At 70.9% G+C, this 111,442-nt stretch carries 111 protein-coding genes, 3 tRNA genes and 1 pseudogene (1 of these 115 running past the window's edge); 65 read left to right on the top strand and 50 right to left on the bottom strand.

Going from position 1 to position 111,442, the window contains the following annotated elements; translation table 11 throughout:
• On the top strand, window positions 1–258 hold a 258-nt coding region (locus ACWEVP_RS05965; RefSeq protein WP_452061507.1), incomplete at its 5' end, for a hypothetical protein.
• A 486-nt stretch (window positions 259–744) separates the two neighbouring features.
• On the opposite strand, the gene ACWEVP_RS05960 is transcribed toward ACWEVP_RS05965, so the two are convergent.
• The gene (locus ACWEVP_RS05960) at window positions 745–1,617 is read right to left on the bottom strand and encodes a helix-turn-helix transcriptional regulator (protein WP_452061506.1); all 873 of its coding nucleotides are present in this window, start codon (window positions 1,615–1,617) and stop codon (window positions 745–747) included.
• Between the two features lie 24 nt (window positions 1,618–1,641).
• Complete coding sequence (locus ACWEVP_RS05955) at window positions 1,642–2,421, bottom strand: SDR family oxidoreductase (RefSeq protein ID WP_452061505.1); 780 nt, start codon at window positions 2,419–2,421, stop codon at window positions 1,642–1,644.
• Window positions 2,422–2,857: 436 nt separating this feature from the next.
• Between ACWEVP_RS05955 and ACWEVP_RS05950 the strand changes: the two genes are divergently transcribed.
• Window positions 2,858–3,025, top strand: a complete 168-nt coding sequence (locus tag ACWEVP_RS05950; protein ID WP_452061504.1) for a DLW-39 family protein — start codon at window positions 2,858–2,860, stop codon at window positions 3,023–3,025.
• Between the two features lie 27 nt (window positions 3,026–3,052).
• Window positions 3,053–3,125 (top strand) — tRNA-Ala (locus ACWEVP_RS05945).
• A 58-nt stretch (window positions 3,126–3,183) separates the two neighbouring features.
• Here the strand turns inward: ACWEVP_RS05945 and ACWEVP_RS05940 are convergent.
• Together ACWEVP_RS05940 and ACWEVP_RS05935 are read right to left on the bottom strand one after the other, a co-directional pair.
• On the bottom strand, window positions 3,184–3,549 hold the full coding sequence (locus ACWEVP_RS05940) for an EthD domain-containing protein (protein ID WP_452061503.1): 366 nt from the start codon (window positions 3,547–3,549) through the stop codon (window positions 3,184–3,186).
• Window positions 3,546–4,952, bottom strand: coding sequence for an MFS transporter (locus ACWEVP_RS05935; RefSeq protein ID WP_452061502.1), 1,407 nt, complete (start codon window positions 4,950–4,952; stop codon window positions 3,546–3,548). The genes ACWEVP_RS05940 and ACWEVP_RS05935 overlap by 4 nt, the downstream gene beginning before the upstream one ends.
• A gap of 102 nt (window positions 4,953–5,054) precedes the next feature.
• Here ACWEVP_RS05935 and ACWEVP_RS05930 point away from each other — a divergent pair, with 102 nt between their 5' ends.
• Together ACWEVP_RS05930 and lipB are read left to right on the top strand one after the other, a co-directional pair.
• Window positions 5,055–5,936 carry a helix-turn-helix transcriptional regulator gene (locus ACWEVP_RS05930; RefSeq protein ID WP_452061501.1) on the top strand — a complete coding sequence of 294 codons (882 nt, stop codon included), beginning with the start codon at window positions 5,055–5,057 and terminating at the stop codon, window positions 5,934–5,936.
• A 54-nt stretch (window positions 5,937–5,990) separates the two neighbouring features.
• Window positions 5,991–6,626 carry a lipoyl(octanoyl) transferase LipB gene (gene lipB, locus ACWEVP_RS05925; protein ID WP_452061500.1) on the top strand — a complete coding sequence of 212 codons (636 nt, stop codon included), beginning with the start codon at window positions 5,991–5,993 and terminating at the stop codon, window positions 6,624–6,626.
• Here the strand turns inward: lipB and ACWEVP_RS05920 are convergent.
• The 3 genes from ACWEVP_RS05920 to ACWEVP_RS05910 all read right to left on the bottom strand — a co-directional run bounded on the left by ACWEVP_RS05920 (window position 6,610) and on the right by ACWEVP_RS05910 (window position 9,356).
• Window positions 6,610–7,998 (bottom strand): alpha/beta fold hydrolase, encoded by a 1,389-nt coding sequence (locus ACWEVP_RS05920; protein WP_452061499.1) that lies wholly within the window; start codon window positions 7,996–7,998, stop codon window positions 6,610–6,612. The two genes, lipB and ACWEVP_RS05920, sit on opposite strands and share 17 nt — an antisense overlap.
• A gap of 79 nt (window positions 7,999–8,077) precedes the next feature.
• Window positions 8,078–8,716 carry a pyridoxine/pyridoxamine 5'-phosphate oxidase gene (locus tag ACWEVP_RS05915; protein ID WP_452061498.1) on the bottom strand — a complete coding sequence of 213 codons (639 nt, stop codon included), beginning with the start codon at window positions 8,714–8,716 and terminating at the stop codon, window positions 8,078–8,080.
• A gap of 1 nt (window position 8,717) precedes the next feature.
• Entirely contained in the window at window positions 8,718–9,356 is a 639-nt protein-coding gene (locus tag ACWEVP_RS05910) for a hypothetical protein (protein ID WP_452061497.1), read from the bottom strand.
• Between the two features lie 82 nt (window positions 9,357–9,438).
• On the opposite strand from ACWEVP_RS05910, the gene ACWEVP_RS05905 reads away from it, so the two are divergent.
• On the top strand, window positions 9,439–9,972 hold the full coding sequence (locus tag ACWEVP_RS05905) for a DUF2020 domain-containing protein (protein WP_452061496.1): 534 nt from the start codon (window positions 9,439–9,441) through the stop codon (window positions 9,970–9,972).
• 147 nt (window positions 9,973–10,119) lie between these two features.
• On the top strand, window positions 10,120–10,572 hold the full coding sequence (locus tag ACWEVP_RS05900; RefSeq protein WP_372667581.1) for a DUF6918 family protein: 453 nt from the start codon (window positions 10,120–10,122) through the stop codon (window positions 10,570–10,572).
• A 61-nt stretch (window positions 10,573–10,633) separates the two neighbouring features.
• On the opposite strand, the gene ACWEVP_RS05895 is transcribed toward ACWEVP_RS05900, so the two are convergent.
• Window positions 10,634–11,170: a hypothetical protein gene (locus ACWEVP_RS05895; RefSeq protein WP_452061495.1), complete on the bottom strand. Its 537-nt coding sequence runs from the start codon at window positions 11,168–11,170 to the stop codon at window positions 10,634–10,636.
• Window positions 11,171–11,267: 97 nt separating this feature from the next.
• On the opposite strand from ACWEVP_RS05895, the gene ACWEVP_RS05890 reads away from it, so the two are divergent.
• Window positions 11,268–11,777, top strand: a complete 510-nt coding sequence (locus tag ACWEVP_RS05890) for a peptidylprolyl isomerase (protein ID WP_372667583.1) — start codon at window positions 11,268–11,270, stop codon at window positions 11,775–11,777.
• A gap of 38 nt (window positions 11,778–11,815) precedes the next feature.
• Window positions 11,816–12,775 carry a rhomboid family intramembrane serine protease gene (locus ACWEVP_RS05885; protein WP_452061494.1) on the top strand — a complete coding sequence of 320 codons (960 nt, stop codon included), beginning with the start codon at window positions 11,816–11,818 and terminating at the stop codon, window positions 12,773–12,775.
• On the opposite strand, the gene ACWEVP_RS05880 is transcribed toward ACWEVP_RS05885, so the two are convergent.
• Both ACWEVP_RS05880 and crgA read right to left on the bottom strand, forming a co-directional pair.
• Window positions 12,772–13,185, bottom strand: coding sequence for a PH domain-containing protein (locus ACWEVP_RS05880; protein ID WP_452061493.1), 414 nt, complete (start codon window positions 13,183–13,185; stop codon window positions 12,772–12,774). The two genes, ACWEVP_RS05885 and ACWEVP_RS05880, sit on opposite strands and share 4 nt — an antisense overlap.
• A gap of 70 nt (window positions 13,186–13,255) precedes the next feature.
• Window positions 13,256–13,522, bottom strand: coding sequence for a cell division protein CrgA (gene crgA / locus ACWEVP_RS05875; protein WP_155548322.1), 267 nt, complete (start codon window positions 13,520–13,522; stop codon window positions 13,256–13,258).
• Window positions 13,523–13,802: 280 nt separating this feature from the next.
• On the opposite strand from crgA, the gene ACWEVP_RS05870 reads away from it, so the two are divergent.
• From ACWEVP_RS05870 to ACWEVP_RS05860, 3 genes are read left to right on the top strand one after another with little or no spacing between them, the layout of a single operon-like run.
• Window positions 13,803–14,771: a class E sortase gene (locus tag ACWEVP_RS05870; protein WP_452061492.1), complete on the top strand. Its 969-nt coding sequence runs from the start codon at window positions 13,803–13,805 to the stop codon at window positions 14,769–14,771.
• Window positions 14,771–14,926 carry a hypothetical protein gene (locus ACWEVP_RS05865; protein ID WP_086865498.1) on the top strand — a complete coding sequence of 52 codons (156 nt, stop codon included), beginning with the start codon at window positions 14,771–14,773 and terminating at the stop codon, window positions 14,924–14,926. The genes ACWEVP_RS05870 and ACWEVP_RS05865 overlap by 1 nt, the downstream gene beginning before the upstream one ends.
• Window positions 14,899–15,912, top strand: a complete 1,014-nt coding sequence (locus ACWEVP_RS05860) for an LLM class flavin-dependent oxidoreductase (protein ID WP_452061491.1) — start codon at window positions 14,899–14,901, stop codon at window positions 15,910–15,912. The genes ACWEVP_RS05865 and ACWEVP_RS05860 overlap by 28 nt, the downstream gene beginning before the upstream one ends.
• Here ACWEVP_RS05860 and ACWEVP_RS05855 read toward each other — a convergent pair.
• From ACWEVP_RS05855 to ACWEVP_RS05845, 3 genes are all read right to left on the bottom strand, one after another.
• Window positions 15,881–16,273 (bottom strand): SCO5389 family protein, encoded by a 393-nt coding sequence (locus tag ACWEVP_RS05855; RefSeq protein ID WP_206784188.1) that lies wholly within the window; start codon window positions 16,271–16,273, stop codon window positions 15,881–15,883. The genes ACWEVP_RS05860 and ACWEVP_RS05855 overlap by 32 nt on opposite strands.
• Before the next feature lie 93 nt (window positions 16,274–16,366).
• Window positions 16,367–17,101, bottom strand: coding sequence for an ABC transporter permease (locus ACWEVP_RS05850; protein ID WP_452061490.1), 735 nt, complete (start codon window positions 17,099–17,101; stop codon window positions 16,367–16,369).
• Window positions 17,098–17,811, bottom strand: coding sequence for an ABC transporter ATP-binding protein (locus tag ACWEVP_RS05845; protein WP_452061489.1), 714 nt, complete (start codon window positions 17,809–17,811; stop codon window positions 17,098–17,100). The genes ACWEVP_RS05850 and ACWEVP_RS05845 overlap by 4 nt, the downstream gene beginning before the upstream one ends.
• A 170-nt stretch (window positions 17,812–17,981) precedes the next feature.
• On the opposite strand from ACWEVP_RS05845, the gene ACWEVP_RS05840 reads away from it, so the two are divergent.
• Window positions 17,982–19,802, top strand: coding sequence for a histidine kinase (locus tag ACWEVP_RS05840; RefSeq protein WP_452061488.1), 1,821 nt, complete (start codon window positions 17,982–17,984; stop codon window positions 19,800–19,802).
• On the top strand, window positions 19,742–20,398 hold the full coding sequence (locus tag ACWEVP_RS05835) for a response regulator (RefSeq protein ID WP_452061487.1): 657 nt from the start codon (window positions 19,742–19,744) through the stop codon (window positions 20,396–20,398). The genes ACWEVP_RS05840 and ACWEVP_RS05835 overlap by 61 nt, the downstream gene beginning before the upstream one ends.
• Here the strand turns inward: ACWEVP_RS05835 and ACWEVP_RS05830 are convergent.
• Window positions 20,395–21,714 carry an FAD-dependent oxidoreductase gene (locus tag ACWEVP_RS05830; RefSeq protein WP_452061486.1) on the bottom strand — a complete coding sequence of 440 codons (1,320 nt, stop codon included), beginning with the start codon at window positions 21,712–21,714 and terminating at the stop codon, window positions 20,395–20,397. The genes ACWEVP_RS05835 and ACWEVP_RS05830 overlap by 4 nt on opposite strands.
• Before the next feature lie 112 nt (window positions 21,715–21,826).
• Between ACWEVP_RS05830 and ACWEVP_RS05825 the strand changes: the two genes are divergently transcribed.
• The 4 genes from ACWEVP_RS05825 to ACWEVP_RS05810 all read left to right on the top strand — a co-directional run bounded on the left by ACWEVP_RS05825 (window position 21,827) and on the right by ACWEVP_RS05810 (window position 24,306).
• On the top strand, window positions 21,827–22,471 hold the full coding sequence (locus tag ACWEVP_RS05825) for an aminodeoxychorismate/anthranilate synthase component II (protein ID WP_452061485.1): 645 nt from the start codon (window positions 21,827–21,829) through the stop codon (window positions 22,469–22,471).
• Window positions 22,468–23,259 (top strand): ABC transporter ATP-binding protein, encoded by a 792-nt coding sequence (locus ACWEVP_RS05820; protein ID WP_452061484.1) that lies wholly within the window; start codon window positions 22,468–22,470, stop codon window positions 23,257–23,259. The genes ACWEVP_RS05825 and ACWEVP_RS05820 overlap by 4 nt, the downstream gene beginning before the upstream one ends.
• On the top strand, window positions 23,247–23,888 hold the full coding sequence (locus tag ACWEVP_RS05815) for a hypothetical protein (protein ID WP_452061483.1): 642 nt from the start codon (window positions 23,247–23,249) through the stop codon (window positions 23,886–23,888). Before ACWEVP_RS05820 ends, ACWEVP_RS05815 begins: the two co-directional genes overlap by 13 nt.
• A gap of 100 nt (window positions 23,889–23,988) precedes the next feature.
• On the top strand, window positions 23,989–24,306 hold the full coding sequence (locus ACWEVP_RS05810; RefSeq protein WP_436383902.1) for an effector-associated constant component EACC1: 318 nt from the start codon (window positions 23,989–23,991) through the stop codon (window positions 24,304–24,306).
• Between the two features lie 55 nt (window positions 24,307–24,361).
• On the opposite strand, the gene pknB is transcribed toward ACWEVP_RS05810, so the two are convergent.
• The 7 genes from pknB to ACWEVP_RS05775 form a co-directional block, all read right to left on the bottom strand.
• The gene (gene pknB, locus ACWEVP_RS05805) at window positions 24,362–26,317 is read right to left on the bottom strand and encodes a Stk1 family PASTA domain-containing Ser/Thr kinase (RefSeq protein ID WP_452061482.1); all 1,956 of its coding nucleotides are present in this window, start codon (window positions 26,315–26,317) and stop codon (window positions 24,362–24,364) included.
• Window positions 26,314–27,654 (bottom strand): serine/threonine-protein kinase, encoded by a 1,341-nt coding sequence (locus ACWEVP_RS05800; protein ID WP_452061481.1) that lies wholly within the window; start codon window positions 27,652–27,654, stop codon window positions 26,314–26,316. The genes pknB and ACWEVP_RS05800 overlap by 4 nt, the downstream gene beginning before the upstream one ends.
• Window positions 27,655–27,657: 3 nt before the next feature.
• Window positions 27,658–29,127: a peptidoglycan D,D-transpeptidase FtsI family protein gene (locus tag ACWEVP_RS05795; protein ID WP_452061480.1), complete on the bottom strand. Its 1,470-nt coding sequence runs from the start codon at window positions 29,125–29,127 to the stop codon at window positions 27,658–27,660.
• Complete coding sequence (locus ACWEVP_RS05790) at window positions 29,124–30,611, bottom strand: FtsW/RodA/SpoVE family cell cycle protein (protein ID WP_452061479.1); 1,488 nt, start codon at window positions 30,609–30,611, stop codon at window positions 29,124–29,126. Before ACWEVP_RS05790 ends, ACWEVP_RS05795 begins: the two co-directional genes overlap by 4 nt.
• Window positions 30,611–32,008 carry a protein phosphatase 2C domain-containing protein gene (locus ACWEVP_RS05785; RefSeq protein WP_452061478.1) on the bottom strand — a complete coding sequence of 466 codons (1,398 nt, stop codon included), beginning with the start codon at window positions 32,006–32,008 and terminating at the stop codon, window positions 30,611–30,613. The genes ACWEVP_RS05790 and ACWEVP_RS05785 overlap by 1 nt, the downstream gene beginning before the upstream one ends.
• Entirely contained in the window at window positions 32,005–32,466 is a 462-nt protein-coding gene (locus tag ACWEVP_RS05780) for an FHA domain-containing protein FhaB/FipA (protein ID WP_003079002.1), read from the bottom strand. The genes ACWEVP_RS05785 and ACWEVP_RS05780 overlap by 4 nt, the downstream gene beginning before the upstream one ends.
• Window positions 32,467–32,566: 100 nt before the next feature.
• Entirely contained in the window at window positions 32,567–33,802 is a 1,236-nt protein-coding gene (locus ACWEVP_RS05775; protein ID WP_452061477.1) for a DUF3662 and FHA domain-containing protein, read from the bottom strand.
• 131 nt (window positions 33,803–33,933) lie between these two features.
• Here ACWEVP_RS05775 and ACWEVP_RS05770 point away from each other — a divergent pair.
• Window positions 33,934–34,016, top strand: a tRNA-Leu gene (locus ACWEVP_RS05770).
• Window positions 34,017–34,222: 206 nt separating this feature from the next.
• Here the strand turns inward: ACWEVP_RS05770 and ACWEVP_RS05765 are convergent.
• The 3 genes from ACWEVP_RS05765 to ACWEVP_RS05755 all read right to left on the bottom strand — a co-directional run bounded on the left by ACWEVP_RS05765 (window position 34,223) and on the right by ACWEVP_RS05755 (window position 36,313).
• Window positions 34,223–34,963, bottom strand: coding sequence for a S1 family peptidase (locus ACWEVP_RS05765; protein WP_452061476.1), 741 nt, complete (start codon window positions 34,961–34,963; stop codon window positions 34,223–34,225).
• A gap of 115 nt (window positions 34,964–35,078) precedes the next feature.
• Window positions 35,079–35,831: a S1 family peptidase gene (locus ACWEVP_RS05760; RefSeq protein ID WP_452061475.1), complete on the bottom strand. Its 753-nt coding sequence runs from the start codon at window positions 35,829–35,831 to the stop codon at window positions 35,079–35,081.
• A gap of 107 nt (window positions 35,832–35,938) precedes the next feature.
• Window positions 35,939–36,313, bottom strand: coding sequence for an FKBP-type peptidyl-prolyl cis-trans isomerase (locus ACWEVP_RS05755; protein ID WP_452061474.1), 375 nt, complete (start codon window positions 36,311–36,313; stop codon window positions 35,939–35,941).
• 140 nt (window positions 36,314–36,453) lie between these two features.
• On the opposite strand from ACWEVP_RS05755, the gene ACWEVP_RS05750 reads away from it, so the two are divergent.
• From ACWEVP_RS05750 to ACWEVP_RS05735, 4 genes are all read left to right on the top strand, one after another.
• On the top strand, window positions 36,454–39,669 hold the full coding sequence (locus ACWEVP_RS05750) for a penicillin acylase family protein (RefSeq protein WP_452061473.1): 3,216 nt from the start codon (window positions 36,454–36,456) through the stop codon (window positions 39,667–39,669).
• A 71-nt stretch (window positions 39,670–39,740) separates the two neighbouring features.
• Entirely contained in the window at window positions 39,741–40,781 is a 1,041-nt protein-coding gene (locus ACWEVP_RS05745; protein WP_452061472.1) for a trans-sulfuration enzyme family protein, read from the top strand.
• Window positions 40,782–40,842: 61 nt separating this feature from the next.
• Window positions 40,843–41,607 (top strand): hypothetical protein, encoded by a 765-nt coding sequence (locus ACWEVP_RS05740; protein WP_452061471.1) that lies wholly within the window; start codon window positions 40,843–40,845, stop codon window positions 41,605–41,607.
• Between the two features lie 15 nt (window positions 41,608–41,622).
• Window positions 41,623–42,171 (top strand): class F sortase, encoded by a 549-nt coding sequence (locus ACWEVP_RS05735; RefSeq protein WP_452061938.1) that lies wholly within the window; start codon window positions 41,623–41,625, stop codon window positions 42,169–42,171.
• Here the strand turns inward: ACWEVP_RS05735 and ACWEVP_RS05730 are convergent.
• On the bottom strand, window positions 42,157–43,197 hold the full coding sequence (locus ACWEVP_RS05730; RefSeq protein ID WP_452061470.1) for a patatin-like phospholipase family protein: 1,041 nt from the start codon (window positions 43,195–43,197) through the stop codon (window positions 42,157–42,159). The genes ACWEVP_RS05735 and ACWEVP_RS05730 overlap by 15 nt on opposite strands.
• Window positions 43,198–43,207: 10 nt before the next feature.
• Window positions 43,208–43,954, bottom strand: a complete 747-nt coding sequence (locus tag ACWEVP_RS05725; protein WP_452061469.1) for a FadR/GntR family transcriptional regulator — start codon at window positions 43,952–43,954, stop codon at window positions 43,208–43,210.
• A 66-nt stretch (window positions 43,955–44,020) separates the two neighbouring features.
• On the opposite strand from ACWEVP_RS05725, the gene ACWEVP_RS05720 reads away from it, so the two are divergent.
• From ACWEVP_RS05720 to ACWEVP_RS05675, 10 genes are all read left to right on the top strand, one after another.
• Window positions 44,021–45,511 (top strand): ABC transporter substrate-binding protein, encoded by a 1,491-nt coding sequence (locus ACWEVP_RS05720; RefSeq protein WP_452061468.1) that lies wholly within the window; start codon window positions 44,021–44,023, stop codon window positions 45,509–45,511.
• Entirely contained in the window at window positions 45,508–46,452 is a 945-nt protein-coding gene (locus tag ACWEVP_RS05715; RefSeq protein ID WP_452061467.1) for an ABC transporter permease, read from the top strand. The genes ACWEVP_RS05720 and ACWEVP_RS05715 overlap by 4 nt, the downstream gene beginning before the upstream one ends.
• The gene (locus ACWEVP_RS05710) at window positions 46,452–47,258 is read left to right on the top strand and encodes an ABC transporter permease (protein WP_452061466.1); all 807 of its coding nucleotides are present in this window, start codon (window positions 46,452–46,454) and stop codon (window positions 47,256–47,258) included. Before ACWEVP_RS05715 ends, ACWEVP_RS05710 begins: the two co-directional genes overlap by 1 nt.
• The gene (locus tag ACWEVP_RS05705) at window positions 47,255–47,986 is read left to right on the top strand and encodes an ATP-binding cassette domain-containing protein (protein WP_452061465.1); all 732 of its coding nucleotides are present in this window, start codon (window positions 47,255–47,257) and stop codon (window positions 47,984–47,986) included. Before ACWEVP_RS05710 ends, ACWEVP_RS05705 begins: the two co-directional genes overlap by 4 nt.
• Entirely contained in the window at window positions 47,983–48,756 is a 774-nt protein-coding gene (locus ACWEVP_RS05700; protein ID WP_452061464.1) for an ABC transporter ATP-binding protein, read from the top strand. Before ACWEVP_RS05705 ends, ACWEVP_RS05700 begins: the two co-directional genes overlap by 4 nt.
• Window positions 48,749–50,161, top strand: coding sequence for an aldehyde dehydrogenase family protein (locus ACWEVP_RS05695; RefSeq protein ID WP_452061463.1), 1,413 nt, complete (start codon window positions 48,749–48,751; stop codon window positions 50,159–50,161). Before ACWEVP_RS05700 ends, ACWEVP_RS05695 begins: the two co-directional genes overlap by 8 nt.
• Window positions 50,158–50,913, top strand: coding sequence for an SDR family NAD(P)-dependent oxidoreductase (locus ACWEVP_RS05690; protein WP_452061462.1), 756 nt, complete (start codon window positions 50,158–50,160; stop codon window positions 50,911–50,913). The genes ACWEVP_RS05695 and ACWEVP_RS05690 overlap by 4 nt, the downstream gene beginning before the upstream one ends.
• A 9-nt stretch (window positions 50,914–50,922) precedes the next feature.
• Window positions 50,923–52,308 (top strand): amidase, encoded by a 1,386-nt coding sequence (locus ACWEVP_RS05685; RefSeq protein WP_452061461.1) that lies wholly within the window; start codon window positions 50,923–50,925, stop codon window positions 52,306–52,308.
• A gap of 62 nt (window positions 52,309–52,370) precedes the next feature.
• Window positions 52,371–52,886: an RNA polymerase sigma factor gene (locus ACWEVP_RS05680; protein WP_452061460.1), complete on the top strand. Its 516-nt coding sequence runs from the start codon at window positions 52,371–52,373 to the stop codon at window positions 52,884–52,886.
• Entirely contained in the window at window positions 52,879–53,724 is an 846-nt protein-coding gene (locus tag ACWEVP_RS05675; RefSeq protein WP_452061459.1) for a CU044_5270 family protein, read from the top strand. The genes ACWEVP_RS05680 and ACWEVP_RS05675 overlap by 8 nt, the downstream gene beginning before the upstream one ends.
• 15 nt (window positions 53,725–53,739) lie before the next feature.
• Here the strand turns inward: ACWEVP_RS05675 and ACWEVP_RS05670 are convergent, their stop codons facing one another.
• Together ACWEVP_RS05670 and ACWEVP_RS05665 are read right to left on the bottom strand one after the other, a co-directional pair.
• The gene (locus tag ACWEVP_RS05670; protein ID WP_452061458.1) at window positions 53,740–54,591 is read right to left on the bottom strand and encodes an HpcH/HpaI aldolase/citrate lyase family protein; all 852 of its coding nucleotides are present in this window, start codon (window positions 54,589–54,591) and stop codon (window positions 53,740–53,742) included.
• Complete coding sequence (locus tag ACWEVP_RS05665; RefSeq protein ID WP_452061457.1) at window positions 54,588–55,658, bottom strand: HpcH/HpaI aldolase/citrate lyase family protein; 1,071 nt, start codon at window positions 55,656–55,658, stop codon at window positions 54,588–54,590. Before ACWEVP_RS05665 ends, ACWEVP_RS05670 begins: the two co-directional genes overlap by 4 nt.
• Before the next feature lie 422 nt (window positions 55,659–56,080).
• On the opposite strand from ACWEVP_RS05665, the gene ACWEVP_RS05660 reads away from it, so the two are divergent.
• The 3 genes from ACWEVP_RS05660 to ACWEVP_RS05650 are packed head-to-tail and all read left to right on the top strand — an operon-like array spanning window position 56,081 to window position 58,339.
• Window positions 56,081–56,731 carry a hypothetical protein gene (locus ACWEVP_RS05660; protein ID WP_452061456.1) on the top strand — a complete coding sequence of 217 codons (651 nt, stop codon included), beginning with the start codon at window positions 56,081–56,083 and terminating at the stop codon, window positions 56,729–56,731.
• 10 nt (window positions 56,732–56,741) lie between these two features.
• Entirely contained in the window at window positions 56,742–57,392 is a 651-nt protein-coding gene (locus tag ACWEVP_RS05655) for an SDR family oxidoreductase (protein WP_452061455.1), read from the top strand.
• Window positions 57,389–58,339 (top strand): ribose-phosphate diphosphokinase, encoded by a 951-nt coding sequence (locus tag ACWEVP_RS05650; RefSeq protein ID WP_452061454.1) that lies wholly within the window; start codon window positions 57,389–57,391, stop codon window positions 58,337–58,339. Before ACWEVP_RS05655 ends, ACWEVP_RS05650 begins: the two co-directional genes overlap by 4 nt.
• On the opposite strand, the gene ACWEVP_RS05645 is transcribed toward ACWEVP_RS05650, so the two are convergent.
• The gene (locus ACWEVP_RS05645; protein ID WP_452061453.1) at window positions 58,336–59,631 is read right to left on the bottom strand and encodes a D-arabinono-1,4-lactone oxidase; all 1,296 of its coding nucleotides are present in this window, start codon (window positions 59,629–59,631) and stop codon (window positions 58,336–58,338) included. The genes ACWEVP_RS05650 and ACWEVP_RS05645 overlap by 4 nt on opposite strands.
• Window positions 59,632–59,716: 85 nt before the next feature.
• Between ACWEVP_RS05645 and ACWEVP_RS05640 the strand changes: the two genes are divergently transcribed.
• Entirely contained in the window at window positions 59,717–60,901 is a 1,185-nt protein-coding gene (locus tag ACWEVP_RS05640) for an amino acid deaminase/aldolase (protein ID WP_452061452.1), read from the top strand.
• Window positions 60,902–61,312: 411 nt separating this feature from the next.
• Here the strand turns inward: ACWEVP_RS05640 and ACWEVP_RS05635 are convergent, their stop codons facing one another.
• A complete protein-coding gene (locus ACWEVP_RS05635; protein ID WP_452061451.1) occupies window positions 61,313–61,960 on the bottom strand; it encodes a TetR family transcriptional regulator in 648 nt (215 codons plus the stop codon).
• Between the two features lie 129 nt (window positions 61,961–62,089).
• Between ACWEVP_RS05635 and ACWEVP_RS05630 the strand changes: the two genes are divergently transcribed.
• A complete protein-coding gene (locus ACWEVP_RS05630) occupies window positions 62,090–63,409 on the top strand; it encodes a GH1 family beta-glucosidase (RefSeq protein ID WP_452061937.1) in 1,320 nt (439 codons plus the stop codon).
• Window positions 63,399–64,661 (top strand): MFS transporter, encoded by a 1,263-nt coding sequence (locus ACWEVP_RS05625; protein WP_452061450.1) that lies wholly within the window; start codon window positions 63,399–63,401, stop codon window positions 64,659–64,661. The genes ACWEVP_RS05630 and ACWEVP_RS05625 overlap by 11 nt, the downstream gene beginning before the upstream one ends.
• 387 nt (window positions 64,662–65,048) lie before the next feature.
• On the opposite strand, the gene ACWEVP_RS05620 is transcribed toward ACWEVP_RS05625, so the two are convergent.
• Both ACWEVP_RS05620 and ACWEVP_RS05615 read right to left on the bottom strand, forming a co-directional pair.
• Window positions 65,049–65,471 (bottom strand): hypothetical protein, encoded by a 423-nt coding sequence (locus ACWEVP_RS05620; protein WP_452061449.1) that lies wholly within the window; start codon window positions 65,469–65,471, stop codon window positions 65,049–65,051.
• A gap of 13 nt (window positions 65,472–65,484) precedes the next feature.
• Entirely contained in the window at window positions 65,485–65,829 is a 345-nt protein-coding gene (locus ACWEVP_RS05615; protein ID WP_364467245.1) for a hypothetical protein, read from the bottom strand.
• Between the two features lie 307 nt (window positions 65,830–66,136).
• Between ACWEVP_RS05615 and ACWEVP_RS05610 the strand changes: the two genes are divergently transcribed.
• Window positions 66,137–67,522 carry a tetratricopeptide repeat protein gene (locus tag ACWEVP_RS05610; protein ID WP_372667631.1) on the top strand — a complete coding sequence of 462 codons (1,386 nt, stop codon included), beginning with the start codon at window positions 66,137–66,139 and terminating at the stop codon, window positions 67,520–67,522.
• A gap of 22 nt (window positions 67,523–67,544) precedes the next feature.
• Entirely contained in the window at window positions 67,545–68,432 is an 888-nt protein-coding gene (locus ACWEVP_RS05605; RefSeq protein ID WP_452061448.1) for a phosphotransferase family protein, read from the top strand.
• 212 nt (window positions 68,433–68,644) lie between these two features.
• On the opposite strand, the gene ACWEVP_RS05600 is transcribed toward ACWEVP_RS05605, so the two are convergent.
• The 4 genes from ACWEVP_RS05600 to ACWEVP_RS05585 form a co-directional block, all read right to left on the bottom strand.
• Window positions 68,645–69,673, bottom strand: coding sequence for a copper resistance D family protein (locus ACWEVP_RS05600; RefSeq protein WP_452061447.1), 1,029 nt, complete (start codon window positions 69,671–69,673; stop codon window positions 68,645–68,647).
• Complete coding sequence (locus tag ACWEVP_RS05595) at window positions 69,673–70,221, bottom strand: copper resistance CopC family protein (RefSeq protein ID WP_452061446.1); 549 nt, start codon at window positions 70,219–70,221, stop codon at window positions 69,673–69,675. The genes ACWEVP_RS05600 and ACWEVP_RS05595 overlap by 1 nt, the downstream gene beginning before the upstream one ends.
• Window positions 70,222–70,980, bottom strand: a complete 759-nt coding sequence (locus ACWEVP_RS05590) for a YcnI family copper-binding membrane protein (protein ID WP_452061445.1) — start codon at window positions 70,978–70,980, stop codon at window positions 70,222–70,224. It lies immediately after the preceding gene.
• A 75-nt stretch (window positions 70,981–71,055) separates the two neighbouring features.
• Window positions 71,056–71,601 carry a hypothetical protein gene (locus ACWEVP_RS05585; RefSeq protein ID WP_452061444.1) on the bottom strand — a complete coding sequence of 182 codons (546 nt, stop codon included), beginning with the start codon at window positions 71,599–71,601 and terminating at the stop codon, window positions 71,056–71,058.
• Window positions 71,602–71,855: 254 nt separating this feature from the next.
• On the opposite strand from ACWEVP_RS05585, the gene ACWEVP_RS05580 reads away from it, so the two are divergent.
• The 4 genes from ACWEVP_RS05580 to ACWEVP_RS05565 are packed head-to-tail and all read left to right on the top strand — an operon-like array spanning window position 71,856 to window position 75,397.
• Window positions 71,856–72,503: an ABC transporter permease gene (locus ACWEVP_RS05580; RefSeq protein ID WP_452061443.1), complete on the top strand. Its 648-nt coding sequence runs from the start codon at window positions 71,856–71,858 to the stop codon at window positions 72,501–72,503.
• A complete protein-coding gene (locus ACWEVP_RS05575; RefSeq protein WP_452061442.1) occupies window positions 72,496–73,665 on the top strand; it encodes an ATP-binding cassette domain-containing protein in 1,170 nt (389 codons plus the stop codon). Before ACWEVP_RS05580 ends, ACWEVP_RS05575 begins: the two co-directional genes overlap by 8 nt.
• Window positions 73,662–74,441, top strand: a complete 780-nt coding sequence (locus tag ACWEVP_RS05570) for an ABC transporter permease (RefSeq protein ID WP_452061441.1) — start codon at window positions 73,662–73,664, stop codon at window positions 74,439–74,441. Before ACWEVP_RS05575 ends, ACWEVP_RS05570 begins: the two co-directional genes overlap by 4 nt.
• Window positions 74,438–75,397: a glycine betaine ABC transporter substrate-binding protein gene (locus tag ACWEVP_RS05565; protein ID WP_452061440.1), complete on the top strand. Its 960-nt coding sequence runs from the start codon at window positions 74,438–74,440 to the stop codon at window positions 75,395–75,397. The genes ACWEVP_RS05570 and ACWEVP_RS05565 overlap by 4 nt, the downstream gene beginning before the upstream one ends.
• A gap of 72 nt (window positions 75,398–75,469) precedes the next feature.
• On the opposite strand, the gene ACWEVP_RS05560 is transcribed toward ACWEVP_RS05565, so the two are convergent.
• The gene (locus tag ACWEVP_RS05560) at window positions 75,470–75,931 is read right to left on the bottom strand and encodes a DUF6474 family protein (protein WP_452061439.1); all 462 of its coding nucleotides are present in this window, start codon (window positions 75,929–75,931) and stop codon (window positions 75,470–75,472) included.
• 90 nt (window positions 75,932–76,021) lie between these two features.
• Between ACWEVP_RS05560 and ACWEVP_RS05555 the strand changes: the two genes are divergently transcribed.
• From ACWEVP_RS05555 to ACWEVP_RS05545, 3 genes are all read left to right on the top strand, one after another.
• Window positions 76,022–77,662: a TM0106 family RecB-like putative nuclease gene (locus tag ACWEVP_RS05555; protein ID WP_452061438.1), complete on the top strand. Its 1,641-nt coding sequence runs from the start codon at window positions 76,022–76,024 to the stop codon at window positions 77,660–77,662.
• An 82-nt stretch (window positions 77,663–77,744) separates the two neighbouring features.
• Window positions 77,745–78,374, top strand: a complete 630-nt coding sequence (locus ACWEVP_RS05550) for a helix-turn-helix transcriptional regulator (protein WP_452061437.1) — start codon at window positions 77,745–77,747, stop codon at window positions 78,372–78,374.
• A 132-nt stretch (window positions 78,375–78,506) separates the two neighbouring features.
• On the top strand, window positions 78,507–79,160 hold the full coding sequence (locus ACWEVP_RS05545) for a class I SAM-dependent methyltransferase (protein WP_452061436.1): 654 nt from the start codon (window positions 78,507–78,509) through the stop codon (window positions 79,158–79,160).
• A gap of 39 nt (window positions 79,161–79,199) precedes the next feature.
• Here ACWEVP_RS05545 and ACWEVP_RS05540 read toward each other — a convergent pair whose 3' ends face one another.
• The gene (locus ACWEVP_RS05540; RefSeq protein ID WP_452061435.1) at window positions 79,200–79,958 is read right to left on the bottom strand and encodes an SDR family NAD(P)-dependent oxidoreductase; all 759 of its coding nucleotides are present in this window, start codon (window positions 79,956–79,958) and stop codon (window positions 79,200–79,202) included.
• A gap of 121 nt (window positions 79,959–80,079) precedes the next feature.
• On the opposite strand from ACWEVP_RS05540, the pseudogene ACWEVP_RS05535 reads away from it, so the two are divergent.
• The 3 genes and pseudogenes from ACWEVP_RS05535 to ACWEVP_RS05525 form a co-directional block, all read left to right on the top strand.
• A pseudogene (locus ACWEVP_RS05535) lies at window positions 80,080–81,405 on the top strand (UDP-glucose dehydrogenase family protein); the annotation flags it as partial.
• 124 nt (window positions 81,406–81,529) lie between these two features.
• Window positions 81,530–81,922, top strand: coding sequence for a VOC family protein (locus tag ACWEVP_RS05530; protein ID WP_452061434.1), 393 nt, complete (start codon window positions 81,530–81,532; stop codon window positions 81,920–81,922).
• Window positions 81,923–81,950: 28 nt separating this feature from the next.
• A complete protein-coding gene (locus ACWEVP_RS05525; protein ID WP_452061433.1) occupies window positions 81,951–83,717 on the top strand; it encodes a gamma-glutamyltransferase family protein in 1,767 nt (588 codons plus the stop codon).
• Here the strand turns inward: ACWEVP_RS05525 and ACWEVP_RS05520 are convergent.
• The 4 genes from ACWEVP_RS05520 to ACWEVP_RS05505 form a co-directional block, all read right to left on the bottom strand.
• A complete protein-coding gene (locus ACWEVP_RS05520; RefSeq protein ID WP_452061432.1) occupies window positions 83,714–84,583 on the bottom strand; it encodes a VOC family protein in 870 nt (289 codons plus the stop codon). The genes ACWEVP_RS05525 and ACWEVP_RS05520 overlap by 4 nt on opposite strands.
• A complete protein-coding gene (locus ACWEVP_RS05515) occupies window positions 84,576–85,100 on the bottom strand; it encodes an RNA polymerase sigma factor (protein WP_072475243.1) in 525 nt (174 codons plus the stop codon). The genes ACWEVP_RS05520 and ACWEVP_RS05515 overlap by 8 nt, the downstream gene beginning before the upstream one ends.
• 4 nt (window positions 85,101–85,104) lie before the next feature.
• Window positions 85,105–85,431: a hypothetical protein gene (locus ACWEVP_RS05510; protein ID WP_452061431.1), complete on the bottom strand. Its 327-nt coding sequence runs from the start codon at window positions 85,429–85,431 to the stop codon at window positions 85,105–85,107.
• Between the two features lie 123 nt (window positions 85,432–85,554).
• Window positions 85,555–86,979, bottom strand: coding sequence for an MFS transporter (locus ACWEVP_RS05505; protein ID WP_452061430.1), 1,425 nt, complete (start codon window positions 86,977–86,979; stop codon window positions 85,555–85,557).
• A 101-nt stretch (window positions 86,980–87,080) separates the two neighbouring features.
• On the opposite strand from ACWEVP_RS05505, the gene ACWEVP_RS05500 reads away from it, so the two are divergent.
• The 5 genes from ACWEVP_RS05500 (at window position 87,081) to ACWEVP_RS05480 (ending at window position 91,902) form a co-directional block, all read left to right on the top strand.
• On the top strand, window positions 87,081–87,914 hold the full coding sequence (locus ACWEVP_RS05500; protein ID WP_452061429.1) for a helix-turn-helix transcriptional regulator: 834 nt from the start codon (window positions 87,081–87,083) through the stop codon (window positions 87,912–87,914).
• 94 nt (window positions 87,915–88,008) lie between these two features.
• A complete protein-coding gene (locus tag ACWEVP_RS05495; protein ID WP_452061428.1) occupies window positions 88,009–89,088 on the top strand; it encodes a sensor histidine kinase in 1,080 nt (359 codons plus the stop codon).
• Window positions 89,085–89,753, top strand: a complete 669-nt coding sequence (locus ACWEVP_RS05490) for a response regulator (RefSeq protein ID WP_452061427.1) — start codon at window positions 89,085–89,087, stop codon at window positions 89,751–89,753. The genes ACWEVP_RS05495 and ACWEVP_RS05490 overlap by 4 nt, the downstream gene beginning before the upstream one ends.
• 197 nt (window positions 89,754–89,950) lie before the next feature.
• Entirely contained in the window at window positions 89,951–90,946 is a 996-nt protein-coding gene (gmd, locus tag ACWEVP_RS05485; protein WP_452061426.1) for a GDP-mannose 4,6-dehydratase, read from the top strand.
• Window positions 90,943–91,902, top strand: coding sequence for an FkbM family methyltransferase (locus tag ACWEVP_RS05480; RefSeq protein WP_452061425.1), 960 nt, complete (start codon window positions 90,943–90,945; stop codon window positions 91,900–91,902). Before gmd ends, ACWEVP_RS05480 begins: the two co-directional genes overlap by 4 nt.
• A gap of 4 nt (window positions 91,903–91,906) precedes the next feature.
• On the opposite strand, the gene ACWEVP_RS05475 is transcribed toward ACWEVP_RS05480, so the two are convergent.
• From ACWEVP_RS05475 to ACWEVP_RS05450, 6 genes are all read right to left on the bottom strand, one after another.
• Complete coding sequence (locus tag ACWEVP_RS05475) at window positions 91,907–94,195, bottom strand: glycosyltransferase (RefSeq protein WP_452061424.1); 2,289 nt, start codon at window positions 94,193–94,195, stop codon at window positions 91,907–91,909.
• A gap of 5 nt (window positions 94,196–94,200) precedes the next feature.
• Window positions 94,201–95,361, bottom strand: coding sequence for a hypothetical protein (locus ACWEVP_RS05470; protein ID WP_452061423.1), 1,161 nt, complete (start codon window positions 95,359–95,361; stop codon window positions 94,201–94,203).
• A gap of 14 nt (window positions 95,362–95,375) precedes the next feature.
• A complete protein-coding gene (locus ACWEVP_RS05465; RefSeq protein ID WP_452061422.1) occupies window positions 95,376–96,668 on the bottom strand; it encodes an alginate O-acetyltransferase AlgX-related protein in 1,293 nt (430 codons plus the stop codon).
• Window positions 96,665–99,394, bottom strand: coding sequence for a glycosyltransferase (locus ACWEVP_RS05460; RefSeq protein ID WP_452061421.1), 2,730 nt, complete (start codon window positions 99,392–99,394; stop codon window positions 96,665–96,667). Before ACWEVP_RS05460 ends, ACWEVP_RS05465 begins: the two co-directional genes overlap by 4 nt.
• The gene (locus ACWEVP_RS05455; protein ID WP_452061420.1) at window positions 99,387–100,601 is read right to left on the bottom strand and encodes a hypothetical protein; all 1,215 of its coding nucleotides are present in this window, start codon (window positions 100,599–100,601) and stop codon (window positions 99,387–99,389) included. The genes ACWEVP_RS05460 and ACWEVP_RS05455 overlap by 8 nt, the downstream gene beginning before the upstream one ends.
• 131 nt (window positions 100,602–100,732) lie before the next feature.
• Window positions 100,733–101,866 carry a hypothetical protein gene (locus ACWEVP_RS05450; protein ID WP_452061419.1) on the bottom strand — a complete coding sequence of 378 codons (1,134 nt, stop codon included), beginning with the start codon at window positions 101,864–101,866 and terminating at the stop codon, window positions 100,733–100,735.
• A 163-nt stretch (window positions 101,867–102,029) separates the two neighbouring features.
• On the opposite strand from ACWEVP_RS05450, the gene ACWEVP_RS05445 reads away from it, so the two are divergent.
• The 3 genes from ACWEVP_RS05445 (at window position 102,030) to ACWEVP_RS05435 (ending at window position 106,037) form a co-directional block, all read left to right on the top strand.
• Entirely contained in the window at window positions 102,030–103,784 is a 1,755-nt protein-coding gene (locus ACWEVP_RS05445) for a hypothetical protein (protein ID WP_452061418.1), read from the top strand.
• A 115-nt stretch (window positions 103,785–103,899) separates the two neighbouring features.
• Window positions 103,900–104,505: a hypothetical protein gene (locus tag ACWEVP_RS05440; protein ID WP_452061417.1), complete on the top strand. Its 606-nt coding sequence runs from the start codon at window positions 103,900–103,902 to the stop codon at window positions 104,503–104,505.
• Window positions 104,506–104,570: 65 nt separating this feature from the next.
• Window positions 104,571–106,037, top strand: coding sequence for a serine/threonine-protein kinase (locus ACWEVP_RS05435; protein ID WP_452061416.1), 1,467 nt, complete (start codon window positions 104,571–104,573; stop codon window positions 106,035–106,037).
• Here the strand turns inward: ACWEVP_RS05435 and ACWEVP_RS05430 are convergent.
• Entirely contained in the window at window positions 106,022–106,696 is a 675-nt protein-coding gene (locus ACWEVP_RS05430; RefSeq protein WP_452061415.1) for an alpha/beta fold hydrolase, read from the bottom strand. The two genes, ACWEVP_RS05435 and ACWEVP_RS05430, sit on opposite strands and share 16 nt — an antisense overlap.
• Before the next feature lie 134 nt (window positions 106,697–106,830).
• On the opposite strand from ACWEVP_RS05430, the gene ACWEVP_RS05425 reads away from it, so the two are divergent.
• The 3 genes from ACWEVP_RS05425 (at window position 106,831) to ACWEVP_RS05415 (ending at window position 108,144) form a co-directional block, all read left to right on the top strand.
• On the top strand, window positions 106,831–107,370 hold the full coding sequence (locus ACWEVP_RS05425; RefSeq protein WP_452061414.1) for a DUF2716 domain-containing protein: 540 nt from the start codon (window positions 106,831–106,833) through the stop codon (window positions 107,368–107,370).
• Between the two features lie 33 nt (window positions 107,371–107,403).
• Window positions 107,404–107,805: an immunity 7 family protein gene (locus ACWEVP_RS05420; protein ID WP_452061413.1), complete on the top strand. Its 402-nt coding sequence runs from the start codon at window positions 107,404–107,406 to the stop codon at window positions 107,803–107,805.
• 165 nt (window positions 107,806–107,970) lie between these two features.
• The gene (locus ACWEVP_RS05415; protein ID WP_452061412.1) at window positions 107,971–108,144 is read left to right on the top strand and encodes a hypothetical protein; all 174 of its coding nucleotides are present in this window, start codon (window positions 107,971–107,973) and stop codon (window positions 108,142–108,144) included.
• Window positions 108,145–108,257: 113 nt separating this feature from the next.
• Here the strand turns inward: ACWEVP_RS05415 and ACWEVP_RS05410 are convergent.
• Window positions 108,258–108,330: transfer RNA gene (locus tag ACWEVP_RS05410), tRNA-Gly, on the bottom strand.
• 188 nt (window positions 108,331–108,518) lie between these two features.
• Here ACWEVP_RS05410 and ACWEVP_RS05405 point away from each other — a divergent pair.
• From ACWEVP_RS05405 to ACWEVP_RS05395, 3 genes are all read left to right on the top strand, one after another.
• Complete coding sequence (locus tag ACWEVP_RS05405; RefSeq protein WP_452061411.1) at window positions 108,519–110,063, top strand: sigma-70 family RNA polymerase sigma factor; 1,545 nt, start codon at window positions 108,519–108,521, stop codon at window positions 110,061–110,063.
• A gap of 103 nt (window positions 110,064–110,166) precedes the next feature.
• On the top strand, window positions 110,167–110,601 hold the full coding sequence (locus tag ACWEVP_RS05400; protein WP_364463932.1) for a DUF983 domain-containing protein: 435 nt from the start codon (window positions 110,167–110,169) through the stop codon (window positions 110,599–110,601).
• A 39-nt stretch (window positions 110,602–110,640) separates the two neighbouring features.
• Window positions 110,641–111,442: the 5' portion of an Fpg/Nei family DNA glycosylase gene (locus ACWEVP_RS05395; protein WP_452061410.1), read on the top strand. The gene runs 59 nt beyond the window's last position; only the first 802 of its 861 coding nucleotides appear in the window; it begins with the start codon at window positions 110,641–110,643; its stop codon lies beyond the right edge, outside the window.

The raw sequence follows: 111,442 nt of genomic DNA, 5'->3' as shown, positions 1-111,442 counted from the left end.
GCCAGCACTCTCAGCCAACTCGGGACACTCGCCGAGAAGTCAGGCGACCTCTCTGGTGCGGTCGCCAACCACGTGCGCGCCGCCTATTTGCGCGCCCAGTTACAACTTCGCGAGCTAACCTTCGACCTCCAGCAACTCCGATCGCTGCGCGACAAACTGGGGCAGGACCGATTCGACGAGCGAGTAGGCCAAACACTGCCGAAGCCAGAGGCGGCCGAGCTCACTGCCCTGCTGGAGCAAGTCCAACCGCCGGAATGATCAACCAGCCGACGCAGCAGTAAACCCCGATCAATAGCAGTAGATCAACTCTATGCGCTGATCCGGTCGTTAACCGCCCCGCTCGTGCCGCACCACTGACGTCCGAGAGCGCAGCGGCAGCCAAAGAACAGTGCGACTACCGATTCTAATTCTGCGCTGTCGCAGATGGTCCCACGACTGGCAACGCTGTGGTCCCTCACGGTGGCAAACAACACGTACGCCGCCAGGCAGTGAAGTGATCGGCTTCCTTATGGGGGTTAGCCCTGTGAGTGACAAACTGAGTGACAACCGCCAAGATCATCCGTAATCGTTGGTGGACGACTACGGACGCTTGACAGCGAGGTCGCGGACTATCGCCTTGATCAGGAAGTCGTCATCTTGCCCTGATAACGAAGAGGTCCCAGGTTCAAGTCCTGGTAGGCCCACCTTGGACAAAAGCCCGGTTCGCTTTCGCGGACCGGGCTTTTGCCTGACCGGGGTGACTATTCACTGCACCGGCTTCTCCTGGCCGGCCGCCCAAGACGACAACAAAGCCAGACCGTCCGCGGCCGCCGTGCCCGCGGGTGCGGTGTAGACGTTCAAGAGCAAACCGGGTTCGGTGGACAGCTCCATCGACTCGACGTCCAGGTCGAGCCGGCCCACTACCGGGTGGTGCAGACGCTTTCGCCCGGACCGGTGGAGCCGGACGTCCTGAGATGCCCACCGCCGCCGGAACAGTTCGCTGCGGGTCGACAACTCGCCGACCAGGGCGATCAGCTCCTCGTCGTGCGGGTTGCGGCCGGCTTCCATGCGGAGCTTCGCGGCCACATCGCCGGCGATCCGGTCGTAGTCGACGAAGAACGTTTCCGCCGCTTCGGGATCCAGGTACACGAACCGCGCGGTGTTCGCCGGGCGTCGCGGGTTGGCCAGTACCGGTGAATACAGTGCGCGGGCGAGATGGTTCGCGGCCAGGACGTCATAACGGCCGTTGCAGATCCACGCCGGCGCGTCGGTGATGGCGTCGAGCACCTGCTGGAGCGCCGGACGCACCGTCGCGGCAGGTCGCCGGCGGCGTGGACCGCCGGGCGACCTCGACTGCCGTGCGAGGTGGAACAAGTGAGCGCGCTCGGCATCGTCGAGTTGCAAGGCCGAGGCCAGCGCGTCGAGTACCCCGTCGGAGGCGCCGGTGAGGCTGCCGCGCTCCAGCCGCACGTAGTAGTCGACCGATACTCCTGCCAGGAGCGCCACCTCTTCGCGACGCAGACCTTTGACCCGGCGGTTGGCGCCGTAAGCGGGCAGGCCGGCCTGCTCCGGCGTGATCCGCGCGCGACGGGAGCTCAGGAATTCCTTGATCTCGGTGCGCAGATCGATCGTGGTCACCTCGTCACCGTAGTTCCCGTTCGCCTACGTACCCGTCGCGGTCGTGGCGATGCCGCCGTCGACCGGGATGATCGTGCCCGTCAGGTAGGCCCCGGCCCGGCTGGCGAGGAACACGGCGACACCCGCCATGTCGTCGTCGCGGCCGAGCCGGCGCAGCGGGGCCTTCGCCGCGATCGTGTCGCCGACGGCCTCGAGCGTGGACGCCATCATCCGCGACGGGAACGGTCCCGGGGCCACCGCGTTCACCGTGACGTGCTGCGGGCCCAATTCCCTGGCCAGCACCCTGGTGAGCTGGTGGAGGCCCGCTTTGCTGCTGGCGTAGGAGTAGTTGGGCGACTCGGCGACGTGGATCGCGGCGATACTGCCGACGTTGATGATCCGCGCGGGATCATCGGCGGTGCCCGCCTTGCGAAGCGCGGGAAGCAGCGCCTGCACCAGCCAGAACGGCGCCTTGAGGTTGAGGTCGAGCACGGTGTCCCAGGCCTCGCCCGGGAACGTCTCCAGCGGCTCGCGCCACATCGCTCCCGCGTTGTTGACGAGGATGTGCAGGCCGTCCGCATCGGCTTTGACGAGATCAGCGAGGCGCTGGCACTCGTCATGCCTGGACAGGTCGGCGGGAATCGCTTGCACGTCGCCGAATTCGGAAAGCAGCCGCTGTGCCTCCGCGCACGCGTCCGCGCTGCGTGAGCTGATGACGACGCGTGCGCCCGCCTGCAGGAGGCCGCGCGCGATCATCGTCCCGATGCCCTTGGTGCCGCCAGTGACGAGCGCGTGCTTCCCACTCAGATCGAAAAGGTCTGCCATTTGGTCTTCCTCTGTGGAGCCGGGAACCGACTCCACCAGGCTGACAAGGGGTGCGGACGTCGGGGAGACCCTGATGAGACAGGTACTGCGAGAGCCACCCGGCCCCCGGATACAGGTCAGCCCTGCCGGGAAGAGAATGAACCGGCAGGGCTGAGCGGTCACGGTCGGCGCGCACCACGGTCGCCTCTCGGCGAGTGGCTCATCGCGGCTCCAGCCTGACGGAACTCCGCGAAGGCGGTGGTTGAGGCCCGGGGGACACGGTGGGCACGTCGACCAGTCAGTACAACAGGACACCCCGCCCGCGTATTTCCGGTGCGATGTGACCTGCGTTACCTGCGCAATCGTGGTTCCACGTGGAACCACCGCCCCCGACGGTGGCCGACGCCGGTGCAGTAACATCACGGGGTAAGGGAAGCAAGCTGAGAAGGGGGCTTCGGTGAAGAAGCTGCTGGCACTCGCGGTCATCGCGGGCGGCGTCCTGTTCGTCGTGAAGCGCAACAAGGCGGCCAAGGCCGAAGCCGAACTGTGGCGCGCGGCAACCGCGCCGGTCCCCTCGAACAACGGCACCACCCCGGCCAAGCCGGCGGGTGCGTCCCACAACTGAGTTTCCCGCGGGCACTCGCCCGCACCCGGGGCTGTAGCTCAATTGGTAGAGCACCGCCTTTGCAAGGCGGGGGTCAGGGGTTCGATTCCCCTCAGCTCCACTGTGGACACGACGAAGGCCGGGTGAGGGGCGTCCCCGCTCACCCGGCCTTCGTCGCGTCAGGCGGTCACCTTTGACGCACTGGGCCGGTCGATGACCACGTCCTCTTCGCAGATGATGCGCCCAAAGGTGGACAAGTCGATGAAGTTCTCGTGGTCCGGGTCGACGATCTTCCGGAAATTGTCGCTGAAGAACAGCCCTTCGAGGTCGGCCATGCTGTCGAACCAGGCCTCGACCACCGAGTCGTATTCCGCCTCGGGGTATCGGGGCGCCGGGACCGGGTACGACACGACGAACCGGCGGATGTACCGCTCCGACTCCGGGATCGACATGAGCAGCGGCCGGTGGACGTTCTGCTGGTAGTGCTTGAACTCCTCGTGGGTCATGCCTTCACGGCGCTTCAGCGTGATGACCACCTTGATCACGGGCGAACACCTTCCTCTGGTTGATCAGTGGGAAATCGGTGGGTGCGGTCGATCGAGCGGAGCCGCCGCGCGAGCACCCAGAACAGCGCGGTGGCGATCACCTGCACGCCGAGCGCGACCGCGTAGGCGCGTTCCCAACCCAGCGAGGGCGCGAGCGAGCCGAAGAGCCCGCCGATGGTGGCGATGCCCAGTGCCAGCGATGCTTGCTGCGCCGTCGTGAACAGGCCTCCGGCCAGGCCGGCGACCCGCGGGGGGACCGCGGCCATGACCGTCTCGACCAGCGGTCCGTACTGGCTCGCCTGCGCCGCGCCGAGGAACACGCCGAGCACTTCGAAGCAGCCGATCCAGATCGCCGGGCCCTCGCCCTGGGCGAACCACGAGGCCAGGCCGAGCAGGATCAGGCCGGCGATCAGCAGGCCCGCGGCCAGCTCCATCGTGCGGTCGCCGAAGCGCGCAGTGATGCGCGGCATGCGAAGCCCGGCGAGCACGAACGTCCCGGCGAACGCGGTCAGCGCGAGCCCGGACTGGACCGGCGTCAACCCCAGGCCGACCTGGGTGAGCATCGAGTACTCGTAGCTGAAGGCGCCGTACCCGGCGAACAGCAGCACGGCCATCAGCAGGCCGAGCCGTAGTGCGGGCTGCCGCAGGCTGGACGGCGCGACGAGCACGGGGCGTCCGGCCGGCTCGCGCCGTCGTTGGTTGCGCCAGAACCCGGACAAGCCCACGATGCCCAGCACCGCCAGCCCCGATGTCCACCAGGTCCAGCCCGTGGCCGGGCCCAGCGAAAGACCGGCGACCAGGGTCAGGAGCGAGATCCCGACCCGGAGTGCGCCGCCGAAGTCGGGGCGTTCGGTGCCGTCCGGCGGGTGGACCCGGAGCCGGTGTGCGCCCAGCAGCGCCACCGCGCTGGGGATCGCCGAGGTCAGAACCGCGCCGCGCCATCCGGCGAAGGCCATCACGAGACCGCCGGCGACCTGGCCCGCCACGGTGCCGACCCCGGAGCTCGCGGTGAACGCCGCGACCCCGCGTGCCCTGGCCGGCGCGCCGTCCGCGGTCTGGACGATCGCCAGTGTCTGGGGCATCACCAGCGCCGAGGCCGCGCCCTGCAGGACCCGGGCGGCGACCAGCCACCAGAGCCCGGGAGCCGCCGCTGCCAGCGCCGACGTCACCACGAGCGCGAGGAGTCCGGTGGTCAGCAGCCGGCGGCGGCCGTACCGGTCACCGAGCCGCCCCGCGACGATCAACCCGGACGCGAACGACACGGCGAACGCGGCGAGCACGAGCGCGACTTCGCCGCGGCCCGCGCCCAGTTCCGGGCCGAGCCGCGGGGCGGTGACGTTACCGATGCTGAACGTGTACGTCGCGCCGAACGCCGCGAGGAAAACCGGCCAAGTTCGTTGCATGGTGCCGACCTTGCGCGCCGGCTGGGGAGCTACCCAGAGCTGCGCGATGCTGGTGGCCGGACCACCAGCTTGAGCTCGTCGAGCCGTGAGACGATCGTGGCCGTGGCGGATGTGCGTTCTCGCGAGCTCGGCGCCTACTTGCGCGCCCGGCGTGACCGGCTTTCCCCCGCGGACGTGGGCCTGCCCGGCGGTGGTGGCCGGCGCCGGGTCAAGGGGCTGCGCCGCGAGGAGGTCGCGGTGCTCGCGAACGTCGGATCGACGTGGTACACGTGGCTCGAGCAAGGACGCGACGTGCAGCCGAGCGCCGAGGTGCTGGCGGCGATCGCCGACGCGCTGCGGCTCTCCCACGACGAGCGCCGGCACCTGTTCCTCCTCGGTGGGCACCCGGATGCCGAGACGCCCTCGAGCTCGGAGACGGCCGGGGTCCGCCTGCAAGCGCTGCTGGACAGCGTCGCCCCGCACCCCGCGGTGGTGATGAACCCGTGGTTCGAGCCGCTGGCCTACAACGCGCCGTTCCGGTTCTTGATCGACGACTTGGAGGCCCTCCCGGCGGCCGACCGCAACTGCGCCTACCTGCACTTCACCCACCCCGACTGGATCGCCGGGCACTCCGACCACGAGCAGGAGTGCGCGGCCGTCGTGGCCAAACTGCGCGCGTACTACGGCGAGTCGGTCACCGACCCGGCGTGGGAGCCGTTGCTGGCCCGGCTCCGCGCCGAGTCACCGCTTTTCGTGCGGCTCTGGGACCAGGCCGACGTGTCCACCGATCCTGGGCGGGTGAAGCGCATCCGGTCGTTGCACGTCGGCATCCTGTCCGTGCGCACCGTGACGATGCTGTTCGAGGAGAACCCCCGCACCCGGGTTGTCGTCTACCAACCGGCGGACCGCACCACCCAGGAACGGCTCGAGGAACTCGCCTCCCGCATCGCCCGCGGCACCGTCGACGGCCCGGCGAACGTCCGGCGGCTGCGCCCGGCGACCTGACGGGCTGTCCGATTCCTTCGGCGCCGCAACGGAATCCCGGCGTAGCCTGGCGTCGTGGGATGGCCCGTCAAACGCGTCGATCTCGGTGAAGTCGACTACCAGCAAGCCCTCGCCGACATGCGGATCTGGGTCGGGGAACGGCAGCAGAACCTCGCCGAGGATCGGCTCTTCCTCCTCAGCCATCCGCCCATCGTCACCTACGGGCCGCGCACCAGACCCGAAGACCTCCCCACCGATCTTCCCGCTGTAGAGGTCGATCGAGGGGGGTTCGCCACTTACCACGGGCCCGGGCAGCTCGTCGGGTACCTCGTGGTCGACCTCAAGGCGCGCGGGCCCGTCGACGTCGTGCGGTGGCTGGAAACCGGGCTCGTCGCCGCGTTGGAGGCACTCGGCTTCCCCGCGGTCCGCAGGGAAACACCGCCGGGGCACTCCAGCCTCGCCGGCGTCTGGACGCCCGATCACCGCAAGGTCGCCTCCATCGGCATGCGCATCCGCCGCGGCGTCACGAGCCACGGCTTCGCGCTCAACGTCGACCCCGACATGACCGCCTTCCACCACTTCACCGCCTGTGGCCTCGCCGACGTCACCATGGTGTCCCTCGCCGAGCTCGCCGCCGAGCAACGACGAGGGACACCGACCGACGCCGAAGTGCGCGACGCCGTCTTCGAAAGCCTTACCGCAGGAAGCTGATCACCGCGTCCCGGCCGGCGTGGCCGCGCTCGCGGTTCTGGATCGAATGGGACTCGCCCGGCACGATCACCAGCTGACCACGCGGAGCAGACCGGGCTTCCTCGTACGCCCACTCCATCGGCGTCGACAAGTCACGGTCGCCGTTCAGCAGCAGCACCGGGACGTTCGGCAGGCGGGACGCCGGGTTCGAGCCCGGTCGCTCCGCCGGCCACGGCAGGCAACTCTGGATGAATCCCTGCTGCGTCGCCACCTCTGTCGTGTACGGCCAGGTCGCCGACGCCGGCAGGGAACGCGCGGTCAACGACAACAGCGGCTGCCGCAAAGCCACCGGTGTCGCCGCCGAGCCCCACGGGAAACGCTGGTCCGCGCACAGCGTCGCCGCGTGCAAGCCCGAGCTGAACGACGCCGGGTCGTCGCCGCCCGACTTGTACGCCTCCAGCAGCCCGTCCAGCTGTGCCGGCGATCCCGCCCGTGCCGCGTGCAGGGCGGAGATGACGTCGCCCGCGGACGGGTTGCGGTACGTCGGGTCGACGAACTCGTACGTCACGATCAGGTCGAAGATCTTCACGCCGTCGGCTGTGCCGCGTTGGCGGACCACCGACGCCAGGTCCTCCGCCGGGTCGTACCCGCAGGCCGGCGCCACCGCACACGCCGCGCGCAGCACGCGGGCCTCGGCCGTCAGGCCCGTCAAGTAGAGCGACGCCGACGCGGACGCGTGGTGCGGCAGCACCGAATCGAGGACGACCTTGCTGACGTTGCCCGGGTGCGCGATCGCGTACCGCGCCGCCGTGAACGAGCCGTACGAGACGCCGTCGACCACCATCTTCGACACGCCCAGTGCCCGCCGGAGCTGGTCGAAGTCCGCGACGGTCTGGTCCGTCGAATACAGCGGCGCCGTGTCGCCGAGGATGCGCGCGCATTCGGTGACCGCGTCACGCGTCGGCGTCGCGATGTCCGAGCTGCCCATCTGCGCCTGCAGACCGGGGCACTGCAACGCGTTCGCGCCGGTGCCGCGCTGGTCCAGCATGACGAACCGGTAGTCCTTGGCGACCTCCGGCAGCCGCTGCGTCGCGATCCGCGTGATGGCGCCGACGCCGCCCTGGCCGGGCCCGCCGGTCAAGAACAGCAGCACGCCCTTGGGCGCGGACACGTTGTCCGCCGTCGCGACCGGCAGGGCGAGCGTGCCCGGCACCCGGCCGGACCGGTCGAGCGGCACCGTCAACGTCGAGCAGGTGAAGCCCGGTTGGCCCGGGCACGGATGCGGGTCCGTCAGCGTCGGTCGTCCCCCAGGACGCGCGTCGGCCGAGGCCACACCCCCGAATGCGGCAGTCAACGCCAGGACCAGCCCGGCGGTCAGCAGTTTCGAGCGCATGATCCATCATCGCCACACCCACCCGGGCGCGGCATACCCCCGATCAGGGCCGGACGCGGAAATCTTCGCCCGCGCACGGTCACGGCCAGAGGCGCTCGCGGACCCAGCCGCTGTCGGTCTTGCGGTAGCGCAGCCGTACGTGGCGGCGGTCGTGGCTGGCCTGCCAGAACTCGACCTCGTCCGGGTCGACGAGGTAGCGCGTCCACGTTTCCGGGGCCACGTCCGGGTTTTCCGCGACCCAGCGCTCCGCCTCCGCGGCCGCCGCGTCGAGGTCCGCCGGGTCGTGCAGCACCTGCGACTGGTGCCCGATGAACGCCTCGACGCGCGACGCGGGCGGCCGCGCCAGGAAGTCCGCCGCCGACACCTCGGGCGCCGCGGGGGAGACCGGCCCGCGCAGCCGGACCTGCCGGCCGCGGCCGGGCCAGAAGAACGTCAGCGCGGCGCGCGGATCCTTGCGCAGCTGCAGGCCTTTCGGGCTTTCCGAGCTGGTCGCGACCGCCCAGCCGGCCGGGCCGACGTCCTTGAGGATCACCACCCGCGCGTCCGGTGCGCCATCGGCGTCCACTGTGGACAGTGTGACGGCGTGTGGCGCCAGCACGTGCTCACCGGCTTCGGTCAGCCACTCGACGAAGAGCGCCTGTGGGTCCGCGGCCGCTGTTTCCGGCGTGAACACGGGGAGTTCTTCGGGGAACGAGGGCCATCCGCGCAACGCGACCATGTCAGTAACCGTACGGCTGCGGCCCCGGCGGCGGGTAGCCAGGCGCCGGCGGGCCGGCGTACGGCGGAGGTGGCACCGGCGGCGGCTGCTGCTGCCAGCCGGCCGGGGGCTGCTGGGCCGGCGGTTGCTGCTGCTGCCACTGGAGCTGCTGGTAGACCTCGGCGGGCTCCGGGAAGCAGTACGTCAGCTTGGCGTTGACCGACCCCTGCACCGCGGCGCCCCAGAACTTCCCGCCGACGAACGCGTACCGCGCCCCGGCCGAGACGTCGACCGCCACCATCCGCGTCTCGCCGCCGAACTGGTTGCCCGACTTCGCCGACGCGGCCTGTGCGGCGTCGGGGTACACGCGCTGGCCGACGAGCCCGGCGATGACGACCGATGCCGCCGTCCAGCCCATCGTGCCGACGAGGTTCGCGCGGGCGTGCTGCGTGGCGCGGCCGGTGAAGTCGTACAGCGCCGCGGCCGTGACCTCGGGGACGGCCGCGGCGATGACGCAGTAGTTCATCGTCGACAGCATCACCGATTCGGTGAACAGCCCGACGGGGCAGACGGCGGGCCCGATCTGCACGGTGTTCAGCTGGCCGCCGGAACGCTGGATGCGCTCGGCAACCGCGCCGAGGTACTGCTCGGGGGTTAGCACGACGCCATCGTCGCACGCCCGGCCGTCACGGCGAGTTCAGCCAGCGGTTTTCACACATCCTTCATGGTTGACTGTGCGCGCTATGCGACGACTCGTACTTCTCGCGCCCGCCGTGGCCCTGCTGGCCGGCTGCGGCCCGTCCCTCGTGTCCGGCACCGCGACGCCCACTTCCCCGACGGCGTCCGCCGGCACGGCCGCCGGTTCGGAGCTGCCGCCGGACCCCCAGCCGGCCACGACCGGGGACTGCCCGTACCTCGACAGCGAGTTCGTGGCCGACTCCAACGGCCAGCACGTGTCGAAGGTGCGGATTTCGGCGGACCAGCCGCATCCGGCGTGCTTCTTCTACCGCCCGGACGGGAAGATCCAGCTCACCGTCCGTGTCTACGTCGGGGACGCTAAGACGGCGACGGCGCTGGTCAACAAGGCGGCGCCGGTCGACTCGTCGAACCCGGCCAGCGACCCTTCCGGCTGGAAGGGGGGCTACGAGTCGACCGACGACGGTGCTGTCTACGCGGTCGCGAAGGGGGCCGCGGCGGTCATCGCGACCACCAACCAGAAGCAGAGCGTAAAGGCACGCACAGTGGTCAAGAAGGCTATCGCTGCCCTGAAGCTCTAGGTAGCAGGCTCCACACGGGTGAGTGATGTTGATCTTGTATTACCCTGTGCGTCACGCGCAGGCTTCGTGGACTCGCGCACCGCAGCCATCGGGGGATCCCCACCCCGGGGGCCGGGCACAAAATCTGCAACGCAAAGGACAAGATTCGTGGCTGACACCCTCAAGGACATCCTGCTCGACTCCAGCCGTCGTCCGGCTGTCGTGACCGACTTCGAGACCCTCGTCGACGCCGAGGTCTCGGACAAGGGCGGCGTTTCGGGTGCCGTCGTCAAGACCGGCTTCGCCGCGGTCAAGAAGATCAAGCCGGGCATCATCCCCTCGGCCGTCGACACGCTGCTGCCCGACTTCGCCACCGCGCTCGAGCCGTTCTACGGCGACTACCGCGCCAAGGGCGGCAACGACTTCGGCGCCTACCTGACCAGCCGCTCGGACGAGGCTTCCGACGCGCTGCTGAGCGTCACCGACTCGCGCGCCGAGCGCAGCAGCCGCGACAGCATCAAGAAGGTCTACTCGAAGCTGCGCCCGAACGGCAAGAAGAACGTCGAAGAGGCGCTGCCCCGCCTGGGCCAGCTGATCGACAAGCACGCCGCGAACGCCTGATCGCACGCACCAACGAAGAGGCCCCTCGGGTGCACGCCCGAGGGGCCTCTTCGCGTCGGCTTCAGTTCTTCTTCTCGGCGGGCGCCGGGGACGGCGCCTTGCCGTTCGCCTGCGGGCTCGGCTTCGCCGCTTCGGCGGGCTTCGGCGCGGGCGGGGTGGCCTTCGGCGGCGCGGGCGCGACCGGCGGCTCCTGCTTCGACCGGAGGGCGTAGGCGGCGCCGGCGCCGACCACGACCAGGCCGAGCAGCCACGGCCACTTGCGGCGGCTGCGGGTGCCCTTCGCCGCGGCCTTCGCCTCGACGAGAGCGGCAGCGAAGTCCTTCTTCGCCGCCTTGAAGTCCTTCTTGCCGCGGCGCTTCGACTCGCCGGCCGCCTTCGCGGCCTTGATGGCGGCCTTCTTCGCCTTGCGGCCCGGCTTGCGCAGCTCGGAGAGCCGGGCGAGGGCCTCCTGGCGGGCGGCCTTCGAGCTCTTCTTGAGCTCCTTGCGGGTGAGCTCGGTCTTCTTCGCGAGCTGCTTCTGCGCGCGCCGGCCCTGCTTGACACCCTCGCTGAGGAGTTTGTCGGCGGTCTCGGCGGCCTGGGCTGTCGCCCGGGACATGGGCTTCACCTCATCATTCGTTTTGACACTGCTCTGTTACCCGTAACCTATCGTGCCCCTTTTCGCCGCCGCCCGCCGCAGATGGCACGATGAAGCCGTGAAAGCGACGCTGCACACCAACCAGGGTGACATCAACCTGAACCTCCTCCCCGACCACGCGCCGAAGACGGTCGCGAACTTCGTCGGGCTCGCGGAAGGCACCAAGGAGTACACCCAGCCGAACGCGGCGGGCACGAACTCCGGCCCCTTCTACGACGGTTCGATCTTCCACCGGGTCATCGACGGCTTCATGCTGCAGGGCGGCGACCCGACCGGCACCGGCCGCGGCGGGCCCGGCTACAAGTTCGGCGACGAGTTCCACCCCGAGCTGCAGTTCAGCAAGCCGTACCTGCTGGCCATGGCCAACGCGGGGCCCGGCACGAACGGCTCGCAGTTCTTCATCACGGTCGCGCCGACCACCCACCTGAACTTCCGGCACACGATCTTCGGTGAGGTGGCCGACCAGGAGTCGCGCAACGTCGTCGACGCGATCGCGCGCACCGCGACCGGCCCGGCGGACCGCCCGCTGACCGACGTCGTCATCGAGAAGGTCACCATCGAGCACTGACGGCCCGCTGACGGCGGTTTCGGTAGGTTGGTGACATCGTGAACCAACCGCCGAACCCCGCCGCCGAGCAAGCCGCGCTCCCCGGGTGCTGGTGGCACCCGAACCGCCCGACCGGGCTGAGCTGTTCCCGGTGCGGGCGTCCGGCGTGCCCGGATTGCCTCCGCGAAGCCCCCGTCGGCTTCCAGTGCACCGACTGCGTGCACAGCGGCACCCAGCAGCAGCGCCGTCAGCACCGCGACTACCAGGAAGCCGGCTTCGGCCAGCGCACCGTCTTCGGCGCGCGGCTGTCCCAGTCGGTGCTCGTCACCCAGGCCATCCTCGCGGTGAACGTCCTGGTCTTCCTGATCACGGTCGTCCAGGCGGGCAGCCTGAACGACAACGAGCTGTCGTCGCTCTTCCAGCACGCCAGCCTCTACGGCGACGCGACCCTCGGCCACGGCGAATGGTGGCGCGTCCTGACCAGCGGGTTCCTGCACTACGGACCCATCCACATCGCGGTCAACATGTTCTCGCTATGGATGATGGGCCGGTCGCTGGAACAGGTCTGCGGCCGCGGCCGCTACCTCGCGCTCTACTTCGTCTCCATGCTCGGCGCGTCGGCGGCCGTGCTGCTGTTCGGCAACCCCGGCGAGTTCCCCGGCACGGCCGGCGCGTCCGGAGCGCTGTTCGGCCTGATGGGCGCGTACGCGGTCACGGTGCTGAAGCTGCGCCTGAACCCGACCGGCCTGATCATCACGCTCGCGCTGAACGCGTTCATCACCTTCGGCATCCCGGGCATCTCGATCTACGGCCACGTCGGCGGGCTGGTGACGGGCGCCCTGCTCACCGTCGCGCTGCTCTACGCGCCGCAGGCCAACCAGGCGCGTTACCAGGCGATCGGCATCGCGATCATCGCCGTCGCGCTCGTCGGCCTGATCGGCTACAAGGGCACCCAGTTCCCGGCGGAGACCTGCGAATTCGTCCAGTACCGCCAGGGCCTCTACTACACCTGCGGCTAGCTCCGCAGCGTGCTGAGGACGTCCAGGACGTCCCGGGGGTCTTCGCCGAGGTCCAGCCACCCGAAAACGTACAGCTCGTCTTCGTGCTCGACCTCGAGCGTGACGCCGTCGCGGCCCAGCCGGCGGGTGGTGCGCAGCCGGGTTCGGGTCTGCGCCCACGGCAGCCGGTGCGTGCCGCCCAGCGTCCGGGCCACCAGGCCCTCGGGGCCGGCGGCCAGGCGGGGCCGGACGAGCGTCGAGTGCGCGGCGAACGCGCCGACGGCCAGCGTGGCCAGCGCGAACAGCACCAGGCCGCCGCGGTCGCCGGTCAGGGCGTCGGCCACCACGCCGACCAGGAGCAACGCGGTGACCGCCCACGCCGATACCACAAGCGCCCGGCGTGGTGCCCACGAGGTGGGGTAGTTATCCACAGGGGTTATCCACACTGGGGATGAGTCACACCGGTGTAATTCGGCGTCAAGCCGCCATTCGGAGTAATAATCAACGCCAGCGCATAGTCATGAGCAGACCCGCGATCATCAGCGCGAACCCGCCGGCGAAGTTCCAGTTGCCGAGGTCGGCCATCCACGAGATCTTGTCGCCGGCGATGTAGTTCACCAGGAGCCAGATCAGGCCCACGAGCATCAGCCCGAACATGGGGATCTTCCAGGCGAGACCGGTGGGACCGGCCGCCCGCACCTTCACCGGCGTGCGCCGGTCGGCAGGCGGGGTGTAAGCCGTCTTCTTGCGGACCTTGGACTTGGGCATCGTGTTCCTCGCGGTGCTGTTCGGGCTCGTCTGGTGGCGATGACCCGCCTGGGGTGCGCAACCAGCGCCACGTGCACACGTTAACGTAAATGACCGCAGGAAAGCAGCGGCCGGGAGTGGTCGGATTTCCCGTACCGTGACGTCGGGGTCACCAAGTGTTGGACGCGGCTTGAGAGGAGCTTGCGTGACTACGCGCGAAGGACCGGATGACGACCGGCGCAGACACCCCGGACAGCGCCCCGCGCCCCAGCGCCGCCCGGTCCCGCCCCCACGTGGGCAAATGCCGCCCCGCCAGGCCCCCGGTCAGCCGCCGCGGCGTCCGCAGGGCCCGCCGCCCCGCCGGTACACCAGCCCGCCCCCGCCGCCCGGCGCGAACGAAGAGACCGTCGTCTTCGCCCCGGTCAAGGGGGGCGCCGCGACCAAGGAGAAGCCTGCGCCGGCGCCGCTGGGCAAGGGCGGCGTCGCGATCCGGACGGCCGGCGAAATCCTCATCACGCTGGGCCTGGTCGTGCTGCTGTTCATGGTCTACGAGCTGTACGTGACCGACCTGTTCTCGGCGGGCAAGCAGTCCGAAGCGAGCGACCAGCTCGACGGCGAGTGGGCGCACGACCGCACGCTGCACCCCGAGCTGATCGACGGCAAGGCGTTCGCGCGCATCCACATCCCGACCTTCGGCGTCGACTACAACTTCACCATCCAGGAGGGCACCGACGACGCCTCCCTGGAGGTCGGCCCCGGCCACTACAAGGGCACGGCGCTGCCCGGCGAGCCCGGCAACTTCGCCGTCGCCGGCCACCGCGTCGGCAAGGGCGCCCCGTTCAACGACCTGGACAACCTCTCCTCCTGTGACCAGATCGTGATCGAGACCTCGACCGACTTCTACATCTACAAGGTCCTGCCCTACGACGACGAGGTCGAGAACTGGGCGGGCGGCAAGGGCGCCGACCCCAAGTGCAAGGGCGTCTCGACCCTGCGCGACCCGAACGCCGAGGAGGGTGGCGCGTACAGCGAGACCTTCGGCCGCAAGGTCGTGCTGCCCAGCCAGGGCACCGCGGTGAACCCGGTCCCGTACAAGGACGCCGACGCGCTGCCGAAGGCCCAGCAGGCCGCGCTGCTCACGCTCACCACGTGCCACCCGCAGTTCTCCGCCAAGGAGCGGCTCATCATCACCTCGGTGCTGACCCAGCAGGTCCCGAAGGACCAGGTCAAGGACTACGGCGACCTGCTCTCGAAGATCGGGGAGGCCTGATGTACGCCTGGCTCTGGCGGAAGTTCCCCGGCCCGTTCGCGGTGAAGCTGACGATCGCGGTGGTCCTTGTCCTCGGCGTGGTGGCGCTGCTGATGTTCGTGGTGTTCCCGTGGCTGGAGCCGCGGCTGTGGTTCAACGAGGTCGCGGTCAACTGAGGTTCGGCGTCTTCCTGGTCAGCGCACGGTTCCCCGGCCAGGCGGACGGCGACGTCCTCCGCCGGTCGGTCCGCGCCGCCGAGCTGGCCGAAGAAGCCGGCTTCGACGACGTCTGGTTCGCCGAACACCACTTCATGCCCTACGGCGTCTGCCCGTCCGCGATCACGCTCGCCGCGCACGTGCTCGGGCGGACGTCGCGGATCGGCGTCGGGACCGCGGTCAGCGTCCTCTCGACCACGCACCCGGTCGCGCTGGCCGAGCAGTGGGCGATGCTCGACGCCGTCTCCGGCGGCCGGCTGCGGCTCGGCGTCGGGCGCGGCGGCCCCTGGCAGGACCTCGAGGTCTTCGGCACCGGGCTGGACCGCTACGAGACCGGCTTCGAAGAGACTCTCGACGTCTTCCTCAGGGCGTCCACCGGGCGGGTGCACGCCGACGGAAGGCACTTCGCCTTCCGGGAGGTCCCGCTGGTGCCGACCCCGGAACGGCGGCCGGACGTCGTCGTCGCGTGCGGCGGGCCGAAGTCGGCGGCTGTGCGCCAAGCCGCCGATCGGGGCTTGCCGCTGCTGCTCGGCCTGCACGCCGACGACGAGGAGAAAGCCGAGACCGTCGCCGCCTACGGGAAGCCGGCGGACCACGTCTCGACCGTGCTCTGCCAGGTGGGCGACGCCGACGTCGTCCGCAACGCCCTTCCCGCGTGGCTGAAGGACGGGCTCGGCGCGCACGTGACGGTCGACGGGCGGCCGGGCCCGGCCAAGGACCCGGGGGAGTACACCGAACGGCTCTGCGCCATCCACCCCGTCGGCGACGCCGGGCACTGCGTCCGGACCCTGGAAACGAGCCTCCGGCGCACCGGCGTCTCCCACGTGCTGATGCTCGTGGAGGCGTCCGGTACGCCGGAGGGCACGTACGCGAACATCGCGCGGATCGGCACCGAAGTGCTCCCCGCGCTGCGGGCTAACAGTCCCGCAGTTCCGGGCTCTGGTTGAGCAGCTGGCCGCGCGGCGAGACGAACGCGCGGTAGCGGTCACCGTCTACTTCGGACTGCTTGAACACCGCGACCCGGTGGCAGTTCTGGAAGGCCAGCTTGACGCCGAAGTGGCGCTCGAGGCCGCCGCGGATCGCGTCCGACGCCAGTGCCCGCAGCAGCTGGCCGCGGGCGGCCTCGCTCGGCGGCGGCGTCTCGTTGTCGGCGAACCCGTCGGCCGCACCCTCGGCGTCGGCGATGACGCCGGTGATGACCTCCCAGGCGTAGGGCAGGGATTCCTTGACGCAGGTGACGAACTCGGCGTCGGTGACCTCCCCGCGCTCGGCCTTCTCCAGCAGCGCGGGTGACACGTCCAGGGACATCGAACCTCCAAGTTGAGCAGGGCCACCCTCCTGGCTACCGGCCGGGTGGTCCGGCCACAAGAGAAAACGATGATCATCACCAATATGGCGGATTCACTCCCAGCGGAAGAGCTTCGCCGCCGTAGCCGTGCCGATCACCGCGAAGCCGGCCAGGACGACCAGCTGCAGCGGCTGCACGCTGGTGCCGACCCAGGCGTCCTGCAGCGGTTGCGTGCCCGGCGGCAGGTAGTCGCCGATCCGCTGCAGGACCACCGGCAGCAACGCCCGCGGCAGGTAGACACCGCCGAAGAACATCGTCGGGACGAACGCGATCAGCGCGAACGCGCCCGCGGCCTTGGCCGTGCGGGCGACCGCGGCCGCCAGGAGGCCGAACGAGAACATCGAGACCGTGCCGAGCAGCAGCGTCAGGAGGAACAGCAGCGGGTGCTTCGGCAGCGGGACGTCGTAGACCGCGTTGGCCGCCGCGAGCACCAGGCCGATGCCCGCCAGCGCGACCACGACGTGGATCAGCAGCTGCGCGCCCAGCAGGTTGGCCGGGTGCACCGGGGTCGTGGCCAGCCGGCGCAGCACGCCCTGCTCGCGGTAGGTCGCGACGGCGCCCGGGATCGACTGCAGGGCGAGCATCGCGAGGCTGATGACGACCAGCGACGGGACCCACGCGTCGATGAACCGCGCGCCGCCGGTGGCCGGGCTGGGTTCCGTCATGCCCGGGATGGCGCCGACCGCCAGCAGCACCGCGGTCGGCAGGAGGAGGCCCGCGATCGCCATGACCGGCGTGCGGAGGAAGAGTTTCGTTTCCGTGGCGGTGATCTTGGCGAAGGTGTTCACAGCGTGCTCCTCGTGAGCGAGACGAACGCGTCGTCCAAAGTGGATGCTCCGGCCGCGGCGCGGAGCTCGGCGGGCGTGCCGGTCGCGACCACGCAGCCGGCGTCGAAGATCGCGACGCGGTCGCACAGCCGCTCGGCTTCGTCCATGAAGTGGGTGACCAGCAGGACGGTGACGCCGGCGGCGCGGACGCCTTCGACCAGCCGCCACGTTTCGCGGCGGGCGTGCGGGTCGAGCCCGGTGGTCAGTTCGTCGAGGATGGCCAGCTCGGGGTTGCCCACCAGCGCGAGCGCGATCGAGACGCGCTGCTTCTGGCCGCCGGAGAGCTTCCCGAAACAGCTGCGCGCGTGATCGCGGAGGTCGAGCTGGTCCAGCAGGACGTCGACGTCGGCCGGGTCCGGGTAGAACGAGGCGAACAGCTCGAGCGCCTCGCGCACCCGCAGCTTCGCGGGCAACTGGCTTTCCTGCAGCTGCACGCCGACGCGGCGGGTCAGCGCGGCGCGGTCGGTCGCGGGGTCGAGGCCGAGCACGGAGATCTCCCCGCTGTCGGCGCGGCGGAGGCCCTGCAGGCATTCGACGGTGGTGGTCTTCCCGGCGCCGTTGGTGCCGAGGATGCCGAAGACCTCGCCGCGCTCGACGGTGAACGAAACGCCGTCGACCGCGACCCGGGTGCCGTAGCGCTTGCGGAGGTCGGTGACTTCGATGAGTGGCATGGCTTCGAAGCTACGAACCTGCGGCCGTCCGCAGAATGACGCTGAATCCCCAGCTCAAGTAGGGTTTTGCTGACGCGGGGGTGGACCTGGCCCCACCCCGGCCGGGGAGCTTCGGCCAGTGCGCGGACGCGGGCGGTCCGGCGAAGATCTCGGGGGGAAGGAGGTGCCGGATGCCGTACCTGCGGGCGCTCGGACGGGCGTGCGCGCTGGCCGCGCTCGCGTTGCTCAGCTGGGTCGACGTGCTGGTCGAGCTGATCGCGTTCGCGCTGCTGTGCGTCGGCCTGGTCTTCTTCCTCGGCCCCGCGGTCGAATGGACGCGCGGCCGGTCGAGGGTGGCGCGGACGCTGGCCGCGCGCTGGTGCGGCGTGGAGATCGCGGCGCCGTACCAGCCCGAGCCGCCGGAACCGGTGCGAGAGCGCGACGGCTGGTACCGCGACGGCAACCAGCTCTACAAGCGTGCGTTCTGGATCCGCTGGCAGCACCGGCTGACGTGGGCCTTGGAAGACCAGGCGGCGGGCCGCGAGTTCACCTGGCAGCTGGTGAACCCGCTGGTCACGCTGCCGCTGCCGGTGGCCGCCCTGCTCGCCGGCCCCGCCGCGCTTCGCGGCTACGGCCACTGGACGCGCTGGTGGCTGGGCCCCCGGCCGCCCGCCGGGTCGCGCAAGAACTGGCTGCACCGGCACCTCGAGGCACTGGGTCACCAGGCAGGCATCTTCGCCCTTTCCGTGGTGCAACTGGTCTTTTCGCTGCCGCAGCTGGTCCTGATGGTCGGCTTCCCGCCGTTGGCGGTCCCGGTCGCGCTGTGGACCCGGACGATCACGGACACGCTGCGCCGGGAGGCCGGGAACTGGACGGGCGTGCGGATCGCCCGGCCGTACCTGCCGCCGCCGGGATTGCCGGTGCCGCGCCCCGACGGGCTCTACCAGGTCGGCAAGCAGTTGTACGAGGAACCGTTCTGGCCGGTCCAGCACGCCCGCACGCGGTGGGTGCTGCGCGACCGCGCCACCTGGCGCGACCTGGCCGGCGCCGTGCTCGGCACGCTTTTTTCGTTCGTCCTGCTCCTGCCGACGATCGTGCTGGTCACCCGGGGACTCATCGGACTCGGGGCGCTCTGGGTGTGGCGGCCGTTCGTGTCGTCGCCGGTCGGCTGGTTCCCGCTGCCGGAGGTGTCGACGCACCTCGGCGCGCTCGCGCAGACGCCGGTCGTGCTGGCGATGGTCGTCGCCGGTCTGTGGCCGACGACGTGGCTCGCGCGCCAGCAGGCCCGCTTCGCGCGGGCTTGGCTGGGGCCGACGGAGGCGACCCGGCTCGCCGCGCGCGTCGAACGGCTGAAGCAGACCCGCGCGGACGTCACGGTCACGCAGGCGGCGGAGCTGCGGCGGATCGAACGCGACCTGCACGACGGGATCCAGTCGCGCCTGGTCGCGATGGGGATGAAGCTCGGCGCGGTCGAGGCGCTCGTCGACACGGATCCGGTGACGGCCAAACGGCTCGCGGCCGAGCTGCGCGCGGCGTCTTCGGAGGCGCTCACCGAACTGCGCGTGCTGATCCGCGGCATCCACCCGCCGGTGCTGTCCGAACGTGGCCTGCTCGACGCGGTGCGCGCACTGGCCCTCGACAGCCCGCTGAAGACCGAGGTCACCGGTTCGCTGCCGGGCCGCGTCGAGCAGCCGGTCGAGGCGTGCGCGTACTTCGCCGTGTCGGAACTGCTGGGCAACGCGGCGAAGCACGGCTCGAAGCGCGCGTCGATCGGCGTCGGGTTCGCCGACGACCTGCTGACGCTGGTGGTGACCGACGACGGCCCGGGCGGCGCCGTTCCGGCCCGCGGTTCGGGACTGCGCGGGATCGAGCGCCGGCTCGGCGCCTTCGACGGTAGGTTGACGCTGACCAGCCCGATCGGCGGGCCGACCAGGGCGGTGGTGGAGATCCCGTGTCAGCTCGACCCCGAGTCGTCGTCGCCGAAGACCAGTACCTCCTCCGAGACGGCCTGACGCACCTGCTGGCGGCGCACGGTTTCGACGTCGTCGCGGCGGTCGGCAGCGGTCCGGAACTGGCGGCGGCGTTGCGCGCCGAGAACCCCGATGTGTCCATTGTGGACGTCCGAATGCCGCCGACGAACACGGACGAAGGCCTGCAGGTCGCGCTGGCCGCCCGGCGAGAGATCCCGGGCCTGCCGATCTTGGTGTTGTCCCAGCACGTCGAGCAGCTGTACGCGCGCGAACTGCTCGCCGACGGCACCGGCGCGATCGGCTACCTGCTCAAGGACCGCGTGTTCAACGCCGACCAGTTCATCGACGCGGTCCGCCGGGTCGCGGCCGGCGGCACGGTGATGGATCCCGAGGTGATCGCGAAACTCCTGTCCGGCAACGCATCCGACCCCCTGGCCGCCCTGACCCCGCGCGAGCGCGAAGTACTCGGCCTGATGGCGGAGGGGTGTTCGAACGCGGCCATCGCGTCCCGGCTGCACTTCAGCGAGGGCGCGGTCGGCAAGCACACGGCGAACATCTTCGCCAAGCTCGGCATCTCGGCATCGGACGACACGAACCGCCGCGTGCTCGCCGTGCTCGCGTACCTCGGCGCCGCTTAGCCGCGCGAAACCCGGGTCATCTCCTCGCGCTCCACGACCTTGATCCGCTCACGGCCGGCCGCCAGGCCCAGCGCCTTCTCGTGTGAGTCGAGCCTGCCCCAGCCTTCCCAGGTGGTGAACGGGATCCCGCGCGCGGCCAGGAAGTCGAGGATCGCGTCCGGCGAGGCGTACCTCGGCGCGGTCAGCGTTTCCGCGTCCGACAGCAGGCTCGCGATCGTCTCGGCCGCGTCGCCCTTCGTGTGGCCGATCAGGCCGATCGGGCCGCGCTTGATCCAGCCCGTCACGTACACGCCCGGCAGCTGGTTCTCGTCCAGGTCCAGCACGCGGCCCGCCTGGTTCGGGACGACGCCCGCAACGTGGTCGAACGGGATCTCCGGCAGGTGCGACGACAGGTAGCCCACCGCGCGGTACACGGCCTGGACGTCCCAGTCGTGGAACTCGCCGGTGCCGCGGACGTTGCCGTCGCCGGTCAGCTCGGTGCGTTCGGTCCGCAGGCCGGTCACTCGGCCGTCCTCGCCGAGGACTTCGGCCGGCGAGTGGAAGAAGTGCAGGTGCAGCCGCTTCTTCCGGTTACCGGGCTCGCGGATCGCCCACTCCTGCAGCGTCTTCACGACCATGTCGATCTGCTTCGACGCGCGCAGGGCCGCGATGCTGCCGTCGTCGAACTCGATGTCCTCGGGGGACACGATGACCTCGACGTTCGGGGAGTGGTCCAGCTCGCGCAGTTCCAGCGGCGTGAACTTCGCCTGCGCCGGCCCGCGGCGGCCGAACACGTGCACGTCCGTCACCGGGCTCGTGCGAAGGCCTTGGTAGACGTTGTCCGGGATGTCGGTGGTCAGCAGCTCGTCCGCCGTCTTCGCGAGGATGCGGGCGACATCGAGCGCCACGTTGCCGACGCCGAGGACCGCCACCGAAGACGCGGTGAGCGGCCAGGTGCGCGGGACGTCCGGGTGGCCGTCGTACCAGGACACGAAGTCGGCGGCGCCGTAGCTGCCGTCGAGGTCGATGCCCGGGATGTCGAGCGCGCGGTCGGCGGACGCGCCGGTCGAGAAGATCACCGCGTCGTAGAACTCGCGCAGCTCGTCGAGCTTGATGTCGGTGCCGTAGTCGATGTTGCCCAGCAGCCGGATGTTCGGCTTGTCGAGCACCTTGTGCAGCGCGGTCACGATGCCCTTGATGCGCGGGTGGTCGGGCGCGACGCCGTAGCGGATCAACCCGAACGGCGCGGGCATGCGCTCGAAGAGGTCGATCGTCACGTCGGCGTCGGACTTGTCCAGGATGTCGGCGGCGTAGATGCCCGCGGGACCAGCGCCCACGACGGCTACGCGAAGAGATCGGCTCACACCCTCCACGGTAAGTTAGGGTCACCTAACCAGAAATGTGATTTACCGTACGGTCCACTAGTTGGGAGCCGGTAAGCTCGCCGACATGCGCGTTCTCGTCGTCGACAACTACGACAGCTTCGTCTACAACCTGGTCCAGTACCTGGCCCAGCTCGGCGCCGACTGCACGGTCTGGCGCAACGACGTCGTGGACCTCGACCGCGTGCCCGAGTTCGACGCCGTGCTCGTCTCGCCGGGCCCCGGAACCCCCGAACGCGCCGGTCAGAGCATGGACGTCATCCGCAAGTGCGCCGAGACGCGCACGCCGATGCTCGGCGTCTGCCTCGGCCACCAGGCGCTCGGCGTGGTCTACGGCGCGACCGTCGACCGCGCGCCCGAGCTGCTCCACGGCAAGACCAGCCAGGTCCGCCACGAGGGCACCGGCGTCCTCAAGGACCTGCCGGCGGAGTTCACGGCCACCCGGTACCACTCCTTGACCGTGGTGCCCGACACGATCCCGGCCGACGTCTTCGAGGTCACCGGCCGCACCGAGTCCGGCATCGTGATGGGCATGCGCCACCGCGAGCTGCCGCTGGAGGGCGTCCAGTTCCACCCCGAGTCGGTGCTCACCGAGGGCGGCCACCGGATGCTGGCGAACTGGATGGCCGCGGCCGGACACCCCGTCGACCCGGTCCGCGTCGACGAGCTCGAGCGCGCGACCAAGGCGCTCCAGAAGGCCGCTGTTGCGTGATCCGGCTCGAGGGGGTCGGCAAGCGGTACGGGCGGGGTGACTTCGTCCTCCGCGACGTCGACCTGAGCGTCGAGCCCGGGCACGTCGTCGGCGTCCTCGGCAGCAACGGTTCCGGCAAGTCGACGCTGCTGCGGATCATGGCGGGCGTCTCGCACGCGACCACCGGCGTGGTGACGGGCAGCCCGCGGATCGGCTACCTGCCCGACCGGTTCCCGGCCGGCCAGCGCATGGGCGCGCGGGCCTACCTGCGGCACATGGCGCGCATCCGCGGGCTCACCGACCTCTCGGTGATCGACCCGCTGCTCGAGCGGCTCGCGCTGGTCGGCGGCCCGGCCGCGCCGCTGCGGACGCTGTCCAAGGGCAACGCGCAGAAGGTCGGGCTCGCGCAGGCCGTCATGGTGCGGCCCGACCTGCTGATCCTCGACGAGCCGTGGTCCGGGCTCGACGTCGGCACGCACGCGATCCTGGGCGAGCTCGTCGCCGAGACGCGGGCGCGCGGCGCGAGCGTCGTGTTCACCGACCACCGGCCCCAGGTGGTGCACGACCACGCCGACGTCGTCCACCTCATGAACGACGGCAGGCTCACCGCGGAGAGCGCCGAGCCGACCACGCGGATCGTGCTGCGCGGCGACGGTGCCGGCTGGGCGGACGAGCCCGGCGTCCGGCACGCGGTCGTCGAAGGCCCGCAGGTGGTGCTCACCGTCGAGGTCGCCTCGGTGGACGCGGTGCTGGTGCGGGCGCTGAAGGACGGCTGGTCCGTGCGGGAGGTGGCGCCGTGTTCGCCCTGACCCGCTACTACCTGGCGCTGCTCGGCCATTCGCAGCGGTACCTGCCGGCGCTGCTGGCCTACCTCGCGTTGTGCGTCATCCTCTACGCCGACCCGCATTCGCCGCCGTTGCCGCTGTTCGGGGTGAGCGCCGGCGGGCTGCTCGTCGTGTCGTGCTGGCTGACGATCGCGCTGCTCGACATCGAGGACCCGGTGCAGCGGCTGGTGACCTTGAGCCACGCGCGGCAGTGGCGGCGGATGATCACCGGCGCGATCTGCACCGTGCTGGCCTGCTCGGCGGTGCTCACCGTGATCACCGAGGTGTGGTCGGCGCTGAAGTCGTTCAAGGTCCAGCCGGCGGCGCTCGGCATCGGGCTGCTCGCCCACCTCGCGTGCGCGCTGCTGGGCATCGCCATCGCGCTGCCGTGTTCGCGGCTGCTCGTGCACCGGATCGGCTGGACGGTGCTCGCCGCCGTCGTCACGCTGATCGTCGTGCTGCTGGCGAAGATCCCGCTGGTCCACCCGCTGCTGCACGCCCTGACCGACGACGAACCGGTCGGCGGCCCGCTCGTACTGGCGCTGGTGACGTCCGTCGTGGTGCTGGCCGCGAGCTTCGTCGTCGTGGCGCGGCTCGTGCAGCGCCGTTCCTGAGTGCAATTTGCAATCTTCAAATTCCTGGCCAGGGTATCGGCGGGTGCTCGGCGCCGACTAGTGTTCGGGTCCTCTCCGATTCCGGGTGAAGGGAGAACGGGTGACGGCGGGGATCGTCGCGATCACCGGGCCAGACTCCGAAGGCGAGCTCAGGGAGCTGGCCGCCTGGCTGCGCGGTGAGGACGAGCTCCGCGGCCGCGTTCAACTGTTCGACGCCGTCGTGGTCGGCGTGACCAGCAACTCCGCCGGCGTGTTCTGCCGGTCGCTGATCGCCTGGCTGCGGCGCTGCCGCGAAGCCCGCGTCTCCCTGAAGGTCAAGCGCTCCGGCGCGGCCGAAGAACTGGAGCTCGACTGCGGTCCCGCGAGTGACGCCGAGCAGATTCTCGGTGCGGTGCAGGGATTTCTCGACAAAGCCTGAAGAACGACGAAGGCCCGCACGGCGAACCGTGCGGGCCTTCGTCGTGTGGACGGGATCAGGGGCTGCCGCTGGTCGTCGGGAACAACGAGCCGTTCGACACCGACACCGTGATGTTCTGGTCCTTGTCGATCTGCTGACCCGGCGGCACGCTCTGCTTGGTGACCGTGCCTTCGGGCTTGTTGCTGGTCCGGTCCGACTGCTCCCGCAGCTGACCGGTCCAGCCCATGCTCTGCAGCTTCGCCTGGGCGTCGTCGACCGACATGCCGACCAGCTGCGGCATCTCGATCTTGTTGTCCGGCTGGCCCGTCGACACGGTCAGCGTGATCGTGCTGCCGACCGGCACCGAACCGCCGTTCGGGGTCTGCTGGAGGACCTGGTCCTTCGGCTGGTCGGACTGCTGGTCGACGCGCTTGACGCTGAAGCCCAAGCCGGTAAGGGCGGACTGCGCCTCGCTGAAGGACTTCCCGGTGAAGTTCGGGACCTGCTTCTGCTGCTTGCCCTTGCCGATCGAGATCGACACGCTGGTGCCCTGCTGAACCTCGTTGCCCGCCTGCGGCGTCTGGCTGACCACCTTGCCGACCTGGTCGTCGTCGGACACGTCGACGTCCTGCACCTGGTTCAGGGTGAGGCCGGCTTCCTTCAGCTTCGTTTCGGCGTCGTCCTTGGTCAGGTCCTTCAGGTCCGGGACCTTCACCTTGCCGGGTGCCTGCCCGATTGTCAGCGTGATCTGCGCCGTGGTCGCGACCGGCGTGCCCACGTCGGGCGTCACCAAGATGACCTGGTTGACCTGGTCCGTGGTGCACGGCGTGTTGCCGGACGCGTCCGGAACCCCGCAGATCACGGTCTTGTTCGGCGCGAAGTTGTTGAACCCCTTCTCGCGCAGCGTGTTCTTGGCCGCCGGCTCGGTCTGCCCCTTGACGTCGGGGATCGCCACGGTGCCCGGGTCGTCGCCGCCGCTCTTGAACGACCCCGACAGCCACATGATCAGCAGCACCGCGCCCAGCACGAACACCGCGGCCAGCACGGCCAGCAGCGTCCGGCGCCGGCGCTTCGCCTTCGGGTCCTCGTCGTCCGCGGCGTCGTACTCCTCGTAGCGCTGCGGCTGCCGCCGGTCGGCGTTCATCACCTGCGTGCGCTCGTCTTCGGACATCACCATCGGCGCGGCCGGGCGCTGGCCCGAGAGCGTGCGCACCAGGTCCGAGCGCATCTCCGCCGCCGACTGGTAGCGGTTCGCCGGGCCCTTCGCCAGCGCCTTCAGCACGACGGCGTCGAGCTCGGGAGCCACCGCCGGGTTCACCGACGACGGCGGGTTCGGGTCCTCCCGGACGTGCTGGTAGGCCACCGCGACCGGGGAATCGCCGGTGAACGGCGGCTCGCCGGTGATCAGCTCGTACAGCACGCAGCCGGCGGCGTAGACGTCGGAGCGGGCGTCGACCGACTCGCCGCGGGCCTGCTCGGGCGACAGGTACTGCGCCGTGCCGATCACCGCGGCCGTCTGGGTCATCGCGGACTGGCCGTCGTGCATCGCGCGCGCGATGCCGAAGTCCATCACCTTGACCGCGCCGTTCTTCGTGATCATCACGTTGGCCGGCTTGACGTCGCGGTGCACGATGCCGTGGCGGTGCGAGAAGTCGAGCGCCGCGCAGACGTCGGCCATGACCTCCATGGCCCGCTTCTGCGACATCGGGCCCTCGGTCTTGACGATGTCCCGCAGCGTCCGGCCTTCGACGTACTCCATGACGATGTACGGCAGCGGGCCGAACTCGGTGTTGGCCTCACCCGTGTCGTAGACCGCGACGATCGCCGGGTGGTTCAGAGCGGCGGCGTTCTGCGCTTCGCGGCGGAAGCGCTCCTGGAACTGCGGGTCCCTGGCGAGGTCGGCACGGAGGATCTTGATCGCGACTTCCCGGCCGAGACGCACGTCGTGGCCGTGATGGACCTCGGACATGCCTCCGTAGCCGAGCGTTTCGCCCAGCTCGTACCGGTTGGAGAGCAGTCTGGGTGTGCTCATCTCTGGGTGCCGTTCCATTCCGTCCAAGGTGCGGTCATGATGCCTTGCTGGCCATCGTCGGTCGTTCCGGGAGCGTCCGCCGGGTAGGCGCTCGAAGCGGGCGGTTGCTCCGCGGGCGGCTGTCTGCCCGGGACCACCTGGCTCTGCGTCTGGCCGGTGTGCGGTGGCGAGCCCGAGCTGCCGATCATCTTCGCCACGAGGACGATGGCCGCCACCAGGACAACGAGCAGGATGGCCGCGAGGAGCGCCCACCAGCCCCACTGGGACTTCTTCCGGGGCACCGGCACCATGGCCGGGCGCAGGACGGGCCGCGACGGCGGGCCGATGGTGACCATCGGGTTCCCCGTCGGCGACTGCGGGGCCACCGGCATGTGCTGCTGGTGCGGCGGGACCGGCTGCGGCGGCGCCGGTTGCTGCACCGGCGGTTGCTGTTGCGGTGGCTGCACCGCGGGCTGCTGGCCCGTCGCGTACGAGGCGTTGACCAGCCCGCGCGGCGTCGGCAGCGGCAGCCCGGCGCGGACCGCGGCGACGGCGGCCGCGAACTCGCCGCCGTTGTTGTAGCGCTGCCGCGGGTCCTTCACCAGCGTCGCCTCGATCACCGCGCGCGCGGCGGGCGGGACGTCCGGCGGCAGCGGCGGCGCGATGTCGCGGATGTGCATCATCGCGACCGTCACGGCGTTCTCGGACAGGAACGGCCGGTGCCCGGCGAGGCACTCGTACCCGCACACGGCCAGCGAGTAGACGTCGGACGCCGGCTCGGCCGGGTGCCCGAGCGCCTGCTCCGGCGCGATGTAGTGCGCGGTGCCCATGACCATGCCGGACCGGGTGACCGGGGCGGCGTCGGCCGCCTTGGCCACGCCGAAGTCGGTGATCTTCACCTGCCCGGTCGAGGTCACCAGGATGTTGCCCGGCTTGACGTCCCGGTGGACCAGGCCCTGCTCGTGCGCGGCCTGCAACGCGTTGCCCGCCTGCTCCAGCATGTCGAGCGTGAACTCCGCCGACAGCCGCCCGTGCTTGGCCAGCAACCCGGCCAGCGGGTCGCCGTCGACGAGCTCCATCACCAGGTACGCGATCGAGAGGTCACCGTCGAAGACGGTCTCGCCGTAGTCGTGCACCGCGGCGATGCCGGGGTGGTTGAGCGACGCCGTCATCCGCGCTTCGGTGCGGAAGCGGTGGAGGAATTCGGCGTCGCCGGAGAGTTCTGCCTTGAGGATCTTGACGGCCACGGTCCGGTCCAGCCGGGTGTCGCTGGCCTGCCAGACCTCGCCCATCCCGCCGACGGCGATCCGGCTCGTCAGCTTGTACCTCTCGGCCAGCAGCTGGCCCGAGGACAGCATCCGCTATCCACCCCCGAGCTTGGCGTTGATCGCGGCGCGGCCGATCTCCGCCGCGACCGTGCCGCCGGTGGCCGCGAGCCCGCGGTTGCCGCCGTCCTCGACGATCACGGCGACCGCGATCTGCGGGTCGTTCGCCGGGGCGAAGGCGGTGTACCAGGCGTGCGGTGCGGTGTTCTTGGAGTCCGTGCCGTGCTCGGCGGTGCCGGTCTTCGACGCGATCTGGATGTCCGGGCGCTTGCCGCCGCCCTTGGTGAAGCCCTCGGAAGCGATCATCATGTCCTTGAGGATCGCGGCGTTCGACGACGAAAGTGCCGCCGTGCCGGTGAGCTCGGTGGGGCTGTAGTCCTCGATGGTCGACAGGTCCGGCGCCAGTACCGACTGCACCAGCTGCGGCTTCATCGCCATCCCGCCGTTGGCCACGGTGGCCGCGAGCAGGCAGTCCTGCAGGGGGGTCAGCCGGACGTCGCGCTGACCGATGCCGCTCTGGTAGAGCGCGCCCTGCGAGTCGAGCGGGCCGACCGTCGACGGCGCGACCTTCATCGGCACGGTCAGGTCGGTCTGCCCGATGCCGAAGTTCGCCGCCGTCTTCTTCAGCTTGTCCGCGCCGAGCTGGCCGGCGAACTCCGCGAACGGGACGTTGCACGAGTGCGCCAGAGCGTCCTTGAACGTCGTGCCCGGGCACGCTTCGCCGGCGTAGTTCTCCAGCGTGACGTTGGTGCCGGGGAGCTTCGTGTTCGGCGCGGCGTTCACCGGGGTGTCCGGGCCCTTGCCGTCCTCGAGCACGGCCGACGCGGTGACCAGCTTGAACGTCGAGCCCGGCGGGTAGGTCTCCGAGATCGCCCGGTTCAGCATCGGGTTCTTGTCGTCCTTGACGTACGAGTTCCAGGCGTCGGTCTGCGCCTTCGACGTGTGCGACGCCAGCTTGTTCGGGTCGTACGACGGCGTCGACACCATCGCCAGGATCCGGCCGGTCTTGGGCTCCATCGCGACGAGGGCGCCGGTGTAGTTCTTCTGCGTCATCAGGTCGTACGCGGCCTTCTGCACGGCCGGGTCGATGGTCAGCCGGACGTTGCCGCCGCTCGGGTCCCGGCCGGTGACCATGTCCGACAGCCGCCGCACGAACAGCCGCGGGTCCGAGCCGTTCAGCACGTCGTCCTCGGAACGCTCGAGGCCGCCGGAGCCGTAGTTGATCGAGTAGTAGCCGGTGACCGGCGCGTACATTGGGCCGTCGACGTAGGACCGGATGTACTTGTACTTGTCGTTCGACGGGTCGACCTTCGCCAGCACCTCGCCGTTCGCCTGCGACACGATCTGGCCGCGGCGGCGGGCGAACTCGTCGTAGAGCACGCGCGCGTTGCGGGAGTCGGTGCGGTAGTCGTCGGCCTTCACGACCTGGATGTAGGTCGCGTTGGCCAGCAGCAGGACGACCATGACGAGCATCGTCATGCCGACCTTGCGCAGCGGGGTGTTCATGCCTGCTTGCCCCCGTCCGCCGGCGGGCGCTGGACGAGCACGGTGTGCGCTTCGGCGATCGGCGCCTGCTGCTGGGGCTGCGGCTTCGGCCGGGCGGCGGGCCGCCGGGCCGCGTCGGAGATCCGGAGCAGCAGCGCGACCAGGATGTAGTTCGCCAGCAGCGACGAACCACCCTTGGACAGGAACGGGGCGGTGATACCGGTCTCCGGGATGAGCTTCGTGACCCCGCCGACGACGACGAAGATCTGCATGACCATGGTGAACGCGAGCCCGCCGCCGAGCAGCTTGCCGAACGTGTCGCGCACGGCGAGCGCGCTGCGCATGCCGCGCATGGCGACCAGCAAGTACAGCATCAGGACGGCGGCCAGCCCGATGAAGCCGAGCTCTTCGCCGATCGCCGCGGTGATGAAGTCGGTGTTGGCCTCCGGGACCATGTCCGGGCGGCCGGCGCCGAGCCCGGTGCCGCCGATCCCGCCGGTGCCGAGACCGAACAGGCCCTGCGCGATCTGGTACCCGCCGCCGAGCTTGTCGTACGTCGCGAGCGGGTCGAGCCAGTTGGCGACGCGCTGCTGGACGTGCGTGAAGAGGTTGTAGGCGATCAGGCAGCCGCCGACGAAGAAACTCAGGCCGAGGACGACCCAGATGATCCGCTCGGTCGCCACGTACAGCATCATCAGGATGACGCTGAAGAACAGCAGCGACGTGCCGAGGTCCTTCTCGAACACCAGGATGCCGATGCAGGCGATCGCGGCGATGAGGATCGGGCCCAGGTCACGGGCCCGCGGCAGCTCGACGCCGAGGAACTTCTTGCCGGCCACCATGAACAGGTCGCGCTTCGACACCAGGAACGAGGCGAAGAAGACCATCAGCAGGATCTTCGCGAACTCGCCCGGCTGGATCGAGAACCCCGGCAGCTTCAGCCACACCTTGGCGCCGTTGACCTCGGACAGGCTCGACGGCAGGAGCGCGGGCAGCGCCAGCGCGACGATCCCGACCAGGCCCGCGGTGTAGCCGTAGCGGGTCAGCGTGCGGTGGTCGTTCACCACGACCAGCACGGCGACGAAGAACCCGAGCGAGATGACGGTGAACAGCACCTGCGCCGTGACGGCGGGGGTGTAGTCCTTCCCGTTCTGCACGGCCTTTTCGGCCAGGGCCAGGTCGATCCGGTGGATCATGACCAGCCCGATGCCGTTCAGCAGCGCGACGCAGGGGAGCAGCACCGGGTCCGCGTACGGCGCCCAGCGGCGCACGGCCAGGTGCGCCGCGGCGAAGATCGCGAGGTAGGCGAGCCCGAGCCAGACGATCGACCAGGTCAGTTCCTGCTCCTGGTTCGCTTCGACCAGCACCAGGGCGATGGTGACGATGAACGCGGCGAACCCCAGCAGCACCAGCTCGGTGTTGCGGCGGGTCGGGACTTCGCGCGGCGGGTTCGTCTGGAACTGCGCGGCGAGCGGCTCGGCGGTGCGCGCGGCGGGCTGGCTCATCAGTTACCGCCTCCCGTCGTCGGTGCCGTCGAACTCGGCGTCGAGCAGTCCCTCCCCGCTGGCTGGTTCGCCGACGACGGAGCAGTGGAGCCGGCCGGAGCCGACGGAGTGGACGTCGGCGAGACCGGGTTGGTCGGCGTCGGGGACGGCTGGCCGCCCGCCGGCGCGCAGTTGTTCAGGCGCTTGTGCAGCTGCAGGAAGTCGTCGATGTACTTCCGGGCGTCGTCGAGGCTGTCCTTCTTGACGCCGTTCTGCACCGCCAGCCGCGCGTCCTCCTGGAGCTGGTCGACGCGCAGCTTGTCCGTGCACACCTGGTTGGGCGGGCACGAGCCCTGCTCGTAGGTGTGCAGGTCGATGCCGAGGATGCTGCCGGGAACGCCGCGGTAGATCACGACTTCCTGGTCCGCACCTTCGCCGACATAGTACTGACTCAGCACGAAGTACCGGGTGGCGATGGCGGCCGCGGCGAGCACGACGAGCACCACCAGCGCGCCGGCCAGCCAGCGGAACCGCTTCCGGCGCTTGGCCTTCGGATCTTCGGACGGCTGCGGCAGCTCGGGACGCGGCTGCGGCGGGGGCTGGGTCAGCGCCCTGGCCCGGGCCGCGGGGGAGTCACCCTGGTGCCGTTCGTCGCTGCCGTCCCCGGCGGCGCCGCCCACGATGGGCGCGTCCTCGCCGAAGTCGACGTCGACCACGTCGGCGATGATCACCGTGACGTTGTCCGTGCCACCGCCCTTGAGGGCCAGCTCGATCATCCGGTCCGCGCACTGCTGCGGGTCCGGGATCTGCACGGCCTCGGCCAGCGTCTCGTCGCTGACCATGCCGGACAGGCCGTCCGAGCAGATCAGGTACCGGTCGCCGGAGCGGGCTTCGCGCACGGTCAGGCTCGGCTCGACCTCGTGCCCGGTCAGCGCCTTCAGCAGCAGCGACCGCTGGGGGTGCACCGCCGCTTCTTCGGGCGTGATCCGGCCTTGTTCGAGCAGCTCGTTGACGAAGCTGTCGTCGCGCGTGATCTGCGCGAACTGGCCGCCGCGCAGCAGGTACGCGCGCGAGTCGCCGACGTGCACCAGCCCGAGCCGGTTGCCGGCGAACAGCACGGCGGTCAACGTCGTGCCCATGCCGTCGAGGTCGGGGTCCTGCGAAACGAGTTCGGCGATGGCGGCGTTGCCGTTGGCCACCGCCTCCCTGAGTTGCGCGAGGAGGTCGTCACCCGGCTCGTCGTCGTCGAGCGGGGCGAGCGAAGCGATGACGACCTTGCTGGCCACCTCACCCGCCGCGTGACCACCCATACCGTCGGCGAGCGCGAGCAGGCGAGGGCCGGCGTACACGGAGTCCTGGTTGCTCGAACGCACCAGGCCCCGGTCGCTGCGGGCTGCGTAGCGGAGGACGAGAGTCATGGGCGAAGCTCGATCACCGTCTTGCCGATCCGGATGGGGACTCCGAGCGGGACCCGGAGGGGTGCAGTGACCTTAGCCCGGTCCAGGTACGTCCCGTTCGTCGAGCCCAGATCTTCCACGTACCAGTCCTCACCGCGCTGGGCGATCCGCGCGTGCCGGGTCGACGCGTAGTCGTCGTCGAGCACCAACGTGGAGTCGTCGGCCCGGCCGATGAGGATCGGCCGGCCGTCCAGCGCGATGCGCGTCCCCGCCAGCGCGCCGTGGGTCACGAGCAGCTGCTGCGGGGACTTGCTGTTGCGCGGCTTCTTCTCCTTCTTGCGCCCGAAGGTCGGGACCTGGACGCGCATGCCCGATGCCGCGTAGAGGTCCGAACGGACGACTCTCAGCGCGGCGAACACGAAGAGCCAGAGCAGCACGAGGAAGCCCACCCTGGTGAGTTGTACGACCAGCTCTGGCACTTGGTGTGTCCGCTCCCGACTCGTCCGTGCAGCCGCGACGCGGGTACGCCGCGGTCCCCCCGCACGTCAATTCTGCGGGAACAGTATTCCGTGCCCCCAGTCAGCCCTGTGTACGGAACACGAGCGAGGAGTGCCCCACCCGGATCACGTCGCCGTCCGCGAGCTGCCAGGTCTGGACCGGAGTGCCGTTCACGGTCGTGCCGTTGGTCGACCCGATGTCGGCGAGCGTCGCGCTCTGCCCGTCCCAGGTGATCTCCAGGTGCCGGCGCGAGACGCCGGTGTCCGGGAGGCGGAAGTCCGCGTCCTGGCCGCGGCCCACGACGTTCCCGCCCTGCTTCAGCGAGTACGTGCGGTTCGAGCCGTCGTCCAGCTGCAGGCTCGCCGCGAGCTGGCGGCCCGGCGCCGGCGGGGCGTAGCCACCCTGCTGGCCGTACGGGTCGGCGGCCGGCTGGCCGTACGCCGCCTGCTGCCCGTACTGGTCGTAGCCGCCCTGCTGCTGGCCGCCGTACTGGTCGTAGCCGCCCTGCTGGGGCTGGGCGTACCCGCCCTGGTCGTAGCCGCCCTGCTGGTAGCCGCCCTGGTCGTAGCCACCACCCTGGGGCTGGGCGTAGCCGCCCTGGTCGTACCCGCCGCCCTGCGGCTGGCCGTAGCCCTGGTCGTAGCCGCCGCCCTGGGGCTGCGCGTACCCGCCCTGGTCGTAGCCGCCCTGCTGCTGGCCGTACTGGTCGTAGCCGCCACCCGGCTGCTGCTGGCCGTACTGGTCGTAGCCACCGCCCTGCGGCTGGCCGTAACCCTGGTCGTACCCGGGCTGCTGGCCACCCTGCTGTCCGTAGCCGTACTGGCCCTGCTGGCCGTACGGGTCACCCTGGTCGTATTGGCCGTAGCCGGGGGGCTGGCTCATTGCTGGGTCTCCTGCGTTGCTGGGTCGTGCCGACCGCGGTGAACCGGCGCCTGAGGGGCGGGCGTCGGGATCGACGGACGAACGGGTCTTGAACTGTCCAGTATGCAGCGCCTCGTTGCGCTCGAGTGATACGACGACGTCACCATAGGTGTCCAGGCCCTCGGCGGCGAGGTGTTCCGCCACCGCCTTGGCCAGCACCTGGGTGACGCGCTGCTCGTCACCGGCCATGCGCTCGTGGTCAGCCGCCCCCAGCGACACGATGTAGTGATTGGGGGCGAGCTGCCGACCGCCAGCCAGCTCACGAACGTTCTCCTCACTCTCCCGCTCCAGGGCGATCGCCACTTCCTGCGTGACGACGTTGCCACCGAACATGCGCGCGAAAGTGTTCCCCACCAGGTTCTCGAGACGTCTGTCGAATCGCTCGGCGCGCCCCACCGGGGAAAACCTCCTCACACGTGTGCTTCCGCTATCGATCCTATCCGGGTGAGCCCGCCTCGACACGGCCCCCGGTGAAACCCGTTCAAACGACCTGCTAGTCTTCTCATCGCTGCCGCAAGGAAGCACTCGGGCGAGTGGCGGAATGGCAGACGCGCACGGTTCAGGTCCGTGTGTCCGAAAGGACGTGAGGGTTCAACTCCCTCCTCGCCCACGCTGTTCAAGGGCCCGGTCGCTAGCGCGACCGGGCCCTTTCCCGTTGTCCTTATTTCTCCCGGGGGCCGAGCCCCCGGACCCCCACGGTGCCTTCCCTCACCTCCCAGCGTGGCTGGTTTCGGGGCCCGGCTTTGCGGAACTTGGTGGGGAATATCACCCGTTTGGCTCTGCGTGGTGTTCGCTCACGGCGGACTTCGAGGTGTATCAGGTTGTCGATTTGGCGACCCAGGCCGCGAGCACGTCGGCGCGGCTGGCCGTCTCGATGCCCGCGTGGGGGCAGCCCGGGCCCGTCGCCTCGACCGCCACCAGCTCGCCGTCCGCGAAGTACGGCGCCCCCGAGTCGTAGGTGCAGGCGCTCGTCGTGATCTCCGGGGCGGCGCCGCGGACGCCCACGGTCGTCGGGTCCACCTTGGCGACGGCCACCGTCCCCTGCTGCAGGCGGCTCGCCGGGACGGGGTTCGTGCCGGTCGTGCTGCCCCAGCCGGCCAGGGTCAGCTGCCGGCCCACCTTCGGCACCCCGTGGGTGACCTTCAGCGGCGGCACCGTCGTCACCGGCGTGTCCAGGCGAGCCAGGGCCACGTCGTTCTCCTTGGCCTGGACCACCTCGGTCACCTTGCGGGCGACGCCCGACTCCGTCGCCTCGTCGACGAGGCCCAGCGTCACCGTGGTCGGGTACGGGACCTTGCCGGAGACGCGGTTGCGGTTCGCGTCGTGGAAGCAGTGGCCCGTCGTCAGCACCCAGCCCGGGGCGATCAGGGAGCCGGTGCAGTAGCTGCTGTACGTCGAGCCGTCCGGGCGCGGGATCTTCGTCATCGCGAGCTTCGCGACGAACCCGAACTGCCCGGGTGGCACGTCGGAGCCGTGGGCGACCCCCGGCGCGGCCCAGGCGGCGGGAGCGGTGGCGGTGGTCAGGACAGCAGCGGCGAGCAGGGCGCGCAGGCGCATTCTTCCCCTTCGTCGAGTCGATGATCGGCGTTCGACGTTAGGGCCGCCGCGGTCCCGGCGGAATTCCCTGGCCGGGCGTCACCCGTCGGCGCGAGCGGGTGACGCCCGGACGGAGTCAGGAGACGTGCGAAGCGATCCAGTCCGCGACGACGTCCACCCGGGAAGTGGTTTCGAGCTGGTTGTGGGGGCAGTCCGGCCCGGTCGATTCGACGGACACGAGCTGCCCGCCCGACCCGGACGCGACGAAGTAGGGCGCACCGGAGTCGTACACGCAGGCACTGGTGGTCGAGGTCGGCGCGACGCCCCGGACCCCGAGCGTCGCCGCCGCCACCTGGCCGACCTTCACCGTGCCCTGCTGCAGCTTCGTCGACGGCGCGGGGTTGGTGGCGGTGAGGCTGCCCCACCCGGCGAGCGTCAGCAGCTGCCCGACCGAGGGCGTGACCCGGTTGACCGTCAGCGGCGTGATGCCGGTGACGTCGGCGTCGAGGGTCGCGATCGCGATGTCGTTGGCGCTCGCCTGGTAGACGGTGACGACGTTGCGCGTCACGCCCGGCGTGCTCTGGTTGACGGTGCCGAGCAGCACCGACGTCGGGTACGGGACCGGCCCGGAGACGCGGTTGCGGTTGGCGTCGTGGAAGCAGTGGCCGGCGGTGATGATCCACTTCGCGGCGATCAGGGCCCCGGAACAGGCGCTGTTGTACTTCGTGCCGTCGGGCCTCGGGATGTTCGTCATCGTCAGCTTCGCGGCGAACTGGAACTGGCCCGCCGGCACGTCGGAGCCGTTGGCGACGGCGGCCGCCGGTCCCGCGGTGGCGAGACCGGCGGCCAGCGTCAAAAGGGCAGCGGAAAGCACAGCGCGAACGCGCATCGGTGAATCCCCCTTCGTGCACCGGCTCCGATGGCCGGTGATCACTTTCGAGGGTAGTGATGGCGCTCCGCGAGAAAAGGCGCCGTTCAGCCCAAGTGCCGCAGAACCTAGTTCACGCCGACCAGGTCGACCACGAAGATCAGGGTTTCGCCGGGCTTGATGACGCCGCCCGCGCCGCGGTCGCCGTAGGCCAGGTGCGGCGGGATGACGAGCTTGCGGCGGCCACCGATCTTCATACCCGCGACACCCTGGTCCCAGCCGGAGATGACCTGGCCGGCACCGAGGCCGAAGCGCAGCGGCTCGCCGCGGTTCCAGGACGCGTCGAACTCCTCGCCGGTCGAGTGCGAGACGCCGACGTAGTGCACGGTGACCGTCTTGCCCGCCGTGGCCTCCGTGCCGTCACCGACCGTGATGTCGGTGATCTCGAGGTCGGCCGGAGCGGGTCCGTCCGGGCGGTCGATCTGGGGCTTTTCCAAGGTCATGGCGCTCACCGTACCCACGCGCGCGAGGCTGCGCCGATCGGACTACGTCCAAGGGCTGAAAAACGCGAAAAGTCTTCACACTTGTCTTACTGGTGGGTAGCGTGCGCTTCGTCACTCTTCTGACTGGAGGGGAGCCCGGCATGCGACGTGGCATCCGCGCCCTGACCTTGACGGCACTGGGGGCCCTCGTGGCCGGTCTCACCCAGGTCGCCGTCACCGCGCCCGCCGCACAGGCGGCGTCGCCCGACGACTACTGCGGCGGGCAGTGCAGCGACATCCTGCCGCCCGGCGAGAACGGCAACGCCACCCTCGCCGACATCCTGGCGCACAAGGTGTTCGGCACCCGCCCGGCGCACGCCTCCGACCAGCTCGGGAAGTACTCGTCGCTCGCCAACGGCTACAAGACGCTGACCACGAGCGCGATCAACCAGTACTTCAACGACTCGTCGTTCGGCGTCGCGGCCGACCAGGTCGCGAGCACGACCAAGCCGCGCTCGGACGTGACAATCGTGCGGGACAAGGCCCTCGGCGTCCCGCACATCACCGGCACCACGCGCTCGGGCACCGAGTTCGGCGCCGGGTACGCCGCCGCGCAGGACCGGCTGTGGCTGATGGACGTCCTGCGCCACGCCGCGCGCGGGCAGGTCACCCCGTTCGCCGGCGGCGCGGAAGCCAACCGCGAGCTGGAGCAGCAGTTCTTCTCGAACGCGCCGTACACCGAAGCCGAGCTGCAGCAGCAGATCGACCACGTCGCGAACAGCGGCCCGCGCGGCGCGCAGGGACTCGCCGACGCGCAGGCCTACGTCGACGGCATCAACAAGTACATCAGCGACTCCTACAACGGCCGGTACTTCCCGGGCGAGTACGTGCTGACCGGGCACGTCGACTCGATCACCAACGCCGGGTCGATCGACCCGTTCAAGCTGACCGACCTGGTCGCGCTCGCCTCGCTGGTCGGCGCCGAGTTCGGCGCGGGCGGCGGCGGCGAGGTGCAGAACGCCATCGCGAAGCTGGCGATGCAGGAGAAGTACGGCGTCGTGCAGGGCGAGAAGGTGTGGCAGAGCCTGCGCTCGGAGGACGACCCCGAAGCCGTCAAGACGCTGCACGACGGCCAGACCTTCCCGTACGGCAAGACGCCGGCCAACGCGGTCGGCCAGGCGATGCCGGACAAGGGCTCGGTGACCGGGCAGCAGCTGGTGTTCGACAAGACCGGCTCGGCCGCGACCGCGACACCGTCCACTGTGGACGTCGCCGCGCCCGCCGGGCAGGAGCCCGCCCGCGGCATGTTCGAGAACGGCGTGCTGCCGGGGAACATGCTGAGCGAGAAGCACGGCATGTCCAACGCGCTGCTCGTCTCCGGCGCGAAGACCGCCAGCGGTCACCCGGTCGCCGTGTTCGGCCCGCAGACCGGGTACTTCGCCCCGCAGCTGCTGCTGTTGCAGGAACTGCAGGGCCCGGGCATCAGCTCGCGCGGTGCGGCCTTCGCCGGCCTGAGCATGTACACGCTCCTGGGCCGCGGCCAGGACTACTCGTGGAGCGCGACTACGTCGGCGCAGGACATCATCGACACCTACGCGCTGACGTTGTGCGACCCGAGCGGCAAGGCACCGACGAAGGACTCGAACTACTACACCTGGCAAGGCCAGTGCATCCCGATGGACACCGTCGAGGTCAAGAACGCCTGGAAGCCGACGGTGGCCGACGGGACCGCGGCCGGGTCGTACACGCTGCGCAGCTACCGGACCAAGTACGGGCCGGTGCAGAGCCGGGCGACCGTCGGCGGCAAGCCGGTGGCGTACGCGGCGCTGCGCTCGTCCTACTTCCACGAGGTCGACTCGCTGATCGGCTTCCAGGAGCTGAACGACCCGGGCTTCGTGAAGTCCGCGGCGGACTTCCAGAAGGCCGCGGCCGACATCAACTACACGTTCAACTGGTTCTACGCCGACTCCAAGGACATCGCCTACTTCAACTCCGGCAGCAACCCGTCGCGGCAGTCCAATGTGGACCCGAACATGCCGGTGTGGGGCGACCAGGGCCACGACTGGAACGGCTGGAACCCGGCGGGCAACGTCGCGACCTACACGCCGGCGTCGCAGCACCCGCAGTCGATCAACCAGGACTACTACGTCAGCTGGAACAACGCGCAGGCCAACGGCTACGCGGCCGCGGGCGCGGACAAGTCCGCCGTGCACCGCGTCGACCTGCTCGACTCGCGCGTCAAGAAGCTGATCTCCAGCGGCACCAAGGTCACCCGGGTCAACCTGACCCAGGCGATGGAGGAGGCCGCGCTGTCCGACCTGCGTGCCGAGCGCGTGCTGCCGCTGCTGCTGCAGGTGCTCGACAAGACGCCGACGACCGGCGCGGCCGCGGACGCCGAGGCGAAGCTCAAGACGTGGCTCTCGCACGGGCAGCTGCGCACGGAGACCTCGGCCGGCAGCAAGGCGTACGCGGACGCCGACGCGATCCGCATCTTCGACGCCTGGTGGCCGCTGCTCGTCCAGGCCGAGTTCAAGCCGGGCATGGGCGACGACGCCTACAACGCGATGACCGGCGTGCTGGGCATCAACGAAAGCCCGTCCGGCTTCCAGAACGGCAACGGCCAGCACACCGGCCAGCCGCACAAGGGCTCGTCGTTCCAGTTCGGCTGGTGGGGTTACGTCAGCAAGGACATCCGGCAGGTGCTCGGCCAGCCGGTGGCCGGCCCGCTCGGCCAGACGTTCTGCGGCGGCGGCAACGTCACGACGTGCCGCCAGGCGCTCGTCGACTCGCTGACCACGGCCGCCGGCCAGGCCGCGAACACCGTCTACCCCGGTGACGCGTCCTGCTCGGCCGGTGACCAGTGGTGCGCCGACACGATCGTCCACAACCCGCTGGGCGGCATCACGCAGGACAAGATCAGCTGGCAGAACCGCCCGACGTTCCAGCAGGTCGTCGAGTACACCGCGCACCGCGGTGACAACATCGCGAACCTCGCGCCGGGGAAGACGGTCAGCGCCACGAGCGCCGAGACCGGCTTCTACAACTCCCCGGCGTCGAACGCGATCGACGGGAACGCCTCGAGCCGCTGGGCGAGCGATTGGAGCGACGACCAGGCGATCACCGTCGACCTCGGTTCGGTGCAGCAGGTCTCGCGGGTGGCGTTGAGCTGGGAAGCCGCGTACGGCAAGAGCTACAAGATCCAGACTTCGCCGGATGCGGTGAACTGGACGGACGCGGCCGTGGTCACCGACGGCGACGGCGGGCAGGACAACCTCTCGTTCGCCCCAAAGTCAGCGCGGTTCGTGAAGATGCAGGGCGTCCAACGCGGCACCAAGTACGGCTACTCGCTGTACGAGTTCGAGGTGTACGCCCACTGAGCAGGCCGGGCCGCCCGTGGACGCGCGGGCGGCCCGGCCACCCCAGCCGGTGCGCGGTTACCGTGAGGCGCATGGACGACTGGACGCCCCGCACCAAGGCCATCGCCGCCGGCCGGCCGCACGGTCCCGGCGAGCCGCTGAACACCCCGCTCGTCGCCGCCAGCACCTACCACGCCGGTGGCGGCTTCGTGTACGCGCGCGGTGACGGGACGCCGACCTGGCACGCGCTGGAAGAGGCCGTCGGCGCGCTGGAGGGCGGCCACGCGACGGCGTTCGCGTCCGGCGTCGCCACCCTGTCCGCGGTGCTGGACCTGCTGCCGGTCGGGTCGCGGGTGGTCGTGCCGACGTTCAGCTACGCCGTGACGCGCGGGGTGCTGGCCCACGCGCAGAAGCTCGGCAAGCTCGCCGTCACCGAGCTCGAGCCGGCCGACACGGCGGCCTGGGTCGCGGAGGCGGCGACGTCCGACCTGGTCTGGCTCGAGTCGCCGACCAACCCGACCCTCGACGTGATGGACATCGAGACCATCGCCGCCGCCGCGCGCGGCCGGGTCGTCGTCGACAACACCTTCGCGACGCCGCTGCACCAGCGGCCCCTCGAGCTGGGCGCCGACGTCGTCGTGCACAGCGCGACCAAGCTCATCGGCGGGCACAGCGACCTGCTGCTGGGCATCACGGTGGCGAAGGATCCCGAGGTCGCGGCCGAACTGAAGGGCGCGCGGACCCGTGTCGGATCGACGCCGGGCGCGCTCGAGGCGTGGCTCGCGCTGCGTGGCCTGCGGACCATGCCGGTGCGGCTGGCCGAGCAGTCCCGCACCGCCGCGCTGCTGGCCGAGCGTCTCGGCGAGCACCCCGCGGTCCGGCGCGTGCGCTACCCGGGCTTCGGGATGATGGTGTCCTTCGAGCTGGCCGACGCCGAGACGGCCGACCGCTTCTGCGCGTCGACCCGGCTGATCGTCCCGGCGACCAGCCTCGGCGGCGTCGAAAGCCTGGTCGAACGCCGGGCCTGGCTCCCGGGTGAGGAGCGCGTGCCGCCGGGGCTGATCCGGTTCAGCGTCGGCCTCGAAGACCCTGACGATCTGTGGCGGGACCTGAACAGCGCGTTGGCGGAGTAACGACGGTCGACAAATCGTCGATAGTCGCGTCAGCGCACGTCAACCGCCGTTGGGAGTCACCGTGGGTAGAACGCTGAACCGGGTCGCGGGTGTCGTTTCCGCGGCGGCGCTGGCCACTTTCGCCGCCACGCCCGCCGCGCTCGCGGAGGACGAAACCCCCACGTCGAGCACGGAAACCAGCACGTCCACTTCGGAGACCTCGACGACGAGCAGCTCGGCCACTTCGGACGTTCCGACCACCGTGCCCTCGTCCACTTCGGCCATCACGACCGCGACCCCGGACCAGTCCGAGGTCAAGACCACCGAGCGCCGGATCGCCCCCAAGGCCGAGCCCGAGCTCAAGGGTGACACCCAGGTATCCGCGCCGGAGGACGATCCGCAGCAGGACAACGTCGGGCACGGCTTCGTCGGCCTCGGCGGCGAGGGTGTGCTGGTCATCGCGTGCGCGGCCGGGGCACCCGGGAGCGTGGCGACCCAGTACCTCGAAGTGACCAGCGGCCCGGACCAGGACGGTGCGAACGGCCTGCTCTGGAACTACACCGTGCGCGTGGCGAACCTGCCGGCGGGCACGACCACCGGCAAGTTCAGCTGGACCTGCGGCAAGCAGGAAGGCGAGGGCATCGTCGAGTTCGAGCAGGAGCAGCCGCCGGTCACCAGCACCACCACGGCCACCAGCGCCCCGGCTTCGAGCACCGCGCCGGTGACCACGGCGACCTCGTCCCCCGCGACGAGCACCTCCGCTGCCGGCAATGCCGCCCCGCGGGCCCAGGTCAAGGTCACGCCCAAGGGCAAGATCGAGACCGGCTTCGGCGGCACGGCCTGGTGACCGCTCGCCCTCGCGCTGGCGACGGTCGGCTGCGGGGCCTCGGAAGGACCGAAGCCCGCTGCGGCACCCGCACCGGTCACTTCGTCGATCCCCGTCACCAAGCCGTTCAAGGGACTGCGGCCCACCTCGGTCAAGATCCCGAAGATCGGCGCGGAGTCCAGCCTGCTCGCCGTGGCGGTCAAGACCGACGGCTCGATCTCCGTCCCGTCGGTGCACACCCCGATGCAAGCCGCCTGGTACAAGCTGTCGCCGGTGCCCGGTGACGTCGGCCCCGCGATCGTGCTCGGGCACGTCGACGGCGACAAGAAGCCTGGCATCTTCTACAAGCTCAAGGACCTCGCGCCCGGCGACGAGGTGGACATCGACCGCAGCGACGGCCGGCAGCTGAAGTTCGTCGTCGACCGCGTCACGCAGGTCCCGAAGGACACGTTCCCGCGCGAGGCCGTGTACGGCAACAGCGACAAGCCCGAGCTGCGCCTGATCACCTGCGGTGGCGCGTTCGACCACGCCGAGCACAGCTACCAGGACAACATCGTCGTCTACGCGAACCTAGCCGACACCTGAGCCGGGGTACGGGAACTCCGGCTTCAGCGACGTCCCGGGGCACACCCAGCGGCGCATGCCCGCGTCGCAGACCGCGTACCCCCAGTTGATCAGGTTGTCCTGCACCTTCTCGGACATCCGGGTCAGCCGCGTCTTCGTCTCGGCCAGCGCGCGGGTCTTCTCGACCGGGGCCGGGAGCGCGTCGGGCAGGTCGAAGTGCGTGATGTCGCTGTAGGTCGCCCAGTACGTTCCCGCGAACTGCTTGTCCTGATAGGACTTCAGCAGTGAGCCGGTGCGCAGCTCGCGGACCTGGTTGTCCATCACGGTCAGCACGCGGAACAGCTGCATCGGCCAGTTGCGGTGTGGCTTTTCCTCGTGCTTCATCTTCTTGCCCGCGTCGCTGACCAGGACGGTCGCACGCTGGTTCTCGATCGGGTCGAGGCCGAGGTTGTCGTACACGCCGGCGTCGCTGAGCACGATCCGGCGGTCCGGCTTGTGCGGATCCGGGATCACGACCGGCGAAAGCAGCGGCGGGAACGCCGACGACGCGGCCACCGCCGTCGCCAGCGGGACCTGCCCGTGCGGGCCGGGCTGGCGGAAGAACCACCACAGCGAGCCGTCCTGCAGGCTGGTCGCGGTGAACACGAAGTTCGGCCCGGCCGGGTCGAGGTCCGCGAGGCGGCAGTCACCGAAGAGGTGCTTCGCGTAGCGCAACGCCAGTTCCTCGCCCGCGCTGCGCCACGGCATGAACATCGCCTTCAGCGTCACCGGGACGTCGAGGTTCGTGCGCGCGAGTTTCCGCAGCGGCTGCACGACTTCCTTGCCGAAGTTCTCCGCGACGCCGTCGTCGCCGAAGTACAGCTTGTGCCACGCGTGCGCCAGCACCCCGGCCGCGATCGACCCGCCGGAGACGCTGGAGACGGTGGTCAGCTTGGGCAGCCAGCCGAGTTCGTTGAGCCGCCACAGCGCGCCCGCGTGGAAGAGCATCGCCCGATAGCCACCGCCGGACAACGCGAGCCCGACCCCGTCCCGTTTCGCCGCGTCCACCTGGCCGAGTTTAGGACCGCAGCAACGGGTCGAGCATCGGGCGCCGCTCAGCGGGGACGTATTCGGCGTAGTTGTCGTACAACGCCTGCTTGGCCAGCTGCGCCGCGCCGGCGCCGTCGGCCGAGCGGATCGCGGCGAGCACTTCGGCGTGGTGCGAAAGCCACGCGCGCATCAGTGACGTCCGGTTGCTGGCGTGCTCCAGCTTGTCCTCGATGAGTTCCAGCACGACCCCGCGCACGACTTCCTCGCTGACGACGAGCAGGGGGTTGCGCGAGATGCGCGCGATGACCTCGTGGAACGCGACATCGGCCCGGCTGAACTCCGCATAGCCGTGCGAGACGCCTTCGCGCATCGCCTCCAGCGCCGTGTCGAGGCCGGTCAGGTCGTCGTCAGTGCGCAGCTCCGCGGCGAGCAGGTGGGCCGAGCCGTCGAGGATCATCCGGAACTGGAGCAGCTCGGCGAGCCCGACGTGGTCGGCACGCGCCAGCCGGTGCATCGACCGGTGCAGTGCGGCGGGTGACGCGGCGAGTACCTCCGGCCCGCGTGGATCGCCGGGGCGCGATCGGATCATTTCGGCAGCTTGCAAGACCCGCAGTGCTTCGCGGATCGTCGACCGGCCGACACCGAACTGCGTCATCAGCTCGCGCTCGCTGGGCAGGCGTTCGCCCGGCTTGAGCGCACCGCTGATCACGGCCTGCTCGATCTGCTCCACGACCCGCTCGTACGCGCGGACCGGAGCCACCGGTTCGAACCGCATCCCTTGACCTCGACGTCCGTCGCGTGCAGGCTACTGGTCAGACCAGTGTACCGATCTGGAGGCCAGATGAAAGCCCGGATTCCCCTGGTGGCAGCGGCGCTGCTGCTCGTGGTGTCCGGCTGCTCGGCGGGCTCGTCGGCGAGTGTTTCCGCTGGTCCGGACACGCTTTCCGTGGGTTTCACGGCGGAGCCGGCGAACTTCGACTTCACCAAGACCGACGGCGCCGCCATTCCGCAGGCGCTGCTCTACAACGTCTACGAAGGCCTGGTGAAGCTCGACTCGCAGGGCAAAGTCGTGCCGCTGCTCGCGCAGTCGTGGACGATCAGCCCGGACCGGAAGACCTACGACTTCAAGCTCCGCGACGGCGTGAAGTTCAGCAACGGCGCGCCGTTCACCGCCGAGGACGTCAAGTTCTCCCTGCTGCGCGTGAAGACCGACTGGACGATCTCGATCAAGTCCACGATGGACGTCGTCGACCACGTCGACGTCGTCGCGCCGGACCACGCGCGGGTCGTGCTCTCGAAGCCGTCCAACGGCTGGCTGTTCAGCCTGACCAGCCGGCTCGGCGCGATGTTCAGCCCGACCGGCGTCGCCGACCTGGCGAACAAGCCGGTCGGCACCGGGCCGTACGTCGTGGCGGCGCGCAAGCGCGGCGACTCCGTGGTGCTGAAGGCGAACCCGGCGTACTGGGGCCGGAAACCCGCGTACTCGACCGTGGTCCTGAAGTACATCAAGGACCCGACCGCGCTGAACAACGCCCTCTACAGCAACGGCATCGACGTCATCTCGGCGATCACCGCGCCGGATTCGATCCCGCAGTTCCAGGCCGACGACCGGTTCCAGGTCATCCAGGGCACGTCGAACAGCGAGGTCACGCTCGCCATGAACAACCAGCGGGCGCCGCTGAACGACGTGCGCGTGCGCCAAGCGCTGACGTACGCGATCGACCGGAAGGCGTTGCTGGACACGGCGTGGGCGGGCCGCGGCACGCTGATCGGCAGCATGGTCCCGCCGACCGACCCCTGGTACGAGGACCTGGCGAACGTCTACCCGTTCGACCCCGCGAAGGCGAAAGCGCTGCTCACCGAGGCGGGCGCGGCGAACCTGAGCTTGCGGATGCGGATCCCGAACCTGCCGTACGCGGTGTCGGCCGCGCAGGTCGTGCAGTCTCAGCTCGCCGACGTCGGCGTGCGGACGACGATCGAACCGCTCGACTTCCCCGCGGTGTGGCTGAAGCAGGTGTTCACCGACCACGACTACGACCTGTCGATCATCCAGCACGTCGAGGCCCGGGACATCACGACGTTCGGGAAGCCCAAGTACTACTGGGGTTACGACAGCAAGCGCGTCCAGCAGCTGCTCGCCGAAGCCGACAGCGGGACGCCGGAGCAGCAGGTCGCGGACATGAAGCAGGTCGCGCGGCAGCTCAACACCGACGCGGCCGCGGACTGGCTGTTCCTGTTCCCCAACGTGATCGTGGCGAAGGCGAAGGTCGGTGGGTTCGCGGCGAACCAGGTCAGCGAGTCGTTCGACCTGACCGGGCTGGCGCCGCGATGACGGCCAGGGTGCTGCGCCGGGTGGCGATCTTCGTGGTCAGCGTGCTGGTCGCGTCGATCGTGGTGTTCCTCTTCATGGCCGTGCTGCCGGGCGATCCGGCGCAGGTCGCGCTCGGCGTCAACGCGACGCCGGAGCTGCTCGCCAAGACCCGCGCGGAGTTCGGCATCGACCGGCCGCTGGTCACGCAGTACTTCGACTGGATCTCCCGTGTGCTCCACGGCGACTTCGGCCGGTCCTACGTCACGCGCGACGCGATCGGCCCGCAGCTGCTCGACCGCCTCAGCGTGACGCTCTGGCTGGTCGGCGCCGGGATGCTGGTCGCGCTGGTGGTCGCCGTGCCGGCCGGGACGTTCGCCGCGGTGAAGCACCGGAAGGCCTCGGGCGCGGGCGTTTCCGGGTTGTCGCAGATCGGCGTCGCGATCCCCGCGTTCCTCGCCGGGATCATCCTGGTGCAGATCTTCGCCGTGCAGCTGCGCTGGTTGCCCTCAGGCGGGTGGACCCCGCCGGACCAGGACGCGGGGGAGTTCCTCCGCGGGCTGGTCCTCCCGGCGCTGTCGCTCGGTCTGGTGCAAGGCGCGGTGCTCACGCGCTATGTGCGGTCGGCGGTGCTGGACACGCTGGGTCAGGACTACCTGCGCACCGCGCGGTCCAAGGGGTTGCGGCCCGGCCAGGCGCTGGTGCGCCACGGCTTGCGCAACGCGTCGGTTCCCGTGGTGACGGTCCTGGGTCTGCAGCTGGCGACCCTGCTGATCGGCGCGGTCGTCGTCGAGCGCGTGTTCGTGCTGCCGGGGCTGGGTTCGATGCTGCTCGACGCCGTCGCCGCTCGCGACCTGCTGACCGTGCAGGGAATCGTGCTCGTGCTGGTGGTCGGCGTGTTGCTGGTCAACTTCGTCGTCGACGTCCTCTACACCGTGCTCGACCCGCGATTGCGAGGTTCGTGATGCGCAATCTCGTGCTGGGCGCGGTGCTCGTCGGCCTGGTCGCGCTGGCCGCGCTGCTGTCGTTCTTCTGGACGCCGTTCGACCCGGTGAAGGTCGACGCGACCCACCGGCTGCTCGACGCCGGTGCGGCGCACTGGTTCGGCACCGACAAGTTCGGCCGCGACCTGCTCAGCCAGATCATGGTCGGCGCGCGGACGACGCTGTACGTCGGCGTGGTCGCGGTCGGCATCGCCGCGGTGATCGGCACGCCGCTGGGCATCCTCGCCGGGATGTCGCCGCGGTGGCTGGGCGAGTTCGTCATGCGGGTCAACGATCTCGTGCTCGCGTTCCCGGCGCTGCTGCTGGCGATCATGTTCGGCGCGGTCTTCGGGGCGGACACGCTGACCGCGATGGTCGCGATCGGCATCGCGACGATCCCGTCGTTCGCGCGGATCGCGCGGTCCGGGACGCTGCAGGTGATGAGCACGGAGTTCGTGCTCGCGGCCCGCGCCGGCGGCCGGTCCCGCCTGACGATCGCGGTGCGGCACGTGCTGCCGAACATCTCCGGCCTGCTGATCGTGCAGGCGTCGGTGTCGTTCGCGATCGCGGTGCTCGCCGAGGCGGCGCTGTCGTTCCTCGGCTTCGGGACGCGGCCGCCGACGCCGTCGTGGGGCCGGATGCTGCAGGAGTCCCAGGAACTCCTGACCGTCCACCCGCGGCTGGCGCTGGTGCCGGGCATCGCGATCGCCGTGGCCGTCCTCGGCTTCAACCTCCTCGGCGACGGCCTGCGCGACCGCCTGGACCCCCGATTGGCGGCCCGCGTATGACCCTCTCGGTGCGTGGCCTCGGCGTTTCTTCTCTCGTCCGGGACGTGTCCTTCGAGATCGGCGCGGGTGAACGCGTCGGGCTGATCGGCGAGTCCGGGTCCGGGAAGTCGTTGACGGCGTTGTCGATCATGGGCCTGCTGCCCGAAGAGCTGCGTCCGTCCGGCTCGGTCCGGCTGGGTGACCGTGAGCTGCTGGGAATGTCCGAAAAGGACTTGTCCCGCCTGCGCGGTGACGAAATGGCGATGGTGTTCCAGGAGCCGATGACGGCGCTGAACCCGGCCATGCGCGTCGGCCGCCAGGTCACCGAACCGGGCCGGATCCACGGCCGCCGCCGGTCCGCCGAAGAACTCCTCGACGCGGTGGGCCTGCCGGGTACCGCTCGCGCGTACCCGCACCAGCTGTCCGGCGGGCAGCGGCAGCGGGTCGTGCTGGCGATGGCGCTGGCCAACGAGCCGTCGCTGCTGATCTGCGACGAACCGACGACCGCGCTCGACGTCACCGTGCAGGCCCAGATCCTGTCGCTCATCAAGACGTCGTTGTCCGCCGAGAGCGCGTTGCTGTTCATCACGCACGACCTGGCGGTGGTCGCGTCGGTGTGCGAGCGCGTGCTCGTGATGCTCGACGGCGAAATCGTCGAAGCCGGCTCGACGCGCGAAGTCCTGACGTCGCCTTCGCACGCCTACACACGCAAGCTCCTGGCCGCTTCGGACCTGGAGGCCCGCCGATGAGCATCGTCGAAGTCCGCGACCTCGAACGCCGGTACGCCCGGCGGGACGTCCACGCGCTGCGCGGCGTCACCTTCGACGTCGAAGCGGGACAGCGGTTCGGCATCGTCGGCGAGTCCGGCTCGGGCAAGTCGACGCTGGTCCGGCTGCTGGCCGCGCTCGACAAGCCCACCGCCGGCACGGTCTCGTTCCAAGGCAGGCGCATCGACAACCTGCCCGAACGCAAGCTCGGCTTCCTGCGGTCGGAGCTGCAGATCGTCTTCCAGGACCCGATGGGCTCGCTCGATCCGCGGATGCGCGTGCGGGACATCGTTTCCGAGCCGCTCGGCCACCGCGAGCCCGATCGCGTCGCCGAGCTGCTGGCCGCGGTCGGCCTGCCCGCCGACGCCGCCCAGCGCTACCCGCACCAGTTCTCCGGCGGCCAGCGGCAGCGGATCTCGATCGCCCGCGCGCTGGCGCCGAACCCGAGCGTGCTGATCGCCGACGAGCCGGTCAGCGCCCTCGACGTCTCGGTGCGCGGCCAGATCCTCGACCTCCTCGCGTCGCTGGTGGACCAGTTCGCGCTGACGCTCGTCTTCGTGTCGCACGACCTCGGCGTCGTCCGGCACGTCTGCGACCGGGTCGCGGTGATGCGCCGCGGCGAGATCGTCGAGCTGGGCGACGTGACGCAGGTCTACGACGCGCCGCAGCACGAATACACGCGAGAACTGCTGGCCGCCGCACCGAACCTGCGTGCGGAACTGGCCCGGTTGAGCGGAGGTGACGATGACTGAACACCCGGAGGGCCTGCCGATCGGCGCGGGCTGGGTGTCCACTGTGGATGCCGAAGAAATCGTTTTCCCTTACGACGGGAGCGTCATCGGCACCGCGCCCGTCGGTACGCCGGAGCTGGCTACGCGCGCTGTCGACGAAGCTGTCGCCGTCGCGCGCGAAGTGGCTTCGCTGCCTTCGCGGACCCGTCGCACGCTGCTCAACGACGTCGCCGCCGCTCTCGCCGCGCGCCGGACCGAGTTCGAAGACCTGCTGGTGCTGGAGACCGGCAAGCCGCTGGTCGACTGCCGCGTCGAGGTCGCGCGCACGATCGTGACCTGGGAAGCCGCCGCCGAAGAGGTGTCCCGGCTGCACGGCGAGACCGTGCCGCTGGACCTGCTGCCGTCCGGCGACGGCCTGGTCGGGTTCTGGAAGCGCAAGCCGATCGGGGTCGTCGTCGGCATCGCGGGCTTCAACTACCCGCTGCTGCTGGCGTCGCACAAGATCGCGCCCGCCATCGCCGCCGGCTGCCCGGTGATCGTCAAGCCCGCGCCGCAGACCCCGCTGGCCACGCTCTGGCTGGTGCACCTGATCCGGCAGCTCGCCCCGCTGCCGGCGATGGTCCAGCTGGTCACCGGCGACGCGGCCGTGGGCGCGGCCCTGACGACCGACCGCCGGATCGGCGCGGTCTCCTTCACCGGCTCGGCCGCGGTCGGCCACCGCATCGCGCGTGACGCGGCGCCCACCAAGACGTTGCTGGAGCTGGGTTCCAACGCGGCTCTCGTGGTCGCCGACGACGCGGACCTCGAAGCGGCAGTGGACGCCGTGCTGCGTGGCGGCTTCTACGCGTCCGGCCAGGCGTGCATCTCGGTGCAGCGGGTGCTGGTCGTCGCGTCGGTGGCTTCAGAGTTCACCGACCGCCTGCTGGCGCGGCTCGACGAGGTCGTCGTCGGCGACCCGCGCGACGAGAAGACGCGGGTGTCCGCGCTGATCGACCCCGCTTCCACCGAGCGCGTCGCCGCGTGGATCGAGCAGTCCGGCGCCCGCCGGATCGGCGGGGGTGTCGACGGCACGGTGCTGCGGCCGACCGTCCTGCTCGACGTCCCGGACGGCGTCGAGGCCTGGGACGAGGAGATCTTCGGCCCGGTCGTCTGCGTGCGCACGGTGTCCGATGTGGACGAAGCCTTCGCCGCGGTGAACGCGTCCCGCTACGGCCTCCACGCCAGCGTCTACAGCAAGTCCCTGAACACGGCGTTCCGCGCGCTGGACGAGCTGGAGGTCGGCGGGGTCGTCGTCAACGAAGTGCCCGGCTTCCGCTCGGACACCATGCCCTACGGCGGGGTGAAGGACTCGGGCATCGGCCGCGAAGGGCCGCGGTTCGCCGTCGAAGAGCTGACCGTGACGAGGATGGCGGTGCTGCGTCCGTGAACTACTCGACGTTGTTCCGCCTGGACGGCCGCCGGGCCGTGGTGCTCGGCGCCGGCGGCATCGGCCGTGAGGCCGCGCGAGCACTGGCCGCCCACGGCGCCGACGTGGTGTGCGCGGACCGCGACCTCGAAGCCGCCCGCGAAGCCGGCGTCGGCCAGGCGTACGAGCTCGACCTCCTCGCGCCGGGCGCGATCGACAAGGCCGCGAGCGACCTCGGGCCGTTCGACGTAGTCGTGCTGACCGCCGCGACGAACGTGCGCAAACGCCTGCTGGACTACACGCGGGAGGAGTTCGACCGCGTCCTCGCGCTGAACCTCGGCGTGACGTTCGAGGTCGTCCGCGTCTTCGGCGCCGACATGGTCGCGCGCGGGCGGGGGAGCATCATCGGCTTCTCGTCGATCCGCGGCACGACCGTCGAGCCCGGTCAAGGTCCGTACGCGGCCACGAAAGCGGGTCTCGTCCAGCTGTTCCGCACGGCCGCGGCGGAGTTCGGCCCGGCCGGGGTGCGGGTCAACGCGATCGCCCCCGGCGTCGTCGAAACCCCGCTGACCGCGCAGATCAGGGCGAACCCGGAGTGGTACGACGCGTACGCGACGAAGGGCGCGTTGGGGCGCTGGGCGCGTCCGGACGAGCTGGCCGGCGCCGTCGTGTACCTCGCTTCGGACGCTTCGTCGTTCGTGACCGGCTCAGTGCTGGCGGTGGACGGTGGCTGGACCGCCGTCGACGGCCGCTTCGAACCGCCTGCTTCCTGAGGAGCGTTGATGACCGAGCTGCCCGACCTGACCGCCGTCGAACTCGTCGCGCGGTACCGCGCGAAGACGCTCTCGCCGGTCGAGGTGACCGAAGCGGTGTTGAACCGCATCGAGGCGCGCGAGCCGGAGCTGCACGCGTTGTACGCGTACGACCCTTCAAGCGCGCGTGAGGACGCGAAGGCCGCTGAAGCGCGCTGGCACGCCGGCGAACCGCTGGGGCCGATCGACGGCGTCCCGCTGACGCTCAAGGAAAACATCGCGACCCGCGGAACGCCGGTCCCGCTGGGCACGGCGGCGACGGCGTTGACACCGGCCGCCGAGGACGCGCCGGCGGCCGCGCGCGTCCGCGAGTCCGGCGGCGTCCTGCTGGCCAAGACGACGATGCCGGACTACGGGATGCTGACGTCCGGCTTGTCGAGCTTCCACGAAACGGCGCGGAACCCGTGGCTGACCTCGGCGTCGCCGGGCGGTTCGAGCGCGGGCGCGGGCGCGGCGGCCGCGGCGGGGTACGGACCGCTGCACGTCGGCACCGACATCGGCGGCTCGATCCGGCTGCCCGCGGGCTGGTGCGGCCTGGCCGGGCTGAAGCCGAGCTTCGGCCGGGTGCCGGTCGACCCGCCCTTCCTCGGGCGGGTGGCGGGCCCGATGACCCGCACGGTCGCCGACACGGCGTTGCTGATGAGCGTGCTCTCGGCGCCCGACGCGCGTGACCACCTGAGCCTGCCACCGGCCGACCTGCCGTGGTCGTCGCTGGACTCTTCCCTGGGCGGGCTGCGCGTCGGCCTCCACCTGGACCCGGGCGTGGGCCTCCCGGTGGACCCGGCCACGCTCGACGCGGTGACCGCGGCCGCGCGCGCCTTCGAGGCCGCGGGCGCGATCGTCGAGCCGGTCGAAGCGTTCCTGACCCGCGAAATGCTCGACGGCCTGGACGTCTTCTGGCGCACGCGCGCGTGGTCGGACATGACTGCGTTGCCCGCCGACCGCCGCGCGAAGGTCCTGCCGTACATCGCCGACTGGGCCGCGGGTGGCGCGGAGGTGTCCGGAGTGGACGCCTACCGCGGCTTCGCCCAGATCGACGCGATCAGCGTCGCGGCCCTGCGCGCGACTTCGGCCTACGACGTCGTGTTGTCGCCGACGTGCCCGGTCGCGGCCCCGCCGGCGGAGTGGGCCTCGCCGACCAACGACCCGGCGAGGCCGTTCGAGCACATCGCGTTCACCGTCCCGTACAACATGTCCGGCCAGCCGGCGGTGTCGCTGAACTGCGGCTACACCGACGACGGCCGCCCGATCGGCGTCCAGATCAGCGGCCGCCGCTTCGACGACCTCGGCGTTCTGCGGGCAGCGGCGGCGTACGAGCGGCTCCGCGGCCCGCAGCGGCCTTGGCCGATCGGATAGGGAAGAAACCGCAGTCCCGCGGCGAAGGAGAGGGGAAGCTGTCGCCGACGGGAAGGAACCCCATGACAGAGGCAGCCCCGGTGACCGGCGCGGACCGGTTCACCGAGGTGCACGATCGCCACTTCGCCGAGGTCTACCGCTACATCGCCGGCCGGCTCGGCGCGCAGGCCGCGGAGGACGTCGCCGCGGAGACGTTCCTCGTCGCCTACGACCGCCGGAAGACGTTCGACCCCGGTCGCGGCGAGCCGCGGGCCTGGCTGTTCGGCATCGCGACGAACCTGGTGTCGAGACACCGCCGCAAGGAAGCCCGCCACTACCGGGCCCTCTCGCGGCTCGACACACCCAGGCCCGACGAGGGGCACGAAAACCGCGTCGTCCTGAGCGGCCAGCTGGGAAAAGCGCTGGCCCGGCTGACCGCGGGCGAGCGGGACGTCCTGCTGCTGGTCGCCCTCGCCGACCTCGGGTACGCGGAGGTCGCGCAGGCGCTCGGCATTTCCCCGGGCACGGTCGGCTCCCGGCTGACGCGCGCCCGCAAGAAGCTCGCTCCCGTTCTCGCTCCGGAGGCCACCGATGAATGACCTCGAAACCCTGCGCGCGGCGCTCCTGCCCGACGAGCCGTCCCCGGACGTCGTCGACCGCAGCCGGCACCGGCTGCAGAACCACGTGCTCGGCGGCCGGCGGCGCAAGCGGGTCCTCCCGCTGGCGATCGGCACCGGGCTCGTCGCCGCGGCGGCGGCCGTCGCCGTCGTGGTGGCGACCTCGCCCGGCCCGGCGGCCCCACCGCCGCCTCCCCAGGCGGTGGCGCCGGTCTACACCGGTCCGCAGGTCCTGCTGGCGGCGGCCACGGCCGCCGAGCGGGCCCACGTCGGCACCGGCAAGTACTGGCACACGACGACGAAGGTCGGCAAAACGACCTGGGAGTACTGGACGACCGCCGACGGGCAGGAGTGGTACCGCGGCGAGAACACCCACGGCAAGGCCGTGCTCCAGCCGCGCCCGAGGCCCATCCGGGTCAACGGCGGCGACGACGTCACCCTCAGCACGATCTTGACGCTGCCCCCGGACCCGGCGGCCCTGCGGGCCTGGCTCATCGTCGGGTTCACGCGGCACGGGCTGCCCGCGGACCAGTTCGGCTTCGCGGTGCTCGGCGGGTTGATCGACCTGGTGTCCACGGTGCCGTCGCCCCCGGCGGTCCGGGCCGCGGCGTTCCGCGCGATAGCCGCGTACCCGGGCGTGACCGCGCTGGACGACCGGAGCGTGCGGCTCCCGGGCGGCGGCCGCCTCGTCGTCGACCCGGCGACCGGCCAGGTGGACAGCTCGTCGGTGTTCCTGGACCGGAACGGCAAGCCGGCCACGAACGCGAACGGCGACACGTACGCGGTCAGTGGCGAATGGACGGACGACCTGCCGAAGTGAGCGTCGCCGAGGCCGTCAGCCCTTGACGGCCTCGGCCAGCGCCAGCACCCGCCGCGCGTTGTCGACGTGCAGGTTCTCGATCATCCGGCCGTCCACGGTCACCACCCCGCGGCCTTCCTTCTTCGCTTCTTCGAAGGCCTCGATGATCCGCCGCGACCGGTCGACCTCCTCTTCGGAGGGCGCGAAGATCCGGTTGCAGGGCTCGACCTGCGCGGGGTGGATCAGCGTCTTCCCGTCGAAGCCGTACTGCCGCCCCTGCTCGCACTCCGCTTCGAACCCCTCGAGGTCCTTCACGTCGTTGTAGACGCCGTCGAGGATCACCTTGCCGGTCGCGCGCGCGGCCAGCAGGCACAGCGACAGCCCGCCCAGCAACGGCCCGCGGCCCGGGACGAACTCCGCGTGCAGCTCCTTGGCCAGGTCGTTCGTGCCCATCACCAGCACGGTCAGCCGCTCGGACGCCGCCGCGATCTCCTCCGCGTGCAGCATCGCGACCGGCGTCTCGACCATCGCCCAGATCTTCGTGTGTTCCGGCGCCCCGCCGAGCTCCAGCGCACGCTCGATGTTGTGCACCTCGGCCGCCGAGTTCACCTTCGGCACGACCACCGCGGCCGGGCCGGCCGACGCGGCCGCGCGCAGGTCGGCGTCGTGCCACTCGGTGTCCAGGCCGTTGACGCGGATCGTCACCTCGCAGGAACCGTAGTTGCCCACGGCCGCGCAGACCCGCTCGCGCGCGGCTTCCTTGGCGTCGGGGGAGACGGCGTCCTCGAGGTCGAGGATCAGCGCGTCCGCCGGGATCGTCTTGGCCTTCTCCAGCGCTCTTTCGTTCGCGCCGGGCATGTAGAGAACGGAACGCCGGGGCGTGGTCATCCGATGGCCTCCTTGGTGGCGGCGTCGTAGGCGGCCGCGAGTTCGGGGTCGTCCGCCGCGAGGGCGTCGGCCAGTTCGGCGACCACGCGGCACTGCTTCACCGAAGCGTCGTCCTGCATCTTCCCGTCGATCATCACCGCACCCGTGCCGTCGCCCATCTCGGCGATCACCCGGCGCGCCCAGGCCACATCGGACGGCGAAGGCGAGAACACCTTCTTCGCGATGTCGATCTGCACCGGGTGCAGGCTCCACGCGCCGACGCAGCCGAGCAGGAACGCGTTGCGGAACTGGTCTTCGCACGCGACGACGTCGCGGATGTCCCCGAAGGGCCCGTAGTACGGCAGGATCCCGTGCATCGCGCACGCGTCCACCATCCGCGCGACCGTGTAGTGCCAGAGGTCCTGCTGGTAGGTCGTCCGGCCCGCGGTGAGGTCGTCGCCGGTCGGGTCGGTGCGCACGAGGTAGCCGGGGTGGCCGCCGCCGACGCGGGTCGTCTTCATCCGGCGGCTCGCGGCCAGGTCGGCCGGGCCGAGCGAGATGCCCTGCATGCGCGGGCTCGCGCCGGCGATCTCCTCCACGTTGGCCACCCCGCTGGCCGTTTCGAGGATCGCGTGCACCAGCAACGGCTTCGTCAGGCCGGCGCGCGCCTCGAGCTGGGCCAGCAGCCGGTCGACGTAGTGGATGTCCTGCGCGCCTTCGACCTTCGGGACCATGATCACGTCGAGCTTGTCGCCGATCTCGGTGACCAGCGTGACCAGGTCGTCGAGCACCCAGGGCGAGTCGAGGCTGTTGACGCGCGTCCACAGCTGCGTCTTCCCGAAGTCATTGGCCTTCGCGATGGAGACGAGCCCGGCGCGCGCGGCCTCCTTGCGGTCGGCGCGGACGGCGTCCTCGAGGTTCCCGAGCAGGACGTCGACCTTCTTCGCGATGTCCGGCACCTTGGCCGCCATCTTCTCGTTGCCCGGGTCGAAGAAGTGGATCATCCGGGACGGCGTCACCGGGATCTCCCGCACGGGAGCGGGCGCGCCCAGTGCGAGCGGGGCGAAGAAGTCCTTCGGGGAGCGCATCGGTCCTCCACGGCGACGACTAAGTGACTGATCGGTAACTTTAGTCGCGGGGGCGCGTCACCGCTGCGGCGCAAGTCACCGCCATGTGGGTGACGGTAGACAACCGCAGCTCAGCGGCCCACGTCCACTGTGGATCCTCCCGGTATTGCGCCGAACGGGCTAGTCGGACCGGGTTTGCCGAGTTCCCGCCCGGGTAGTCGGATGGAACCGTTCCGTAGTGCCACTCACCCCGCGATCACTCGGTTGGCCGCACCGTTCGACCGAAGTCGGATGACCGCCTACCGACCGGTCATCGACCGCTGGCCGCCGCCGATCGCAGCCACTCGCACTACCCGGCGACGCCGCGCCGCCACGCTGTTAGACAGGTTGGGTGCCGGTTTCCCCCGGTCACGAAGCGGTGCAGGTTAGAAGGAGGCGGACTCGTGGCGGCTACACCTCAGAACACCGAGCGCTCGACGGTCGCCGGTGGCGCGAAGCGCAGCCGGTCGATGCCGAGCCGCGTGGTGCCGCCGATCGAGCTCCCCGCGAGCGTCGACGAGCTCGCCCGCGCCGCCGCGGCCCAGCTGGGCTGGAACGGCGTCGTCCTCCCCGAGACCACGATCCTGGGCCGCAAGGTCTGCGTGGTCGCCAAGCTCCGCACCGACGTACACGCCGAGCGCATCGCGATGGGTGCCGGCCCGGTGGCCGACCGCGCCACCGTCGACACCTGGACCTGGCCGGAGCTGGCCGGAACCGCCCCCGCCCCGGCCGCCGAGATCGTCGGCGTCCTGGCCGTCGCGCGCCACTGGCGCACCGCGATGGCCTCCGCGGTTCCGTTCGCCCGCTACGGCGAGGCCGCGCTCGTGCTCCCGTCGCCGGCGATCCTCACCGAGGACTACGTCGGCAACTGCCTCCCGCGGGCCCGCGCGTACGGCCTCGCGGTCGTGACGGCCGACCCGAACGCCGTCGTCGACCTCGACCTCGAAGGCCGCACCGAGCGCGTCGTGCTCGCCGAGGACCCGGTCTCCCGCCTGGTGAACGAGCTGGTCTACGACCACCTGCTCCGGACCGCGGAGGCTCCTGCTTCGCACTAAGGTCGGCTCCATGCGAGTCGTCATTGCTGGTGGACACGGTCAGATCGCTCTGCGGCTGGAGCGGCTGCTCGCCGCGCGCGGGGACGAAGGGGTCGGGATCATCCGGAATCCCGCCCACGCGGCGGACCTCGAAGCCGCCGGCGCCCAAGCCGTCGTGCTCGACCTCGAAAACTCCGATGTGGACGCCGTCGCCGAAGTGTTGAAGGGCGCCGACGCCGCGATCTTCTCGGCGGGCGCCGGGCCGGGTAGCGGCACCGCCCGCAAGGACACTGTGGACCGTGGCGCCGCGGCGCTGTTCGCCGAAGCGGCCGAGCGCGCGGGCGTCCGGCGGCACATCCAGGTCGGCTCGATCGGCGCCGACAACCCGGAGAACCCCGACGTCACCGAGGAGTTCCGGCACTACCTGCGCGCCAAGCGCGCGGCGGAAGACGATCTCAAGGCCCGCGACCTCGACTGGACGATCCTCCGGCCGGGCTCGCTCACCAACGACCCGGGCACCGGCCTGGTCCTGCTGGCCGAGCAGACCCCCCGCGGCCCGATCCCGCGTGACGACGTCGCCGCGGTGCTCGTGGCTTTGCTCGACACACCCGCGTCGGTGCACCGCACGCTGACGCTGATCTCGGGTGAGGACGCCATCGCCGAAGCGATCTCCGCGCTGTGATCACCCAGGCTTCGAGAGAAATCGCCGTCTTCAGCGGCAGCGCGCACCCCGAGCTGGCCGAAGAGATCTGCAAGCACCTGGGCGTGCCGTTGCGCCCGGTCGAGATCCAGCGGTTCGCGAACGACTGCCTCGAGGTCCAGCTGCAGGCGAACTGCCGCGAGCGGGACGTCTTCATCATCCAGCCGCTGGTCAAGCCGGTGCAGGAGCACCTGGTCGAGCTGTTGCTCATGCTCGACGCGGCCCGCGGTGCGTCGGCGTCCCGCATCACCGCGGTCATGCCGCACTACTCGTACGCGCGCTCGGACAAGAAGGACGCGCCGCGCATCTCCATCGGCGGCCGGCTGGTCGCGGACCTGCTGGTGACGGCCGGGGCGAGCCGCGTGCTCGCGATGACCCTGCACTCGCCGCAGGTCCACGGCTTCTTCAGCGTCCCCGTGGATCACCTGCACGCGCTGCAGGAGCTGGCCAAGCACTTCCGGCAGTACGACCTTTCGCGTGCCACTGTCGTGTCACCCGACCTGGGCAACGCGAAGGAGGCGTCGCACTTCGCGCGGCTCCTCGGCGTTCAGGTCGCGGCCGGCGCGAAGGAGCGCTTCCCGGACGACCGCGTCCAGATCACGTCGGTGATCGGCGAGATCACCGGCCGCGACGTGATCGTGCTCGACGACGAGATCGCCAAGGGCAGCACGGTGCTCGAACTGCTGGACCGGCTGGCCGAGCTGAAGCCGCGCTCGATCCGGGTGGCGTGCACGCACGGGCTGTTCGCGGCGAAGGCGATCGAGCGCATCGGCAGCCGGCCGGAAGTGCTGGAGATCGTCTGCACCAACACGGTCCCGGTCCCCGAGGAAGAGCGCACCGAGAAGCTGAAGATCCTCTCGATCGCGCCGGCGATGGCCGAGGCGATCCGCCGCATCCACAACGGCGAATCGGTCTCGGCGCTCTTCTAGGCGGGGCCGAGCACGCGGTCCAGGTAGGTGTTGCCGAAGACGCCATGGGGGTCGGTTTCCTTGCGCACGCGCAGGAAGTCGTCGAAGTGCGGGTAGCGCGAGCGGAGGACACCGGCGTCGAGGTCGTGCATCTTGCCCCAGTGCGGGCGGCCGCCGACGGCGCCGGCGATCTTCTCGAACGCGCTGAAGTACTCGCGGTACGGCATGCCGACGAACTGGTGGATGGCGATGTAGGCGGAGTCGCGGCCCTGCGCGGTCGACAGCCAGATGTCGTCGGCCGCGGCGACGCGCACCTCGACCGGGAACATCACCGGGTCCTTCAGCGTCGGCACTACCGCCCGTAGTTCGGCGAGCACGTCGAGCACTGATTCACGTGGAACAGCGTATTCCGTTTCGGTGAACCGGACGTTGCGCGCGGTGACGAAGACGCGGTGGGAGAGGTCGCTGTACTCGCGCGCGGAGAGGACGTTCGAGGCGAAGCTGCCGAGCGACGGCACGAGCCGCGGCATCAGCCGGCCGGTCCGGCAAAGGCCGCCGAAAGCGACGTTCTCCATGATCTGGTAGTCCACGAACTCGCGGACCTTGCTCAGCGGTTCGGCCGTCTCGCACCGGTTGTTGCGCTTGACCAGGGCGTTCTTGCCGTAGGGGAACCAGTAGAACTCGAAGTGCTCGTTCTGGTCGGCGAAGTCGTGGAAGCCCTCGAGGACCTGCTCCAGCGGCTCCGGCCGCTCCTGCGCGCGCAGGTAGAAGGACTTTTCGCAGCGCAGGGTCACGGTGGTGATCACGCCGAGGGCGCCGAGGCCGACGCGGGAGGCGGCGAAGAGGTCGGGTTTTTCGTCGGCCGAGCAGGAGACGACCGAGCCGTCCGCGAGGACGAGTTCCAGCGCGGCGATCTGCGTGGCGATGCCGCCGAGGCGCGCGCCGGTGCCGTGCGTGCCGGTGGAAATCGCGCCGGCGATGGTCTGCGCGTCGATGTCGCCGAGGTTGGTCATGGCGAGCCCGAGCGCGTCGAGTTCGGCGTTGAGCTGCTTGATCGTGGTGCCCGAGCGAACGGTGACGTGCCCGGTCTCCAGATCGACGCGCTCGATGCCGGTCCAGTGGCGCAGGTCGAGCGCGTCGGAGTCGGCGACGGCGATGGCGGTGAACGAGTGCCCGCTGCCCCAGGGCCGGATCGTCCGGCCGGCCGCGGCCACGCCTTCGACGGCCGCGGCGATCTCGGCCGCGCTGCGCGGCTGGTGCACGTGCTGCGGCGAGGCGGACGCCGTGCCCGCCCAGTTGGTCCACCGGGTCATGCGCGCACCCTCCATCGGTCGAGTGCCCGAAACAGTATGTGAACAGTATTCGCGTTTCAAGCCTTCGTGTCGTACTTTAGACCTCGTGACCAGTGCGACGGTGTACGACTTGGCGACCAAGGACCTCGATCCGCCCTTGGCCGTGGTCGACTTGGCGGCGTTCGACGCGAACGCCGACGACCTCCGCCGCCGCGCGGCGGGCAAGCCGATCCGGGTGGTCAGCAAGTCGGTCCGCTGCCGGGCGTTGCTGGAACGCGTGCTCGCGATGCCGGGCTTCGAGGGCCTGATGTGCTACTCGCTGGCGGAAGCGATCTGGCACGCGGAGCTGGGCACGACCGATGACATCGTCGTCGCCTACCCGACGGCCGACCACGAAGCGCTGCGCCGCCTCGCGGCCTCGGACAAGGCCCGCGCGGCGATCACGATCATGGTGGATTCGCCGGCGCACCTGGACCTGGTCGACGCGGCCCTCGGCCACAGCCACCCGGAGATCCGGGTCTGCCTGGAACTGGACGCGTCGTGGCGCCCGCTGCCGGGAGTCCACGTCGGCACGCGGCGGTCCCCGATCTTCACGCCGAAGCAAGCCTCGACGTTCGCCCAGCAGGTGCTGGCCCGTCCGGGCTTCCGCCTGGTGGGCGTGATGGCGTACGAGGGTCAGATAGCGGGCCTCGGCGACGCGGCGGGCGCGCGCTTGAACCGGCTGGTGATCGGCTGGATGCAGCGCCGCTCGGCGGCGGAGCTGAACCGCCGCCGCGGCCAGGCGGTCCGCGCGGTCGAGGCGGTGACGTCCCTGGAGTTCGTCAACGGCGGAGGCACGGGAAGCATCGAGTCGACGGGCGCGGACGCGGTGGTCACGGAGATAGCGGCGGGCTCGGGCCTGATCGGCCCAACGCTGTTCGACGGCTATTCCCGGTTCAGCCCCCGCCCGGCGGCGTTGTTCGCGCTCCCGGTGGTCCGGCGCCCCACCCGCAAAATCGCCACGCTGTTCTCGGGCGGCTACGTCGCTTCGGGCCCAGCGGGCGCTTCGCGAGTCCCGCAGCCGTACTTGCCAACGGGCTTGAAGCTACTGGGCTTCGAGGGCGCGGGCGAGGTCCAAACCCCGGTGACGGGCCGAGCAGCGCGTTCGCTCGAGCTGGGTGACCGGGTATGGCTCCGGCACGCGAAGGCGGGCGAGCTGGCGGAGCGGTTCACGCACTACCACTTGGTGCAGGGCGACCGGGTGGAGCGAACGGTCCCGACGTACCGGGGCGAGCACCAGAACTTCGGCTGAATAACGCACCACCGGCGTCGAACGCCGTATTGCGCCGAGTCGGTAGCCCGGCCCGCGCGGCGAGGTGGCGCCGATCAGCGAACTGCCGCCGATCTCCGTCGGCTGATCCCGGCCAGGGCCGGAAGAATCCACACAGCGGCCCAGTTCCGCCGCGGGCGCGATCCGTGGTCCAACGGTCGACCGCCACAAGCTGAGTACCAAGCCCGCCAGACTCGGCAGCCGGCCGGGTTTGGTAGCCCGCCAGACTCGGCAGCCAGCCAAGCTCGGCAGCCCGCCAGCCCGGGCCCACACGCAGCCCACCCTCCCCGGGGGAACCCCCACATCCAGTCTATCGGCGCCCACCGACAACCCGGCCCCGAACACCCCAGTTGTCCACAGCTGTGCATACCTGTGGACAACTTCTGTGGACAGCTAAGACTGCTCCCCGAACCGAGCCGCCAAGTACCCCTTCACCACGTACTTGGCCTCGGCCACGATCTTCTCGTCGCCGCGAGGCTCCTTCCGGAACGCCAGCTTCAACAGCGCGTCAGCCACCTCGTTGGCGATCCCGATCGCGAACCGCAGGTCCTCGACCGGCCGGTCCACCTGCGTCGACACCAGATCTGTCAGCGAATCTACGATCACCGCGTTGTTGTCGCGCGTCTCGTCCAGCAACTGCCGGTCGATGATGTCGCCGAAGTGGACCTTCGAGAACCCCGGCACCGTCCGGTGCATCTCCAGGTAGATGTCGAGGATCGAGTCCACGACGTCCCACCAGTGCTCCGGCCCCAGCTGCTTCAGGCGCTCGTTCACCGCGCCCACGAAGCGCTCCAAGTTGCGGGCCGTAAGCGCTTGCACGACCGCTCTCTTGTCCGGGAAGAACTGGTACAGCGAACCGACCGCCACGCCCGCTCGTTTGGCGATCAGGGTCGTCGTCAGTGCGTCGTAACCGAGTTCGTCGATCAGCGCCGCGCTCGCGTCGAGCATCTGCTCGACCCTCTTCGCGCTTCGCTGCTGGACCGGCTGACGGCGCAAGGGGGTGGCTTCTGCCGGCACCTTTGCGGCCTGGATGTCGGACACGGCGCTCCTCCTCGTCTGATCTGGGACTTTATCGTGCCGACGGGCTTCCCCACGGACGAGTGAAGACCTAGTATATGAGAACTTTTCATGTTCACCCGGACGGGTGGCCTGACGAAGGGGTCAGCACCGGTGCAGAACCCGATCTTCCCGCCCGATTTCCTCTGGGGTGTCTCCACCTCGGCGTTCCAGATCGAGGGCGCCACCAGCGAAGGCGGGCGCGGACCGTCCATCTGGGACACATTCTCCGCGACCGAGGGCAAGATCGCCCGCGGCGAAAGGGCGAACGTAGCCGCCGATCACTACCACCGCTACCCCGAAGACATCGCTTTGATGGCCGAACTCGGTGTCGGCGCCTACCGGATGTCCATCGCCTGGCCGCGGATCCAGCCCACCGGCACCGGTGCGCCCAACCCCGAGGGCCTCGGCTTCTACGACAAGCTCATCGACGCCGTATGCGAAGCCGGCATCGCCCCCGCCGTCACGCTCTACCACTGGGACACCCCGCAGGCGATCGAAGACGACGGCGGCTGGCTCTCCCGCACGACCGCTGAGCGCTTCGCCGAGTACGCCCACATCCTCGGAGAGCGCTTCGCCGATCGGGTGAAACTGTGGATTCCGCTCAACGAGCCCATGGTCATGTCCATCTTCGGTTACGCCATCGGTGAATACGCGCCCGGTCAGACGCTGCTGCTCGACGCCATCCCGACCGCGCACCACCAGAACCTCGCCCACGGGCTCGCCGTCCAAGCACTCCGCGCGGCCGGCGCGACGAACATCGGCACCGCCAACAACCACTCGCCGGTCTGGCCCGCCGAAGACACCGACCACGACGCCGCCGAATGGCTCGACGCCCTGCTCAACCGCCTCTTCGCCGACCCCGTGCTGCTCGGCAGCTACCCCGAGCAGCTCCACGAGCACCTCCCCGCCGGGTTCGCCGACGACCTGCCCACCATCGCGCAGCCGCTCGACTTCTACGGCGTCAACTACTACGAGCCCCAAGGCGTCGCGAAGCCCGGGCCGGGCAATCCGCTGCCCTTCGAGCTCCGCCCGATCGAGGGTTACCCGATGACGACGAACGATTCGCCGATCGTCCCGCACGCCCTGCGCGAGCTGCTGCTGGACTTCCACCGCCGCTACCGCGACAAGCTGCCGCCCGTCCAGATCACCGAGAACGGCTGCAGCTTCGCCGACGTCGTCGCCGAGGACGGCGGCGTGCACGACCCCGAGCGGATCGACTTCCTGCACAGCCACCTCGTCGCGCTGCGCGAGGCGATGGACGCCGGTGTCGACGTCCGGGGTTACTTCTGCTGGTCCCTGATGGACAATTTCGAGTGGTCCAAGGGCTACGCGCCGCGCTTCGGCCTGGTGCACGTCGACTACGAAACCCTGCGGCGCACGCCGAAGGACTCGTTCCACTGGTACCGGAAGCTGGTGCGCGATGAGCAGTGAAACGACCCGCGCGGTCCCGGAGGCCCTCGCCGAACCCGTCGTGCGGGTGCGGCCCGGCTGGATGAGCCTGCTGTTCTTCGCGAACATCGCGCTCTGGCTGGGGATCTACGCGCCGATCCAGGTGCTGCTGCCGCAGCAGGCCGAACTGCTGGACCAGGCGAACAAGGAGTTCGTGCTCGGCTTGGTGATGGGCGTCGGCGCGATCGTCGCGCTGGTCGTCAACCCGGCCGTCGGGCTGCTGTCCGATCGGACGACCTCGCGCTTCGGCCGCCGCCACCCGTGGACGGTGATCGGCGCCGCGGTCGCGACCGTCGGGTTGCTGGTGCTGGCCTTCGCGCCGAACGTCGCGGTCCTCATCGTCGGCTGGTGCCTCGTGCAGGCCGGCCTCAACGGCATGCTCGCCACCCTGATGTCCGCCATCGCCGACCGCGTCCCGGTCGGGCAGCGCGCGCAGGTCGGCGGGCTCGTCGGGATCGCGCAGATGCTCGGCACGGTCCTCGGCGCGGTCGTGGTCGTCGTGATGCTCGGCATCGCCGGGATCCCGCTGGCCTACGCGGTCTGCGCGGTCATCGTCGTCGCCGGCGCCGCCTTCTTCGTCTTCCGGACGCCGGACGCGCGCCTGCCGGTCGAGTTCCGGCCGTCGTCCCAGGCCGGCGAGGTCCTGCGCAACCTCTGGGTCTCGCCGCGGCGGCACCCGGACTTCGCGTGGGCCTGGTCGTGCCACTTCATGATCAACCTCGGCAACGCGTTCGGGACGCTCTACCTGCTGTTCTTCCTCAAGGACGCGGTGCACTACGAGGACCCGGACACCGGCCTGCTCATCATGATGGGGCTGTACGGCGTCGCGCTCGTCATCGGTGCCGTGCTCGCCGGCCACTTCTCGGACAAGTCCGGACGGCGTAAGCCATACGTCCTTGCGGCCTCCGGCGTGATGGCATTGGCCGCTTTGCTGCTGGTCGTCTGGCAGAGCTGGCCGGTCGCGCTCGCCGCGTCGCCGTTGCTGGGCGTCGGTTTCGGTGCGTACATGGCTGTAGCGCTCGCGATGCTGACGCAGGTGCTCCCGGCGGCGCAGGACCGCGCGAAGGACCTCGGGGTCATCAACATCGCGAACTCGCTGCCGCAGGTGGTCGCCCCGCTGCTGACGCCGCTGGTGCTGGCCTACCTGGGTGGCTATCCCGGCCTGTTCGCGGCTTCGGCCGTCGCGACGCTGCTGGCCGCGGTGCTCGTGCTGCGCGTGAAGGCGGTTCGCTAGAACGTTGGAACCGCGGGCCGGTGCCGGTCGGGGGAGGGGAGTGCAACGGCACCGGCCCGCGGAATTCGAGGGCCGCACAGCTTCGGATCAGCAGCGGGCGGATCGTGTCGAGGCGAACCAGTGGTCCAGGCCTCTACGATGATCAATCTAGCGGGGGATTACCGCCTGGGCTAGGTCTAACGCGTATTTTTTTCGATTAATCGCGGTGGGGACCGGGTGGTGCGGCCGAGGACTGGTTCGCGCTGCTCGGGGGTGCGGGCGAAACAGTCCCCGGCCGGGGCGAGAGCAGGCGCGGGTCCGATGGGGCGATCGGTCGGCCGCGCTCGCCGGCTCAGGGGTGAAACGAAGTGGGCCGCGACCGCGGGAGGTGGCGACGACCCGGGTGGATCAGGCGGTGACCGCTCGGCGCGGGTTCACCAGCGCGTGGCGCCCGGTGGTCTCGGCGGCGGTGGGGGCAGGCACGCCGCGGTCCTGCGCCGGGACCGGGCTCTTGCGCCGCCCGCTCAGCCGGCTCGCCGGAGCCTGCTGCTGCGGGGCCAGGCCGCCCGCGACCAGGTGTTCGTGCGCGACCTGCCAGACCGAGCACGGCGCCTTGCAGCGGTGCCACCGGGTCGAGCAGGTCGGGCAGTCGCCGCGCTCGTCGGGCTCGTGCATCTTCAGCATCGCGCGCCACGCCTCCGTCAAGCGGGGCAGTTCGGAACGCGCGACCGAGACGAGCGACTGGGCGTCGGCGCGGTTCGCCAGGTCGGTCAGCATGTCGAGGCGCTCCCAGACCGCGTTGCGGAGGACCTGCCCGAGTACCTGATCCATGATCAGCTCACCGTTACCTTTCCGCCATCTTGGCGGCTTCGTTGAGCGCGGCGCGCAGCTGTCCGAGCTGGCCGGACGTCAACCGCGCGGTCTCGCCGGGGGGCGAGACCAGTACCACCTGGTTGTCCTCGACGAACACCGTCACCGCGCGCTCGCGGCTGATGAGGTCGCCGCACTGCACGCGCCACACCAGCTGACCGCCTTCGTAGTGGCGGACGCTCGCGGTGCGGGGGTCCACCGCCGCGGCCGGGGTGACGGGACGGACGGCGGAGACGGGGGAAACCGGCGACATCGCCGGTCGCACGGCGCGGGTGACCGTGCCGGCATGTCCCCCTGCGAACGAGTCCACGAACTCCACGCCCTTCTCCGCTCTGTCGAAAGTCTTTCGAAGATGCCTTCTGCAACATCCCTGCGGTTTTCGTAGCTCTCCGTGATCGCTGCCGGTGTCCGGACGGTGACGGAGATCTGACAACTACAGTGAGGTGAAACCGGGTGCGATAGAAGGTCGAAATGGCGTCATAGCGGTGACCGGACCAGGTTCCACGGTAAGCGGTCAACGGACTTCGCCCGGACCGATCAGGGCACCAGTTCGGCTGTTCACACGGTTCCGCAGGTTTGCCTACGCTGTTTCACAGACGCCCGACCGGACAGTTGGAGGGGGCGCGATGGACGCCAGTAACGGTGGCAGTGCCGAAGCCCGGCAGAGCCACGCGGTTCCCGCTGACGCGTGGGAGCAGCCGGAGATGAGAGCGGCTCTCGCGTCCCGCGAGATCAGCGCCGTCTACCGCCTCTTGCGCAAGCACGGTGTCTCGCAGCGCCAGATCGCCGCGATGACCGGCCAGTCCCAGTCCGAGGTGTCGGAGATCCTCAAGGGTCGCCAGGTCATGGCCTACGACGTGCTCACGCGGATCGCCGACGGCCTGGGTGTCCCACGTGGATACATGGGCCTCGCCTACGACGAGGCCACGGCGATACGCGTCGTCGGCTCCGCCGACGGCCAGCAGGCTGAGGAGGACGAGTCCGTGAAGCGACGGAGGTTCCTCGCGCACGCCGCCCAGGTCACGATGGGTGCGGCGGTGTTCGGTCCGGAATCGGGCACCTGGTCGGCCGGACCGGCGAGGACGCCGGCGCCCGGGCGCATCGGCATGACCGACGTGCGCCAGGTGGAGGCCGCGACGCGCGCCCTGCGCGCCCTGGACTACCAGTACGGCGGTGGGTTCTGCCGCGACGCCGTCGTGGCGCAGCTGTCCTGGGGACAGCAGATGCTCGAGGCGCACGGCACCGACATCGTCAAGAACCGCCTGTACGTGGCGCTCGCCGACCTGCACTCGCTGGCCGGCTGGACGTCCTTCGACACCGGGCTGATGGACTCCGCGCGCGGCCACTTCGCGAACGCGCTGGACCTGGCCAAGCAGGGCGAGAACCACCCGCTGGTGGCGAACGTGCTCTACCGCATGGGCCGCGTCTACCTGCACCAGGACGCCCCGAACGACGCGTTGAAGCTGTTCCAGCTGGGCCAGATCGCCGCCCAGGAATCCGGCTCCGAGCTGGCGGTCTCCGTGCTCTGCGCGAACGAGGCCTGGGCCTACGCGATGATGGGCAACGAAGAGCAGGCCGTGAAGCTGCTCGGCCGGAGCAAGGACGAGTTCGAGCGCGCCAACCTGGCCGAGGCCGAGTCGTGGGTGAAGTTCTTCACCGAGACCGACGTCTACGCCATGGTCGGCACCGTCCACACGGTCCTCGCGCAGCAGAACGCCGAGCACACGAAGTACGCCATCCCGGCGCTGACCAGGGCCGTCGAGTCCTATGACGACGAAATGGCCCGCTCCAAGACGTTCATGCTCAGCGCGCTGGCCACCAACCACCTGCTCGACGGCGACCTCGACCACGGCGCCAAGGTCGGCGGCAAGGCCATCGACTGCGCCGAGGGCATCAAGTCCGAGCGGGTCAAGGACCGCATGCGGCCCCTGCAGGACGAGGCCGAGCGACGCCGCAACAACGCCGACGCCCGTGACCTCGCCGACCGCCTCAACGCTTTCTACGCAGCCTGACGCCGAAGGGGCCGGCATCGTCTTGGACGGCCGGTTCACCTCCGGCAAGCTGCGTGGCGTACTGGCGGCGACCTGCGCGCGGCTGGGTCTCGACCCGGCGGGCGCGCGGCTGCTGCGGTTCACCAACAACGCCGTGTACGCACTGGTCACGGCGCCGTTCGTGATCCGGATCGTCGGCTCGACCCAGCTGCGGCACCGCGTCGGCACGGTGGTCCGGGTGGCCCGGCACTTTGAACGCCACGACGTCCCCGCGATCCGGCTGCTCGACACCGTCGAGCAGCCGATGGCCGTCGACGGGCACCTCGTGACCGTGTGGCACCAGGTGCCGAGCATCGGCCGGCCGGCGACGTCGACCGACCTGGCCCGGCTGCTGCGCCAGGTGCACGCGCTCCCGGCGCCCGACGGGCTCGCCGAGTGGGCGCCGTTCGCCGCGGTGCGCGCCCGCGTGTCCGACGCCGAAGAGCTGGGTGACGCCGACCGCGCGTTCCTGCTCGACCGTTGCGCCGAGCTCGAAGAAGCGCTGGCCAAGCTGGAGTTCCCGCTGCCCAGGGGCCTGGTCCACGGCGACGCGTACCCGGGCAACGTCATCCCGGGGCCGGACGGGCCGGTGCTCTGCGACTTCGATTCGTCGTGCGTCGGCCCGCCGGAGTGGGACCTGACGCCGCTGGCGGTCGGCCGCGAACGGTTCGGCGACCCGCCGGTGCACTACCGGACGTTCGCCGCGGCGTACGGCTTCGACGTGACGTCGTGGTCCGGGTTCGCCGTGCTCCGGGCCGTGCGCGAGCTGAAGCTGACGACGAGCGTGCTGCCCATCCTGCGCAGCCGGCCCCAGGTGCGGCCCGAGCTGTTCCGCCGTCTGGACGACCTCCGCAGCGGCCGGACGGACGCACGCTGGACGCGTTACCGCTGAGCCGGGTCTGTCACATCATGTGACCGGGACCACAAACTGCACGTGCATTCGCCGACTGCAGATGACCGTTCGTCGCTTCCGAAATGGGCTCTTCTCAGGGTAGAAAGTTCGGTCCGACGGGTCGCCCCCAATGGTCTACCCCTCAGCCCAATGCGCAAGTTGCAGCTACTCGGCGTGACCTGACACCGTGATCTACCTGCGAGGAAGGGCTTTCAGGAAGCGACGACCGGCGCTCGCGTCAGCACCACCGCGAAACCAAACGCCAGACCCATCACGGTCAGCTCGAGCGTCGCCCACGCGGCGAGCGCCGTCCGGTTGTGGCGGACGATCTGCGGCATCAGCCGGAACCGGGTGTACGCGCCGAGCAGCGCGATGACACCGGTGCACAGGAACTTGAGGACGAACAGCTGCCCGTACGGCGTGGTGAAGATCGCCGCCCAGAAGCCGATGGTCGGGTTGAGCGAGATCTCGACGAGGCCGTTGAACAGCCCGGTCGCCGCGGAGAGGATCAGGCAGAGCGTCGCCAGCTTCGAGAACCGGGGCAGCGCGTGCGCCAGCAGCGTCCGGTTCGCGACGAGGAGCACGGTCATCGCGCCGAGACCGCCCGTCCAGGCGACCGCGCTCATGACGTGCAGCTCCATCGAGATCATCGTGTAGTCGTGGTAGTTCCAGTTCGACGCGTGCCCGGTGACCGGCAGCGGCAGCAGCGCGAACAGGCCGAGCCCGACGCGGACCTCGGCGGGCACCTTCTCGCCGAAGCGCAGCGCCAGCGCGCCGATCCCGGCGTGCACGAGCGCGAGCACGGCGACGATGACGAGCGCCTTGCCCGCGCCGACGTTCGCGATGTAGCCGCCGATGTCCCCGGCGGACAGCGTCGACGAGCCCGGCTTGTACTCCGCGGTCTGCAGGATGAGCGCGACGACGGCGGCCGTGGCCCAGACGAGCGCGGCCGCGACACCGGCGGGGCGCGCCAGCCGCATGATCGGCTCGGTCAGCTTCGGCCGGTCGTAGCCGACGAGCACCGACAGCAGCGCCAGGCCGATGGTCGTGACCGCGGCGAGGTCGAGCAGGACCCGCACGACCGGGATGCCGGCCGAGACCACCGCGCTCGGCTCCACGACTCCGGGGACCGGGGTGGTGGACATGAGCGCGACGCCGATCAGGGCGCCGAGCAGGCCCGCCGTCACGACGCAGAGCAGCGTCGAATAGCGGGGTTTCGCGGTGGTCTCGGCCTGGGTCATCAGTTCTTCTCTTCCACCGACCGGCCGGACCGCAGGGCGACCGTCAGCCCGATGGCCAGCAGCACGACGGCGCCGGCGATCCAGACCCAGATCGGCACCCCGGTCGAGCCGGACTGCGGAGCCGCCTGCGACGAGCTGCCCGGCGACTTCGCCGCGTCGACGGTCGCCGGCGTGCCGGTGCCCGCCGCGGTCAGGGTGAAGGAGAGCTCACCGGTCACCGGGTGGCCGTCGGCGGACAGCACCCGATAGCCGACGGTGTACTTGCCGGCCGGGCCGAGCGGCCGCAGCGGCGCGCTGACGACGTTGTTCACCACGGTGATCGGGCCCTCGGCCCACTGGCCGCCGCCGGGCCCGGTCACCGCGATCTGGTTGACGTCCGCACCCTGCACGTACTGGTCGAACGTCAGGCTGATCTTCTGCGGGCCGGCGCCGACGGACGAGCCGTTCGCCGGGTCCGAGGAGATCAGCACGTTGTGCGCCAGCGCCGGGGTGGCCGTGCCGAGCACGGCCACCACCGTCAACGCCAGCGCGACGAGCGCCTTCCGCATCTAGCTGTTGCCTCCCGACTTGGCCGTGGCCTTGCGGGCCCGGATGGTCGCGCCGGCCCCGACACCGAGGCCGATGGCGCCGACGAGCAGGCCGGCGCCGCCGAGCCAGCGAGCGGTGTTGTCGGACGTCGCGGCCGCGGCTTCAGTGTGCTCCCCGGTGGTGGACGCGGTGTTCGCGGCCATCCCGTGCTCGTCGCCCTCGGACTTGGCGGCCAGCTTCACGGCCGGGGCCGGGTGCTCCGGTTCCTCACCGCCCGCCGGGGTCGGCTGGTTCCAGTCGACGACCTTGCCGTCGCTGTAGGTCTGGTGCGCCGGGAACTCGACCTGGTCCACGTTGGTCGGCAGCGGCCCGAAGGAGACCGAGAACTCCTGGTAGTCGGTGGCCTTGAGCTCGCTGCCCGCCTGCGCGGTCCACGTCACCGCGGTGACGGCTTCGGTGATCTGCGTGCCGTTGTCCTTGGTCACCGGCGTCGGCAGCTTCGACTTGGTCACCTCGGCGGTCCAGCCGGGGACCGGCTTGGTCCGCACCGAGCCGATGCCGTAGTCCGCCTTGAAGTCGACGGTGACCTTGGTGGTGGTGACGGGGTCCTTCTCCTCGCTCGGCACGCGGAACACGATCGCCGCGTACCCGCCCTTCGTCGGCTGCGGGCCGTAGACGTTGGCGGTGACGTGCGCGGAGGCGACGCCCGCGCCGAGGAGACCGGCGACACCGACGGTGGCGGCGAGGAAACCGGCGCGCTGGAAGACGTGCTGGGACATGGGTTCACTCCTGATGAACTCAAGAAGGGGCAGCTCGGTTCGGGGACCGGGCTGTGAAGGGGATGGAGCTGGGTTTCAGGAGTGGACAGGCGGGCCGCGCCGCCCGCGGATCCGGCGCAGGTCGACGCCGACGAGGTGCCCCGGCGCCGCGGTGCGGGCGGGGACGAGCGCGGGGGCCGCGGCCGGCACCGGCAGCGGGGTGAGCAGCCGCGGCAGGATCGCGCGCAGCACGGCCAGCACCGTGAGCAGCGTCGCGTCCGCGCGGGCGAGCAGGAGCGCGGTGACCAGGGTGGCGATCGCGTGCGCGGCCACCATGCCGAGCCCGGTGCTGCCGGGCATCGCGTACATGTCGTGGTGACCGGCGAGCGTGGTGAGCAGCAGGTGCATCACGAGCTGGGCGGCGCCGAGCAGCGTGATGGTGGCGACCGGCCCGCGCGCCTTGCGGGCCAGCGCGGTCGCGGTCCAGCCGAAGAGGCCGGTGAGCAGCGCGGTCATCGCCGGATCGGGCAAGCCGCCGTCGGCGAGACGGTGCGCGGTCACGGACAGCGCCGCGGCGGACACGGCCAGCGACACACCCCGGGTAGCACCGAGCACGGCGGGACGCCGTGCCGGAACGCTCATGAGGAGCAGCCTAAGGGACCTTTCCCCGCGTGAGCGTGTGATCCCGTGAGGTGAGCACACATGAAGTTCACGTTTCACGTCACGCCCTGGTTCAGGTCATTTGTTGCCGATCACGCCGGTGAAGGCCAAGGTGGGCGGAACCGGTGGGCCGAAACGGGGGTTTGGACCGGCCATGAGCTGGGTACTGAGCCGTCGGTCAGGAACTAGCCCGTTCGGGTGAGAGCCGGGGCCAAAGGGCGGGAGAGCAGACACGGATGAACCTCTTCGACTACATCTCCGACCGGGCGAGCAAGCTCTGGCTGGAGGCTTACCTGCACACCAGCATGGTGGTGCAGTGCACGATCCTCGCGGCGGTCCTCGGCGTGCTGATCGGGATCGCGGTGTACCGCAGCCCGATCGGTTCGGCGGTGGCCACGGCGCTGGCGAGCACGATCTTGACGGTCCCGTCGTTCGCCCTCCTGGGCCTGCTGATCCCGCTTTCCGGGCTCGGTCCGACGACGGCCGTGATCGCGCTGGTGCTCTACGGCCTGCTGCCGATCGTCCGGAACACCATCGTCGGGCTCGACGGCGTCGACCCGGCCGTCGTCGACGCCGCGCGCGGCATCGGGATGAGCCGCTTCGGCGTGCTGACCCGGGTCGAGCTGCGGCTGGCGTGGCCCGCGATCCTCACCGGCATGCGCGTGGCCACGCAGATGCTGATGGGCATCGCGGTGATCGCCGCCTACGCGAAGGGCCCCGGCTTCGGCGCCGAGGTCTTCTCCGGGCTCACGAACGCGGGGAGCACGAACTCCCTGAACCAAGCCGTCACCGGCACGGTCGGGGTGGTCATCCTCGCCCTGCTGCTCGACGGCGTCTACGTCCTGATCAAGCGCTTCACCATTTCTAGGGGTGTCCGTGGCTGAGAACGAGGAAGTCTCCGGCGTCGAGATCGAGCTGGAGCACGTCACCAAGCGGTACCCCGGGACCCGCGAAGCGGCCGTCGACGACTTCTCGATGGTCGTGCCCGCGGGCAAGATCGTGGTCTTCGTCGGCCCGTCCGGCTGCGGCAAGACCACCACCATGCGGATGATCAACCGCCTGGTCCAGCCGACCTCCGGAACGATCACCATCGGCGGTGAAGACGCCGGCAAGCTCGACGTCGACACCCTGCGCCGCCGGATCGGCTACGCCATCCAGCAGGCCGGGCTGTTCCCGCACTTCACCGTGGCGCAGAACATCGCGGTCGTGCCCGGCCTGCTCGGCTGGGACAAGAAGAAGGTCAACGACCGGGTCGAGGAGATGATGGACCTGGTCGGGCTCGACCCGGCCGACTTCCGCGACCGCTTCCCGCGCCAGCTGTCCGGTGGGCAGCAGCAGCGCGTCGGCGTCGCACGGGCGCTGGCGGCGGACCCGCCGGTGCTGCTGATGGACGAGCCGTTCGGCGCGGTCGACCCGATCACCCGCGGCAACCTGCAGGACGAACTGCTGCGCCTGCAGAGCGAGCTGAAGAAGACGATCGTGTTCGTCACGCACGACTTCGACGAGGCCGTGAAGCTCGGCGACAAGATCGCGGTGCTCGGCAACCAGTCGTCGATCATGCAGTACGACACGCCCGAGGCGATCCTGGCCAACCCGGCCAACGACACGGTCGCCGGCTTCGTCGGCGCGGGCGCGTCGCTGAAGCAGCTGACGCTGCTGCGGGTCCGGGACGTCGAGCTCCAGCAGGACGCGCTCACCGCGACGGTGTCCGACGACGCGGCCGAGGTCCGCAAGAAGCTCGAGGACCAGCGCAAGCACTTCGCGCTGGTGCTGGACGCGCGCCGCCGCCCGACGCGCTGGGTGCACGTCCGCGAGCTGACTCCGGGTGCGTCGCTGGCCAACGTCGGCAAGCCGCTGCGGGACATCGTCAGCCTGCAGTCGACGCTGCAGGACGCGCTCGAGGCGATGCTCGCCGAGGGCGGGTCGGTGCCGGTGACCGGCGCGCGCGGCGAGTACGCGGGCACCATCCAGCTCGACACCGTGATCGCGACCATCCAGCAGCTTCGGGACGAGCACACGAACGGTGAAGAAGAGGTGTCCGCATGACGGCTGCCGTCGATACCGGTTTCAGCACCGAGTCCGGCTCCAAGCGCGCGGAACGCGTCCGCCTCCTCGCCCAGCCCGTCGCCGTGCTGGTCATCGTCGCCGTGACGCTGGTCTCGGTGTTCTCCAGCGGGCTGACCGCGACGGAGAAGGAGACGCTCAACGCGTCGTCGCTGCTGACCGCGTTGTGGGACCACGTGCTGATGACGCTCGTGGTGACCGCGATCGTCGTCCTGGTCGCGGTGCCGCTCGGGGTGCTCGTGACGCGGCCGTGGGCGCGCTTCCTGGCGCCGGTCTTCCTGGCGATCGCGAACATCGGGCAGGCCGCGCCCGCGCTGGGCGTGCTGGTGCTGTGGTTCATCATCACCGGCGCGACCGGCGGGATCTGGGTGGCCGCGCTGCCGCTGGCGTTCTACTCGCTGCTGCCGGTGCTGCGGAACACGATGGTCGGCATCCAGCAGGTCGACCCGGCGTTGATCGACGCGGGCCGCGGCATCGGGATGTCGTCGGCCGCGGTGCTGTGGCGGGTCGAGCTGCCCCTCGCCGTCCCGCTGATCCTGGCCGGCCTGCGCACGTCGCTCGTCCTGGCGGTCGGCACGGCGACGTTCGGCATGTTCGTCAACGCCGGCGGCTTCGGGCTGCTGATCGACACCGGCTACAAGCTGAACCTGACCTCGGTGCTGGTGACCGGCTCGGTGCTGGCCGTCGCGCTGGCGCTGCTGGTGGACTGGCTGGGCGCGGTCGCCGAACAGTACTTCGGACCGAAGGGGCTGCGATGAAACTCCGTCGTATGGCAGTCGTGGCACTGCTGGGGGTGACGTTGTCGTCCTGCGGGCTGACGGTCAACCAGGCGGTGCCCTACGACATCAAGCCGGGCTCGATCCAGCCGATCCCGTCGCTGCAGGGGGTGAAGGTGACGGTGGGGTCGAAGGACTTCACCGAGAACATCATCCTGGCGTACATGGCGGAGATGGCCCTGACGGCGGCCGGCGCGGACGTCGTCGACCTGTCCGACATCAAGGGCTCCAACTCCTCGCGCCAGGCGCTGCTGTCCGGCCAGACCGACGTCACGTGGGAGTACACGGGCACGGGCTGGATCAACTACCAGGGCAACGAGCTCCCGGTGCCGGGCGGCGAGAAGGCCCAGTACGAGGCGACGGCCAAGGCGGACGAGGAGAAGTTCGGCGTCACGTGGCTGAACTACTCGCCGCTGAACGACCAGTACGCGTTCGCCGTCACCGAGGCGTACGGCGCGAAGAACAACCTTAAGACGACGTCCGACCTGGCGGCGTTCATCAAGAAGCAGCCGGACCAGGCGGTGTTCTGCCTGGAGACGGAGTTCACCAGCCGTCAGGACGGCTTCCCGGCGGCGGTCAAGGCGTACGGCTTCCAGAACCCGACGGTGAAGAACTTCGGCATCGGCACGATCTACTCGGCGGTGGCGAGCGGAACGTGCCCGGTCGGCGAGGTCTTCACGACCGACGGCCGCATCTCGGGCCTGAACCTCCGGGTGCTGGAGGACGACAAGAAGGCGTTCCCCCAGTACAACGCGGTGGCGACGCTGCGCACCGAGTTCATCAAGGCGCACCCGGACCTGCGCGGCCCCCTGGAGAAGGTCAGCGCGGCGATCACGAACGACCAGATGGTCGAGCTGTGCAAGCAGGTCGACGTCGACGGCCAGGACGCGGGCAAGGTGGCCCACGACTGGATGGTCAAGAAGGGCTTCGTGAAGTAGCCCGCGGGGGCGCCCCCCCGTTTTCTACGCTACCGGCCGGCACCGACAGTTTCGCGGTGCCGGCCGGTGCCGTCAGATCCCCAGCCGGTGCAGCAGCTGGCCTTCCAGCCGCTCCAGCTCGCCGGCCACCGCGCGGTGCACCGCCTTGCGCCGCGCCGCCGGCATCCGCTCCGCCGCGCGCACCGATGCCGACAGCTGCTCCAGCGTGCTCAGCGAGTCCTTCACGAACTCCTGGTCCGCCTTCGACGCCTTCTCCGACTTCTGCAGGTCGCGGCAGCCGTCGGCGAGGCCCGCGATCCGGGCGTGCAGCGCCGCGCCGCGGCCGGTGTATTCGCCCAGCTTGTCGACCGCAACCCCCAGCTTGCGCGCCTGGTAGCGGTCGTACGCGTCCCGCGCGGCGCCCGCCGCGCGCACCGCGAACGGCGCGACCACCGGGATCACGGCCGGTCCGAGCACCTTCGCCACCGCGACCGCGTTCTTCGCCTTCTTGGGGGTGAACCTGGCATCACCCTCGACCTTGGCCTTGCGCGCCATGGCACCTCCTGCGACGTGTCGACGTCGAACTTACTGGTAGCCAGGGTGGCGGGCATGTCGGCTCGGCGGTGGGAATCTAGAGTGATCTCCATGCAGGGTGAGGTGGTACTCGACGCGGGCGCGGTCAGCCGCTGCCGTCGTCGTGTGCACCTCGAGCACGACCCGTCGATGCGCGAGGTACCGCTTTCCCCGCCGGACCCCACGGCGCAGCAGCGGATCGCCGACGCCACCGCCCACCGCGAGGACATCGTCAGCAGGCTGATGGCGGCCAATCCCGGCCACTGGGTGAAGATCGACCGCGACCTGCCCGCCCACGAGCGCGTCGAGCTGACCGAGCGGGCCTTCGCCGCCGAAGCGCAGTACGTCTGGGGCGCGCTGTTCCCGGTCGACGCGGCCGGGCACCGCCGCGGCGGCGTCGACCTGCTCGTCCGGACCGGCCGCGGGTACGTCCCGGTGCTCGTCGTGCGCCACCGGATCTCCGACCGCGGCGCCGGCGCGATCGTCACCGAGCTGACCGACCTCGACCCGGCGCACCGCAAAGCCGACGACAGCCGGAAGGTCCGGTCGCAGCCGCGCGACCAGCTCAAGCTGGTGCACACCCGCCGCATGCTGCAGACACTCGGGCAAGCCGACGAGAGCCTCACCCTGGGCGGCGTCATCGGCCTCGACGCCGACGTCGTCGTCTGGCACGACCTCACCGCGGGCACCTGGCCGGGCGGGCGCAGCGCGCTCACCGAATACCAGGTCCGCTTCGCCGACCGGCTCGCCATCGCGACGGCGGCCGCGAACGGCGAGGAGCCGCTGGCCGAGCCGTCGCGCGTGCTGGAGTGCCGCCGCTGCCCGTGGTGGCCGACGTGCGAGGTGGTGCTCACCGAGACCCGGGACGTCAGTCTCGTCGTCCGCGGCGAGGACGCGGTGGAGCTGCGCCGCGCCGGAGTGTCCACTGTGGACAAGCTGGCCGCGCTCGACCCGGCGGGCGAGCCGCCGGCGGTGAACTGGACGGGCGTGACGTTCCCCGACGCCGTCGTGCTCGCCCGTGCCTGGCTGGCCGACCTGACGCTGGTGCGCCGCGTCGACCGCGTCGAGGTGCCGCGCGCCGACGTCGAGGTCGACGTCGACATGGAGAGCTTCGGCGACGCGGGCGCGTACCTCTGGGGTTGCCTGCTCACGGGGGCCGACATCGGTGTCGCGCCGGGTTACCGCGCCTTCGCGACGTGGGATCCGCTGCCCACGAGCGACGAAGCCCGCTCGTTCGCCGAGTTCTGGGCCTGGCTCACCGACGTCCGCGAGCGCACCGAAGCGGCCGGGCTGACCTTCCGCGCCTACTGCTACAACGCGCTCGCGGAGAACCGCTGGCTCTTCGGCTCGGTCGAGCGCTTCGGCGACCACCCGGGCATCCCCACGAAGAAGGAAATCCAGTCCTTTGTGGACTCGGACGAGTGGGTGGACCTCTTCCGCAGCGTCACCGACCAGTTCCTGTGCTCCCACGGCAAGGGCCTGAAGGTGATCGCCCCGGTGGCCGGCTTCTCGTGGCGCGACCCGGAGGCGGGCGGCGAGGCGTCGATGCGCTGGTACCGCGACGCCGTCGGCATGGACGGCGAGACGCCCGACAGCGAACAGCGCGAGCGGCTGCTGCGCTACAACGAGGACGACGTCCTGGCGACGCGCGCGCTGCGTGAGTGGATCGACGCTCGGGCGCAGGCCGAAGTGCCGTACATGTTCGATCTCTGAGTAGTTCACTGACTAAGACACTTGCCGACTGGCTCGTCCTCATGCATACTCGTCTGCGAGTACTCGTGGACGAGGAGTCGGGATGAAGCGGCGGAAGGTCGGCAACTTGCTCGGGCTGGCCGTGCTGTCCGCCGTGATCGAACGGCCCATGCACCCGTACGAGATGGCCGCCGTGCTCAAGCAGCGCGGCAAGGACGCGGACCTGCCGATCAAGTGGGGTTCGCTCTACACCGTCGTCGCCAACCTCGAGAAGCACGGCTTCCTGGAGGCCGTCGAAAGCGTGCGCGACGGCGCGCGGCCGGAGCGGACCGTCTACCGGATCACGCCGGCCGGGCACGCGGAGATGGAGGACTGGGTCCGCGAGCTCGTCGGCACGCTCGATCGCGAGCCGCCGCGGTTCAAGGCCGGGCTGTCGCTGATGGGCGTGCTCGGCCCGGACCAGGCGGTGAGCCTGCTGCGGCAACGAGCACACGACCTCGAGGAGCGCGCCGCGGCGCAGCGCGCGAGCCTCGAGCAGCTGCGCCCGGTGCTGCCGCGGGTGTTCCTCATCGAGGTCGAATACGACCTCGCGATGACGGAGGCGGAGGCGCGCTGGGTGCGCGGTTACCTCGAAGAACTGACCAGCGGCGACCTGCCGGGTCTCGAAGCCTGGCGCCGCTGGTACGAGACCGGCGAATTCCCCGATGACCTCGGGGAGTTCGTGGAGAAATAGCACGGACCCCGGGAGGTGCTGGCACACCGCCCGGGGTCCTCGACCCCGAACCGAGCGCGCCCGGCCCCGAGGTGGCACCACGAGGATAACCGGGCGGCTCTCCGGTTCGGTTCACCCGAAGAGGAGAGACCCATGGAGACGACCCGCAAGCACAAAGTGCCCGAGATGGAGGGCTTCCAGGCCCGCTGGTACGCCAAGAACCGCGGCACCGAGGCCCAGCTCGCGCAGTACCGGCGGCAGGCGGCCGAGGTCACGGCGGGCTGGCCCGACGGCGCCGAAGTCCTGGAGGTGGCGCCCGGGCCGGGCTTCTTCGCCGTGGAGCTGGCCAAGCGCGGCTTCCGCGTCACCGGGCTGGACATCAGCCACACGATGGTCGAGATCGCCCGGGAGAACCGCGCGGGCCTGGAGATCGACTTTCGCCAAGGCGACATCACGAACGCGCCCTTCGCGGCGGAGTCGTTCGACTTCCTGGTCTGCCAGGCCGCGTTCAAGAACTTCCGGCAGCCGGTGGCGGCGCTGAACGAGATGCACCGCGTGCTGCGCCCTGGCGGGTTCGCTGTCATCCACGACCTCAACCACGAGGCCACCGGCGCGGACATCGGCCGCGAGGTCGACCGGATGAACGTCGGCGCGATCAGCGGGTTCACCGTCCGGCAGACGCTGGCGTGGCTGCGGCGGCGGGCGTTCACGCGGGAACAGTTCGAGGCGCTGGCCGCCGAAAGCGCGTTCGGTGGCTGCTCGGTGACCACCGACGGCATCGGCCTGGAGGTCCGCCTGACCCGCTGACCACGGACGCCGGGGCACGCACGTGCCCCGGCGTCGGGATCAGCGCGGGGCCATCCGCAGCGAACCGTCCATGCGGACGACCTCGCCGTTCAGATAGTCGTGGTCGATGAGCGACAGCGCGAGCTGGGCGTACTCGTCCGGCCGCGCGAGGCGCTTCGGGAACGGGACGCCGGCGGCGAGCGACGCGCGGAAGTCGTCGCTGACCGTGGCGAGCATCGGCGTGTCGACGATGCCGGGCGCGATGGTCAGCACGCGGATGCCGTGCGAGGCCAGGTCGCGGGCCGCGGGGAGCGTCATGCCGACGACGCCGCCCTTGGACGACGAGTAGGCGACCTGCCCGATCTGGCCGTCGAACGCGGCGATGGACGCGGTGTTGATGATGACGCCGCGGGCGTCGTCCTCGAGCGGCTCGGTCTTCGCGATCGCCTCGGCCGCGACGGTCAGCACGTTGAACGTGCCGACCAGGTTGATCTGGATGACCTTCGCGTACAGCGCGAGGTCGTGGCGGCCCTTCTTGGACAGGATCCGCGCGGACGGCCCGATGCCGGCGCAGTTCACCACGGTCCGCAGCGGTACGCCCGAGCCCGAAGCGGTCGCGACGGCGGCCTCGACCTGTTCGACGTCGGTGACGTCGGCCTCGACGTAGGTGATGCCGTCGATCTGCTCGGCCTTCTCGATGGACGGCGCCAGGTCGAGCGCGAACACCCGCGCGCCCTTGGCCGCGAGGGCCTTCGCCGTCGCCCCGCCGAGGCCGGACGCGCCACCCGTGACGAGCGCCGCGGTGTCGGTGATCTGCATCTGTGCCGTTCCCTTCGTGGTCCGATTCGCGGACTCAGGTTAACGCTCGTTCGCACGCGGGGTTCGTGTCTTCGCTCACCGCTCCCGGGCGCGACCGGTTCCGTTAGCGTCGTGGTCAACTCCGGCTGTCACCTTCAGCGGCATGACGCCTGCTCGGATCGTGGTGGTGGGAACGGGGTACGTCGGACTGACCACGGGGGCCTGCCTGGCCAGTCTGGGTCATTCCGTCACCTGCGTGGACGTCGACCGGGCGAAGGTGTCGCGCCTCGCCGCCGGGCGCGTGGACATCCTCGAACCGGGGCTGGCCGACCTGGTCACCCGCGGGATCGCGGCGGGCCGCCTGCAGTTCGTCGTCGGTGCGCGGGACGCGGTCCGCGACGCCCAGGCCGTGTTCCTCTGCGTCCCGACGCCGATGGGCGCCGGCGGCTCCGCGGACCTGCGCGCGGTCGAAGCCGTGGCCGCCGAGATCGGCGACGTCCTGCCCGCCGGCTGCGCGCTGGTCACCAAGTCGACGGTCCCGGTCGGCACGTCGAAGCGGATCCAGGCGATGCTCGGCCGGACCGACGTGCCGGTGGTGTCGAACCCCGAGTTCCTCCGCGAGGGCACCGCGGTCGCGGACTTCCTGGGCCCGGACCGGATCGTCGTCGGCTCCGAAGACCGCGCGGCCGCGCACTGGGTCGGCGAGCTGTACGCCGAACTGGACGCGCCGGTCGTCGTCGCCGACGCGGCCAGCGCTGAGCTCGTGAAGTACGCCGCGAACTGCTACCTCGCGCTGAAGCTGTCCTACGTCAACTCGATCGCCGAGCTGTGCGAACGGCTCGGCGCGGACATCGACCTCGTCACCGAGGGCATGGGCTACGACCGGCGGATCGGGCGGTCGTTCCTCAAGCCCGGCCCCGGCTGGGGTGGCTCGTGCCTGCCGAAGGACACGAGCGCGCTGGTCAAGGTGGCCGAGTCGGTCAACTACGACTTCAGGATGCTGACCTCGGCGATCGACGAGAACATCGCCCAGCGCGACCGCATCGTCGCGAAGATCGCCGGCGCGGTCGGCGGCACGCTGGCCGGCGCGCGGATCGGCGTGCTCGGCCTGGCGTTCAAGGCGGGCACGAACGACCTGCGCGACTCGCCCGCCCTCGCCGTGGCGTCGGTGCTGGGCGCACTGGGCGCCGACCTGGTCGCCTACGACCCGGCGGTCGACGGCGAGATCGCCGGGATGACCGTGGTCGACGACGCCTACCAGGTCGCGAAGGACGCGGACGCCGTCGTCGTGCTGACCGAGTGGGCGGAGTTCAAGCACCTCGACTGGGCCGCGATGGCCGAGCTGATGGAGGGTATCGACGTCGTCGACACGCGGAACCTGCTGGACCCGCGCGCGATCGTCGACGCGGGCCTGTCCTGGCAGGGCGTAGGGCGGCCGCGTGCGGCGGCGAAAATCAAGGTGTCTTGAGGGCTCGCTCTTGGCTATGGTGATCAGCACGGCATCGCGTGTCGGTCACCGGCTGGGTGAGGCATGGAGGTGGCGGGAGTGCCCGTGGAGGCATTTCACCGTGTCAGTTTCCGTTTCCGTTGAATTGAACCATCTGATCGTCCCGTCCCGGAACAACCGGGAATCCGCCGAATTCCTGGCGACCCTGCTCGGCCTCGAAGTCGGGGAGGAATGGGGTCCGTTCATCCCCGTCGAGACGCGCAACGGCGTCCGGCTGGACTTCGCGAGCGTCCCCGAAGCGGACCTTCGCCTGCAGCACTACTGCTTCCTGGTCCCCGAAGACGACTTCGACGCCGTCTTCGCGCGGCTCGTCGAAACGGGCGTGACCTATTTCGCCGATCCGCAGATGAAGCAGATCGGCGAAATCAACCACAACCACGGCGGCCGTGGCGTCTACTTCCTCGATCCCGGCGGGAACGGGATGGAGATCATCACGCAGCCGTACGAGCCGGAACGGCGGCGTCCGGCCAGCTGGTAAGTTCCTTAGCTTTGCGTACTATCGGGGCATGTTCACGACGAGGCCCGAGCTGGCCGGCACCTTCGGGATGGTGGCATCGACGCACTGGCTGGCTTCGGCCACCGGGATGGCGGTGCTGGAGGACGGCGGCAACGCGTTCGACGCGGCGGTCGCCGCCGGGTTCGTCCTGCAGGTCGCCGAGCCGCACCTGTGCGGTCCGGCGGGCCAGGTACCCGGCCTCTTCGTGACGGCGGACGACCCGACCCCGCGGGCGCTGGCCGGCCAAGGCCCGTCGCCCGCGGGGGCCACCGTCTCGCACTTCGCGTCGCTGGGCCTCGAGCTGATCCCGGGCAGCGGCCTGCTCCCGGCGACCGTCCCGGGCGCGTGGGACGCGTGGCTCCTGCTGCTGCGCGACTACGGGACGAAGTCGCTGCGGTCGGTGCTGTCCTACGCGATCGGCTACGCGCGCAATGGAGTCCCGTTGGTGCCGCGAGTCGGCGACACGATCAGGGCCGTTGTCAGGTTGTTCACCGAGCACTGGCCGACGTCGGCGGCGCTGTGGATGCCTTCCGGCAAGCCGGCCTCGGGTCTGCACCGGAACCCGGTCCTGGCGGACACGTGGGAGCGTCTGCTGCGGGAAGCGGAATCGGTCTCAGGACGCGAAGCGCAGATCGACGCGGGCCGTCGTGCCTGGTCACAGGGGTTTGTCGCGGAAGAGATCGAAAAGTTCGGCCGGACCGCGTTCCGCGACGACTCGGGCCGCGACCACGCGGGCCTGCTGACCGGAGACGACCTGGCGTCGTGGTCGGCGACGTACGAGGACCCGGCGTTCGTGGACGTCGACGACTGGCGCCTGGTCAAGATGGGCGGCTGGACGCAGGGGCCCGCTTTGTTGCAGCAGGCGCTGTTGCTGCACGGCTTCCGCGACGAGCTGTGCTATGTGGACGGGATTCCGTCGGAGCGCACGGTGCACCTGGCGACCGAAGCGGCGAAGCTGGCGTTCGCGGACCGTGAGGCTTGGTACGGCGACACGGACGTGCCGCTGGACGTGCTCCTCTCGGCTTCCTACACCGACGCCCGCCGCGCGTTGATCACCGACTCGGCTTCTCCTTCGCTCCGGCCAGGAGATGCGCGCGGCCCGGCCCGGCTTCCGGCGATCTTGGACTCGCTGCAGGGCGTCCAGGCGGAAGGCGGTGCGACGGGCGAGCCGACGGTGGGCCCCCAGGGGCAGACGCGCGGCGACACGGTCCACCTGGACGTCGTCGACGCGGCGGGCAACCTGGTGTCGCTGACGCCGTCCGGCGGCTGGCTGCAGTCGAGCCCGACGATCCCGTCGCTGGGCTTCTGCCTGGACTCCCGCGGCCAGATGTTCTGGCTGGAGGAGGGACTGCCGAACTCCCTGGCACCGGGCAAGCGCCCGCGGATCACGCTGTCGCCGTCGCTGGCGCTGCGCGACGGGGTCCCGACGCTGGCGTTCGGCACCCCCGGCGGGGACCAGCAGGACCAGTGGCAGCTGTGCTTCTGGCTGGCCCACGTGTACGGCGGGCTGAACCTCCAGGAGTCGATCGACTCGCCGGCCTGGCACACGACGGCGTTCCCGAGCTCGTTCTACCCGCGCTCGTGGAACCCGCGCGAGCTGGTGGTGGAGTCCCGGCTGGGATCGTCCACTTTGGACGCCCTGCGCGAGCGCGGCCATTCACTGGTCGACGCAGGCGACTGGGCCCTCGGTCGCCTGTCGGCGGTCTCGCGCTCGGACGGCCTCCTCCACGCGGCGGCGAACGCCCGGGGAATGCAGGGCTACGCGGCCGGTCGTTAAGGCTTCTGCCACAGCCAGAACTCGATGCCCTGGTTGTCGGTGCAGTCGGCCGTCGTGCCGTACGGGTGGTTCTCCACCTCTCCCGCCCGGCCGCCCTGCTCCCGCACGCGGGTCAAGGCGGCCTCGAGGTCCTCGACCGCGTACATCAGCTTCCAGCCCACCTGGCGGTCGCCGGCCCACAGGCCGCCCTCGAGACCCGGGCCCGAGAACCCCCACGCGTCGGACACCGAGCCCGGCGTGAACTCCCAGCCCAGCACCGCGCCGTAGAACGACTTCGCCGGCTCGGCTTCCGGGACCTGGAACGTGAAGTACATGGCCTCGCCGGGGCGGGCCGCGCGCGCGGGTGCCGCCTGCGAGACCAGCCAGCGCTGGCCGAACGGGTCGCGGAACGCGCCGCCCCGGCCGTACGGCGAGTCGCTCACCGCGCGGATCAGCGTCGCGCCCAGTTCCAGCGCGCGGTTCACCGACACGTCGGGGTCCGGCACCTCCACCCGCACGGACGCACCGCCTTCGCGTGGAGCGGTGTGCCCGATTTCGGGGTACTCCTCGGCGAGCATCAGCACCGCGTCGCCGATGGCCAGCTCCGCGTGCCCGACGCGGCCGTCGTCCATCAGGATCGGCTCACCCCGCCGCACCGCGCCGAACACCTCGACGTAGAAGTCGAGCGCGGCCCGCGCGTCGGACACCGCGAGGTAAGGCGTCAGCGAGCGCAGTTCGGCGGTGGTGGCCGGTGCCTCGGAAGTGGTCGTCATATCGGCTCCGTTCAAGATGACGCGACGCAGGTTGTCGCGCAGTTCGGCGGCGAAGTCGGGGTCGGGGGCGACCCGCGCGGAGGGACGGCGAAGCGCGTCGAAAGGCTCAGGCATCGCGACCCTCCTTCTCCTCGTAGGCGCGCCGGAACGCGGCACGGGCCCGCACGAGCAACGCCTCCGTGGCGTGCACGCTCCGACCCAGGTGGCCGGCGACCTCGGGCACGCCGAGCCCGTCGACGTACCGCAGGGTCAAGGCCGCGCGGTGGTGCGGCCCGAGGGACTCGAGCACCTGTCTCGCGCGCAGGGCGTCGAGTTGCTCGTCCCACGGGTCCTCGACGTCCGGCTCGCTGTCGTGCACCAGCCGCAGTCCGCGTTCCTCACGTTCTTTGCGCCGCCAGTGGTCGGCGAGCTTGTGCCGGGCGACGCCGATCAGCCACCCGGTGCTCACTGGAGGTGCGTACTCCTTGCGACAGGCGGCGACCGCCCCGAGGAACGTCTCGGAAGTGAGTTCCTCGGCGAGCGTGCGGTCACCGCACCGGGACAGCAGGTACCCGTAGACCTCCGGCAGCGCGGTCTCGTAGAGCCCGAGCAGCGCGAAGGCCGGGTCCGGTCGTACCCGAGGTTCCGTCACACCCTCATCGTCGTCCGGCGCGCGGCTTTTCCGACGGGTGAACCTTGGCTTTTTTCGGCGGCCACGTCACCCGGATGGTGACGACGTGGTCCCGCCGCCCCGGAAAGAGCCGGTAGACGCTGACGACGAAGGTCCCGGGACGCGCGCGCTTGCGGGACAGGTAGTCGTGCGCGCAGGCGGTCCCGTACCGGACGGTCCACCCCTGGTACCGCTCGCTGCGGTGCTCGAGGACGAACCCCATGTCATCGACGAGTTCGGTGTATTCGTGCACCCGCGCGCCACCGGCCTCACGCCGGTACTCGAGCTCGTGGGGGTAGCCGTACCTGTCCATGACCTGCAGGTTCGCGTTCCGACCTCGAACGAGGGCGCCGGAAACGTGGGAATCCCACAGCCGGGGTCGCGGGCCGGCCCACTCGGAAGGCGGAGCCGGGCCGAACCCGGCTCCGCCGCACCTTCACACCCGGGGGTCCGGCAACCGCCGCCCGGTGATCGCGACCACCACCGCCAGCAGCGCCACCACCCCGATCACCCACGCGAACGCGTCCCGGCTTCCCAGCGAACCCGAAAGCGCCGCGTACAAACTCCCCAGCGTCGCCACGCCCAACGCCAGCGACGTCTGCTGATTGGTCGTCATCACCCCGGACCCCACCCCGGCCAGATCCGTCGGCACGTGGGAAAGCACGATCCGGAACAACGTCGTCATCGCCAGCGCGTTCCCGACGCCGATCGCCACCATCGACGGCGCCAGGTCGAGCACCGTCACGTGCGGCCACGCCGACAGCGTCGTGCACAGCAGCGCGACCATGCCCAGCGCCGTGATCGCGCCGCCGATCGGGACCACCCGCTGGCCGTACCGCGCCACCAACCGGCTGCTCAGCATCGACACGATGAAGTACGCGACCGCCAGCGGCGTCAGCGCGACCCCCGCTCCCAGCGGCCCGAAGTGCAGACCTTCCTGCAGCGTCATCGCGTACACGAACATGAACGAACCGAACGCGCCGAAGAACGGGATCGCCACCATCAGCCCGCGCCGGACGCTCGGCAGCCGCATCACCGACGGCGGCAGCAGCGGCGTTCCGCCCAGGCGCTCCTGACGCCGTTCGACGTGCACGAACGCCGCCGCGGCGAAGGGCGACACGATCAGCAGCGCGATCGTCCACGCCGGCCAGCCCAGTGCCCGCCCCTCCATCAGCGGGACCAGGAACGACATCAGGGTGACCGCCAGCAGGAGCGTCCCGAGCCGGTCGACGCCCAGCGGGTTGTGCGCGCGGCTCTCCGGCAGTCGCCGGGCCATGACCAGCACGACCAGGCCGATCGGGACGTTGACCAGGAAGATCGGCCGCCAGCCCGTTCCGAAGACGTCCGCCGCCACCAAAGCGCCGCCGAGCAGCTGGCCGACGACCGTCGAGAGGCCGCCCGTCGCGCCGAACAGGCCGAGGGCCCGTGAGCGCGCTTCGCCGGTCGTCGTCGCCTGGATGATCGAGAGCACCTGCGGCAGCAGCAACGCCGACGCCGCCCCCTGCGCGGCGCGGGCGATCACCAGCGTGGTCGCCGTCGGGGCGATTCCGCAGGCCAGGGACGTCAGCGTGAACAGCCACAGGCCGGTGAGGAAGAGCCGCCGCCTGCCGAACGAGTCGCCGAGGCGGCCGCCGACCACCAGCAGGACCGCGTACGCGATGCCGTACGCCGCCACCACCAGTTCGAGCGTCGCCGTGGACGCGTGGAGGTCGGCATCGATCGTCGGGAGCGCGACGTTGACGATGAAGAAGTCGATGATGGGCAGTGCCGCCCCCAGCAGCACCGTGACCAGGCCGGCGGGGGTCAGTCCCGGCCGGGCCGGGGCGCCGGAGGTGATCGGCGCGAGTTCTGTCGTGGTCATGAGTACTACGATCGCCCCGGATTTAAACTGGTACCAGTTGTCGTTTATCCAGGTATCACGACTACCTGGTACCAGGTTCGAAGACGTGCGATCCTGGCACCATGACCACCGCCGTCGAATCCGAAGTCCGGCGCCAGGAGCTGGCGAGGTTCCTGCGCAGCCGCCGTGAGCGGATCACGCCCGAGCAGGTCGGTCTCCCGCTGCTGGGCCGCCGCCGGACGCCGGGGCTGCGCCGGGAAGAGGTCGCGCAGCTCGCCGGCGTCGGGGTCACCTGGTACACGTGGCTGGAGCAGGGCCGCGACATCAACGCGTCCGAGCAGGTGCTGCAGGCGATCGCCCGCACGCTGCGCCTCGATCCGCACGAGCACACCCACCTCTTCCGCCTGGCCGGCGCGCCCGAGCCGGAAAGCGAGAAGGACTGCCAGGTCATCACGCCGGCGATGGAGCTGATGCTCAAGAAGCTGGAGCCGTACCCGGTCGCCGTGCGCAACGCCCGCTGCGACCTGCTGGCCTACAACCGCGGCTACACCTGGCTGATGGGCGACGTCGACGCGATCCCGTTCGAGGACCGCAACACCCTGGTCCAGTGCCTGCTCAACCCGGAGTGGCGCAAGCGGATGCTGGACTGGGACACGAACATCCCGCGCGTGATCGCGTCCTTCCGCGCGGCGATGGCCGAGCACGTCGCCGAGCCGGCGTGGAAGAGCCTGGTCAAGCGCCTCAAGGCGGAGTCGCCGCTGTTCGCCGAGCTGTGGCCGCACCACGACGTCAACTCCGAGCCGATCCGCACGAAGCGCTACCTGCACCCGGACGTCGGCCTGCTGCGGTTCAACTTCACGTACCTCTACTACGGCCGCCGCTCGGAGATCACGGTCTCGACGTACACCCCGGCCGACGAGGAGACGGCGGCGAAGCTGCCCCTCATGTTCGACTGACGACGTACGCGGCGAGCGCGCTCCGGGACGGACGCGCCACCGCTGCGCGACCGGTAGTTTTCGCGGTATGAGAAGGCCGCCGTGGGCAGGACGCGTGGCGCGCACCGTCGTCGTCCTCGTTTTCGTGCTCGGGGCGACCAGCGCGTCCTCGCGGTGGCAGCCCGGGGCGTCGCCGCTGACGCCGCTCGGGTTCGCGTGGCTCGCCGCGACCGTCCTCACGCTGCTGTTCGTCCACCGCTTCCCGCTGACGCTCTTCCTGGTCACGGCCGCTTCCGCGTTCGGTTACTACACCTCCGGCCTGCCCGGCGGGCCGGTCATCCTGGTGCCGACCATCGCGTTGTTCGTGCTGACCAGGCAGCGCGGGCCGCTCACCGCGGGCATCACCGGTGCCTCGGCGCTCGCCGCCGCCTACGTCGTGCACGTCGTCGTGACGAGGTCGTTCACGCTGGAAGCCGGCGCCGCTTTCCTCCTCGTCTGGCAGACCGCCGTGATCGGGGTCGGGACCGCCGTCCGGTACCAGCTCGACGCGCTCGCCGCCCGGCGCGAGCAGGCCGACGAGCACCGGCACCGGCTCGCCGAGCAGGAACGGCTGCGGATCGCCCGCGAGGTCCACGACGTCGTCGCGCACAGCCTCGCGATGATCAACGTCCAGGCCGGCGTCGCCGCGCACGTCGCCGACCGGCGGCCCGAGCAGGCGAAAGAGGCGCTGCTGAACATCAAGGCGGCCAGCGCGTCCGCGCTCAAGGACCTGCGCGCGACGCTGGCCGTGCTGCGCTCGGGTGAGGACAAGGCGCCCGCGCCGAGCCTCGCCCAGGCGGCCGAGCTGCTGGACCACGCGCGCGACGCCGGGCTCACCGTCGACGTCCACGGCGAGGCGGGCGACCTCCCCGCACCCGTCGACGCGGCCGCCTACCGGATCCTGCAGGAGTCGCTGACGAACGTCGTCCGGCACGCCGACCAGCCGAAACACGTCGACGTCCGGTTCGAACGCCGAAACGGCGCATTCACGCTGCGGGTCCGCGACGACGGCCGCGGCACCGCCCAGCCGACTCCGGGCCACGGCCTGCGGGGCATGAGTGAACGCGCCGCCGCGCTCGGCGGGCGATGTACCGCCGGGCCGGTCGACGACGGTTTCGAAGTGTGCGTCGAGCTACCGATCGAGGGGGAAGCATGATCCGCGTCCTGCTGGCCGACGACCAGGTCCTGGTCCGCGCCGGGTTCCGCGTGCTGCTGGAGACCGAGGACGGCTTCGAGGTCGTCGGCGAGGCCGGTGACGGCGAACAGGCCGTCGCCGGCGCGGTCGAGCATCGGCCGGACATCGTCGTGATGGACGTCCGGATGCCCGGGGTCGACGGCCTCGAAGCGACCCGCCGGATCACCGCGAACCCCGACCTCGCCGCGACGAAGGTGCTGGTCCTGACCACGTTCGACGTCGACGAGTACGTCTACGAAGCCCTGCGCGCGGGCGCGAGCGGGTTCCTGCTCAAGGACACCGAACCGGTCGAGCTGCTGCGCGCGCTGCGGGTCGTGGCGAGCGGGGAGGCGCTGCTGGCGCCGACCGTCACGCGGCGGCTGATCCAGGAGTTCGTCGGCCGCCCGGAGAACCGGCGCATCGACACCAGCGCCGTCCGCGAGATCACCGACCGCGAGCGCGAGGTGCTGGGGCTGGTGGCGGGCGGCATGTCGAACGACGAGATCGCGGCCCACCTGGTGATCTCCACCGCGACGGCCCGCACGCACGTCAGCCGCATCATGACGAAGATCGGCGCGCGCGACCGGGCGCAGCTGGTGGTGCTGGCCTACGAGTCGGGGCTGGTCACCCCACGTCACTCCGCCTGACCCGGCGCACGACGCGGAACGTCCGGACCAGGAACACGACGGCGAGGACGCTCACCAGGCAAATCCAGATCACGGTGCCTCCTCTCCGGGCCGATGCTCTGCTCAGAAGGCGCGCGGGAGTGGGACGGCGTTCACCGACACGGCCGAAGTCACACCTTCGGGCTAAGTGACGGTTACTACCCGGCTATCCTCAGCGGGTGCGACGTGCGTTGATCACCGGTATCACCGGTCAGGATGGCCAGTACCTTGCCGAGCTGCTTCACGAGCAGCAGTACGAGGTCTTCGGCCTGGTCAAGGGGCAGAACAACCCTCGGATCGACATGATCCGCACGGAGTACCCGTACGTCGAGATCGTCGAGGGCGACCTGCAAGACCTCTCCAGCCTGGTCGGGGTCCTGGAGCAGGTGCAGCCGGACGAGGTCTACAACCTCGGCGCGATCTCCTTCGTCGCCCTCAGCTTCAAGCAGGCCGAGCTGACCGCGAACGTCACCGGCCTGGGCGTGCTGCGGCTGCTCGACGCCGTCCGGATGGTCGGCGGCAGCCAGAACAACCCGATCCGCTTCTACCAGGCGTCGAGCTCGGAGATGTTCGGCAAGGTCCGCGAATCGCCGCAGACCGAGCAGACGCCGTTCTACCCGCGCTCGCCCTACGGCGTCGCGAAGGTGTTCGGGCACGACATCACCGTGAACTACCGCGACAGCTACGGCCTCTTCGCCTGCTCGGGCATCCTCTTCAACCACGAGAGCCCGCGCCGCGGCATGGAGTTCGTGACGCGCAAGGTGACCAACGCCGTCGCGCGGATCAAGCTCGGGCTGCAGGAAAAGCTGATGCTCGGCAACCTCGACCCGCGCCGCGACTGGGGCTTCGCCGGTGACTACGTCCGCGCGATGTGGCAGATGCTGCAGCAGGACGAGCCGGGTGACTACGTCGTCGCGACCGGGCGCACGCACAGCGTCCGCAACTTCGTCGACCTGGCCTTCAAGCACGCCGGCCTCGACGACTGGGAGCGGTTCGTCGAGCAGGACCCGCGGTTCTTCCGGCCCGCCGAGGTCGACCTCCTGGTCGGCGACGCCACGAAGGCCCACACCGAGCTTGGCTGGAAGCCGGAGGTCGGGTTCGAGGACCTGGTCGCGATGATGGTCGACCACGACCTGAAGCTCGAAGCGGGGAAGGCCGGCATTTCGCTGCCATGATCAGCTACGCGCAGCAGGCCGAGGACGTGGTGCTCGCGCGCGTCTTCGCGGGACAGGACACCGGTCGCTATGTCGACATCGGTGCCGGGGATCCGCTCGTCGCGTCGGTGACGAAGCACTTCTACGACCTCGGCTGGCGTGGCATCAACATCGAGCCGATCCCGGCGAAGGCCCGGGAGCTGCGCGCGGCCCGGCCGGAGGACTTGAACCTGGACGTCGCCGTCGGCGCGCGCCCGGGCACGGCGAAGCTGCACGTCGTCGAGAACGAGTGGGGCTGGTCGACGCTCGACGACGGGCTCGCCGGCCGGTACCGCGAGGACCGCGGCTGGCGCGTGAACACCGTCGAGGTCGAGCTGACGACGCTGGCCGCCGTGCTGGACGAGCACCCGGGCGCGGTCGACTTCCTCAAGATCGACGTCGAAGGCGCCGAGCGCGCGGTGATCGAGGGCGGCGACTGGACGCGGCACCGGCCGCGGGTGCTCGTCGTCGAGGCCACCGAGCCCGGCGCGCAGACGCAGACCCACACCGAGTGGGAGCCGATGCTGCTCGACGCGGGCTACCGCTGCGGGCTCTTCGACGGCCTGAACCGCTTCTACGCGCAGGCCGACGACGCCGAGGCGCTCGACAAGCTCGCCGCGCCCGCCAACGTCTTCGACGACTACGAGCGCTACGACATCGTGCAACAGGCCAAGGCGCTGGAAGAGCTGCGCACCGGCCGTGCGGCCGAGATCGGCTACGCCCGCCGCATGGAGGCCGAGCTGCGGGAGCTGCAGGAGACGCACCGGCGCGCCGCCGACTACCTCGCCGAGCTGGAACAGGCGCGCGCCGAGCAGGAACGGCAGCGCACCCGCAGCGCCCGCTACACCGCGGGACTGGAAGCCCGGGTCGCCGAGCTGGAAGCGCAGCTCGCGGCCGCGGCGGGCCGCATCGCCGAGCTGGAGGCCCGGCGGGGCTGAGCCCTTACTTCGGGAGGGCCGCGATTCTCCTGAGCACGACGTCCGCGACGGCGTCCGGCCCGCACACGGCTTCGACGGCGGCCGCGGCCCGCTCGCCCATCGACGTCCGCAACGCGGGCTTCGCGGCGAGCGTGCGCAACCACTGCGCGGCCTGGTCGACGTCGGGTTCCGCCCACGGGTGCCCGAGCGGGTACGACGTCGTGAAGCCGTTGGTGAAGCCGGGTTCGGCGTCCTTCGCGACGTACGTCTCGAAGCCCACGAGCGCGGCTGAGCCCGGCGGCATGAAGTCGAGGTTGCCGCCGTGGCCGGTGGTGACCACCGGCTTGCGCCGCGCCATCGCCTCGGCCAGGTCCAGCCCGAACGTCTCGAACCGGTGCAGCGAAAGGTAGACGTCGCACGACGCCAGCAGCAGCCCACGGTCCACTTCGGACAGGACCGTGCCGCCGATTGCGGCGACCTCGGCTTCGAGCCACGACGGCGGTTTGCCCGTCGCTACCGCCAGGTGGGCGCCGCCCGTCGGGAAGGCGTGCCGGAACGCCGTGATCGCCGCCCGCGCGTTCTGGCGCTCGGCGTCGGAAAACGTCGTGAGCACGACCAGCTCGTCTTCCGGCAGCCGGAACCGCGCGCGGTCGCCTTCGGGGGACGCGGCCGGGACCACCAGGGGGACCACGGTGATCGGGATGTCGGTGCTCCCGCGCAGGAGCCCGGCGGCCAGCGCCGACGGCACCCACAGTTCGTCCACATCGGACAGCTGGGGAAGCCCGGTCGCGGGCACGTCCGGCAGCTCGCCGGTCCACCGCGCGATCGTGTAGCGGTCGAAGGAGTGCTTCGGGATCAGCGGGAAGTCGGCGGCGTCGACGAGCCACAGGTCGGCGGCGTAGTCCTTGCCGCTGCGCAGGTCGGCCAGTTCGCGCGGCACCTCGTACGGCCGGTCCGGCACGCGGGTGTTGAACTCCGTGAAGGTCGCCCGGGGCAGGCGCTCGGCCAGCACGGTCGCCAGCCGCCGGTTCGCGTCGGCCGTGACGCCGGCCGCGCGGACGTCGCCGAACACGTTGACGCCCGGCCGGTCCCGCGACGGCTTGACCGGCGGCGGCAGCGGTCCGCGCACGGCTTCGGCGGCGTCGCGGTAAGCCGCCGCGACGACCGGCCAGGACGCGTGCTGCCGGACCCACTCACGTGCCTTCCGGCCTGCTTCGCGAGCTTCCTCCGGCCAGGACACGATCCCTTCGAGGTGCGCGACCAGCTCGACGGCTTCGCGCTGCGGGTCGATCGAGACCAGCCGGCAGAACTCCCGGTCGTAATGGCGGTGCTGCGGCAGGTCGCTGGTGACGAACAGCCGGCCGAGGCCGTACGAGCGCATCATCACCGCGCTCGTCTCGCCGGCGGTCGGCCAGCGCAGGCCGATCAGCGCGTCGGTCGCGACGATCAGGTCCTGGAACTCTTCGATGGCCGGGCTCGGGATGATCCGCACCGCGTCGCCGACCCCGAGCTCGGCGATCGCGCGGTGGACGTCGGCCTCGATGTCCTTCTCGCGCGCGTGCCCGACGATCAGCAGCTTCGCCTGCGGCCACCGGCGCCGGACCTGCGCGAACGCCAGCACGGCGACGCGGATCCGCTTGATCGCGGTGAACCCGCCGAAGATGCCGAACACGACGTCGTCCTCGGACCAGCCGAGCTTGGCCCGGACCGCCGGGCGCTTGTGGTCGTCGTCGATGACCGGCGCCGCCGAGGACACCGTGAACACCGGCACCTCGGGGTAGCGCTCCCGCAGGTGGCGCGCCCGGAACGGGTCGTGCACCAGCACCCCGCGGCCGGCCGAGACGATCCGTCGTTCCAGGCTCATCGTCTGCCGGTCGAGGTGCTTGACGCCGTCGACGTCGACGGCGGGCCAGCCGAGCACCAGCGCCGGGTCGGCCGGGTCGCCCCAGATCGGGCCGTGCGCGTAGGCGAGTTCGTCCTTGAACGCCGTCGACTCGATGCCGCCGTGGTAGCTCAGCGAGAAGTCCAGCAACGACGGGTCGTGCAGCACCACCAGCCCGGGCACCGCGAGCGCCCGGTGGTAGATCCACTCGTGGAACTCGGTGTTGTTGCCCATCTGGTAGATGTCGACGGCGTCTTCGGAATCGTCGACGTCGTCCGGACCCAGCAACGGAACGGGGGAGCGGGCTTCGCCGGGGTACCGGCCGACCGCGGAGACGTCCGCGATGCCGGCCATCGTCTCCAGCAGTTCGAAGCTGTAGTCGGCGATGCCGCTGCGCTCGGGCGGCAGCGGCGTCCACATCCGGAGGCGCACGGCCGTCACCGCCACGCGAGCAGGCAGTACCGCTCCCGCCCGCCGGGCGCGGTGACCGGGATGTCCGCCTCGCCCGGCCGGCGGACCTCGACGTGCGAGAAGCCGGCGGCCTCGGTGAGGAACCGCAGGAAGTCCGGGTGCACCGGGCGCTGCGCGAACGGGTCGAGGTGGAAGTCCGGGCCCGCCAAGGGCGTCTCGACGACGAGCGGCGCGCCCGGCTGCAGCGCGGCCGCCGCCAGCTCGGCGAACCGCGCGAGCGCCGCCGGGTCGAGCCGTTCGGCGAACCGGAACGCGGTGATCGCGCCGAGCGAACCGGGGGTCGCCTCTTCGAGCAGGCGCATCGGGTCGGCGTCGGTCACCTGGACGTCCACGGCCGCGCACTGCTTGCGCACCAAGGCGTTCGGCGACGCCGTGCGGTACCGGATGTCCGCCGCCGCGAGCACCTCCAGCCAACCCCCGCGGCCGGGAGCCATGTCCAGCACCGCGCCGGTCGCGCCGGCCTTCCGGGCCTCCTCGATGACCGGCAGGTACGCGCGCACGGCGTCTCGCGCGCGTTCGGCGGACCCGTCGAGCAGGGCCTCCACGGCGATCTCGAGAAACGAGTCGCGGTCCGGCACGGCTTCGACCGGTTTCGGGGGCTCGGCGTCGCGGCGGGACCGGTCGAGGAGCAGGTCCACCTGCACGTTCCGCAGCCGGACCTGCTCGGCCGCGGCCAGCAGCCGATCGAGCTGCGCCTCGAGTTCCTTGAGCCGGGACTCGACGTCGCCGGAGCGGTCCGCGGACTCGGTGACCTGCATGGCCAGGCCGGACAGCTGGGCCTGCAGCCCGCCGACCGCGCTGTAGAGCCGCTGGTTGAGCCCGGCCGCGAGGTTCTGGTCGTTGCGGTACAGCGATTCCAGCTCGCGGTGCAGCGACTCGGCGCGCACCAGCTCCCCGCGTTCGCCCAGCCAGCGCTGGAAGTGGCCTTCGGCGGCGCGGACTTCGTCGGACAACGCGCTGACCGCGTCACGGGCCGCCAGATTGGTCTCGACCTGCCACTTCAGCTGGCGCCGCCAGAGGAACCGCAGCGCGAGCCGGCCGAGCAGGTCGGTGCGGCGCAGCGGGAGGTGCAGGTTGGCGTGCTGCTCCAGGCGGTTCAGAGCGTCCGCGACACGGGCGTCAGACATGCGGGGTCCATCTTTCAGCGGATCGGGCGGGCCGCGAGCTCGGCCAGGACGTTGTCGACGACCTGCGGCGCCAGCAGGCCGAAGTTGCCGGAGGCGAGCGTGCGCTCGGCGACCTCGATCGCCACCACCTTGTTGTCGGCGAACATCTTGCCGACGGTCTTGCCGGTGTCGGCGAGCAGGGCGCTGTGGTGCTGGGCGGTCATCTGGCCGAAGGTCGCGGCGAGGTAGGGCAGCGCGCGGTAGGTGAAGGAGTCGCCGAGCAGCGCGACCGAGCCCTGGTAGGTGCCGGTGCCGGTCGCCGACTGCAGCTTCAGCGGAGCCTTGAGGTCGCTGAGGACCTCGCGGGTCTGGTCGCGCTTGCCGTCGGTCAGCACCTCGTAGTGCCGGCCGCTGGTCTGGCCGGTGTGGCCGATCAGCGGCGGCAGGTCGGCCGCCATCTGCCACGGGTCGCTCGGCTTGATCACCCAGGACGCGGTGCTGCCCGGGCTCATCGACTCGGCCAGCGAGCGGGCCATCAGCATGCCGCCCTCGTCCGACCAGTGCGCGTCCTGCGGTCCGTACACCGGCGCGCCGACCTGACGGCCCTGCTCCTCGAGCCCGCCGCGCAGGTCGAGGATCGCGTTGTCGGCGTCGACGCGCTGCCAGAACTCGGCCGCGGTGCGCTCCCGGCACTCCTTGCCCGCGTAGGCCGAGGGCAGGTACTCCGGCGCGATCGTCGTCTTGTCCGGCGCGATGACCACGACGAACTGGCGGCCGGACGCCCGGACGCCGTCGCGCAGCCGATCGAGCTCGGCCATGGTCTGGTCCAGCGGCTTGCTGAGGTTGCAGTGGCTGGCGATCTCGTCGCCGAGGTACAGCCAGCCGTTCTTGCCCTCGAGCACCTTCGGGTAGTTGACGACCGGCGCGGGCGTGCTCGGCTGCGCCGGGATCGGGCCCTCCGGCGCCTGCGGCTGCCCGCCCAGCGGCGGGGCTTCCCCGAAGACACCGCGGCTGATGCCGTCGGCGGCGTGCACGGCCTGCTCGCGGAACGCGAGGTGGTCGGTCGCCCACTGGGCCAGCTGCGGGAAGAACGACCAGCCCTGCCCGATGCTCGGGAACTCCGTCAGGGCGCGGTTTTCGAACTGGCCGGGGTGCACCCCGGCGATCGACGCGAGCACCGGCGTCGCGAAGAACACCGCGGCGCACGCCAGCGCGACAGCTTGGCGGCGGCCGTGCCGCGGCCGGTGCAGGGCGTGCTCGCGGGGCAGGAAGGCCTCGTGCACCGGGGGCAGCGCGCGCGAGGCCTGGGGCGTCTTCTGCTGGGTCATGCCGGCGGCCGGGGGTCGTCGGAACGCCGCGCCTCGAGCCGCTCGAGGCGCGCGTTCTGCTGGGCGAGCTCGGCCTCGAGGATACCGAGCCGCCGGTCCTGCGCGGTGGCTTTCTCGTCGATCGTGCCCGCCAGCCCGCTGATCGCCTCACCGGTGCTTTCGGTGAGCGTGCGCAGGATCCGGCGCTGGGTGCCGTCGTAGTGGCTCAGCGCCCGCCGGATCGCGCGGCGGAACACCGGGGCCAGCGGGAACCGGTGCGGGCTGTCCGGGTCCGGCTGCCACTGCAGCGCGGCTTCGGCGCGGGCCAGCGGCGAAGCCGGCCCGTGGCTCGCCTCGCCGGGATCCCGTCGGCGCCAACTCGCGTACGCGGCGCGAAGCTCGGTCTCGACCCACGCGGCGGCGACGTCCATCGACCGGACGCGCAGCACGTGGGCGCGGGCGGCCGCACCCCGGCGCCGGGCCTCGGCGGGGTCGTCCGCGACCTCGCGCATGGCCTTCGCGGCGGCGTCGAGGTCGGGATCGGCCCACAGCCCGTCGGGCTGGTACGGCGCCCAGCCCTCGCCGACCTCGACCATCCGGTACGGGATCGGCCAGCCGGTGCCGTCGTGGAAGAACTCGGTGGTGCTGGAGTAGTCGGTCGCGATCACGGCCAGCCCGCGCACCATCGCCTCGGCGACGGTCAGCCCGAAGCCTTCGCTGCGGTGCAGGGAGACGTAGGCGTCGCTGGTCGCGTACAGGCTGTTCAGCTCTTCGAGGCTGAGGTAGGCCTCCAGCAGGTCGATGCGCTTGTCGTCGCCGATGACGTACCGCAGCCGCTCGACGGCGGCCGCGTGCAGGTGCCCGTTGGTCGCCTTGATGACCAACCGGACGTCGTCGCGGCCGGGGAACGCGCGCTGGAACGCCGACACCACGCCCCACGGGTTCTTGCGCTGGCCCGTGCTGTTGAAGTCGAAGGCGAACAGGAACCGGACGGGGTCGCCCGCCTTGCGCGGCACGCGCTCCGGCACGCCGGGGTCGAGCACCGGCATCGGGAACGTCTTCACCGGCACCGGCGAGTGCGGCTCGATCGCGCGGCGGGTGAAGTCGCTGATCGCCCACACCTCGTCGACCAGGTCGAAACCGCCGTGCATCGAGTCCGGGAAGTCTTCGAGCTCCCAGGCCCACAGCCCGATCCGGTACCGCCGGTGCCCGAGCTCGGGGTGGCTGTCGAGCAGCAGCCCGGTGTAGTCGGAGTTGACCGCGAGGATGCTGACCGGGAACCGCGGCCTGCTCACGGTGTCCGGCTCGGCGAGCCCGGTGCGGACCGCCGCCGACAGCGACCGCGACTCGACGACCGACACGACCGGGATGCCCGCGGCGGCGACCGCGCGGTGAATGATCCGGCCCATCTCGCCCAGGCCCAGCTCGGCGGTGAGGTACCCGGACACGTTGACGCCGAACTCGTCGACCGGCCCGGCCACCGGGGGCGGCTCGGTGGGCAGCGCCCAGCCGGGCAGCAGGCCTTCGTCGATCCCGTGCGTGGCGCACCACTGCCGGAACGCCGGGCCGTCCGCGTGCTCCGGCTTGCGGAACGCCGTCTGCAGGTCGATCCGGCTCGCCCACAGCCACAGCGCGAGCCTGCTGAGCCCGGCCGAGCGGGCCATCGGCGAACCGGGGGCGCGCAGCCAGTCGCGGAAGGCCTCGCCACGGTCTTCGCCGAACGGCGGAGGCGGGATCTCGTCGACGACGGTGGGCGCGAACTGCGCCGGGGTCGTCGCCGCGCGGTGCGCCCGCAGCCAGGTGTCGCGGTAGAGCGTGCGCATCGGCGTCGTCAACGGCGTGCCGTCGGGCAGCTTGCCGAAGCCGTACGGGACTTCCTCGTCGGTGTGCCCGGCGTCGGCCAGCTCCGCGGCGTACTCGTCGCACAGCTTCCGCAGCACCGGATCGGCGGAGAGGACGACCCGCGGGCGCACCGGGCACTGGCTGCTCAGCAGCCACGGCCGGTCGGGGTCGAAGCCGTAGAAGTTCAAGAACCGCAACGGGGTGCCGCCCGCGGTCACGCCGCCGTCCGGGCCCTCGGCGAGCTTGCGCTCGTGCAGGTTCCAGAACCCGGCGGCCACGCCGGGGTCGCGGGTGACGAAGTTGCGGTAGAGCGCCGGGACGCGGTCGAAGAAGTGCTCGACCGGCGGCGAGGGGTGCGAAGGCGGCGGGACCGGCGCGTACCGGCGGCCGTCCGCCCACGCGATCAGGAACGGCCGGGCACCCTTGCCGACCGCGACGAAGTCGTCGTGGAAAGCGCTGTCCGTGGCGCTGCGGCCGGGTTCGAGACCGTCCTGCGGCAGCGGGGCGAGCACCCGCGGCGCCAGCACGACGTCGTGTTCGGCGGCCTGCGCGGTCAGCTCGGCGAACGGGGCGAAGACCCGGATCTGCGAGCCGAGGTAGACCGCGACGTCGGCGTCTTCGAGGATCTGGTGCAGCAGCAGGGGTTTGACCGCTTCGACCAGCTCGGACGCGGAGAACCAGGTGGCCATCCGGTGGAACTCGTCGCGGTCGAGGTCGAGCCAGTCGCCGCCGACGACGCGGCAGCCGTCTTCGGTGGTGCTGCCGGTCCCGTCGACGACGAGGACGAGGAACCCGTGGCCGGGGTGGTGGGCCCGGTAGGTCCGGGCGAGCACCCGCGCCGACGGCAGGCCGGCCCGGGTGACCACCGTGCAGGCGGTGGTCACCCGGCCGGCGCGCTCAGCCATTGGCCGGCAGCTCCGCGAGCTGGGCCGCCAGGATGTCGTCGAACACGCTGCTGATCTTCGCGAGGTCCGAACCGGACACCTCGACGCGCACGAGCGTGCCCTTGTGCACGTAGTGCGCGCGGATCACGGCAGGGAAGTCCGCCGACTTGGCGAACTGCGACGCCTTGACGCCGTCCGGCACGTCACCGGTGTACGGCTTCATCGTGAACTTGGTCTGGAGCTCGGCCAGGTCGTCGCGGGCCACGGTCGCGGCGCTGCTGGACGTCGTCTGCGCGGTGAGCACCAGCGCCTTGACCGTGTCCGGCAGGCCGGCGGCGGCCATCCGCACCTTCGAGGCGCCCGCGGTCTTGTAGACGGCGTTCTCCTCCGGGGTGAGGAAGCCCGCGCGCTCGACGTCCGCGAACGTCTGGATGTCGGTCTTCTCGCCGGGCGGGGCCGGCAGCTTCGCGATCTCCAGGTCGTCCTTCGGCCGGACGGTGCTGGTCGGCGCGGCCGGCGACGACGAGCTCGCCACCGGCGGGTTCTGCTGGCCGCCGGAGTCCTTGCCGAAGATCAGCCAGCCGCCGACGCCGAGCGCGGCGACCACCACGACGGCGACCACGGCGATGACGACCTTCTTCTTGCCGCCGGACGAAGTCGTCTCGAAGGTTTCCGGACCCTGGCTGACCCACTCCGGGCCCGGTGCCATCTGCGGGTACTCGCTCGCGCCCCACGGCGGGGCCGCGTTGCCGCCGGTGTTCCACGGCTGCTGCTGCGGTGGCTGCTGCTGCGGGAACCCACCCGAATTCGGGCCGCCCGGACGCAGGCCGCCGGAGGCGACTGCCTGCGGCGGCACGCCCGGCACGGCCTGGGTGCGCTCGGCCGAGTCCGCCGACCACGGCGGCTGGTACGGCGGCGGCTGCTGCTGCATGCCGGACACGACCTGGGTGCGCTCGGCGCCACCGGAGGCGTCGGCGCTGCTCACGATCTGCGTCCGGTCCGCTTCGGAGCCGCCCGGCTGCTGCTGGTGCGGCTGGCCCTGCGGCGGGCTGACCGGGGTGATGATCTGGGTGCTGTCGGCCGATCCGCCGCTCTGCGGGGCCTGCTGGGGCTCGCCGTTCACCGCGGAGGACAGCACGGCGTCTCGTCGAGCCCGGTAGTCGTCGGCCGAGATCTGGCCGGCGGCCAGCTCCTCGTCCAACCGGCGAAGTTCCTCCTGCCAGGACAAACCTGCCCCCCTTCCTCGTCGCGGACCCGTGCTCGCAGACTCACGCACATTCTGCACGCAGGGCCGACCGGTGCCGTGGCCGAGGGTCGTTTCGTGACCGGGACCCGGCGGATGTGCGCGCGGTGTCCGGATCAGCCGGGCGGGAGGACCGCGCGCAGGTCCTCCAGCACCTGGCCCAGCCGGGCGGTGAGGGCCTCGTCGCCCAGCTTCTGGGTCTGCGAAACCCCGACGTTCACGACCATGCCGCCGGAGGTGTACCACGTGGCCCTGACCTGCGTGTCACCCGAGGTGGCGACGGCCGTGCGCAGGTCGGACTGCACTGCGTTGAACCCGTTGGAGAGCGCGCTGGTGTAAAGCGCTTCCACGGCGGCTTCGGCGTTCGCCGGGCCGGGCATCGGCGCCACCATGAGCAGGTTGCTGCCCGCGGCCACGGCCGAGCCGCGGAAGACGACCTCGGTGGCGCCGTTGCGGCGCAGCACGTCGGCCGTGGGCCGGGGGAACACGCCGAGCTCGACCGCGCGGTCGATCGACATCGTCGAGTTGTCGGAGTTCTGCGTGCCCGGCAGCTTCGGCAGCCGGTCCTCGACCCCGCCGAGCAGCCCGGACGCCGACGTGCTCGGCACGGTGGCGGGCCCGCTCGCCTGCCCGCCGGGCTCGTCGTCCGAGCCCAGCCACATCGTCACGCCGACGACCATCACCAGCACGAGCAGCACGCCGAGGCCGACGAACAGCCACGTCGGCTTGCGCGCGGGGTCGTTCCACCGGTGCTTGCCACCGGCGTCGTCGGGGTCCTGGCCCGCGGGTGCGGCGCCGCCGGGGTCGATGGGCGGGAACCGGCTCGCCGAGGCGGCGCCCGGTACCTGCCCGTCGACGGCCAGGTACCGGGTCGGGGTGATGTCGGCCGGGCTGGGCGCGGTCGTCATGTGGTCGGGGATCGGCGGCACCGCGTTCGTCGCGGGCGTCTGGAACGAGCGCGGCCCGGACGGCTGCTTCGGCGGCCGCGCCCACGGCACCTCGACGCGCGCGGGCGGCGGGGCCGGCGGCGGCGTGACGGGGTGGACCGGGGTCACCGGCGGCACCGGGCTCGCCGCGGGGTTGGCGCTGTGCCAGGAGGGACGGCGCAGTGGCGCGGGCACCGGTGACGGCACGGTGGACCCGGACGCCTGCGCGAGCAGCTCTTCGCGCTGCTTGCGGTGCGCCGCGGGTTCGATCCGGCCGGCCGCCAGGTCCGCGTCGAGACGGCGCAGTTCTTCCTGCCAGCTCATGGTTCCGACCCCCATCCACCGTTCGGGGCATCAGTCTGGCACGCGTGGCCGACCTGCGAGGTTGCGTTTTGAAGTTGATCGGCAACGTAGCGCACGCGGCGCCGTTTCGGGAGTCCTTCCGGTGGGCACCGAGCACGGGGGAGGCGATCGAGAGGGGACGTCGTTGATCACCGACGAGCGGCCGCGGGCCGTCGTGGCGCGCGGGCGCGCCGGTCGCGGGCACGCGCGGGAGGGCGTTTTCGCCGTGCTCACCGGGTTCCTGCTCGCCGCGGTGTTCAACTTCCCGGTCGTGCTCCATCCGAAGTCGACAGTCGCGGGCGAACCCGGCGACCCGCTGCTGCAGGCGTGGCAGCTGGCCTGGCAGCACCACTTCCTCACCTCCGGCGGGGACTTGTGGACGGGCAACACGCTGTACCCGGCGACCGGGAGCTACGCCTTTTCGGACTCCCTGCTCGGGTATCTCCCGCTGAGCCTCTTCGGCGACGGCCCGTACGCCGCGCTCCTGCGCTACAACGCCGCCTACTTGATCGCCTGCGCGCTCGCCTACGCCGGCGCGTACGTCCTCGTCCGCCAGCTCGGCGGCACCTGGCCGGCCGCGGTGCTGGCCGGTCTCGCGTTCGCATGGGCGCCCTGGCGGCTGAGCCACGCGAGCCACCTCAACATCCTGTCCACCGGCGGGATCGCCCTGGCCCTGTTCGCGCTCGCCAGGGGGCACGGCTTCTCGCTGCGGCACGGGTGGCGCCCCGAGCAGGCCCGGCCGTGGTGGGCGTTCGCGGGCTGGCTGGTCGCGGCCTGGCAGATCACCCTGGGCTTCGCGATCGGGCTGCCGTTCGCCTACCTGCTCGGGGTCGTCGGCGTCGTCCTGCTGGTGACGGCGGTCCGGCACCGGCGCCGGTTCGGCGCCCGCACGGCGGTCGCCGACGGCGCGGGCATCGCGGTGTTCGCCGTCGTCACCTACCTGATGACCATCCCGTACCGCCGGGTCGTCGACCAGTACGGCTTCACGCGCTCCTGGCACGAGGTGCAGCAGTTCTCCCCGCCGCCGCAGGGCCTCGTCGCCGCCCCGACGGAGACGTGGTTCTGGCAGCACGGGCCGTTCAACCTCAAGAGCGGCGTGTTCGCCGACCCCGGGTGGCTGTCGGCGACAGGTGCGCCCGAGAAGCTGCTGTTCCCCGGCCTGGCCCTGCTCGTGGCCGCGGTGGCGGGCCTGTTCGTCAGCGCGTGGCCGGTCCGGGTGCGGGCTTGGCTCGGCGCGGGCGTCGTGATCGGCACGGTGCTCGCGCTCGGCTCGCAGTTCTTCGGCGGGTACGCCACCTACTACCCGCTCTGGCACTTCCTGCCGGGCTGGGACGCGCTGCGCACGCCGGGCCGGCTGATGCTGTGGGTGATCCTGCTGCTGGCGCTGCTCGCCGCGGGTGCGGTGACGAGATGGGGCGAGCTGGTCCGCGAGCGCCAGGACGCGCCTTACCTGCGGGCGCTGATCGGCGTCACGCTGCTGCTGGCGCTGCTCGAAGGCGTCCCGGCCGAGCCGCACTCGTCCCCGGCGGGCATCCCGCCCGACCTGGCCCGGACGTTCGAGGGCTCGCCGCCGCCGACGCTGGTCCTACCGGTGCGGCAGGGGCTGGGCGAGTTCAGCGAGTACGTCTACCAGCTCTGGTCGACCGACGGCTTCCCGTCGCTGGTCAACGGGCACAACGGCCTGCTGCCGCCGCAGTACGGCGAGATCGTCCGGGCGACGAAGACGTTCCCGGACGCCCGCAGCGTCGCGGTGCTGCGGAAGTACGGCGTCGGCCAGGTCGTCCTGCTGAAGGCCGCGGCGGCCGGCGGCCCGTACGCGGAGGTGCTCACCCGCCCGCTGGACGGGCTGGGCATCACTCGCACCGACTCGACCGACCTCGTCACGTTCAGCTTGCGCTAGTCACCGCTGTCGCCCTATCGGACCCCGAAACTGTCGTACATATGTTCTAAAATGGGCGTTGTCCAGGGGAAATGCCGCCCGCGTCCGCGGGTGGCCGATGGAGGAAGGCAGGGCCATGGCCTACATCACCCTGTCCACGTTCGTGGGCTACAGCGCGAGTAACGGACCGTCGCGGTCGTCGTTCGTCCGGCGGCAGCGCCGGCAGTACGAGGACCCGGCGCGAGCCGCGTTCAACTACTACCGGCGGGCGGCCAACGCCGTGCGGTCCGGGCGGGCGGCGGGGCAGGACGCGACCGCGTTGCGCGCGCTCGTCAACGCCGCCGACGACAGGACGAAACCGCACTACGCGGCGATCGCCGAGGGCTGGCTGCGCTGGCTCGGCCGGAAGTCGCCGCGGCTGGTCGAGGTCGGGCGCGGCCGCTGCCGGATCGGTGACCTCGAGATCGGCGTCAGCCCGCAGATCGGGCTCCGCAAGAGCGACGGCCGCCGGTACGCGACCTGGCTCTACTTCAAGGAGGAGCCGTTGGCGAAGGAGTCCGCGCAGCTCGCGCTGTGGGTGCTGGAGCAGGCGATGCCCGACCTCCTGCCGGGCGGGCACGCCCTGGTGATCGACGTCCGGCGGAGCAAGGAGTTCCAGCTCTCGGCGCGCGACCGCGAACGGCTGCGACCCTGGGCGCGCAGCGAGGCTTCGGCGTTCCTCACGCTCTGGGACGCCGCCTGAGCCGGGGAGGCGCCGGGCCCGCCCGGCGCCTCCCCTAGCATCGCCCCGGACGTCAGGGGGCGACGATGAGAGTGGTCGCGGGGCGGTACGCGATCTCGGCCGAACTGGGCCGCGGCGGCATGGGCGTCGTCTGGCGCGCCGAAGACACGGTGCTCGGGCGGCCGGTCGCGCTCAAGGAGCTGGCGACGCCGCCGGGCACGAACATCGAGCGGGTCATGCGCGAAGCCCGCACGGCCGGGCGGCTCAACGACCCCGCGGTCGTCACGGTGTACGACGTCGTGAGCGAGCAGGGCGCCACCTTCATCGTCATGGAGCTGGTCGTCGCGCCGACGCTGGCGGACGTCATCGAGCGCGAAGGGCCGCTGGACAACAGCCGCGTCGCCGCGCTCGGCCTGCAGGTGCTGGGCGCGCTGGAGAGCGCGCACGCGGCGGGCATCGTGCACCGGGACGTCAAGCCCAGCAACATCATGGTGCTGCCCGGCGACCGCGTGAAGCTCGCCGACTTCGGCATCGCGCGGGCGATGGACGACCCGTCGCTGACGCAGACCGGCGGTGTCATGGGCTCGCCCGGGTACATGGCACCCGAGCTGTTCGCCGGGGCCGGGCCGTCGCCGGCGGCGGACCTCTGGTCGCTCGGCGCGACGCTCTTCCACGCCGCCGAGGGCCGGGCGCCGTTCCAGCGCACGACGACGGCCGCGACCCTGCACGCGATCATGTACGACCAGCCTGTGCTGGAGCGCACCCGCGGCCCGCTCGCCGACGCCGTCCGCGGGCTGCTCACCCAGTCCACTTCGGACCGGCTGACCGCGCCCGGCCTGCGGCGGCTGCTGGAAATCGCGCGCACCGGCGTTCCGGCCCCGCCGTCGCGGACCGCGTGGCTCGCCACGCCGGAACCGGCCACAGTGGACGGTCGGCCGAAGAAGAAGCGTCGTCTGCCGCTGGTACTGACCGGGGTGGCGGTCGCGGTGATCGCCGCGCTCGGCGCGGTCTTCCTCCTCAAGCCGGACCGCACCACGCCCGTGCCCGTCGCCGGTCCCGCGTCGACGTCCGCGACGCCGACCACCACTCCGAAGCACAGCACCAAGAAGCCGACGCCGTCCCCGAGTTCCACCACCTCGCCGTCGTCGTCGACCACCGCCGACAAGCCGCACCCGGCCGAGGTGCCGCTGATCCGCTACCACCAGCCCGACGGCGGCCACTTCAGCGGGACGAAGAAGGTCGCTCCGCCGGCCGGCTTCACCAAGGAAGGCATCTTCGGTTCCCTCGTCGAGAAGGCCGAACCGGGCACGCGGAAACTGTTCGCCTGCAAGGTGAAGGACCAGAAGGACTGGTTCACCTCGACCGACCAGAGCGGCAAGTGCGAAGGCCAGCAGGCCCTGGGCCTGCTCGGCCACATCTACGCGAACCCGCCGTCCTGGGCGGACGCCCGCGCGATCTACCGCTGCAACGCGGGCGCGAGCCACTTCGACTCGCTCGACGCGGGCTGCGAGGGCAAGACCAAGGAGTTCCTGCTGGGTTACGTCATCGTCTGAAGCACTTCGGCGACGAGTTCCGGCCGCGTGACGAACGGGTGGTGCGCCACCGGCAGCTCGACGACGTCGGTCGCGCGCCCGGCTTGCCCGCGTTGCGTCTCCGGCAGCGTCGCGCGGTCGTCGGCGCAGACGACGTAGGTGGACGGGACCGCCCGCCAGGCAGCGGTCGTCACGGGCTGGCCGAAGACGGTTTCGTTCTGGGGCGTGAGCCGGGCGGCGGCACCGGCGTACGTCGGGTCGTCGAAGTCCTGGGCGAACAGCGGCCGCACGAACTCCTCGCGGACGCTCGCGGTGCCGTCGCCGTGGCTGACGTGCCACGGCGACGGCTCGCTGCCACCGAAGCCCGCGAGCGACTCGCCGGCGTCCGGCAGGAACGACGTCACGTAGACGAGCCGGCGGACCGCGGGGTGGTTGCCCGCTTGTGTGATCACCATCCCGCCGTAGGAGTGCCCGACGAGCAGCGCGGGCTCGTCGGAGGCGTCGAGGACCGCGCGGACGGCCGCGGCGTCGTCGTGGAGATCGCCGCGCGGCTCGCGCTCGCAGCTCGGCAGCACGACCGCTGAGCTGCGCAGACCGCGGCCGGCGAGCACGTCCGCCGTCGGCCGCCACCACCAGGCGCCGTCGCGGACGAAAGCACCGTGGACGAAGACGATTCGCATGGTGACAACCTGACAGAACCCACCCGGTCGAGTGACACAGTTCGCGGCGAGCGGACGAGGACTGGACAAACCGGAGGGCGAACACGAAGCTTTCGCGTGTTCTTCCGTGCCCGGCCGAGTCAGAGGTCGTAACAGTGAATGCTGCCTGGGAACCCGTCTCCCGCGTCGCCGACGAACCCGCCTGGTACTGGGTGTACGACAAGCTGGCGTTCTGGCCGAGCACGTACGCCCACGCCTGGCCGGGCTTCCGCGAGCCGGCGCCGTCGCGGACCTGGGACCTCTCGCCGGGTGACCTCGACCGCGCGTCGGCCGAGTTCCGCCTCGGCCCGTACGCCGTCGAAGAGCACCAGGTCGCGGCCATCGCGCTCGCCGCGTTCCGCGAGGTCTGCGGCCCGGACGACTGGATGTGGGCGCTGCACTGGCAGCACCAGTCCTTCCGCGTCCGCCCGCACCGGATGACCGAGGGCGCGCGCTGGCCGGTGCCGGTGTTCCCGCGCGCCGACTACCACCTGTTCCTCGCGTCGGACTTCTCGTTCGGCACGCTCGGCCACCCGTGGGAGCGCACGCTCTGCGTGTTCGGCGACAAGCTCGTCACGGCGTTCGAAAAGCACGGCGAAGGCGTCCTGACGAACGTGCTTCGCCGCGACGGGAAGCCGTCCGCGCTGGCCCGCTGAGCTCGCCGTTGATCTCTTGCTACCGTTCTGCGGGTGTTCGAGTATCACGGCTGGGTGACCATCCAGGCGACCGCGAGCGGCGACGACGACGCGGCGCTCCTGGAGCGCCTGGTCGACCGCGTGCACCGCGCGATCCGCGACGCGGGTGACTTCGACCTGGTCGATCTCAGGTGGAGCGCGGGCATGCCGATGCTGCACTTCGGCGGCTTCGACAAGCACGGCGGCCGCCTGGGCCCGGAGCTGCTGGAGCTGTTCACGAGGGTCGGCGAGCTGGCGGCGGGCTCGTACGGCCTGCTGCACGTGTGGGACGACCAGGACCCCGAGCACGACAACGAGTTCCGCGTGTACCGCATGGCCCGGGGCCAGGTGACGGAACGCGAAGACCCGCACCTGACCCCGGTCGCCCCGACGGTCCTGGACGTCTACGAGCTGTAGCCGCCCGGCTGACTGGATCTCTCGTTCGCGAACTGTCCACAGCCACCCGCGAATGTGGACAACCGGGCCCGCGACGCGTCCCACCCCCGCCTTTTGCCGGCCGCCGCCGATACGCTGAAAGCGGGGACGCCCCCCAGGGAGGGCGGGGCTGCCTACGCGCGGGGGTTGTCCCGCCGGGACCTCGCCCGCGGCGCGCTCTACCTGGTCACCTCCACCTTCACGCTCGCCAAGTGCGTCCGCGACAGACAGGACGAGACATCGGTGGTCTCCCGCGTAGACCAGGCCCGGCTCGACAAGCTCCTCGCCGAGCACGACCCGTTCAAAGCGTCCGCGCTGTAGGTCACCCGAAGAGGTGGTATCGAAGAGCAACGAAAGTCGTGTGACGGCGCTCACCGGCCCGAGACAGCGAAAAGCCCCTGCTCGCTATCCCGAGCAGGGGCTTTTCGATCTTGAGCGGATGACGGGATTCGAACCCGCGACCCTCACCTTGGCAAGGTGATGCGCTACCAGCTGCGCTACATCCGCACTGCGTTGCTGTTGAAGAGCACTCTATACCAAGCGAAAACCGCTCCGATGAGCGGGTCCCCCGGTGCCCTGACCCGGTGCTTCGGTGTCACAGCTGGCGTACAAGGGGTGACGACGGCTGAATCCCTCCGTATGGTGTCCCCATTCGACCGAATGGGGAGACCTTCGGGGAGGAGGTGCCGGGCCGGATGACCGAGCTGGGCACGGTGCCGCCGCCAGCGGCCTCGGAATCCGACGAGCAGGCACTGCTGCAACGACTGCGAAACGGCGAGGACGCCGCGTTCGGGGAACTGTTCGAGCTGCACGCCGCCGCCGTCCGCCGGCTCGCCCAGAGCCTGGCCGCAGACCGGTCCGAGGCCGAGGACATCACCGCGGAGACGTTCTTCCGCGTCCTGCAGGCCCTCCGCCGCGGCGCCGGCCCCAGAGACTACGTCCGCGCCTACCTCCTGACCGTCGCCCGCCGCGTTTCCTGGGAGTGGCACGGTGCCCGCCGGGACGTCCCCGTTTCCGACGACGAGCTGACCTTCCGCGCCGGCGCGGGTGCCGACACCCACGCCCGCACCGCCGAGCACACGCTGATCACGACGGCGTTCACCAGCCTGCCCGAGCGGTGGCGGACCGTCCTCTGGCAGACCGAGGTCGAGGGCGAGCAGCCCGCCATGGTCGCCACCCACTTCGGACTGAGCGCGAACGCGACCGCGGCGCTGGCCCGGCGTGCCCGCCAGGGCCTGCGCGCGGCGTACCTGCAGGCACACCTTTCGGTGAACCGCGGGCCGGATTCGTGCCGCGCGGTCGTCGAGAAGCTCGGCGGGTTCACCGCGGGCAGCGTGACCGGCGCCGAGGCCGAGCGGATCAAGGCGCACCTGCACGGCTGCTCGTCGTGCCGCGCGACCCAGGACGAGCTGCGCGACGTCTGTTCGTCGCTGCGCGCGCACGCCGGGGTGCTGGTGCTGCTGGTGCCGGCCGCGGGGGCCGCCGCGAGCGGCGGCGGCGTGCTGGCCGGGCTCGGCACGACGATCAAGGGCGTGCTGGTCGGCTCCAAGGTCAAGATCGGGCTCGCGCTGGCGTCCACCGCGGCCGTCGGTGCCGTCGGCGTCGCGGCCGGCCCGGTGCTGTTCGGGTCGACCCCGGCGCAGGACATCGGGCTGACCGGCGGCGCGCCCGAACTCGTCGTGGTGCCGCCCGCCGAGTCGCACCACCAGCCGCCCCCGCAGCCGCAGCAGGACCCGCGGATCGGCTTCGGCGTGCTCAACGGCCGCGGCGTCGGGGTCGCCGTCCCGGCGCGGCCGCGCGGCGGTGCCAAGCAGGTCGCGGCGAACGAGGTGCCGTCCGTGCCGGTGGGCGATGTCCCGGCCGGTGACACCGGCGCCGGTGAGCAGCCGGGTACCGGCGGCGAAACCCCGCGCGACGACGTGACGTCTTCGACGTTCAGCACGCCCGACCACTCGTCGACGTCGCCGCGGCTCGACTCCAGCACCACGGAGATGACGACGACCAGCGAAGAGACCTCGCCGGACAGCGCCGGGTCGCCCGAGCTGTCGTCGTCCGACCGGCCGGGGGTCCCGACGACGACCGCCCCGACGAAGCCCGAGCCGACCGACGGCTCCGGGACGACCGAGCCGTCGACGACGGTGACGCCGACGTCCGGCAAGCCGTGCCCGAGCAGCGCCTCGAGCGTCACCGAATCGGGCGAACCGACGGATTCGACGTCGACCACCGCTGAACAGCAGTGATCAACTTCCCCGGGTGGGATGTCCGGTTCTTCCCTCGCGCCGCCGAGCCCGGGCACGGTACCGTTGTGGGGCTCACCCTGCGGGCGCCCCGGGAGGCAACTGAATGAACCGGCTGGTACGCGGCGAAGACGGCCGCGACTGGGTGGTCCGTGCCCAGATGGAATGGCGCGCACCGGCGACGGCCGACGACTTCGAGCACGACGTCGCGGGCAGCTACGGCCCCGGCATCGCGATGATCGTGGTGACCGCCCTGCTGGCCGTGATCCTGGTGGTGTGGACGCCGAACGAGGTCAACATCCCCGCGTGGGTGCTGCTGGCCCTCCTGCTGGTGGTGCTGTTCTTCCCGCTGCGGTGGATCCTGCGCCGTCCGTGGACCGTGGTCGCGGAGACCGACGGCGACCACGACCGGCCGTCCGAACGCTGGGTCGGCACGATCCGCGGCATGTTCACCGTGCAGGGCGAGGTCAAGAAGATCTCCAAGACGATCCAGCGGCACTCGCTGCCCGACTTCGACGGGCCGCTGCACCCGGTCGAGTAGCCGGTACCGGAATTCGGCCGAAGGGGTGAAACTGGGGACATGCCCGAACTGCCCGAGGTCGAAGCGCTGGCGCACCACCTGCGTGAGAACGCGGTCGGCCAGACGATCTTCCGCATCGATGTCGCATCCCTGAGCGTCCTGAAGACGGCGACCCCGCCGTGGACGGACCTGCACGGCCGCGAGATCACCGGCGCCACCCGCCACGGCAAGCACCTGGACGTCGTCGCGGGCGATCTGCACCTGGTCGTCCACCTGGCCCGCGCGGGCTGGCTGCGCTGGTCCGACGGCCTGGCCGCGGCGCCGCTCAGGCCGGGCAAGGGCCCGATCTCGCTGCGCGTGCACCTCGAGTCCGCCACCGGCCCCGGCTTCGACCTCACCGAGGCGGGCACGAAGAAGGGCCTCGCGGTGTGGATCGTCAAGGACCCGCAGGAGATCGCGAGCGTCGCGCGCCTCGGCCCGGACGCGCTGTCGCTGGACGCGGCCCAGCTGCGGGAACTGTTCGCGGGCAAGAACACGCGGCTGAAGTGGGCGCTCACCGACCAGTCGCTGATCGCCGGCATCGGCAACGCCTACTCCGACGAGATCATGCACCGCGCGAAGCTCTCCCCGTACGCGACGATCGGCAAGCTCGACGACGGCGCGCTGGAGACCCTCGCCGAGGCGATCGTCGAGATCGAATCGGACGCGGTCGAGCGGTCGGTGGGCCAGAAGGCCGCGCGCCTGAAGGGTGAGAAGCGCTCGGGCCTGCGCGTCCACGCCCGCACCGGCCTGCCGTGCCCGGTCTGCGGCGACACGATCCGCGAGATCTCGTTCGCGGACAAGTCGTTCCAGTACTGCCCGA

Source organism: Amycolatopsis sp. NPDC003865, assembly GCF_053605345.1.
Note: the sequence above shows the minus strand (reverse complement) of the source record. Positions and strands in the feature narration are given on the sequence as shown.

Coding starts and splice junctions, on each gene's coding strand:
- ACWEVP_RS05895 (WP_452061495.1), bottom strand. CDS start 11,170: ATGTCCCGGGCGACAGCCCAGGCCGCCGAGACCGCCGACAAACTCCTC.
- ACWEVP_RS05755 (WP_452061474.1), bottom strand. CDS start 36,313: ATGACCTTGGAAAAGCCCCAGATCGACCGCCCGGACGGACCCGCTCCG.
- ACWEVP_RS05760 (WP_452061475.1), bottom strand. CDS start 35,831: ATGCGCGTTCGCGCTGTGCTTTCCGCTGCCCTTTTGACGCTGGCCGCC.
- ACWEVP_RS05865 (WP_086865498.1), top strand. CDS start 14,771: ATGTACGCCTGGCTCTGGCGGAAGTTCCCCGGCCCGTTCGCGGTGAAG.
- ACWEVP_RS05745 (WP_452061472.1), top strand. CDS start 39,741: ATGGACGACTGGACGCCCCGCACCAAGGCCATCGCCGCCGGCCGGCCG.
- ACWEVP_RS05870 (WP_452061492.1), top strand. CDS start 13,803: ATGCCGCCCCGCCAGGCCCCCGGTCAGCCGCCGCGGCGTCCGCAGGGC.
- ACWEVP_RS05430 (WP_452061415.1), bottom strand. CDS start 106,696: ATGCGAATCGTCTTCGTCCACGGTGCTTTCGTCCGCGACGGCGCCTGG.
- ACWEVP_RS05620 (WP_452061449.1), bottom strand. CDS start 65,471: ATGGATCAGGTACTCGGGCAGGTCCTCCGCAACGCGGTCTGGGAGCGC.
- ACWEVP_RS05580 (WP_452061443.1), top strand. CDS start 71,856: ATGAACCTCTTCGACTACATCTCCGACCGGGCGAGCAAGCTCTGGCTG.
- ACWEVP_RS05675 (WP_452061459.1), top strand. CDS start 52,879: ATGAATGACCTCGAAACCCTGCGCGCGGCGCTCCTGCCCGACGAGCCG.
- ACWEVP_RS05540 (WP_452061435.1), bottom strand. CDS start 79,958: ATGCAGATCACCGACACCGCGGCGCTCGTCACGGGTGGCGCGTCCGGC.
- ACWEVP_RS05790 (WP_452061479.1), bottom strand. CDS start 30,611: ATGAGCCAGCCCGCCGCGCGCACCGCCGAGCCGCTCGCCGCGCAGTTC.
- ACWEVP_RS05840 (WP_452061488.1), top strand. CDS start 17,982: ATGCCGTACCTGCGGGCGCTCGGACGGGCGTGCGCGCTGGCCGCGCTC.
- ACWEVP_RS05545 (WP_452061436.1), top strand. CDS start 78,507: ATGGAGACGACCCGCAAGCACAAAGTGCCCGAGATGGAGGGCTTCCAG.
- ACWEVP_RS05645 (WP_452061453.1), bottom strand. CDS start 59,631: ATGACCCGGTGGACCAACTGGGCGGGCACGGCGTCCGCCTCGCCGCAG.
- ACWEVP_RS05920 (WP_452061499.1), bottom strand. CDS start 7,998: ATGCGCTCGAAACTGCTGACCGCCGGGCTGGTCCTGGCGTTGACTGCC.
- ACWEVP_RS05750 (WP_452061473.1), top strand. CDS start 36,454: ATGCGACGTGGCATCCGCGCCCTGACCTTGACGGCACTGGGGGCCCTC.
- ACWEVP_RS05480 (WP_452061425.1), top strand. CDS start 90,943: ATGATCAGCTACGCGCAGCAGGCCGAGGACGTGGTGCTCGCGCGCGTC.
- ACWEVP_RS05695 (WP_452061463.1), top strand. CDS start 48,749: ATGACTGAACACCCGGAGGGCCTGCCGATCGGCGCGGGCTGGGTGTCC.
- ACWEVP_RS05785 (WP_452061478.1), bottom strand. CDS start 32,008: ATGACTCTCGTCCTCCGCTACGCAGCCCGCAGCGACCGGGGCCTGGTG.
- ACWEVP_RS05845 (WP_452061489.1), bottom strand. CDS start 17,811: ATGCCACTCATCGAAGTCACCGACCTCCGCAAGCGCTACGGCACCCGG.
- ACWEVP_RS05435 (WP_452061416.1), top strand. CDS start 104,571: ATGAGAGTGGTCGCGGGGCGGTACGCGATCTCGGCCGAACTGGGCCGC.
- ACWEVP_RS05680 (WP_452061460.1), top strand. CDS start 52,371: ATGACAGAGGCAGCCCCGGTGACCGGCGCGGACCGGTTCACCGAGGTG.
- ACWEVP_RS05665 (WP_452061457.1), bottom strand. CDS start 55,658: ATGCGCTCCCCGAAGGACTTCTTCGCCCCGCTCGCACTGGGCGCGCCC.
- ACWEVP_RS05405 (WP_452061411.1), top strand. CDS start 108,519: ATGACCGAGCTGGGCACGGTGCCGCCGCCAGCGGCCTCGGAATCCGAC.
- ACWEVP_RS05955 (WP_452061505.1), bottom strand. CDS start 2,421: ATGGCAGACCTTTTCGATCTGAGTGGGAAGCACGCGCTCGTCACTGGC.
- ACWEVP_RS05470 (WP_452061423.1), bottom strand. CDS start 95,361: ATGTCTGACGCCCGTGTCGCGGACGCTCTGAACCGCCTGGAGCAGCAC.
- ACWEVP_RS05705 (WP_452061465.1), top strand. CDS start 47,255: ATGACCCTCTCGGTGCGTGGCCTCGGCGTTTCTTCTCTCGTCCGGGAC.
- ACWEVP_RS05570 (WP_452061441.1), top strand. CDS start 73,662: ATGACGGCTGCCGTCGATACCGGTTTCAGCACCGAGTCCGGCTCCAAG.
- ACWEVP_RS05500 (WP_452061429.1), top strand. CDS start 87,081: ATGACCACCGCCGTCGAATCCGAAGTCCGGCGCCAGGAGCTGGCGAGG.
- ACWEVP_RS05905 (WP_452061496.1), top strand. CDS start 9,439: ATGCGACGACTCGTACTTCTCGCGCCCGCCGTGGCCCTGCTGGCCGGC.
- ACWEVP_RS05685 (WP_452061461.1), top strand. CDS start 50,923: ATGACCGAGCTGCCCGACCTGACCGCCGTCGAACTCGTCGCGCGGTAC.
- ACWEVP_RS05670 (WP_452061458.1), bottom strand. CDS start 54,591: ATGACCACGCCCCGGCGTTCCGTTCTCTACATGCCCGGCGCGAACGAA.
- ACWEVP_RS05655 (WP_452061455.1), top strand. CDS start 56,742: ATGCGAGTCGTCATTGCTGGTGGACACGGTCAGATCGCTCTGCGGCTG.
- ACWEVP_RS05595 (WP_452061446.1), bottom strand. CDS start 70,221: ATGCGGAAGGCGCTCGTCGCGCTGGCGTTGACGGTGGTGGCCGTGCTC.
- ACWEVP_RS05765 (WP_452061476.1), bottom strand. CDS start 34,963: ATGCGCCTGCGCGCCCTGCTCGCCGCTGCTGTCCTGACCACCGCCACC.
- ACWEVP_RS05585 (WP_452061444.1), bottom strand. CDS start 71,601: ATGAGCGTTCCGGCACGGCGTCCCGCCGTGCTCGGTGCTACCCGGGGT.
- ACWEVP_RS05720 (WP_452061468.1), top strand. CDS start 44,021: ATGAAAGCCCGGATTCCCCTGGTGGCAGCGGCGCTGCTGCTCGTGGTG.
- ACWEVP_RS05590 (WP_452061445.1), bottom strand. CDS start 70,980: ATGTCCCAGCACGTCTTCCAGCGCGCCGGTTTCCTCGCCGCCACCGTC.
- ACWEVP_RS05715 (WP_452061467.1), top strand. CDS start 45,508: ATGACGGCCAGGGTGCTGCGCCGGGTGGCGATCTTCGTGGTCAGCGTG.
- ACWEVP_RS05525 (WP_452061433.1), top strand. CDS start 81,951: ATGTTCACGACGAGGCCCGAGCTGGCCGGCACCTTCGGGATGGTGGCA.
- ACWEVP_RS05725 (WP_452061469.1), bottom strand. CDS start 43,954: ATGCGGTTCGAACCGGTGGCTCCGGTCCGCGCGTACGAGCGGGTCGTG.
- pknB (WP_452061482.1), bottom strand. CDS start 26,317: ATGAGCACACCCAGACTGCTCTCCAACCGGTACGAGCTGGGCGAAACG.
- ACWEVP_RS05915 (WP_452061498.1), bottom strand. CDS start 8,716: ATGGTCGCGTTGCGCGGATGGCCCTCGTTCCCCGAAGAACTCCCCGTG.
- ACWEVP_RS05700 (WP_452061464.1), top strand. CDS start 47,983: ATGAGCATCGTCGAAGTCCGCGACCTCGAACGCCGGTACGCCCGGCGG.
- ACWEVP_RS05510 (WP_452061431.1), bottom strand. CDS start 85,431: ATGGACAGGTACGGCTACCCCCACGAGCTCGAGTACCGGCGTGAGGCC.
- ACWEVP_RS05560 (WP_452061439.1), bottom strand. CDS start 75,931: ATGGCGCGCAAGGCCAAGGTCGAGGGTGATGCCAGGTTCACCCCCAAG.
- ACWEVP_RS05855 (WP_206784188.1), bottom strand. CDS start 16,273: ATGTCCCTGGACGTGTCACCCGCGCTGCTGGAGAAGGCCGAGCGCGGG.
- ACWEVP_RS05710 (WP_452061466.1), top strand. CDS start 46,452: ATGCGCAATCTCGTGCTGGGCGCGGTGCTCGTCGGCCTGGTCGCGCTG.
- ACWEVP_RS05565 (WP_452061440.1), top strand. CDS start 74,438: ATGAAACTCCGTCGTATGGCAGTCGTGGCACTGCTGGGGGTGACGTTG.
- ACWEVP_RS05520 (WP_452061432.1), bottom strand. CDS start 84,583: ATGCCTGAGCCTTTCGACGCGCTTCGCCGTCCCTCCGCGCGGGTCGCC.
- ACWEVP_RS05550 (WP_452061437.1), top strand. CDS start 77,745: ATGAAGCGGCGGAAGGTCGGCAACTTGCTCGGGCTGGCCGTGCTGTCC.
- crgA (WP_155548322.1), bottom strand. CDS start 13,522: ATGCCCAAGTCCAAGGTCCGCAAGAAGACGGCTTACACCCCGCCTGCC.
- ACWEVP_RS05600 (WP_452061447.1), bottom strand. CDS start 69,673: ATGACCCAGGCCGAGACCACCGCGAAACCCCGCTATTCGACGCTGCTC.
- ACWEVP_RS05935 (WP_452061502.1), bottom strand. CDS start 4,952: ATGCAACGAACTTGGCCGGTTTTCCTCGCGGCGTTCGGCGCGACGTAC.
- ACWEVP_RS05450 (WP_452061419.1), bottom strand. CDS start 101,866: ATGAGCTGGCAGGAAGAACTGCGCCGTCTCGACGCGGACCTGGCGGCC.
- ACWEVP_RS05460 (WP_452061421.1), bottom strand. CDS start 99,394: ATGGCTGAGCGCGCCGGCCGGGTGACCACCGCCTGCACGGTGGTCACC.
- ACWEVP_RS05440 (WP_452061417.1), top strand. CDS start 103,900: ATGGCCTACATCACCCTGTCCACGTTCGTGGGCTACAGCGCGAGTAAC.
- ACWEVP_RS05800 (WP_452061481.1), bottom strand. CDS start 27,654: ATGCTGTCCTCGGGCCAGCTGCTGGCCGAGAGGTACAAGCTGACGAGC.
- ACWEVP_RS05825 (WP_452061485.1), top strand. CDS start 21,827: ATGCGCGTTCTCGTCGTCGACAACTACGACAGCTTCGTCTACAACCTG.
- ACWEVP_RS05625 (WP_452061450.1), top strand. CDS start 63,399: ATGAGCAGTGAAACGACCCGCGCGGTCCCGGAGGCCCTCGCCGAACCC.
- ACWEVP_RS05505 (WP_452061430.1), bottom strand. CDS start 86,979: ATGACCACGACAGAACTCGCGCCGATCACCTCCGGCGCCCCGGCCCGG.
- ACWEVP_RS05465 (WP_452061422.1), bottom strand. CDS start 96,668: ATGACCCAGCAGAAGACGCCCCAGGCCTCGCGCGCGCTGCCCCCGGTG.
- ACWEVP_RS05795 (WP_452061480.1), bottom strand. CDS start 29,127: ATGAACACCCCGCTGCGCAAGGTCGGCATGACGATGCTCGTCATGGTC.
- ACWEVP_RS05610 (WP_372667631.1), top strand. CDS start 66,137: ATGGACGCCAGTAACGGTGGCAGTGCCGAAGCCCGGCAGAGCCACGCG.
- ACWEVP_RS05400 (WP_364463932.1), top strand. CDS start 110,167: ATGAACCGGCTGGTACGCGGCGAAGACGGCCGCGACTGGGTGGTCCGT.
- ACWEVP_RS05555 (WP_452061438.1), top strand. CDS start 76,022: ATGCAGGGTGAGGTGGTACTCGACGCGGGCGCGGTCAGCCGCTGCCGT.
- ACWEVP_RS05490 (WP_452061427.1), top strand. CDS start 89,085: ATGATCCGCGTCCTGCTGGCCGACGACCAGGTCCTGGTCCGCGCCGGG.